Origin of the sequence: Photobacterium sp. GB-1 (assembly GCF_003026165.1) — a bacterium.
In the GTDB taxonomy this organism is placed as follows: domain Bacteria; phylum Pseudomonadota; class Gammaproteobacteria; order Enterobacterales; family Vibrionaceae; genus Photobacterium.
This window is the reverse complement of record NZ_PYOB01000005.1, coordinates 1-115,343: the sequence shown is the minus strand read 5'-3', so window position 1 is coordinate 115,343 and position 115,343 is coordinate 1. Positions and strand designations below refer to the sequence as shown.

The following is a 115,343-nucleotide window of genomic DNA, read 5'->3' as shown; positions in this document are numbered from 1 at the left end:
GTTATATGCCATTGGCATTGTGAAATTAGCCGGACAAGAGCGTTCTAAACCCCTTGAGCAAATGAGTAGCCCACTGGATGATTTAGTTGATGGCTATGAAAAACAAGTCATTGAAGATGCGCTATACCTGTTTGCAGGACGTATTAATGAAGTATCATCATATTTGCAAATCCCACGTAAAAAGCTTTATCTAAGAATGAAAAAGCATGGACTTGATAAAGCCGAATATAAAGTAAGACCAAGCCATTAAGCAGGTCTGCTCATCAATACTCCTTGAATAGAAGCCTTCTCTCGCGAAGGCTTTTTACTATCAGAACAAAAATACGTTAGCGACAACCCACAATAAGCATTACACTTAGCGGCTGTTTTTCCGCTTTGGTTTACTCTTATGTCCTATCAATGTCCTCTATGCCATGAGTCGCTTCTTCTTGACGCTCATAGCGAACAACCTAAAACCTACCGTTGTTGTAATAATCACCAATTTGATTTGGCAAAAGAAGGCTATGTGAATCTCATGCCTGCTCACCATAAAAGCTCGAAAAATCCTGGTGACAATAAAGAGATGATGCAAGCTCGTCGCCTATTTCTTAATACAGAGCATTATCAACCACTGCGTGATGCCGTCATTGCACAACTTGCATCACTTCTCCCTGATGGTGCGACTGAACTACTTGATATTGGTTGTGGTGAAGGCTACTACACCTCTGAATTTGTAAAACTACGCCAACAATTTCCTGCACTTTCCGTCCATGGTTTAGACATTTCAAAAGTTGCAGTGAAATACGCCGCTAAGCGTTACCCTGAATGTGATTTCTGTGTTGCATCAAGTCACCGTTTACCCTTTGCCGATCAATTATTTGATGGTGTAGTCCGTATTTATGCGCCATGTAAAGGTGAAGAGTTAGAACGCGCCATCAAACCCGGTGGAATTTTAGTGGCTGTGACCCCTGCACCCCGCCACTTATATCAATTAAAAGCATTAATTTATGATGGTGTACGCCTTCATGATGTCCCCGTTGAAACGATTCCTGGCTTTGATCTGGTTGCCGATGAGCAACTACACTACGACATGACATTAAGCGGTGAAGAAGCCACGGCATTGATGCAAATGACGCCGTTTGCTTGGAAAACATCAGAGCAAGTATGGCAGCAATTAGCTAACGCCAATAATTTCCATTGTGAGGCAGATTTCGCAATCCGCGTATATCGCCGCCAGTAACACTGTATTAATGCGAGTTATTACCATACGCAATTGATAATAACTCGTATTAACTATATTATTTATTATTGTTGTGAATTTTGCTTATTTTTAATCAATAAGCTCACTTTCAGGGATATCAATAATGAATAAATGGCTCGCTTTGAGTTTTAGCTTTGCCACACTTTTAACAGGTTGTGCATCTAACACCTCCGATATAACATCTTCGTCTTCAGCAAACCTAACCACGCTATACGACTACAGCATTACATCACCAAATGGAAAGACCTTAACAGTCGATCAATTAGCAACAGAGCTAAAGAATGCTGATATTATCTTAGTTGGTGAGTGGCATAGCCATCCTGCAGCTCACCTATTACAAAGCCAATTATTCGCTGCGTTATACCAACAAAATCCACAATTAACCTTATCAATGGAGCAATTCACCCGAGATAAACAAGCTGTTGTTGATCAATATCTTGCAGGTAAGATTGGTGAACGAACATTGGTATCGGAAGGTAATGCGTGGCCAAACTACGACAGTGATTACCGTCCGCTGGTTGAATTTGCCAAGCAGAATAACTTAGACGTGATTGCCGCTAATGCGCCAAAAAGTATTGTACGCTGTATTAGTAAAAATGGGCCTGAGTACTTAAATAAACTGCCACCATCAGAGCGTTCATGGATTGCACACCCATTGACTCTTAATAAAGATGCATATCAAACCAAATTTTTAAACTCAATGCATCACGGCAATGAAGAGCAAAACCTACGTATGTTTGCCGCACAAACCGCGTGGGACGATACTATGGCAGAAAGTATGGTCACGTATTTGAACACGCATCCAAATAAACAAATCATTCATGTCGCAGGTCGTTTTCATACCATGGAAGGACTGGGTACGGCTTCTCGCATTAAAGCGCGTAATCCCAATTTAAAAGTCGCACTTGTCACCCCAATAACAGCTTCAGAACTACTCTCTGATAATGCTCTAGATTATAAGGTTACTATGGCATCGCTTCCTGTTCGTTACGTACAAAAAGAAAAACAGAACAAAGCAATGATGGATATGATGAAAAGAAACAAGGATTTGAAGTGTTATAAATAACTTAAAGCAGTAAATTACCATAGCCCAGATAGAGCAGAACCCCATCGGCGGCCAAGCAGTTGGGGTTCTTAAGGGAGATAACAGCTATATCTCTTAGTAGCCATATTATAATGCCATAGCAACCTTTCTAATACCTGAACGGCATATCCATTCCGCCCATTTGATAGGTAAATGGCAACATAACTTTCATTAACATCCATAGCGAAAAACAGTGTAGATACTAATAATCCTCTATGTATTTTTTATGACAGCTATGTAGATATTTAGTTGCACTTTTTCGTTATTTTTTTTGAGAAAACTTTTTAAGACCACATTTCACTTTCTTTCCCCGAACGAAAAACACATGAAATCTTATCTCTGCCATCGCTACCCATCCCAAATTAAAGTAAAATAGAAAAAATACAGCTCTCCCAATTTTGAGCCAAAGAAAACTAGGAAAACCATGAAAAAAACATTTGCTTTAACCCACCCTAAAAAAGCTGTTCCTCGCGTTGTTGAAGCAGTGAAGTTTGAAGTTAAGAAATACCTACGTCGTGAGCGTAACAAAGCACTTCCTGCTGGCGCTGACTTTTGGGATTTTGATTGTAAGTTTGGTCATACCGAGCAAGAAGCCAAAGTTATTCATGTAAAAGAAATCAACAAGTACATCGATGAAGCTGAAAAGTTAGAACTACCATCATTATACTTAGAAATCTTGGCAAAGCCTGCAACACGCGCACAACGTCCAGATTTTGATTTCGACGAAGAATAATCACATAACGTTTTAGGTTATATTCTTTACGATAAAAGAGTCACTACGGTGGCTCTTTTTTATAAAAATAACAAACAGTTAAATATCATAAAATTTAAATAACCTTTTATTTAAAATATATTTAAAAAACGATAGAAACCAATATCACAACAATAAAAATCTTTTAAATTCAAAAGGTTAAATAAGATAAGAAACTCAAACACCACATATTTAAACGTTGTATTTTATCCCCATAGATTAAGATAAATAAATATATCGGTCTTTGTTAACTGTCGCTGTAAATACAAAAGTAATACGCATAGAAAAGCGGCCTCGGTATATAAGATGAGAGCTCACGCTAAATAGTGGCAAAATATTTAGAAAACGAACGGTAAAATATTTAACGAAAAAAAAGCAGCTCATTAGGCTGCTTTTGTACGTTAAATATCTCTGATTAGAACCAGCGTTCTAATGCACTACGGTCTAATTGCTTAAATGCGCGGCTGAGTACATCAGCAAGTTCTTGGTAGCGAGGTTGTGATTTTTTCGGTTGCATCGCATAACCTTCACTGACAATTTTCTGGTAGATCTCGCTGTACCATTTCGCCAGTGATGGTGGGAGTACGGTTTGGCTACGTTTACCTAGCCACCATAAACCTTGTAATGGCATCGATAACGCCAATAACGCAATGGCAACAGCTTGCGGCATGCCTGCATAATTATGAAATACCATTTGGGTCAAAATACTAATAGCAGCGACGGCCGGCATCACCTTAGTGGCAAACTTTGTTGCTTTGATATAGCGATGTTCAGGAAAAACAGCAGCCAGCTCTTTACGCATTGGCCATGTGCTCATGTAATGCTGACCGTCTTGGAAATACTTCCACTTTGTTTGTTGAGTCATAAAGCACCATTTATCAAAAAAAAATATAATCTTTAAAATTTTTAAGCAATAAACTTGATTAAAATTAAATTTATCTAAAAATGTTTTTGTTATATTGCTTAACAATCGCTATCCTAAGCACGCCTAAAGGTAATTGTTGCTGTTAATGGTATTAACTGCAAGTTAGGCACCCTCAAGGATGAACCAGAATTGCAGGTAACTCAATTCAAATACTCAAGAATGAGCACGAATTTCACCCTGACTAGACCGATAAATACATCATCGTCTATTCTATGGGTACTTTTTTATTCAAAAATGAATATCAACTTTCAGACAGATTATAGGTAGTCACTCTCATGTCTAAGCTGGTTTTAGTTCTAAACTGCGGTAGTTCATCTCTTAAGTTCGCAATCATCGATCCTGTATCAGGTGACGAACACCTTTCAGGTCTAGCAGAATGTCTAGGTCTTCCTGAAGCACGCATCAAGTGGAAACTTGATGGCAAGCACGAAGCACAACTAGGTGAAGGCGCGGCTCACGAAGAAGCTCTAGCATTCATGGTTGATACTATCCTTGCTTCTAAGCCTGAGCTTAAAGAGAACCTAGGCGCTATCGGTCACCGTATCGTACACGGTGGCGAGCAGTTCTCTGCTTCAGCTCTAATCGACGATGTTGTTCTTCAAGGTATCGTAGATGCGTCTGATTTCGCACCACTACACAACCCTGCACACGTTGTTGGTATCGAAGCTGCTAAACACAACTTCGCTGATCTTAAGAACGTAGCGGTATTCGACACGGCTTTCCACCAGACTATGCCTGAAGAAGCATTCCTATACGCTATCCCTTACAACCTATACAAAGAAAACGGTATCCGTCGCTACGGCGCACACGGTACTTCTCACCGTTTCATCGCTCGTGAAACAGCGAAACTTCTAGACAAGCCTCTTGATGAGCTAAACATCATCAACTGTCACCTAGGTAACGGCGCATCTGTATGTGCTATCAAAGGCGGTAAATCTGTAGATATCTCTATGGGTCTAACTCCTCTTGAAGGTCTAGTAATGGGTACACGTTGTGGTGACCTTGACCCAGCAGTTATGTTCCACCTACACGATCGTCTAGGCATGAGCGTTGCTGAAATCAACACAATGTTCACTAAAGAGTCTGGCCTACTAGGTCTAACAGGTGTGACTTCTGACTGTCGTTTCGTTGAAGAAAACTACGGCGTTAAAGAAGAAGCAACGCGTGCAATGAACGCATTCTGTCACCGTCTTGCTAAGTACGTAGCTAGCTACGCTGCAAACATGGATGGTCGTCTAGACGCTATCGTATTCACAGGCGGCATCGGTGAGAACTCTGCTCCTATCCGTGAAGAAGTACTTAAGCGTCTATCTATCTTCGGTATCGAAGTAGACAGCGAAGCAAACCTTAAAGCACGCTTCGGTAACGAAGGTGTTATCACTTCTGCAAACAGCCGCATCCCTGCAATGGTTGTTTCTACTAACGAAGAGTTAGTAATCGCAGAAGATACAGCGCTTCTAGCTGAAATCTAATCTAATGATTATCTTAACGGCTGGCTTTAAGTCAGCCGTTTCTTCATGACATCCCGTCATGTTCTCATGTGGTATTGTTCTATAGTTATTCTACTAATTAAAATGAATTGTTATTGAACAGTGCTTTATCATTCAATAGTTTGAGGAATTCATAGTGTCCCGTACTATTATGCTTGTTCCAGTTGGCGCTGGCGTTGGTCTAACAAGTGTTAGCCTTGGTGTACTTCGTGCAATGGAACGCAAAGGCGTTCGCGTTTCTTTCTTTAAGCCTATTGCGCAACCGCGTAAAGGTGGCGATCAGCCAGATCTAACAACAACAATTATTAGTGCTAACAGCGATATGAAAATTGCTGAGTCATTCTCAATGGCAAGCGCTGAAGAATTGATCCGTAACGACAAAACTGATGTTCTTCTAGAAGACATTGTTGCACGCTTTAAAGCGGCAACAGCAGATGCTGACGTAACGCTAATCGAAGGTCTAGTTGCTACTCGTAAGCACCCTTTTGCAAACCAAATCAACTTTGAAATTGCAAAAACGCTAGATGCTGAAATCGTGTTCGTTGTATCTCCAGGTACTGATAACCCAGCTCAACTTAAAGAGCGTATTGAAGTAGCATGTTCTAACTTCGGTGGTATCAAGAACAAGCAAATCTCTGGTGTTATCGTTAACAAACTTAACGCACCAGTTGATGCTGAAGGCCGTACGCGTCCAGATCTTTCTGAGATCTTTGATGACGTAGAAGGTACTGTTCCTTCAAATGTTGAAATCATGCAAGTGTTCAACTCAAGCCCAATTCGTGTACTAGGTTGTGCACCTTGGAGCGCAGAGCTTATCGCTACACGTGCAACTGATATTGCTCAGCACCTAAATGCTGAAATTATCAATGCAGGTGACATCGAAACTCGTCGTATTAAGAGCATCACTTTCTGTGCACGCTCTATCCCTAATATGGTTGAGCACTTCCGTCCAGGTTCACTACTCGTCACTTCAGCTGACCGTCCAGACGTAATCGTTGCAGCATGTCTTGCAGCAATGAACGGTGTAGAGCTAGGTGCACTACTTCTAACAGGTGGTTACGAACTACCAAAACCTGTTATGGATCTATGTGAGCGCGCATTCGCGACTGGTCTTCCAGTCATGACTGCTCAAGGTAACACTTGGCAGACTTCTCTAAATCTACAGAGCTTCACACTAGAAGTACCTGCAGACGATAAAGAGCGTGTAGAGCTAGTTAACGAGTACATGGCAAGCCACATCGACGGTAACTGGATTGAGTCTCTAACTGAAGGTTCAAACCGTGAGCGTCGCCTAAGCCCACCAGCATTCCGTTACCAGCTAACTGAGCTAGCTCGTAAAGCGGCTAAGCGTATCGTTCTTCCTGAAGGTGACGAGCCACGTACAGTTAAAGCTGCGGCTATCTGTGCTGAGCGCGGTATCGCGGAATGTGTGCTTCTAGGTAACCCAGATGAAATCCGTCGCGTTGCTGAGCAACAAGGCGTCGTTCTTGGTGCTGGCGTAACTATCATCAACTCTGACGAAGTACGTGAAAACTACGTGGCTCGTTTAGTTGAGTTACGTGGCGCGAAAGGTATGACTGACGTTGTTGCTCGTGAGAAGCTACAAGATTCAGTATTCCTAGGCACAATGATGCTTGAGAACAACGAAGTTGACGGTCTAGTGTCTGGTGCTGTTCACACAACAGCAAACACTATCGTTCCTCCGTTCCAAATCATCAAGACTGCACCAGATGCATCTATCGTATCTTCTGTATTCTTCATGCTACTACCAGACCAAGTATTGGTTTACGGTGACTGTGCGATCAACCCAGATCCAACAGCTGAGCAACTAGCTGAAATCGCTATCCAATCTGCAGATTCTGCAAAAGCATTTGGTATCGACCCGCGTGTTGCTATGATCTCTTACTCTACTGGTGAATCTGGTAAGGGTGCAGACGTAGATAAAGTACGTGAAGCAACGAAGATCGCTCAAGAGAAACGTCCAGATCTAGTGATCGATGGTCCTCTTCAGTACGATGCTGCAATCATGGAAAACGTAGCTGCTTCTAAAGCACCTAACTCTCCAGTAGCAGGTAAAGCAACTGTATTTGTATTCCCAGACCTAAACACTGGTAACACAACATACAAAGCGGTACAGCGTTCAGCAGATCTAGTATCTATCGGTCCAATGCTTCAGGGCATGCGTAAGCCAGTTAACGACCTTTCTCGTGGCGCACTAGTAGACGATATCGTTTACACAGTTGCACTAACTGCGATTCAGGCAGAACAAGCTTCAGCTAAGTAAGTTTTAATACTTATTTAATCGACTGATAAAACGCTCCAATACATGTCTTCAATTTTTATTGAAATGTGTATTGGGGCGTTTTTTATTACTGGAATAAGGTGTTTTAACCCTTTATGCTGGCAAGCTAATTAACGGTTAAGGACAACCTGTTAGCATGGATTTTCTCAACTCTCTCGGGCTATTTATTGGCTCACTGATCTCCAATACCCTCGCATCACTCTCTGGTGGCGGCGCAGGCTTAATTCAATTTCCTCTACTTATCTTTCTTGGCTTACCCTTTAGTATCGCCCTTGCGACCCACAAAGTAGCAAGTGTGGCATTAGGTGTTGGTGCAGCCATTAAACATTTACGTCAAGGCACACTGTCGTTGAAATTTACACTCTATGTGATCCTTACAGGCGCAATAGGTGTGATTATTGGCGCAAACCTGATCCTCTCTTTTCCTGAAAATATCGCTGAAGCTGCACTCGGTATGTTAATACTCAGTCTTGGTATTTATTCACTGATGAAAAAAGAGCTAGGACAAAACGAAAACGCTATTCATCGCGACATAAAAGGGATGATCATTGGTGGGCTTGGTCTAGCCATTATTGGGGTATTAAATGGCTCACTTACCGCCGGAACAGGGCTATTTGTTACCTTATTTTTAATCCGTTGGTTTGGCTTTAACTACAAACAAGCGGTAGCACTAACCTTGGTGAGCGTTGGGCTATTTTGGAATGGAATTGGCGCTATCGCAATTTACCAAGCAGGCGCACCGATTTACTGGCCTTGGATCCCCGTATTATTACTCGGTTCATTACTGGGTGGTTATTTAGGCGCTCATCTTGCTCATCAAAAAAGTAATCAACTCATTAAACGTTGCTTTGAAGCCCTGACTTTTATTATTGGCTTTAAGTTACTTTTCTCAGCTTTCTAGTCCACGTTATTTAAGGAGTATTTCATGGATAAAGCGATCATTGATATCTACTACTGCCGTCAATGCAATTGGATGCTACGCTCTACATGGATGACCCAAGAGCTACTGCATACCTTCAGTGAAGAAATCCAAACCATCAGCCTTCACCCAGACACAGGTGGTCGTTTTGAAGTTCATTGTAATGGTCAGCTTATTTGGGAACGTAAAGCCGATGGTGGCTTTCCTGATGCGAAACAGCTAAAGCAACGTATTCGTGATGTTATCGACCCAGAACGCGATTTAGGCCATGTAGATCGCCATAGTAAGCCATAAGCGATAATACCTATACCCAAGCAACCTCAAGATGCAGTGTTCAGCGAGACGACCTTAGTTCTCAGGCGCGGCAACGATTCGTAGATATAGTGGTTCTACATTGAGAATCGTTAACAAAGTCTGAGAGCTAAGGACGCTCGCCCTTTGGGAGCGTGTCACTGAGCCGACTTCTTGCGTCAGACAACTTGGAAAGAGCTCACTATTCCGCTTCGTTGCCTTCCTTGAATTCAACTCAGTGACATCGCTCTGAATCAGGCATCTTGAAGTCGCTTGGGTATAGTTCTAAATACAATAACGCCCTGAATGTGCTTTCTCTATTAAGTGGCTTTGCGCTTAAAACCAGAGAGCTGCATTCAGGGCGTTACTTTTATCAATTAAAAATTAGATCTGGGTGTGTACCAGTACTTCACCGTCAAAGCTGATCACAGATAGCTGGTTGCCATCTAATAAACCATAACTTGCAGGTAACCCATTACGAGGAATAGCGACAGAGCCTGGGTTAAACACAAATAGCTCATCTTTTGCTTCTGCAACAGGAATATGAGTATGTCCCGATACAATCACATCACCAGCACGTAAACGAGGATGTTTATTGGCGTTATACACGTGACCATGCGTTAAAAAAAGACGCTGTCCTGTTGGCAATAACACAAGGTTGTAATCTGCCATAATAGGGAACTCAAGTAGCATTTGGTCGACTTCGCTGTCGCAGTTACCGCGTACCGCCGTAATACGTTCGCCATAGCGATTTAACAGCTCAGATACCTTGATAGGATTGTACCCTTCAGGTAATGGATTACGCGGGCCATGATTTAAAATATCACCCAACAGAATTAAGTGCTCTGCACCACTTTGTTCAAAAGCAGCAATCATCTTTTCAGCACTCGCTAAAGAGCCATGAATATCAGAGGCAAAAAATAATTTCATAATCAAAAACCAGTCATTAATCCAGATTCGAAGTCTACTCGTAGTCTTATCAAATTTCCATGTTAGCGGTACTGATATCTCACCACGAAATGCAACCAAATGCTTATGCGTGCATAATATTCGTGATAATTCTCTTACGTCACAATATTAAGATAATGGATTTTAAGTCTCTCGTTATACTGATAATTTAACTGATATAGAATGCTGATATATAATAGAAATAAGCAACACATCAAAGCTTAGATGATGACTGATAATGGAATAACGACATGAATATTTTAATGACAGGCGCAACAGGTTTTATCGGACGAGCACTGATTCCTCATTTCAATCATGATCACGTCACCATACTTACACGTAACCCGACTCGTGCTTACAATCAACTCGGTCATCATATCCTCGCCGTTGATAGCCTAGATAGCTTCGACAATTTCGACCAATTTGATGCTGTTATCAACCTTGCGGGTGAGCCGATCATCAATAAGCGTTGGAGTGACAAACAAAAAGAGAAAATCTGTCAAAGTCGTTGGGATATTACCCAGCAACTCGTTGATAAAATTAAAGCCAGTCGTCATCCTCCGCATACTTTTCTTAGTGGTTCTGCGGTGGGCATTTATGGTGATAACCAAGATAAAACCATTGATGAATCCATCCCGCTTGATATTAACGATAACGACTTTGCCCAGAACGTCTGTTACCGCTGGGAGCAAATTGCTCTTGAAGCCCAATCAGAACAAACCCGTGTGTGCTTGATCCGCACAGGTATCGTACTTGGCAAACAAGGCGGTGCATTGGCGCGCATGTTACTGCCTTATCAACTAGGATTAGGCGGAAAAATGGGTGATGGTAAACAATACTTTCCTTGGATCCATATACAAGACATGATCAAAGGCATCATCTTTTTACTTAATCACCCAGAAGCCCATGGCGCATTTAACTTTACTGCACCAACACCGGTGACGAATAAAGTGTTTAGCCAAACCTTAGCCGCAACTCTAAAGCGTCCACACATTTTATTTACCCCTGCTTGGGTTCTAAAACTAGGGCTTGGAGAATCAGCACAACTATTGCTTGATAGCCAACGTGCGCTACCGAATAGGTTACAGCAAGAAGGGTTTAACTTTAGCTTCCCTTGTATTGAGCAAGCGTTAAAGCAGACGTTATGTGATTGAGAGAAACAAACAGGGCTGAAGAGCCCTGTTTGGTAATTATCATAGTCAAAAGCTTATATACTTATAGCGTTGAAGATTTACTTTCTAAAAGTTTTATCATTTTATTTTTTTGTTCAAGTTCATATTTAGCTTTTGTTAGCTCACTTTGATTTATAAAAAAATTCCCACTTAGACCAGCTGCAGCCCCAATTAAAGAAGCAAAAACGGTCCCAATAATAGTCAACTTCAACATTTTTTTATTGTGTTCTTTATCTTCAATTCTTCTTCGTCTTTCTATTTCTAATAATGCCAGTTTTGGTGTTCCATCTTTAAAATTAGAAGCTGCAAAATGATAAAGTTGTTCATTATCCATATCTTGATACTTGATATGAGTAGTTATTGGACCAGTGCTATCGATTGACATTCATTACCTCTTAATCATTACATACCAAGTTGTTCTTACTGATAACAAGCAACCATTGTACGAACTAACCTTATTAAACATAACTATTAACAGCTAACAGCTTTCATTACCTTAACGGCAACAACAACTTCTTGATCTGCGAACGTGACACTAAATACACCAACCCAATTGCCAGCACAGGTAAGCCTATCCACATTAATGGATGCAAGGTAAACGGCAGTTCAAAACCTTTTATCACCAGCAAGCCGACAACAAATTCAGCACCAATGGCTGCAATAATCCCAGCTAATAACGCAATAATGCCGTATTCAAACCACAAGGTAGCAGCAATGCGTTTTCGGCTTGCTCCTAGTGTGCGATAAAGCTGAATTTCGGTTTGACGCTCTGAAATACTCAAGCGTAATAAGGTCATAATGAGTAGTAATCCACTCAGTACACCTAAGCCAGCTAATACCGTAAGTGACCAACTCACTTGGGCTAATAAAGCTTGAATCCGTGTTGCCATCATACGTAAATCAAGCACACTCACGGTTGGATAATTACTGGCTAAGGTATTAAGTAAATCGCTTTGCTGATCATTCACTCTAAAACTCACTAACCATGTAGCAGGAAACGACTGCAATACATCTGGGGTGAAAATGAAGTAGAAGTTCGGCTTCATATTACGCCATTCCACATCACGAATACTGTTTACTGTAGCGTTAAACTCTAGCCCACCAATGGTAAAAGCCAGCTTGTCACCCAATGCAATGTTTAAGCGTTTCGCAATGCCAGATTCCACTGAAACACCTGAGCTACTTCCCCATTTACCTGCAATCACCTCATTATGACTCGGTAAGCTTTCCGCCCATGTGAAGTTAAGCTCTCGTCTTAATGCAGGATCGCGTTCTGGACTATTGTCGGAAGTAATCTCTGCTGCTGCGCCACTTTGGCTTTCATCTTCTGATAAGTAAAAGCGTTGCTCATTAATCGCGACCAATCTTCCACGGGCCACAGGATAACCTTCAGAACGGGCTAATTGATTCGCATCTAAATAATCTAAATAGGCTTGTTGTTGCTCTGGCGCAATATTAATTGCAAACACATTAGGCGCATCAGCAGGTAAGGTATTTTTCCAATCTGCGAGTAGCTCGTTACGTAATAATCCAATCACAGCTAATAGCATTAACGAACACGTCAATGCCGCCAATTGCGTCGCGGTCTTCGCTTTACTACGATTGACACGGCTTAACGCCAATGCATAAGCAGAGCCAAGCTTAATCTTCTTCAGTAAAGCGATGGCAGCAAGGCCAACTAAAGCCAGTAACACTAACAATGCCACCATGCCCAATAAGGTGAGCCAAACAAATACATTGCTACCAATCCACCATACCGCTGCAAAAACAGGGAAGATCAACAACAACCATATAGCTGAGAACTTAGATGTTGGAGTCTGGGTTGCTTGCACCGTATTCATAGCAGAAGCATTAACCAAGCGAGATAGTGGAATACCCAATGCTGGCAATGAAATGAAAAGAGCAAGCAGTAAGCTGATCACTAATGGCGCAAACCCAATAGCCGGTAATTCATCAGGTAACAACTGTTGCAGTGGATAGCGCAGTAACCATTCGAGCCCAAAACCCAATAGCAAACCAACACCAATCGCGACTGAAAACACAACCGCTATTTGTTGTAATAACCATCGCCATAAAAAACAACGACTTGCGCCAAGGCTCTTCATCATTGCGACTGACGTGATCCGCGTCGATGCATAGTGCTGACATGTAAGTACTAAGGTTGCTGATGCCATGAGTACTACCAGCACTAAAGTCAGTGATAGGTATTGCCTTGCTCGTTCAATAAAATCACCACTGCGCCCTGCATCGTTTTCAGTTAACCAGCGTTGGCTTGGGGTTAACTTCATCGTTTCACGAATATCAGCAAGATCAGGATCGGAGCCGGAAAAATAGTAGCGATAGCTGATCCTGCTACCTTCTTGAATCCCGCCAATGGCAGCAATGTCTTTATTGTTGATCAATACTGCTGGCATTTGGCTAAAAGGGTTAAAAGACAGCTCAGGATCTTCTAAGATTCTCCCACTAATGGTTAGCTCCCCATCACCTAGCATGAGTGTATCGCCCTCTTTGACATCCAGCAGCGAAAATAAGCGTTCTGATAACCACAACTCACCGGGGCTCACATGATGGTGCACAGACTTATCAGCCGCTTGTAATCGTAAATCGCCACGCAATGGAAATTTCGCATCAACCGCTTTAACGCTGACTAACTGCATACCGTTATCGCTAAATGCCATGGTACCAAAGCGAGTTTGCTGTGAAGTGGTGATCTTATTGGTTGATAACGGTTGTAAATCTACCGCTTGCGATGACTTCAATACCATATCTGCCGCTAACGCAGAGCGACCTTGCGAAACTATGACCCCTTCAACACGGCTTACCAATGCCGATAACGCAAATACGCAGGCTATAATTAAGCTCAGCGCTAAGGTGACTAACCACAACTGACCTTGTCGTATTTCACGCCACGCCCAACGTAAAAAGAACGGACGTTTTTTCATCGAAAGTGAATCACTCTGCATGACGTTCATCCCTCGCGAGTTTGCCGTTATCTAATCGCATAATTCGATCGCAACGAGCCGCTAATGTATCGTCATGGGTGACAAGCACCAGTGTTGTATCGCTGTTTTTATTAAGTTCAAACAACAGCTCAATAACCATGGCTGCGGTATGCTGATCGAGGTTTCCTGTTGGCTCATCAGCAAACAAAATTTTCGGTTTGATCATAAAAGCGCGAGCTAACGCGACGCGTTGCTGTTCACCACCGGATAACTGACTCGGTAAGTGGGTTTCTCGCCCTTTCAAACCAACAACAGCAAGCAATTCTTTTGCTCGCTCAACATCCACATCATTATCTTGGATCAAACACGGTAACGTGACGTTCTCGAGTGCATTTAAAGTCGGTAGTAACAGGAAGTTTTGAAACACGAAACCAATAGATTCACTACGTAATTGAGCACGTTGTTCATCGTCTAACGTAGAAAGGTTATGACCAAGTAACTCTATTTCACCTTGTGTTGGTACATCGAGCCCCGCCAGTAATGTCATCAAGGTTGATTTACCCGCGCCAGAGACACCGACAAGGGCAATAGACTCTCCTTGCTCGACCTCAAGCGAAACATCCTGCAAAATAGTCATAGGCGACAAGGTAGTCGTGACTTGTTTTGAAACAGAGTGTGCCTTAATTACGGAGACAGACATGATACGAATCCTTTCATTGTTGATGCTGGTGTTTTCATCCACCGCATTGAGTCAAACACTGTTAGTTCTTGGCGATAGCCTCAGTGCTGGTTATCAGATGCCAGCAGAGAAAAGCTGGCCTGCACTACTGCCGCCACTGTTAGAACAGCAAAAACAACCAACGACCATTGTGAATGCGAGTATCTCTGGCGATACCAGTGGTAATGGGTTGGCACGATTACCAGCATTATTGGAACAACATAAGCCTGATTTTGTTTTAATCGAATTAGGTGCGAATGATGGCTTACGTGGGTTTCATCCTAAAATATTACGTAATAACCTTAGCCAAATGATCAATGAGATCCAAAAAGTGGGATCACAGCCACTATTAATGCAAATTGAAGTCCCACCCAATTATGGGAAACGTTATAACGAACTGTTTCGTAATACTTACCCATCATTAAGTGAAGACACCAATGTGCCTTTATTGCCGTTTTTTCTTATCGATATTATTGTAAAGCCAGAATTAATGATGAAAGATGGCCTTCACCCAACCGCACAAGCACAGCCGCTGATCGCTCAATTTATGGCAAAGCATCTTCAACCTTATCTCAACAAGGAAAGCTCACAGTGACACAATCTATTTTAATGACAGGGTGTAGCTCTGGTATTGGCTATTACTGCGCAAAAACACTGACCGAGCAAGGCTTTAACGTTGTTGCTAGTTGTCGAAAATCAGAGGATGTAGAAAGGCTCAATCAAGAAGGTATTCGTTGCGTTCAATTGGATGTCACTTCAGAGTCATCCATCACAGAAGGTTTAAGCCAAGCTCTAGCTATCACTGGCGGAAAATTAGATGTGTTATTTAATAATGCCGCTTACGGACAACCCGGCGCATTAGAAGATTTACCGACCTCAGCTCTACGTGAACAATTTGAAGCGAACTTCTTTGGCTGGCACGAGCTAACTAAGCAAGTCATCCCACTGATGCTTACCCAAGGTCACGGTAAAATTGTACAAAACAGCTCAGTACTGGGATTAGTCGCCATGAAATATCGCGGCGCATATAACGCCAGTAAATTTGCAATTGAAGGCTATACCGATACCTTACGTTTAGAGTTAGACAATACGCCGATTAGTATTTCTTTGATCGAGCCAGGACCAATTGAAAGCCAATTTCGCGCAAACGCAAAACGCATGTTTGAACGTCATATTGATATGAACAACTCTCGCCATTATGACAACTACCAAGACACCCTCTCTCGCCTTGGTAAAGAAAAGGTGACCAACAAATTTACTTTAAAACCTGATGCAGTATTACGACCACTATTGGACATCATTAATAGCTCTCGCCCAAAATCACGCTATTACGTGACACAATCGACTTATATTTTTGGTTTCTTACGTCGTATCCTACCAACAAGATTTCTCGATAAGCTACTGATAAAAAGCAATTAATAAAGAAAAAAACTGCTTAAAACCTATCGCTTTTAGGCAGTTTTCTCACCTTATAAAAGTGGTGATAAAAACAACATTTATAAAATCAATGATAATTAATATGCTGATTTATAACCACTAAACATAAAAAAACACTTACTCCAGTTAAGAATACCACCCAATATGACATTTTCTATAAAACGTAATATTATTGTCATATAAAAAATGTAATGTGATCCCATAACTTAAGCTAATTATCAAACTTAGCTCTTTCTTCATTACGTTTAAGGTGTATATATGACATTGCGCCAAATTAACTTACTATGCGCGTGTATCACGTTAGTGCTTTTGCTGGTATTCGGTAATTAATACTGTTCTTTCTCGTTTTTTAAACACTTACTAATTTCTGTTTCATTATCTCAACTTGATCCACATCGATTCATCCCCATATATTTGGTATAGCCTTTCAAATAGTCAACGGATCGAATTACATGTACCAAAATACTGCGCTAGAAATTAATGAACAAAATCTGCAACAGGTTATCGAGCAATCGATGCAAACACCTGTTGTGATCAGTTTTTGGGCGCCATCGATGCCTGAAACGCTAGAAGTGAATGCAACGCTAGAAAAACTGGCTCGTGAATACCAAGGACAATTTATCCTTGCTTCACTAAACTGTGAAACCCAACAAATGGTCGCTTCTCAGTTCGGTGTCCGTGGTTTACCTACTGTTGCTCTGTTTAAAGATGGTCAACCTGCTGATGGCTCTGCAGGGCCACAAACAGAGCAAACATTACGTGAAATGCTAACTCGTCATCTACCAAGTCAAGAAGAGCTGGCATTAAAACAGGCATTGGTATTAGTTGATAATAAAGAATACGCTCAAGCTCTACCGCTACTGCGTCAACTGTCAGCACAACTTCCTAACGATAGCTTAGTAAAACTCGCTATTGCAGAGTGCCTGATTGAAACCGCTTTATTTGATGAGGCCGAGCCGATTCTTGCGACAATCCCAATGCAAGATCAGGATGCACAATACAAAGGCTTGGTCGCTAAATTAGAATTACACAAGCAAGCGGGTAACTCGCCAGAGATCCAACAACTAGAACAGAAACTAGCGTCCGAACCTGACAATGTTGAATTACGTTATGAACTCGCCGTGCAATACAGCCAAGTAAACCGTAATGAAGAAGCGCTAGAGTTATTGATTGCAATTTTACGTAAAGACATGAACTTCTCAGATGGTAATGCAAAGAAAACCATGATGGATATTCTTGCAGCATTAGGTCAAGGCAATCCAATTGCAGCCTCTTACCGCCGTCAGCTTTACTCTTTGATGTATTAATTCGATAAAGTATAAATAGCAAAAAGCCCGATACGCTTTTAACTCTAAGAGTTCACGTATCGGGCTTTTTCGTATTTATTTATCGTAGAATATTACTTCTTACGATCGCGCAGTACATTCGTTAGACGTTTACGTTGGCGTTCTTGAGAAACAGTTAGCTTCTGCTTTTTAGTCTCAAATGGGTTTTCGCTATTCTGGAATTGAATGCGAATCGGTGTCCCCATCATTTCTAATGACTTACGGTAGTAGTTCATTAGGTAACGCTTATATGAACCCGGAAGATCATTAACTTGGTTACCGTGAACGACAATGATCGGTGGGTTATAACCACCGGCGTGCGCATACTTAAGCTTCACACGACGACCACGGATCATTGGTGGCTGGTGATCATCTTGTGCCATTTGCATAATACGCGTTAGTAGCGAAGTACTAATACGCTTAGTTGCAGACTGGTATGCTTCAATCACTGACTCATATAAGTGACCAACACCGGTACCGTGAAGTGCTGAAATAAAGTGAATACGCGCAAAGTCAACGAAGCCTAAACGACGGTCAAGTTCAGACTTAACACGCTCTTTCACTTCGTTATCTAAACCATCCCACTTGTTCACAGCAATCACTAATGAACGGCCTGCATTTAGCGCAAAACCTAATAAGCTTAGATCTTGATCTGAAATGTTTTCACGAGCATCGATAATCAACAATACAACGTTAGCATCTTCAACCGCTTTTAACGTTTGAATAACTGAGAATTTCTCAACCGCTTGGTGCATGTTCTTACGACGACGGATACCCGCAGTATCGATCAATACGTACTCTTGACCATCACGTTCCATTGGAATGTAAATAGAGTCACGCGTTGTTCCTGGCATATCGTAAACAACAACACGTTCTTCACCTAAAATACGGTTTGTTAGTGTTGATTTACCTACGTTTGGACGACCAATAATTGCAAGCTTAATTGGCTGCTCTTGAAGACGCTTATAAGCAGCTTCTGCATCCGCTTCAGAAAGGTTTGCTTTCTCGATATCTTCAACCGATGTGAGATCTTCAAGTTGAAGTTCTTGCTCTTCACCTTCTTCTGCAAGCTCTGCATTCAGTTTGTCAGAGAACGGTGCTAATGCGCGCTCCATCAATGCAGTAACACCACGGTTTTGAGTTGCTGCAATTTGGTACATTGCATCAACGCCTAAACGCCAGAATTCAGCACAAGCACTATCTGCATCAATACCATCAACCTTGTTTACCACAAGGAACGTTGGTTTTTGACGGCTACGTAAGTGCTTAGCAATTGCTTCGTCTGCGGCAGTTAAACCAGCACGACCATCTACTAGGAACAGAACAACATCAGCTTCTTCGATCGCTGCTAATGACTGTTCAGCCATTTTTGTTTCAACGCCTTCCTCAGTACCATCAATACCACCGGTATCGATAACAATGAATTCATGCTCTTCTAGCTCTGCTCTACCGTATTTACGATCCCTAGTTAAGCCAGGAAAGTCAGCAACAAGTGCATCCCTTGTGCGAGTAAGACGATTAAATAGCGTCGATTTACCCACGTTCGGGCGCCCGACTAGGGCAACAACAGGAATCATAACTACCTCTTACTTTTCATAGTCTTATTGACATTTTTACCGTTCATTCTTGCCTCCAGTTCACATTTCCGAGAACCTTCATCCGACAATAATATATTCAACGGATATAACAACAACGGCTCCAACTACGTATCGCAGCTGGAGCCGACAAATTAATCTAGCGACATTATACCGTTTTATTGCGGTATTTGCATTTTGTTGATTTCACCATCTCGGGTTACAACAATAAAGCCATTATCGTCTAGTGCAACAGGCGGTACAGCAATACCACTACCGTCGACTGATTCTTGAGAAACAAACTCGCCACTTTGGGTATCAAGCCAGTGTAAGTAACCTTCAGCATCACCCACAACTAAATAACCATCAATCACAGCAGGCGCACTTAGCTGGCGATATTGTAAATCAGTGTTCTGCCATAGTTCTGTACCACTACGCGCATCAACAGCAACAATATGATCTTTCGCTGTTACTAAGAATAGCTCACTACCATCAATAACAAAGTCAGTTGCTGACGAATAGTTACGTTTCCATGCGATCTGACCAGAACGAAGATCGATAGATACTAATGTGCCATTATAACCAACAGCATATAAACGATCGCCATCAATAACTGGTGACGCATCAACGTCAACTAAACGATCAATTTCTGTTGAACCTTTTGGTGCCGCAATCAATTGTTGCCACAACATACGTCCATCAGACATTAATGCGCCAGCTATACGTCCATTCGCTAAACCCCAAAACACACCACCAGAAACGGCAACAGGTGAACTATCACCTCGTAATGTCAAGGTTGGAACTTCATTGCTAACTTGCCATTTAGAAACGCCCGTTTCAGCATTCAGTGCTTGTAGCACACCCAAACTGGTATTAACAACAACTAAGCCATCAGAAACAAGTGGTTTTGACAGAACTTCACCAGCGACAGTGGTCCGCCATACTTCTTTACCCGTCTCTGCATCAAGTGCAATGACTTTTGCATTGGCGGTACCAACGAACAGTTTACCATCACCTAAAACAAGTCCACCAGTCAACAACGCGCTGCTGTCTTTTTCTAGATCAGTTTTCCATTCAACTTTACCATTTGCTGGATTCAGTGCTTCGATCAAACCATCACGATCTGCAACGTACACTTTATCGACCCCAACAACGGGAGTGAGTTTTGAATAATAACCAGAAACACCGTTACCTACGCTACGGCTCCAATCTGTTTTTGGTGTGAAAGTATTATCAACCTTTGGCAATGGTGCCATTTGAATTGAATCAACTTCACTTGCACAACCCGATAGCACGCTTACTGCAACAGCAACGGCCAAAACACGTTTAAACACCTTCTGCATCATCATCTGCCTTATTGCGCTAAATCATCAAGTTTCATTTGCAGCGCAGGTGACGAACCTTCTTGCTGAGCTTCTACATATGCTTCACGTGCCCCAGTGATATCACCTTTTTGTAATAGGATATCACCACGCAGTTCAGCAACTTTTGACTTCCAGCTTGGCACAGTTACTTTTTTAAGTTCAGCTAATGCTTCATCAAATTTTTGTTGCTCAGCATAAATACGAGCTAAACGTGTTGTTGCCAATGGCAAAATAGCGTCATCTTTAGTGTGATTAATCACCCACTGAAGTTGCTCAACCGCACCGTCCAGATCTTTATTATCTACCTGAACTTTCGCTAGCTGTAGTGCTGTCAGTACCGCATATTGACTATCTTTATTCGCATCAATAAACGTTTTTGCTTCAGCGACTGCGTCTTTACTGTTTGCATCAAGCGCAGAAACAACTTGTGTATAGGTGTCAGATGCAATGTGTTTTGCAACATGTACTTCAGACTGGTAATAACGCCAGCCCCAAAGACCACCTAAACCAATCACGGCAAATAGAACAACGGCTTTGCCGTTTTCTTGCCACCACGATTTAATCGCTTCAACCTGTTGTTCTTCTGTGGCGTAGTCGTTCACTTCCTGTCCTCTCTTAAATCAATGCTGCCAGCTTCGCGGCAACCTCATCCTGTGCCATGGTCGTCTGCTCACCGCCGTGTAAGTCTTTTACTACTACGGAGTTTTCAGCTATTTCATTTTCTCCAAGAACTAACGCAACCGCCGCGCCTACGTTGTCAGCACGCTTAAATTGCTTCTTGAAGTTGCCACCACCAAAGTTAGTCATCACTCGTAAACCTGGTACTTCAGTGCGGAGTTTTTCAGCTAACTTAATACCCGCCGCTAATGTGCCTTCACCTGCTGTAACCATGTATACATCTACAGAACGACGAACCTCATCTTTTTCTAATGCTTCCATTAGTAATACTAGACGCTCAAGCCCCATAGCAAAACCAACTGAAGGTGTCGCTTTACCGCCTAGTTGTTCAACTAGACCATCATAACGACCACCACCACAAACAGTACCTTGTGAGCCAAGGCTCTCTGTGATCCACTCAAATACAGTACGGTTATAATAATCTAAACCACGTACAAGACGTTCATTTACTTGATATTTGATGCCAGCAGCGTCTAATAGTTCACATAAACCCGCAAAGTGTTCTTTAGATTCTGGATCTAAGTACTCTGAAAGTTTAGGTGCATCTTCTAGAATTTCTTGAATTGCAGCATTCTTAGTATCTAAAACGCGTAATGGATTGGTATACATACGGCGTTTTGCATCTTCATCAAGCACATCTAAGTGTTGCTCTAAAAATGCGATTAAAGCTTTACGGTATTCTGCACGCGCTTCTAGTGAACCAATTGAGTTTAGCTCTAAACGTACGTGCTCATTAATACCAAGTTCACGCCATAGACGTGATGTCATCATGATCAATTCAGCGTCAATATCAGGGCCATTAAGACCAAAGACTTCTACACCGACTTGGTGGAATTGACGGTAACGGCCTTTTTGAGGGCGCTCATGACGGAACATGGGACCAATGTACCAAAGACGCTGTTCTTGGTTATATAGTAAACCATTTTGAATACCAGCACGTACACATCCCGCAGTCCCTTCAGGACGTAGCGTTAAGCTATCACCGTTACGGTCTTCAAAAGTGTACATTTCCTTTTCAACAACGTCTGTCACTTCACCGATAGCACGTTTAAACAAATGTGTTGATTCAACAATCGGCATACGAACTTCATTGTAACCGTATGCACTGATCACTTGTTTAACTGTACCTTCGACTTTCTGCCAAAGTGGAGATTGTGTTGGAAGGCAATCGTTCATGCCTCGAATTGCTTGAATTTGTTTCGCCACGTTTATTCTCGTTAACCGCTGGGTATTAGAATCGAATATATAATTTCTTTTTGAAATAGTGAACCATGCTCACCGATATGAGCATGGTTTTTTGATTATATATCTTGTTGTTTTACATCAATGCGGTTGTTTTGATCTAACATTGATGCCTTTGCTCGAATTTTACTCTCAAGCTGATCAATCACATTGTCGTTATCAAATCGCTCTTTTTGACGAATACCGTCTTCATAAAAAGCACTCTTACGGTTACCGCCAGCAATGCCTAAGTGAGACGCTTCTGCTTCACCAGGGCCATTAACCACACAACCAATCACTGAAACATCCATTGGAACAACGATATCTTCTAAACGTTGTTCTAACTCGTTTACCGTACCGATAACATCGAACTCTTGACGTGAACATGTTGGACAAGCAATAAAGTTGATGCCACGAGAACGAATGCGTAATGATTTTAATATATCAAAACCAACTTTGATTTCTTCAACAGGATCAGCTGCAAGCGAGATACGTAACGTATCACCAATACCTTCTGATAGAAGCATGCCTAAACCTACGGCTGATTTAACCGAGCCAGCACGAGCACCACCCGCTTCGGTAATACCAAGGTGAAGGGGTTGAATAATTTGCTTCGCAAGCTGACGGTATGACTCAACAGCAAGGAAAACATCTGACGCTTTTACGCTGACTTTAAATTGGTCAAAGTTCAAACGGTCTAATATTTCCACATGACGCATTGCTGACTCGACCAAAGCTTCAGGTGTCGGTTCACCGTATTTTTGCTGGATCTCTTTTTCAAGAGAGCCTCCATTTACGCCAATACGGATAGGAATGTTTTTATCACGAGCACATTCAACCACAGAGCGAATACGATCTTCACGACCAATATTACCAGGGTTAATACGTAAACAATCCACACCGTATTCTGCCACTTTAAGTGCAATGCGGTAATCAAAATGAATATCAGCAACCAGCGGAATATTCACTTGTTGCTTGATCAATTTAAAAGCTTCCGCGGCATCCATCGTTGGTACAGAGACACGTACAATATCAGCACCAACTTTTTCTAATGCCTTGATCTGTGCAACAGTCGCTTCGATATCTGTTGTACGAGTATTGGTCATCGACTGAACGGCGATAGGTGCACCATCGCCAATAGGAACATTACCGACATAAATTCGGCTCGATTGACGGCGTATAATTGGTGATTCGTTATGCATTGCTCTTTCTCTACATTACTGCGGTAGCTTAAGTGTTACTGGCTTAGACGCGGAGTAACGACTTAAATCAAAAGGTTGACCTTTAATATTAATTTTAACGGCACCAGGTGCACCAAGTCGAACACGAAATGGTGCTTTACCTTCTAAATCTAATACTTGACCAGCTTTCTTGATACCAGACTCTAATTGTTTACCCGTTGCATCACGCACATCTATCCAACAATCAGCTGAAAACTTTAACTGTAACTGTGGTGCAGTTGCATCAACGACAGGTGTTACATTCGCTATTGTTTCAGCATTAGCAGTTGTATCAGTGGCTGTTGATACTGATGTTGCGGCTGTTTCAGCATTCTCAGCAGGCGTTGTTGACACTTCCGCTGTAGTACCCGTTGCAGCCGTCGATGCGGTTGTTGGAGATGAATCTGTCACAGCATCAGCAGATGTTGTCGATGCGGCGTTTTTTTGTTCTGTACTAGTTGATGCTGAGTGATCCACATCGGTATCGACTGTTGCTGGTTGAGTCGCACTAATTGATGCATCATCACCATTTAATGTCGTTACTATCGTTTCATCAGAACCCTGCTCTTGCTTTTCATGAGCCGCGGTTTGATCTGCTGTAGTTGTTGTAGCAACTGGCGCTTGTTCTAAATGAATATTTTGCCACCACCAAACAGCGGTTACACCAACAAAAACAGCAGCAAGAATCCATGTTAATCCCATAATGCGACTATCATGTGCTTCACGTTTCGTTCGACGTGAAAAGCTTTGCATTTCTTGCGCTTTTGGCTTGGTGTGTCCACATTTGTCAAGCAAGGCTAATACAGCTTCTTCTTCCAAACCGACATATTTTGCATATGAACGCACATAGCCACGTGTAAACGTGGCTAATTGGGCTTGGTCAAATCGATTATTTTCTATGTTATCAATAACAGAAAGTCGCAACCTCAAACGGTTCGCAATATCCTTTTGTGAATAGCCTAGTTGCTCTCTAGCTTGACGGAGTACGTCACCTGGAAGCTGTGTTCCTTCTGTTATTTTTTGTTCTTCATTATTTTCAGTATTCATTGGCCAAATAATTCTGATATTGCAGAGAATCTGGGTATTTCTCTTTCAGCAAAATAGCGTATTTTTTTGACTGCGTTAAACGTCCAGCTTGTCTTTCCAACTGAATGAGCAACCACAAACTGTCTGCTGTGTACCCATATCTCTTATTAAATTTGAATAACTGTACGCGAGCATCTTTAAAATTGTTAGATTCAATTTCAACTTGCGCCAGTTGCAACATAGATCTCGGTCGGTACGGGTCATGGGAAAGCGCATTTTCAAAATAACCCGTCGCTGCTTCTAAATTACCTTGTTTACGACTACATAAGCCTGCATTTTCATAACTTGCCGAAATCAGATAATAATAAGGTTGTTCAATCGCTTTAACAAAAGCGGCAATGGCTTCATCATAGCGTCCTTCACTACACAAGAATACACCATAGTTATTCAAAACATCGCCATTTTTAGGCGAATGTTTTAATGCTTTTCGGTACATTTTCTCTGCAGCGTCTTTTTCACCAACTTTTTGATAATAATAAGCCATTGAAATTTGTGCACGGTAGTAATTAGGATCATACCTTAATGCTATTTCCAAATTTTCTCGTGCACGCTCCCACTGACCATCTTTTAAATAATTTAGCCCTAGGTTCAATCTCGCTTCTGAGGCTGCTTTGGCATCAAATTCTTTACCATTATCGACCACATCAACTGTGGCACAGCCTGTAAATAATAGGCATGACAACAGTGGATACACGCTCCATCGTACCATTTTCGCTCACCTCAACATCCATGTGAAATTGCGCAGTTATTTATAGTAGCCTGATTTTAGACCGCTTTTACTGCAATTTGTTCACCCGTATTCAATTTTGCTTGGGTACGCTTAGTACGGTCAATAACATCCCCGACTAACTGACCACAAGCCGCATCAATATCATCACCACGAGTCTTACGAACCGTTACTGTGAAATCGTATTCCATCAGTGTTTTCATAAAACGATCAATACGAGAATTACTTGGCTTTTTATATGGTGAGCCAGGGTACGGGTTAAACGGAATTAAGTTAATTTTTGCTGGCGTATCTTTTAATACTTTCGCTAATTGACGAGCATGCTCCATGTCATCATTAACATGATCTAACAATACGTATTCTACCGTTACTCGACCACGGTTCGCATTCGTTGAATTCACATAACGACGAACAACATCTAAAAATGTTTCAATATTCCAACGATCATTGATTGGCATGATTTGAGAGCGCAGCTCATCCGTTGGTGCATGCAATGAAATAGCTAAAGCAACATCAATTGTATCAATCATTTGCTCAAGGCCTGATACAACACCCGAGGTTGAAACTGTAACGCGACGCTTAGATAAACCAAAACCTAAATCATCAAGCATGATTTCTAATGCAGGGATCAGGTTTTTCATGTTCAATAATGGCTCACCCATTCCCATCATTACGATGTTGGTGATTGGACGACGACCGGTGTCTTTTTGAATACCGACTTCTTTTGCAGCACGCCATACCTGACCAATAATTTCTGATACACGTAAGTTACGGTTGAAGCCTTGTTGTGCTGTTGAACAGAACTTACATTCTAATGCACAGCCAACTTGTGAAGAAACACATAAAGTCGCGCGATCTTCATCAGGAATATAAACGGTTTCAACATCTTGATCGCCAACACGCATCGCCCATTTAATCGTACCATCCGTTGAGTACTGAGCTTCAGATACATGCGGCGCACGAATTTCAGCGACACGCTTTAATTTTTCACGTAATTTTTTATTAATATTGGTCATTTGATCGAAGTCATCACAACCGAAATGATAAATCCATTTCATGATCTGATCTGCACGGAATGGCTTCTCATTAAGTTCTTCGGCAAAGTATTTACGCAGACCTTTGCGATCGAAATCCAGCAGATTGATTTTGACAGTTGTCATCGGTTGGTGCCTCACTAAAAATGACTATTGCTGCGCCTTAATAACCAAGCTCTATCGATGGCTTAGTTATCTCGGGTTTAAGGCGCGAAATTGTACAGACTTTATGGCATGGTTTCCACACCTAGACTCTATGGTTATTTTAGTGTTGCCAATTTCAAAACGCTAGATACAACAACGGGAAGTCAATACTTCCCGTTAATAATATGATTAATCTATTTTTTCAGTGCTTCGCATTAATACCACTCACTGAATACTCATAAAATTAAAACCTTTATTCACCTCGTGGGCAAATTTCATCTTCAGCAAAGAAGTATGCAATTTCACGCGCAGCAGATTCAGGACTATCTGAACCATGTACTGAGTTATGACGCATACTTAATGCAAAGTCACTACGGATAGTGCCACAAGCCGCTTCTTCAGGGTTAGTTTTACCCATCAACTCACGGTAACGTGTAATCGCATTTTCACCTTCAAGTACTTGAACCATGACAGGACCTGATGTCATAAATGCCACTAAATCATCAAAGAAAGGTTTACCTTCATGCTCTGCATAAAAACCTTGCGCTTTCGCACTGTCTAAATGCAACATTTTAGCCGCAACAATATTCAAACCTGCATTTTCAAAACGCTGATAGATTGCACCAATCAAATTACGTTTAACCGCATCTGGTTTTACAATTGAGAAAGTTCTTTCGATTGTCATTATTATATTTTCCTTTTGAGTCTTATTGCTTTCTGCGAGCCAAAAACAAATTCATGAATTTAAGTTACAGCAACAAACCTGCAATATTAGCAAGACCTAACCCTGTCGCGCCAGCAGCCCAACGCGGATCTCCGCCATCACGGAAACATGCCGCTAAATCAAAATGGATCCAACGACTATTTTCAGTGTCAACAAAGCGGGACAAAAACGCTGCGGCATTGGATGCGCCTCCCATACCACCACCTTTTTGTACACGGCTATTCGCGGTGTCAGCATAAGGTGACGGGCAATATTCCTGATGCCATTTTTCTAATGGTAATGGCCATGCGGGCTCATTTACTAGCTCGGATAACTGCTGTGCTTGTTGTAATAATGGCTTATCTAAACCAAAAATTGCATTATAGTCGCTACCTACTGCAACCATTGCTGCGCCTGTTAACGTCGCAGCATCAATAATCAGTGGTGCGCCTGTCGCAGAAGCTGCAATTAAACCATCAGCTAACACTAAGCGCCCTTCAGCATCAGTGTTAACTATTTCCACCGTAACACCATTTTTATAACTTAGCACATCACCAAGCTTATAAGCGTTACCTGATACGAGGTTTTCAGCACAGCATAGGATCAACTTCACACGTTGACCTAGCCCTTGCTCTATCGCATAACCTAATGCCGCAGTAACCGTTGCAGCCCCACCCATATCGCACTTCATCGCAACCATGCCTGCGCTAGGTTTTAAACTGTAGCCACCAGAATCAAAGGTGATCCCTTTACCGACTAAACAAGCCGATACTGGCGCTTCTGGATCGCCAGTAGGATTGTAATCCACTTCAAGCATTACAGGTGGTCGCACACTACCGCGACCAACATTGTATATTCCTACCCAACCATCAGCTAATAGTTCATCGCCCACAATTTGTTGTGCATGAATATTGTCACCACCGATTTTTTTTAGAAAACAAGTTGCTTCATGGGCTAACTTCTCAGGTGACATCTCTTCAGGTGTCGCGTTAACTGTTTTACGTAGCCAGTCAGAGCAATGACGACGAGCATTTAACAGCTCTAATTCATCTTCATCAATGGAGGCCCATTGAATTTCTACTGGTGTAATCGTTGCTGCAAAACCACAGTAAAACGCCCATTGACGCTCATAATTCCAACCGTCACCCACTAAACGTACAGCTTGTGCACCTTGTGATTGAATTTGACGACCAGCCTGCTGAATACGACGTAATGGAAAATCACTGCGATAATGAACCGTCGCGCTATCTGATTGATAGCTTAGTAGCGAATTTAATCCCCAAGGACCGTTGGACTCTTCAGTTGATAAATAAACATTGAGCATAATGAAGTCTTCCTTTCTTATTCTGATAATGCAAAAAGCCTTCTTATCGTAAGAAGGCTTTTAATTTTGAAACGGAACTTATTTAGTTAGGATGTTTGCAAGTGTTCTTACACCCATACCTGTTGCACCAGCTGACCACTGATCATTAGCACTTTTACGGAAGGTACCGCTGGCATCAATGTGCATCCAGCCTTTTTTATAATCATCAACGAAGTAAGAAAGGAATGCTGCTGCAGTACTTGCCCCAGGCATAAAATCACCACTTGAGATATTGGCAAGATCGGCATAATTTGATGGCAACATGTTACGGTGAAGATCGGCAAGTGGTAACGGCCACATACCTTCATTTTCTTCTGCCGCTGCTGTTAATGCAGTATGAGACAATTCCGCATCAAAGCTTAGTAACGCATGGTAATCATTACCAAGCGCCATTTTGGCTGCACCTGTTAATGTTGCACAATCAATCACTAATTCAGGGTTTTGACTGTTCGCGTAAATTAAACCATCAGCCAAGACTAAACGTCCTTCGGCATCCGTGTTTAAAATCTCGACTGTCGTACCGTTTTTATATTTAATGATATCGCCAAGTTTTAATGCACGACCTGAGATCATATTTTCAGCACAACATAGCACCAGCTTAATACGCTTGTTTAAACCTCGTGCCATCGCTAATGCTAAACCACCGGTCGCTAATGCTGCCCCACCCATATCGGCTTTCATCGCCGTCATACCCGCTGAGGGTTTTATACTGTAGCCACCGGAATCAAATGTGATCCCTTTACCAACTAAACATGCAAACACTGGCGCATTAGCATCACCTGTTGGATTATAATCTAGGCGAAGCATGGCTGGACGATGCTCAGAGCCACGACCTACAGCATGGATACCGTTCCAACCTTCATCCAATAAATCATTGCCTTTGATGATCTTATAAGTTACATGTTCTGGTGCTAACGATTTAATAAATTCACCAGCACGTGTCGCTAACTGTGACGGGCGCACTACATCTGCTGGCTGGTTAATAATTTCACGTACCCACTCAGTCGCTTTGATTCGTGCTTGTAATTCCGCTTCATCTGTCTCATTTAACGCCGACCAAACCACACTGTTACCAGGCTTAGATGTACGATGTCCTTGGATAAATGCCCACGTTCGATCTAAATCCCAGCCTTCACCTGAAAGTTCTACCTGTTTGATACCCTGGGTATCTAAACGACGGGCTGCGCGTTGGATATTAGCAAGTTGCTCATTTTCCATTAAATGAATAACAGCACCTTCAGCACTAAAGCTAAGTAAGGCATTGGCACCCCATTGTGCATTCGCTGCTTGTTGGGTGAGAGAAACAGCCATGATAGTCGACATTAAAAACTCCTTGAATGTAGCAACTGCGCAGTGTTAAACAAATACATGCGTTATAGATAAATAGTTATGGGGGTAAAGTCCGCTGATTGCAATTAGATTTAAAATATTTATCTACGAATAAAAACAAAAAAAGCACCTAATTCAATTGTTTCGACAATCAATTAGATGCTTACTCTATTACAACCGTTTATTCGTCTGCTTCTTCAATCCAACACATTTGAATGGCTTCTAACACTCTTTCACTGCAGTGGTTAGGATCATCATCAAAATCATCCAATGCTTGCACCCATTCACTAAGATCAGTAAAGCGAATTGTTTTGGGATCAACATCAGGGTGCTGTTCACAAAGCTCAATAGCAATATCGAGCGAATCAATCCATTTCAAGCTCATCGAAATACCCTCTTATATATTGACAGATATAATAATAACAACGCTGAGATGAAAAAAAAGGCTACCTAATGGTAACCTTTTTTTATAATTAGTGCGCAGCCTCAGAGGCAAGATTTAGCGTATAGCGTGGAATTTCAACCACTAAATCTTCATCAGCGACTCGAGCCTGACAACCTAGACGTGATTCAGGCTCTAGCCCCCATGCTTTATCAAGCATGTCATCTTCTAGTTCATCACTTTCATTTAATGAATCAAAACCTTCACGAATCACAACGTGACACGTAGTACATGCACAAGACTTTTCACACGCATGTTCAATTCCAATACCATTACGTAGTGCAACATCAAGCACTGTCTCACCTGACTCTGCTTCTAATACTGCACCTTCAGGGCATAGCTCTTCGTGGGGAAGTACAACAATCTTAGGCATGCTTAAACCTCATCAATAGATTGGCCAGCCAATGCTTGACGAATAGACTTATCCATTCGACGAGAAGCAAATTCTTGGCTCGCTTTATCTGTTTTCTTAATTCCAGCTTCAATAGCGCGAGAATCTGATCCCTGACGCAATTGAACTAGTTCCATCATTACTGTTTCTAATTCGGCACGCTCTTGTGTGCTCAATAAGGTATCACCATCAGCGGCAAGTGCTGCGATTAACCCTTCTAAAACACGATCTGCTTCCACTTGCTGTTCTGCCAATGCACGTGCATCTTTATCATCTTGTGCATAGGTCATTGAATCACGAAGCATAGTCGCAATTTCATCTTCAGATAAGCCATACGATGGTTTAACTTGGATAGAAGACTGTACGCCACTACTCTTTTCCATTGCTGTTACTGACAATAAACCATCAGCATCAACTTGGTAAGTGACACGAATATGAGCAGCACCCGCAGCCATCGCAGGAATACCACGTAGGGTAAATCGTGCTAGTGAACGACAATCACTGACCATTTCACGCTCACCTTGTACAACGTGAACGGACATTGCCGTTTGACCATCTTTAAACGTGGTAAACTCTTGTGCACGAGCAACAGGAATCGTCGTATTACGAGGAATAATTTTCTCAATCATGCCTCCCATCGTTTCAATACCTAGTGACAGTGGGATCACATCAAGCAATAACATATCAGAATCAGGCTTATTGCCCACCAAAATGTCAGCTTGAATAGCAGCACCAATCGCAACAACTTCATCAGGATCGATAGAGGTTAACGGTGTTTTACCGAAGTAGTTGCCGACCATATCCCGAACCAATGGTACGCGTGTTGAACCACCAACCATCACTGTTTCAATGACTTCATCAGTGGTTATATCAGCATCTTTTAATGCACGGCGACACGCCATCAGTGTTTTTTTCACTAATGGTTGAATAAGTGTATCGAACTGCTCACGGCTAATCTGACCTTGCCAACCTAAGACATCAAGATCAACGCTATCAGCATCAGTCAACGCCACTTTTGCCGCTTGTGCCGTGTCTTGTAGCGCACGACGTTGCTGCGCTGTAAGTACCTCAGTATAACCCGCTTGTTCTAAGATCCACGTTGCTAACAAGTGATCAAAGTCATCACCACCTAATGCCGAATCACCGCCCGTCGCTAATACCTCAAATACACCTTTAGAAAGACGTAAAATAGAAATATCAAACGTACCACCACCTAAATCGTAGACGGCAATCACACCTTCTTGACCTGAATCTAAGCCATAGGCAATCGCGGCAGCTGTTGGTTCATTAAGTAAACGAAGCACATTAAGGTTAGCTAATTTCGCTGCATCTTTTGTACCTGCACGTTGCGCATCATCAAAATAAGCAGGGACCGTAATCACCACACCTTCAAGATCACCACCCAGCGTATCAACCGCACGTTGACTTAATGATTTAAGAATTTCAGCAGATACCTGAACAGGGTTTACATTGCCACTACGCGTAATAAGCTGAGGTAATCCATTATCCGATACTTCAAATTGGTATGGTAATTGCGGGTAACGTTGCTCAATATCAGCCAGTGAACGTCCCATTAGACGTTTAACTGATAAAATAGTATTGGTTGGATCTTGTTGAGCGAAAGCGCGGGCTGCATCACCGGTTAGGACTTCATTGTCACCGAAATGAACAACAGAAGGTAAAATCGCACGTCCCTCTGCATCATTTAATGTTTCTGCAACGCCACTGCGTACTGCAGCAACAAGTGAATTAGTTGTACCTAGATCTATACCCACCGCCAACTTGTGTTGATGCGGTGCAGCACTTTGACCCGGTTCAGCAATCTGTAACAGTGCCATTGTCATTCCTATCTAAATAACGCATGTGGATGATTAATCGAATAGCGACTCTTCAAGGCGCTCAACTTCATCACGCAATTTTACAATAAACTTTAATTTTCGTACGCCATCAGCCGCTTCGAGCCATTGTTCATTATTCAATAACTCAGCAAGTTGCGCCAATTGTTCTTTATACATCGCAGAAGCTTGCTGCTCAAAATCAAATAACGCACTTTCAGGATCGGATGAATCAGGAATCGCTTCTAATGCTTCGCGCAGTTCCATTTGCTGCATTAAAAAAGCCATATCTTGCAAGGTTTTTTGTTCACCACGAATATCTTCATCACGCTCAGCCAACATGTATTCGGCACGTGATACCGGATTTTTTAAGGTTTGAAATGCATCGTTAATTTGTGCAGCTTTTTGAACTGACAACAGACGATCACGTTCGGACGCTGTCGCATAATTATCAGGATGAAAGCGACGCTGTAATTCTCGAAACTGACTGGCAAGAAGGCTGTTATCCAATTCAAACTGAAAAGGTAACCCGAATAATTCGAAATGATTCATATTATGACCATTAATAAAAATTAAACCTGACGACTAACTCGCCAAAGACGATTAGCAGTCAGGTTCAACTGAAACACTAAAAACGTTTATACGTTGAAGCTTTCGCCACAACCACATTCGCTAGACACGTTAGGGTTGTTAAACTGAAAACCTTCATTTAGGCCTTCTTTGGCAAAATCTAGTTCAGTTCCATCAAGGTAAACTAAACTTTTTGCATCAACGATAATTTTAACGCCTTTTTCATCGAAGACCTGATCCCCTTCATCGAGTTCATCTACAAACTCAAGGATATAAGCCATTCCAGAACATCCTGAAGTGCGAACACCTAGTCGTAAACCAAGGCCTTTGCCACGATTGGCTAAAAAAGTCGATACGCGACTTGCTGCCGCTTCAGTGATAGTAATGGCCATACAACAAACCTCAGAAAGTTATTTTTGCTCGTGTTTCTTTTTATAATCGCTAACTGCCGCTTTAATTGCATCTTCTGCAAGAATTGAACAGTGAACTTTAACCGGCGGTAACTCAAGTTCTTCAGCAATTGCAGAGTTCTTGATTGATGCGGCTTCATCTAATGTTTTGCCTTTAACCCACTCAGTGATTAGTGAGCTAGAAGCAATTGCAGAACCACAACCGTAGGTTTTGAATTTTGCATCTTCGATAATGCCTTCTTCAGTTACTTTGATCTGAAGTTTCATTACATCGCCACATGCTGGTGCACCCACCATGCCGCTACCTACATTTTGATCATCTTTGTCAAATGAACCCACGTTACGCGGATTTTCATAATGATCGATGACTTTTTCACTATATGCCATGATAAATTTCCTCGAAAACAGTCTAGCCGCAGATTAGTGGTGCGCCCACTCAACTGTGTTTAAATCAATACCTTCTTTATGCATATCCCAAAGTGGTGACATTTCGCGTAGTTTATCTACGGCACCTTTAATTTGGGCTGCTGCATAATCAATTTCTTCTTCCGTCGTAAAACGACCAAATGAGAAACGAATAGAGCTATGTGCTAGTTCATCATTAAGACCTAATGCACGAAGTACATAAGAAGGTTCTAAACTTGCAGAGGTACACGCTGAACCTGATGATACAGCAAGATCTTTTAATGCCATTAACAGTGATTCGCCTTCCACAAAAGCAAAGCTAATGTTTAAGTTTTGGGGTACGCGTTGCTCTAAGTCACCGTTAATAGACATTTCTTCAATGCCTTCTAAACGCATTAACAAACGATCGCGTAATTTAACCGCGTGTTGATAATCTTGATCCATTTCCTCTTTCGCGATACGGAATGCTTCACCCATACCTACGATTTGATGCGTTGGTAATGTACCAGAACGGAAGCCGCGCTCATGACCACCACCATGCATTTGCGCTTCTAGGCGAATACGAGGCTTACGACGAACATATAGTGCGCCAATACCTTTAGGGCCGTAAATTTTATGCGCTGAGAAAGAGATTAAATCAACTTTCATTGCTTGTACATCAATCGGTAATTTACCTGCTGACTGTGCTGCATCGACATGAAAAACTGTTTTGTTTTCACGGCAAAGTTCACCGATTGCTGCAATATCTTGAACCACACCAATTTCATTGTTCACGTGCATGATTGAAACTAGAACTGTGTCTTCACGCATAGCATCGCGTAGCTTAGCTAAATCAATCAAACCGTTAGATTCAGGCTCAAGGTACGTTACCTCAAAACCTTCACGCTCTAGCTGACGACATGGGTCAAGAACCGCTTTATGTTCAGTTTTACAGGTAATAATGTGCTTACCTTTTTTGTTATAAAAGTGTGCCGCACCTTTAATCGCTAAGTTATCAGATTCCGTTGCACCAGAGGTAAATACGATCTCACGAGGATCTGCATTTACTAAATCAGCGATATGTTCACGAGCAGTATCTACTGCTTCTTCTGCCTGCCAACCATAACGGTGAGAGCGTGATGCTGGGTTACCGAAGTTACCTTCCATAGTTAGGCACTGCATCATTTTCTCGGCAACGCGAGGATCTACAGGGCAAGTAGCGGAATAATCAAAATATATTGGCAGTTTCATTTTCTTCTCCGAAAACACGAACGTCTGGTCTCTAGGAGCGGACATCGACACCTATTGTGGCGCTGTCGTGTGATTTTTTATGTCCAAAAGATGCTTTGCTATTTCCTTGTAGGATTTCATCCTGACGATCAGAAATGCTTTGTACATCATTATCTTTCATCAACTCACCAAGAGTGATGTTATTTAAAAAGCCGCTAATGCGATCGCTTAGGTCATGCCATAACGTATGAGTTAAACAACGAGCACCACCTTGGCAGTCCCCTTTTCCATGACATTTGGTTGCATCAACTGATTCATCAACTGCAGCGATAACCATACCGACAGCAATATCAGATGCTTCTTCGCCTAAACGGTAACCACCGCCAGGACCACGTACACTGGTTACTAACCCTGCTTTGCGAAGACGCGAAAATAATTGTTCTAAGTAAGACAGCGATATTCCTTGGCGCTCTGAAATATCCGCTAATGGAACCGGTCCATTATGCGAGTGTAATGCAACATCTAACATTGCTGTTACCGCGTATCTTCCCTTTGAAGTCAACTTCATAACACTGCTACCTGCTTGAATATTTAAAGCAAGCTTCTCATAACCAACTAAAATGGTCAAGTATTTACCTGACTGTTTTAGTTGGTTATTAAACCATTAAGTTTAAGTGGTTATTTTTCAGTCTTTTCTAGTGTTTCTATCGTCTTTTCTACTGACGATAAAATACCGCGTAAAATATTCAACTCTTGCTGCTCTGGGCGAGCACGGGTGAATAAACGGCGTAATTTAGCCATCACTACACCTGGATGGTTTTTATTTATGAAGCGGGTTTGACGAGTGACTTTTTCGAGGTGCTCATAAAACATTTCAAGTTCTTGAGCGCGAGGATATTCTTCAACTTCCGTTTTACCCGTATACTTTTGAGAATCCAAATAAGCCATACGGACTTCATAACTTACTGTTTGTACAGCCATTGCTAAATTTAATGAGCTATATTCAGGATTTGCTGGAATATAGACATGGCAATGACACTTTTGTAATTCTTCATTAGTTAACCCTGTTCGCTCACGGCCAAAAAGAATAGCGACTGGATGCTGATTAGATTCAGCAACCACTTTGATGCCGTTCTCTCGTGGATCTAATTGTGGCCATTCAAGGGTACGAGAGCGAGCACTTGACCCAACAACAAAACCACAATCTGCAACCGCTTCATCTAATGTTTTTACAATTTTTGCGTTTTCGACAACATCAGCAGCACCTGCCGCCAATGCAATAGTGTGGCCGTCAATTTCACAGGCAGGATCAACTAATACCAAATTCGTCAATCCCATAACTTTCATTGCACGTGCAGCTGAACCGATATTACCTGGATGTGACGTACCAACAAGAACAACGCGAATTTTATCTAACATGATGAAGCAACATTCCAACAATTAACTAAAGCTGACAGATTTTAGCACAGCCATAATAAAAGTGGTGAAAACATGTGTTTTTGATAGCAGTAATTATCTATTGCTGCTATTCAATAATCAGATAACGATAATCAACACTATTTATTAGTAACTTATACGTATTACCTCGCAAAAGCGCACACTACAATCTGAACAATGTCGAAAAAATAACCACTTCCTTTTTTTTTTAGCTCTGTTATACTCGCCGCCGCTTTTTAGTTCTTTAACATCCGTTGGGAAGATCCTATGCATCCGATGCTTAATATTGCCATTCGCGCTGTGCGAAAGGCTGGTGACCATGTCATTAAATCTCTAGAAAAGCCTCAATCTATTGAGGTTGCTAATAAAGGTAATGATGTTGTTACCAATATCGATCATGAAGCTGAAGCTATCATCATCGAAACAATCCTTAAGGCTTACCCTGATCACTGCATCATTGCAGCTGAGTCTGGTAACAAAGAAGGACGTGACAAAGAGTGTCAATGGATTATCGACCCAGTGGATGGCACCATGAACTTCGTTCGCGGTTACCCTCACTTTGCAGTATCAGTTGCACTACGTATGCGTGGTCGCACTGAAGTTGCTGCTGTTTACGATCCTGTACGTAACGAATTATTCACTGCGACTCGCGGTGCAGGCGCTCAGCTTAACAGCCAGCGTGTCCGTTCATCACAACCTCGTGATCTAACAGGAACTGTTTTAGCAACAGGTCTTCCTTTTGCCGCTAAACAGCATGCAGAAAGCTACCTAAAAATCCAAAATGCATTATTTGCAGACTGTGATGACATGCGTCAATCAGGCTGTACAGCATTGGATCTTTGCTACTTAGCGGCTGGTCGTGTTGACGGTGTATTCAAGCTAGGTCAAAAGCCTTGGGAACTTGCTGCTGGCGAACTAATCGCTCGCGAATCTGGTGCTATCTGTGCTGACTTTACTGGTAACACTAACTACCTAACATCTGGCAACATTGTTGCTGGTAATGCACGTGTAGTTAAGCCAATGCTTGCAAAAATCCGTGAATTCGGTAGTGACGCATTAGCAAAATAATCCACTGATTATCCAGTAAGATTAAAAAACGCCCTGCTGTTATACAGCAGGGCGTTTTGTTTTATAACAATATGATAATTAAATAATGTCATAATTAAGCAGCGTGCATTGCAATCACTGTAAAGCACTATATACCAAGTAGATATGAAAAAGACATTATCACTGCATCAACTTTCTAAAACTGTCTATCCTGAGCAGCTAGAATAAAAATATAAAAAAAGGACCGCAAGCGGTCCTTTCTCATTCATAACTTATACCAACTGATTATGGTATTGCATCAAGCTCTTCACCTTCTTTTTCTACTGGCGTTGGCATTAAATGCTCACGGGTAATACCCAATTTAAGCGCTAATGCTGACGCGACGTAAATAGAAGAATAAGTACCAATCGTGATACCAATCAGAAGTGCTAATGCAAATCCATGGATCATTGATCCGCCTTGAGCAAATAGCGCAATGACAACAAACAAGGTTGTACCGGATGTAATTAAGGTACGGCTTAATGTTTGCGAAATTGAACAATTCATTATTTCAGCAGGACTTCCTTTACGCATTTTGCGGAAGTTTTCACGAATACGGTCAAATACAACAATAGTATCGTTAAGTGAATAACCAACTACTGTTAGTAATGCCGCAACAATCGTTAGATCAACCTCTACTTGTAGCACAGAGAAAATACCAACAGTAATGATGATATCGTGTGCTAAAGACAACACAGCACCTGCCGCTAAACGCCACTCAAAACGCAGTGATACGTAAAGTAAGATACACAACAAAGCGATTAAAATAGCCATGCCGCCGGCTTCTGCTAGTTCATCACCAACATTAGGACCGACAAACTCAATACGGCGCATTTCAACCGACTGTGCAGTACCGTCTTTTAGTGCATCAAGGATTTGGTTACCAAGTACTTCGCCTTTAACACCTTCTCGAGGCTGCAAACGCACCATCACATCACGCGCAGTACCGAAGTTTTGCACAACGGCATCACCAAAACCCGCTTTCTCTAATGATTCACGTATTAAGGGTAAATTAGCAGGCTCTTTGAAGCTAACTTCGATCAGCGTTCCGCCAGTAAAATCTAAGCCCCAATTTAGACCTTTGGTCGAGATAGTGGCAATCGATCCCATGATCATTATCAATGAAAAGATAAAGGCAAACTTTGACCAACGCATAAAGTCGACGACTTTGTTCGCATTCAATAACTCTCTCATCTCTGCGACTCCTTAAATCGACAACTTATCTACGCGTTTACCGCCATAGATCAAGTTAACAACAGCACGTGTACCAATAATTGCGGTGAACATCGACGTTAAAATACCAATCGATAATGTCACGGCAAAACCTTTAATTGCGCCCGTACCCACAGCAAACAAAATAATTGCTGTAATTAAGGTTGTGATGTTTGCATCTGCAATCGTGCTAAACGCATTTCCATAGCCTTGTTGAATTGCTTGTTGTGGACTACGTCCTTCACGAAGCTCTTCTCGAATACGTTCAAAAATAAGCACGTTGGCATCAACCGCCATACCGACAGTCAGTACGATACCAGCAATACCTGGTAAGGTCATGGTAGCCCCCGGGATCATCGACATAATGCCGATAATAAGCACTAAGTTCATTATCAATGCTAAGTTAGCAATCATGCCAAACCCACGGTAGTAAAGCAGCGTAAATAGCATTACCGCAACCATACCCCAGATACATGCTTGTACACCCATATCGATGTTTTGCTGACCCATTGATGGACCAATCGTACGCTCTTCAACTATCGATATTGGCGCAATCAATGCACCAGCCCGTAATAATAATGATAAGTTGTGTGCTTCAGCTTGAGAGTCGATACCTGTAATACGGAAGCTTCGGCCAAGTGCAGATTGAATCGTTGCTTGGTTTATAACTTCTTCGTGTTTAGTCAGGATAACTTTCCCTTCAGGCGTTCGCTTACCACTGTCTTTATATTCAGTGAAAACCGTTGCCATCAACTTACCGATATTATTTTTCGAGAAAGCTGTCATCTTGCTACCACCTTCGGTATCTAGCGAGATGTTAACTTGTGGACGACCATATTCATCCGCACTCGAACTTGAATCCGTAATATGAGAGCCCGCAAGAATGACACGTTTTTTTAGTACCGCAGGGCGGCCATCACGGGTCATTTTTACTTCACTGCCAGCCGGTACTCGTCCAGCCGCAGCCGCAGCTAAATCAGCATTATTATCAACTTCACGGAATTCAAGCGTTGCTGTCGCACCTAAAATTTCTTTTGCACGAGCCGTATCTTGAACCCCCGGTAGCTCTACCACTATACGATTTGCGCCTTGGCGCTGTACTAATGGCTCAGCAACACCGAGTTCATTTACACGATTACGTAAAATGGTGATGTTTTGATCGACAGCATAATTACGGATTTCCTGTAAACGTTCTTCAGTAAACTTCGCCGTTAATACATAACGACCATTGATTTTACTGGTTGTGAACAGCATATCAGGATGCAATTTTTCTAACGCGAGTTCAGCTTGTTCCAATTGCGCTTCATCACGAAGACGAACTTGAACACTGTCTTTTGTTTTACTGATTGCACGGTAACGAATTTTTTCTTCACGAAGCTCAGTGCGGAATGTTTCTTCTTGTTGACCAAGAAGTTTATCCATAGCCGCATCCATATCCACTTCCATTAAGAAATGAACACCACCACGTAAATCGAGACCCAATTTCATTGGTGATGCACCAATAGATTCAAGCCAAGAAGGAGTGGAAGCTGCAAGGTTTAGTGCAACAACATAATCATTACCTAACTCACTATTTAAGATATCGCGAGCACTGATTTGGGTATCAGTATCATTAAAGCGGACAAGCACTGAACCTTTTTCAAAAACAGCTGACTTGTATGGGATATTGTTCTTTTTTAAATCTTCGATGACAGTATCCAAAGCACTCATATTAACCGAGGCGCCACGCGCCCCGGTAATTTGAATCGCTGGATCTTCACCGTATACGTTAGGAAGTGCATAAAGCAAACCAATGATAAGCGCAAACAACACCATCAGGTTCTTCCACAGGGGGTATCGGTTAAGCACTGCTATGATCCTTCAAAGCGAATGTTTTTATATTAAAGCGACTTCATTGTGCCTTTTGGTAAAACAGCCGTAATGAAATCTTTTTTAATTGTTACTTCCGTATTGTCGTTAAGTGCTAGAACAATGTAATCACTTTCAGCAGAAACTTTAGTAATACGGCCTAGTAGACCACCGTTCGTCATTACTTCATCACCTTTGCCCATCGAGCTCATTAGCGCTTTGTGCTCTTTCACACGCTTAGCTTGTGGACGATAAATCATGAAGTAAAAAATAACAGCAAATAAACCAAGCATAATAAATAGCTGCATGCTTCCGCCCTGAGGGGCACCTTCTGCTGCTGCGTGTGCTTGTGAGATAAAGAAACTCATTTATAACGTCCTCGTTTTAAACATTTTGTAATGGTGGAACTTCACGGTCGCGACGCGCGTAGAACTCTTCTACAAACGCATCGAAACGATCTTCTTCAATTGATTTACGAATACTTGCCATTAGGCGTTGGTAGTAACGTAAATTATGAATTGTATTTAAGCGTGCACCTAAGATTTCATTACATTTATCTAGATGGTACAAATACGCTTTAGAGTAATTTTTACAAGTGTAACAGTCACAATGCGGATCTAAAGGCGTTGTGTCTGTTTTATGTTTCGCATTACGGATCTTGATCACACCACCAGTCACAAATAGGTGACCATTACGGGCATTACGTGTTGGCATTACGCAATCGAACATATCAATACCGCGACGAACACCTTCCACTAAATCTTCAGGTTTACCTACACCCATAAGGTAGCGAGGCTTATCTTCTGGCAGTTGTGGACACGTGTGCTCAAGAATACGGTGCATGTCTTCTTTAGGCTCACCGACCGCTAAACCGCCTACTGCATAACCGTCAAAACCAATTTTGGTTAGACCTTCAACAGAAACATCACGAAGATCTTCGTATACACCACCTTGAACAATACCAAACAGTGCATTTGGATTTTCTTGCTTATCAAAATGATTACGGCTGCGCTGTGCCCAACGTAGTGACATTTCCATCGACTTTTTCGCTTCGTCGTGTGTCGCTGGATATGGCGTACACTCGTCAAAAATCATTACGATATCAGAACCAAGATCTTTTTGAATTTCCATCGACTTTTCAGCGTCCATGAAAATCTTGTCACCATTAACAGGGTTACGGAAGTGAACCCCCTCTTCAGTGATTTTACGTAAAGAGCCAAGGCTAAATACTTGGAAACCGCCTGAATCGGTAAGGATCGGACCTTGCCATTGCATAAAGTCATGTAAATCACCATGTAACTTCATCACTTCTTGACCAGGACGTAACCATAGGTGGAACGTGTTACCCAGTAAGATTTGAGCACCCGTATCTTTAACTTCTTCAGGTGTCATGCCTTTAACAGTACCGTAAGTACCTACCGGCATAAACGCAGGTGTTTCTACCGTACCACGTTCAAACTGCAAACGACCGCGACGAGCACGACCTTGCGTTTTATCTAATTCAAATTTCACAAAACCTCCAAAAGCCAGAGAAACAATCTGACGTATTTCCCATTACAGGACCTAGCCCCACAGGCAAACGCCTGATCAGCCACAAAAAACAATCACAATATATAGATATATGATTGCCGACTGCACCTTAACTCATCAAACCATATTGGCAATGACAACCTAAAGCGTAGCGGAAGAACGTAACGTTGTGGCTGGCTTAATATCATAGAATTTATACTATGCTACAGACACAACAAAGGCTGCAATTGTAACAAAAAGCAGCCTCAACCTTTTCTTGGTAAAAATGTATACCTATTAAGCCTTATACATCTTTACGAGTGATAAACATTGAATCGCCATAACTAAAGAAGCGGTATTTATTTGCTACTGCTTCATGATAGGCATTCATGGTGTTTTCATAACCCGCAAAAGCACTAACTAACATAATTAATGTTGATTCTGGTAAGTGGAAATTAGTAATCAACACATCCACGAGTTGGAACTGATAACCCGGGTAAATAAAGATCTCAGTATCACCAAAAAATGGCTTAAATTCAGTACCATTTTTTAGGGCATCTTGTGCGGCACTTTCTAATGAACGTACAGATGTTGTCCCCACAGCAATAATTCGTCCGCCATTTGCACGCGTCTCGTTAACAGCAGTAACAACCTCTTCAGGAACTTCCACATATTCAGAATGCATATGGTGATCATTGATATCATCAACACGCACAGGCTGGAACGTACCAGCACCGACATGCAGAGTGACAAAAGCAAAATTAACACCTTTTGCTTTTAGATCCGCCATTAGCTTATCGTCAAAGTGTAAGCCTGCTGTTGGTGCAGCTACCGCACCAGGCTTGGCATTATATACTGTTTGGTAGCGCTCTTTATCAGCATCTTCATCTGGGCGATCAATATAAGGAGGCAACGGCATATGACCCACTGCATCTAAGATCTCCAGCACTGTTTTATCGCTATTAAAACGAATTTCAAACAATGCATCATGACGGGCAACCATTTCAGCTGAAAACTCACCATTTTCACCCAATAATAATTCATTACCTGGTTTCGGCGGCTTAGAGGCACGAACATGCGCTAAAATAGATTTGTCATCAAGCATACGCTCAACTAAAACTTCAATTTTACCACCTGAAGCTTTATGTCCAAACATACGCGCAGGGATCACACGAGTATTATTAAATACAAGTAAATCACCAGCTTGTACAAGATCTAGCACATCTTTAAAACCTTTATGTGCCAATTCACCCGTATTGCCCGTCATTTGTAATAAACGACTCGCGGTACGTTCAGGTTGAGGATAACGAGCAATCAGCTCATCTGGTAAGTCAAAATCAAAATCTGAAACTTGCATTGTATTACGCCCTAAATCACAGCAAGCGGGCATTATATACTTAACTTCCCTTAAGATGCGAAACCCAACTGTAATTTAGATCTCGTAATATGAGAATTTCTTTCATATCGTCTGATATCAAACACTCATCCCACCAAGGAATAAAGACCACAAATATTATATTGAAATATTTGATATTCATCATGCGTGCAAACAACGTATTCCGATATATTGAAAAAAGATCAGCGAATAGAACCACCGTTCGCGATTTTTTGCAGTATTGCATGGAGGTTTATATGTTTACCGTTGCCGATATGATGACACCCCAACCGCGTACTTTGTCACGTAATGATACGTTGCTTGATGCGAAAGAAATGATGGATACTTTATCTATTCGCCATATACCGATCACCAACCACAACAATGAACTTATCGGGTTAGTAAGCCAGCGCGATATTTTGTCAGCCCAAGATTCCAATCTAAAATCAATTATTGAAAATCCACTGTCTTCCCCACTTGATGTTTTAATTGAACAAGGCATGAAAACAAAAATAATGAGTGTGGATTATCGTGCAGGATTAAAAGAAGCAGCACTTTATATGCAAAAGCATAAAATAGGTTGCTTACCCGTACTAAAAAATAAAAAATTAGTGGGTATTATTACAGATAGTGATTTTGTATCAATTGCAATTTCACTGCTAGAAATGCAAGAAGAAGTCGATCCTATTGAGCCTGATTTAGATACCCTTGATATTCTTGATTAATAAAAAAGGGGAGCATCACTGCTCCCCGATGATAACGTAATTAACAAGTACTGGTATTATATGCGGCTTAATACATGAGTACTGTTGATAACAACACTGCTAGGATAGTCACTACTATAAACACGTTATCTTAAAACTGTTTTTAGGTTTACTTAAATTGCTCTTCTTCTGTAGACCCCGTCAATGCGGTCACTGAAGAATTCCCCCCTTGAATCGTATTGGTCATGGTATCAAAGTACCCTGTTCCCACTTCTTGCTGGTGAGCAACAAAGGTATAACCTTTATCGGCTGCTTCAAATTCAGGGCGCTGAACTTTTTCAACGTAATGGCGCATACCTTCACCTTGCGCATAAGCATGGGCTAATTCAAACATGTTGAACCACATATTATGAATACCCGCTAATGTAATGAACTGGTATTTATAGCCCATGTCGGAAAGTTCTTGCTGGAATTTAGCAATGGTTTCAGCATCAAGGTTTTTCTCCCAGTTAAAAGAAGGTGAACAGTTATAAGCCAGGAGTTGATCTGGGTATTGTTCATGAATGGCTTCTGCAAACTTACGTGCTTCTTCTAAGCATGGTGTTGCTGTTTCACACCAAATTAAATCAGCGTAAGGCGCATACGCTAAGCCACGAGCAATGGCCTGATCAATCCCTGCACGAACACGATAAAAACCTTCTGCGCTACGCTCTCCAATAATGAAATCTTTATCATACGGATCGCAATCGGACGTTAATAAATCTGCTGCATTGGCATCGGTACGAGCAATCACTAAAGTCGTGGTTCCCGCCACGTCAGCCGCAAGACGAGCTGCAACTAACTTTTGTACCGCTTCTTGTGTCGGTACTAATACCTTGCCGCCCATATGACCACATTTTTTTACCGATGCTAATTGGTCTTCAAAGTGAACACCAGCCGCCCCTGCTTCAATCATGCTACGCATTAATTCATACGCATTTAATACGCCACCAAATCCGGCTTCTGCATCAGCAACAATAGGTAAAAAGTAATCAACGCCATCTTCAGGGTTACCACCATTCGCCCACTGAATTTGATCTGCGCGACGGAACGAATTATTGATACGTTTAACAACCGCAGGTACTGAATCGACAGGATAGAGAGATTGATCAGGATACATGGTCGACGCAGTATTATTATCAGCCGCAACCTGCCAACCTGATAAATAAATCGCTTCAATCCCGGCTTTTGCTTGTTGTACTGCCTGACCGCCAGTTAAAGCGCCAAGACAATTTACATAGCCTTTTTTGGCATCACCATTCACTAATTGCCATAATTTATCTGCGCCACGCTGGGCAATCGTATTTGCAGGTGCAAATGAGCCGCGCAGGTTAATGACTTCTTCCGCAGTGTAGGTACGTTTAACATGTTTCCAACGTGGGTTTTCTGCCCAGTCTTTTTCAATTGCTTCGATTTGCTGTTGGCGTGTTAATGTCATAATGGTTATCCCTCGTCTCTGTCCGCATTAATCCGTTGGTATGATGGTCAATTGATATTACGTTCTAAGGTGGTTCTATTACTGCTTACCCTCAACTACCGCGGATCCTCAGTTTTACTCAAACGCGACTGCGTTTAATTCAAATATTCATAGCCATGAAGGGTTAAGAAATTATCTAACTCTTCACTTGTCGTTAGTTTTGCCATTAATGCTGCAGCTTCATCAAATCGCCCTTGCTTAAAGCGCTCATCACCGAGCTCAGCTTCTACAACTCGCATTTCTTCTATTAGCATTTGCTCAAATAAAGCTTTAGTTACGACTTTACCGTTTGATAATGCTTTACCATGTTTAATCCATTGCCATATTGAAGCTCGCGATATTTCAGCTGTTGCTGCATCTTCCATTAAGCCATAGATAGGTACACAGCCATTGCCGGAGATCCAAGCTTCAATATATTGCACCGCAACACGAATGTTATGACGCATCCCCTCTTCTGTACGCTCACCATCACACGGCGCTAATAACTCATCAGCAGTAATGGGTGCATCGCCGTCTCGGGTAATATCTAATTGATTTTTACGATCACCCAGTACCTGATCAAAGACTCCACAAGCGGTGTCAGCCAAACCTGGATGTGCAACCCATGTACCGTCATGACCATTACTCGCTTCCAGTGCTTTATCTGTTTGAATTTTATTAAGCACCCATGCTTGACGCTCTGCTTCTTTAGATGGAATAAAAGCGGCCATGCCTCCCATCGCAAATGCGCCACGACGGTGGCAGGTTTTCACCAGCAAACGTGAATAAGCATTAAGGAACGGTTTTTCCATGGTTACAACTTGGCGATCAGGCAAAATACGATCGGGATACTGGCGAAGGGTTTTAATGTAGCTAAAGATATAATCCCAACGACCGCAATTAAGCCCAACAATATGTTCTTTCAAACTAAAAAGGATTTCATCCATTTCAAACACGGCAGGTAATGTTTCAATAAGTACCGTTGCTTTAATTGTTCCGCGCATTAAACCGAACTCATCTTCGGTGTAGCTAAACACATCACTCCACCATGCGGCTTCACGATAAGCCTGTAGTTTTGGTAGGTAGAAATAAGGACCACTGCCTTTGGCTAGTAATGCTTTTTGATTCAGGAAAAAGTATAAGGCAAAGTCTAATAGCGCCCCAGGGATGGGTTTTCCATTCCACAGCACATGTTTTTCTGGAAGGTGTAATCCCCTCACACGGCAGATTAATACTGCAGGATCATCAGCAAGTTGATAATGCTTACCAGTGTTGGGATTGGTATAGCTAATCGTACCATTCACCGCATCCCGCAGATTACGCTGACCTTCAATAACTTCATTCCATGCCGGCGCGAAGGAATCCTCAAAGTCAGCCATAAACACTTTCACATTGGCGTTAAGTGCATTAATAACCATTTTACGATCGACAGGGCCTGTTATTTCAACTCGTCGGTCTTGCAAATCTGCTGGAATATTCTGAATCTTCCACTCTGCTTGTCGAATAGACTCTGTTTCAGGGTTGAAGTCAGGTAATTGCCCTTTATCTATCAAGCATTGACGACGTTCTCTATCTTCTAGCAACAATGGAACACGTTCAGCAAAACGATCCACTAAGCGCTCTAAAAAAAGCAACGCGTCATCAGTTAGGATTTCACGCTGAGTTTCTGTTAACGGTTGCTGTAATGATAATTTCATTTGGTAATTAGATTGAACCGCAGTATCTGCCATAACGCCCCATCCTTGTAACTTAATCACTACTTTTATCAATAAGCCTCAAGAGCTTTTTAATGTTATTTACTTCTTAACTTTCCCTTTACGTTGCCGCAACATATAACAAAAAGCAAATTTCACCTTTTCTAACCAAAATCACAATAAAACAACAAAACCTTTCAAAAACAAAAAGTTAAAAAAATTAGAGTAAAAAGTCAAAACACTGAATTAAAACAAAAGTCAGTAAATAACTCGGAATCAACAACTTGTTTTAATAATGATATTTTTTGTAGGTAGTTACGTAATTTTATTACACAACGAGGAAGTTAGAATTTATTGATAATATTTGTTTTAAACAAAAATAATTTTATCAAGGGAAGGTAATTATCTGATTTAATATATTTTAAAAGTAATTATTAAGACTGTAGTTAAACAAAGGAGGAATATACTGATAAATATCACTATTCTTTGTTTGTGACGCAAAACAAAATAATCCATCAAAACAGCAACTTAAACCCATCACAACAAAAAGATTAAAATGCCGTTTAATTGAGAATTTTCGATATTTTAATCCAAATTAATGTTTTTTTATTATGACGACAAAGTTAAATAAAAAAAGCCTGAAAAATACCACTTATTATCATTTCAAATAATAACGGCACCCATTCAGACTTCTCTAATATAGTGATAATTTACTTATAATAAGGTTTCAACGAGAGAGGCAAGCTTTTCAAAGGTATTAACCCTACTAGACGTTGGTCGCCAAACTAATCCTATTTCACGAAATGCCGCTTGGCCTGGTGGCTCAATCACCACCAGATTCTGGTTATCTAAGATACCGTGCTCAATTGCCATTTGGGGAATAAATGTCGTTCCTAATCCATTGGCTACCATCTGAACCAAGGTATGCAAGCTAGTTGCAGTGAATGGATTAATTTTTTCTTTCGTTGTTAGCTTACACGCAGAAACAGCATGCTCAGTTAAACAATGCTCTTTTTCTAGTAAGAAGACGGATTCATCAGGTAAATCTGCATAACGTAACGGTACAGAGACACGTTCAGCTTGGTTTTTACTGATCACCATTTTAAATGCATCACGCCCAACCACTTTACTGTGCATACCGTTAATCTCAATCGGTAGTGCAAGGATCAGAACATCCATTTCACCATTGCGTAGAGCTGTAAGTAAATTCGTGGTCGTATCTTCTCGTAAGAGTAAGTTAAGGTTGGGATAGCGTCGATTAACCTCCTGCACCAAATCACACAATAGAAAAGGCGCTATCGTTGGAATACATCCCACACGAAGAGGACCTTCCATACCATCACCGGCAGAATGGGACAATTCAATTAAATCTTGGCTGCGTGCCAGTAACTCACGGGAACGCACCACAACCTCATCCCCCATACTGGTAAAAACAAGGGATTTATTATCACGCTCAATAAGTTGGCAACTCAATAAATCTTCTAAATTCTGGATCCCCGAACTAAGTGTCGACTGGCTCACAAAACACTTTTTTGCCGCTTCGCCAAAGTGCCGGGTTTCCGATAAAGTAACTAGGTAATGCAATTGTTTTAACGAGGGAAACTTATTCATCGTATTTTTCGATTACTTCAATCTGTTTATTCCGCTTTTTTCAATTTAACAGTTTGGCTATAGTTTGTCTCGTCCAAGTATGGAGCTAACCACCGAAGGTTAGCAAAACCCAATATTTCAGGAGCACCAAAATGGTACTAGTAGGTCGTCAAGCACCAGATTTTACTGCTGCAGCTGTTCTAGGTAACGGCGAAATCGTTGATAACTTCAACTTTGCAGAGTTCACTAAAGGTAAAAAAGCGGTAGTTTTCTTCTATCCACTAGACTTCACATTCGTATGTCCATCTGAGCTGATCGCTTTTGACAAGCGTTTCGAAGATTTCCAAGCGAAAGGTGTTGAAGTAATTGGTGTTTCTATCGATTCTCAATTCTCTCACAATGCATGGCGTAACACTGCTGTTGAAGACGGCGGTATCGGTCAAGTTAAGTACCCACTAGTTGCTGACGTTAAGCATGAAATTTGTAAAGCTTACGACGTTGAGCACCCAGAAGCAGGCGTTGCTTTCCGTGGTTCTTTCCTAATCGACGAAGATGGCCTTGTACGTCACCAAGTGGTTAACGATCTACCTCTAGGCCGTAACATCGACGAAATGCTACGTATGGTTGACGCATTAAACTTCCACCAAAAACACGGTGAAGTATGTCCAGCACAGTGGGAAGAAGGTAAAGCAGGTATGGACGCATCACCAAAAGGTGTAGCAGACTACCTATCTGAGCACACTGCAGACCTAGGTAAGAAATAATTATCTAATAACACCATGCTCACGGTGTTATTTCTGACAATCAGCTAAACATAAAGCTACAGTCAGCTCAAAGATAAGAAATATAATGAGGCCTGGATTATACCAGGCCCTTTTTTTATCTGTAATTTACAACCAACCGCACATTATATCCCGTCTTTGTTCGCTCCTACCTTGCCAATCCTCTACACTGCAATACACGCTTTTTATTTCATTAAAAATTATGTCTATTCAACTTGAAGTTTGTATCGATAATCTTGAATCACTCCACTATGCCCAACAAGGTGGCGCAACACGCATCGAGTTGTGTTCCTCTCTCGCACTAGGCGGGTTAACGCCAAGTGCTGGTTTTATGCACTTAGCCGCAAAACAAGCACACATTCCGGTTTACGCCATGATCAGACCACGCCAAGGTGACTTTTTATTTAGTGGTGACGATATTGAGATCATGCTTGCCGACATTCATGCAGCCCATCAAGCAGGATTACAAGGAATCGTCATTGGCGCACTCACAGAACAAAGCCTTATCGATAGCACAACCATTGCGAGCTTAATAAAACAAGCGAAAGGCTTAGGGGTGACTTTTCATCGAGCCATCGATCAATGTGTCGATCCTTTTGCAGCATTAGATACCATTATGAGCTGCGGCTGCGAGCGCGTACTGACATCTGGGCTTGAAGCTACCGCACCTGAAGGCGCCGCTATGATCAAAAAAATGGTTCGCTATTGTGGTGATAGGCTCAGTATTATGGCAGGCGCTGGCGTCACACCAGATAATGTTCAAACCTTAGTTGCAGAAACGGGAATAAAAGAAGTGCATCTTTCTGGTAAAACAACGCGCCCCAGTAAAATATTAAATCACACTTCTAGTGCACATATGGGCAACGCCATCTTTGATGATTTTCAAATCCCAGTGACAAGTATTGATACGATCAAAAGTGTCAAATCTAAGCTGAGAAGAGAATAAGCCGGTAAATGAACACAACTAAAAAGAGCGCTAAGCTTCTAAATCAAGCTCAGCGCCCTTATTACAGATTCATGTATCCAGAGTATTATAGGAAGTTAGTAATATCTTCTGGGTTAGTGTGGCGAATATCTTTACCTTGCACGAAATAGATAATGTATTCACAAATATTTTGGCAACGATCCCCCACACGTTCAATAGAGCGCGCCGCCCACATCACCTTCATCACACTAGGAATAGAATCGGGATCCTCTTTCATGTAAGTCATCAGTTGACGAATAATTGCTTCATATTCTCGATCAATTCGATCATCCGTTTGATAAACATCAATCGCGGCTTTAACATCCATACGGGCGAAAGCATCTAGCACTTCATGTAACATGCGTACTGCGTTTTGACCTAAAGATTCTAACGATGCTAACAAGTTATATTGCTTATTAGTAAAATTCCCTAGTGCGACTTTAGCAATACTTTCCGCCACGTCACCAATACGTTCTAAATCGGTAATGGTTTTTATAATTGCGATAACAAGACGTAAGTCACTGGCTGTCGGTTGGCGTTTAGCAATAATACGCGTACACGCCTCATCGATTGCGACTTCCATTGCATTAACTTTGCGATCATCTTGGATCACGCGTTTCGCCAAATCTTCTTCTTGTTTATGCAGTGCTTTTAAGGCATCTGCCAACTGCTGTTCAACTAAGCCGCCCATCGCTAAAACATGGGTACGAATACTTTCTAATTCATGATTAAACTGACCAGAAATATGTCGACCAAGGCTAATGTTATTTAACATGATGGTGTGTCCTTAACCATAACGTCCTGTAATATAATCTTCAGTACGTTTTTCTCTTGGGGTGGTGAAAATATCATTGGTGCTCGAGTATTCCACCAGCTCTCCCATATAGATAAAAGCTGTTTGATCTGACACCCGTGCTGCTTGCTGCATGTTATGTGTCACGATAATCACGGTATATTTGGTTTTTAGATCATTGATCAACTCTTCAATCGTTAAGGTTGATATTGGATCCAGCGCTGATGTTGGCTCATCAAGTAGTAATATCTCAGGTTCAATAGCAATCGCACGCGCAATCACTAAACGCTGCTGTTGGCCTCCTGATAAACCAAACGCATTTTCATGCAACCTGTCTTTTACTTCATCCCATAACGCTGCCGAACGCAATGAACTTTCAACCGCATCATCTAAAATACGTCGATCACTGATCCCTTGTAGACGTAAACCATAAACCACATTTTCATATATGGATTTAGGAAAAGGATTCGGGCGTTGAAACACCATTCCTACACGACGACGTAATGACGCAACATCCACTTTTGTATCGTAGATATTTTGTCCATGTAGCATAATTTTACCATCGACATGGCAGCCTTCAATCAAATCGTTCATTCGGTTAATACAACTTAATAACGTTGATTTACCACAACCTGAAGGGCCGATAAATGCAGTAACCTGACCTTTAGGAATACGCATATTAATATTATACAAAGCTTGCGTTTTACCATAGTGTAGGTTCAAACCTTCAATCGATAATGCCGTTTGCTCATCGGGTAACGAAGAGAGATCGACGGGTTCAAATAAACCTATTGATGGTGAAGCAGAATACATAATGTTCTCTCTGTTAATAATCGACTATTCATCGCACTACGTTTGCTCACAACTCTAATGAGCGAAATTTTTCGCGCAGATGATTACGGATCCCAATTGCGGTTAAATTTAAACTTACAATCACCGTCACTAATAAAAATGACGTTGCGTAAACCAAGGGTCTTGCCGCTTCAACATTCGGGCTTTGGAACGCAACATCATAAATATGATACCCCAAATGCATAAACTTACGATCAAGGTGAACAAAAGGAAAATGAACATCAACGGGCAATGTTGGTGCCATTTTTACAACCCCAACTAACATTAAAGGTGCTACTTCTCCCGCCGCCCTTGCCACCGCTAAAATCAACCCCGTCATAATGGCAGGGCTTGCCATAGGGAGCACTATACGCCATAACGTTTCAGCTTGAGTTGCGCCTAATGCCAAAGAACCATTTCTCACCGAACTCGGTATTCGCGATAAACCTTCTTCTGTTGAAACAATAACAACCGGTAATGTCATGATCGCCAATGTTAATGCCGACCATAAAATCCCAGGGGTGCCAAATGTTGGTGTCGGCAATTGAGCAGAGAAAAAGACATCATCAATTGTCCCCCCTACCATGTACACAAAAAAGCCTAACCCGAACACTCCATAGACAATAGACGGTACACCCGCAAGATTAATCACCGCAATACGTATGACCTTTGTAAAGTTATTATTCCCTGCATATTCATGAAGATAAATTGCTGCTAATACGCCTAATGGCGTCACCATGACACTCATTAGCAACACCATAAATACTGTACCAAAGATTGCCGGAAATACACCGCCTTCGGTATTAGCTTCACGGGGCGCTTCGGTTAAAAATTTATAAACCTGTTTCCCCCAATGCTGAAACTTTTCAATGAAGGTTAATTTATTGGGATACCACATATCTAGTACTTGAGACATCGATAAGGTGATCGTTTTACCTTGGCTATCTCGAAGTAATAAACTGGCACTATCTAGTTGAGACTGTAATGAAAACAAACGATTTTCAATGTTTTTATAAATCGTTTTATAGTTCAGTTCCTCACGTTCAATCCGTGCTTTTTCGTCAGACGTTAATTTATCTTTTAAAGCTAATTGACGCTTTTCTAAACGTAGCTTTTCTAAATGCCAATTCGTATCTGCAATTTCGATCTGTTGTAGTTTCTTTAATTCAGTTCTAATTGCAGAAGCTTCACTTAACGCGATAGGTAAATAGTCCATGCTATTACGCACACCATTTGCCATAATTGCGATAGGATAGCCATAAAACTTACCATTCGTTTCTCGATCGACAACAGCAATGTTTTTCGCTATTTCTTGATGTTTTATTTGGCTTTTTAATACCGTAAAAAAGTCGGTGCCCACTCGTTCACGATTACCAATTTTGATGAGATAACGCATCTCAACCGGACCAGGCATATGAGAAACATCACCCCCTGCTTCACGCAATTGCTGCAACGGGATCGCTTTACTGTCATACAACTCACCAATCACGGTTTGGTGTTTACCTGCAATATCAATATCGAATTGATAAACAGGTGAAGGCCAAAAGTAGCTTAAGCCTTTATAACCAATAAGTAATAATAATCCTAAAACAGCAACAAGGCTTAGGCTAACCGCACCCGCAGTTACCCAAATCCAAGGAGAGCCAGATTTAAACCATTTAATCATGATCACCTCCCTCTCTTATAGTGAACTGTATTTTTCACGTAAACGTTGCCTCACAACCTCAGCGATTGTATTGAATACAAAGGTAAAGACGAATAATACAAACGCCGCTAAAAACAATACTCGATAATGCGAACTTGCCACTTCAGACTCAGGCATTTCAATTGCAATGGTTGCAGCCAATGTTCTTAAGCCCTGTAATAAATTCCAATCCATAACAGGGGTATTCCCCGTCGCCATCAATACAATCATCGTTTCTCCAACAGCTCGACCTAGCCCCATCATTACCGCCGAGAAAATACCTGGGCTTGCTGTTAGCAAAACCACTTTGGTTAAGGTTTGCCATTGCGTCGCACCCAATGCCAAAGAACCTTTCGTTAAATGGCTAGGGACAGAGAACACTGCATCTTCTGCAATCGTGAAAATAGTGGGGATCACCGCAAACCCCATTGCGATACCAACAATTAACGCATTACGTTGATCGTAACCAATACCATAATCATGAGATAAATAACTTTGTAAATCGCTGCCAAATAGCCACTGAGACAACCATGGACTCACCGCAAAACAGCCATAACCGATCAAGACGATCATCGGGATCAAAATAGCGATGTGAAAACCATGAGGGATACGTGAACGCCATTGTCCAGGTAACATTGACCAAATAAAACCAATTACAACCATACTTATCGGTAATGTAATAAAGCTTAAGGCAACCCCAGTCAGATTCTGATCAACGATAGGTGCAAGCCAAATTCCAGCTAAAAAACCTAAGATCACCGTCGGTAAAGCTTCCATTAATTCAATCGTTGGCTTGATTAATCGACGCACTTTAGAGGACATAAAGTAAGCGGTATAAATCGCACCCGCCAGTGCCAACGGTATCGCAAATAACATCGAAAAAAACGCAGCTTTCAATGTGCCAAAAATAATCGGCACCAAGCTTAATTTGGGTTCAAACTCGTCACTTGCTGACGTTGATTGCCAAACATAATCAGGCTCAGGATATCCCTCGTACCACACTTCTTGCCACAGTGATGAAATACCAATATCCGGATGGGAATTATTCACTTTATAGGTTTGCCACTTACCATTATCTAGCGTGAGCAACATATTCGCTTTTGGTGATATAGCGATATCTTGAGGGACAGTCTCAAATACCTGATCTTGATAAATCACATCACGCTCAGAGGTATAATAAGCCGATACTCGACCATCTTGTTGAATAACAAAAAAGCCTTTGCGGTAATACTCAGGGACGATTTTCACAATAGGGCTAGAAGAAAAAAGGAAATCTCGCACCTTCACTAATTGACGTTTCCCCTCTTTGACCACTTCAAACCATTGGGTGATCGTATTATTAGAGTTTGTTACTAATAAGGAATTCGCCCCTGATAATAAATTAATCCGCTCAGGCGTTACTGTTTTATCATTAGAGAGTTTCGTTGTTTGTCTCAATACCGCGTGCTGATGTTGAAGAGAATAAGTAAAGAGTGTTTTACCACTTAAAACATAAAGTGTTTTACCGTCAGGCGTTAATACAAGCTGCTCAACACTCGCAGGTACATCATCAATATTAAATTGAAATTGGTGCCATGTTTTATCATCTGCTGCGCTCATTTCTGAATGAGAGAACCTAACCACAGAGAGTTTATCTTGGTTAGTATAAGCGGCTAAAATAATAGTGTTATCACGCCCTGATATGGCTAATTTATCAATAATATCTTGTTTGGCAACGATAGATAATGACGCTTTTCCAACAGGGTAATCAATAACCGGAAATAGCTGCTTTTTGTTTTGATCAAACGTGAAATTAAAATCAGCTTTCACTATTTTTACTTGGCCACCCGCCAATGCATAGGCGACCAATCCATCCCGCGGCAAACTGGTTGCAACGGCAGTAGGATCATTAACAAGTGTCTGTTGTTTAATCACCTGTCCTGATGCTGGCGGTGGTGATAGTCGGATAAAATCTACCTGACCTTCCGTGGTAAAACGATAAGCTAAGGTATTACTATCATCAATGCCTACTCGCGCAGTGTGCCCCGGCAAGGTTAATGAGAACTGGGAGGTTGGTTTAACCGAAACAGAAGAGAAAATAGGAACAATAACGTAGAGTAAATAGAAAAAAATCAGTACCAAGGTTACAAGTACAAAAATACCGCCAGCCGTCACACCTAAACGCGCTAACTTATCTTTCATTCGACGAAGATGATTTTCTCCCATTAAAAACGAACTGGCGTGTGCCATTATTACCTCAAACCTATTTATACGGACTAAAGTGTATTTCTATTACATGACACTTTTATTACAGGTGATATTACTCAAAATTACATAGTGCACAAATTTATAAATCAGAACTGAAAGAGAATGTCATTAACAATCAATAAATCATGACAACTTACGCATTTACTCATTTATGTCCATTTCAACCATAGACAGCATAAATGGTTATTAGGATAATTATTGATAAGTATCAATAAGTTTGTTGCTAATTGTCACGGCATCAACAACCATTACAAATAAGGAGAGCTGTAATGAAACAACTCATAATTACTGTTATAGGTAAAGATAAAACGGGACTGGTAGAGCAACTTTCAGACACGGTATATAACAACCATGCGAATTGGCTAAAAAGTTCATTAACTCAGCTAAGTGGCCAATTTGCAGGGATTGTTCAAGTTGAAGTTTCCCCTCAACACATTCAACAACTTAGCGATGCATTATCGCAAATTTCGGGGTTGCAGATCCACATTGTCGAGGCACAAATCAAAGCTTCCTCACAACAGCAAATGCAGAAATTAACCGTTACAGGTAATGATCGGTTAGGGATTGTTAAAGACGTCACGACCCATCTGCATCAACTAGGCATAAACATCTACAAGCTCAAAACGAAAACGGAAAGCGCACCTAACTGGGGATACCCGATTTTTACCGCGCAATTTCAACTCGAGCTGCCAACCGATCTCAGCATGGATACCGTACAAGAACAATTAGAATTATTAGCCGATGATTTAACCATAGATATTGAACAATAATTTAAATATCTGGCTGATCAAACAATCACTCAAATTTACATCTCACTGTAACGCTAATACCTTATATTTGCCACAAACAGCTTAGTTTTATAATGCAAAGTAACAAGGACGAACACCGCGCATGACTACCGAAAATCTATATATTGAAAAAGAGCTAAGTTGGCTCTCTTTTAACGAACGAGTATTACAAGAAGCAGCAGACAAGTCTGTTCCTCTCATTGAACGAGTACGATTTCTCGGTATTTTTTCCAGCAATACAGATGAGTTCTACAAAGTCCGCTTTGCTGATGTGAAGCGCCAAATTTTAATTCATGAAGCACAAGGTGGCAGTGATCAAGCCAAAAAATTATTGAGCAAGATCCAAAGTCGAGTACTAAAGCTAAATCAAGATTTTGATACGCTATACAATGAAATATTGTTAGAAATGGCGCGTCGTCATATCTTTTTAGTTAATGAATTACAGTTAGAAGACAGCCAGAAAGCATGGTTGAAACATTATTTCCAACACACCATTTTGCCCCATGTTACCCCGATTTTACTTACTGACGATGTCGACATACTGCAAGTCCTCAAGGATGAATACTCCTATCTTGCTGTCGCTATGACCAAAAACCATGAAACCCATTATGCGTTAATAGAGATCCCAACTGATCAACTGCCCCGTTTTGTTCAATTACCCAAAACCAAAGGGAAACGTCATAAAACTCTTATCTTGCTTGATAATATTATTCGACTTTGTATCGATGATTTATTCAACGGCTTTTTTGAATATGACGAACTTGCCGTATTTGCGATGAAAATGACCCGCGATGCAGAATACGATCTCAGCCAAGAAGTTGAACACAGCTTGCTAGAACAAATGTCAGAAGGGTTAAATCAACGCCTAACTGCGATGCCTGTACGTTTTGTATATCAACGTGATATGCCGGGTGATATGATCAATGTGTTATGCGATAAACTCCAAGTATCAAGCTATGACAGTGTGATCCCCGGTGGCCGTTATCACAATTTTAAAGACTTTATTGGTTTCCCTAATGTCGGTAGAAGCTATTTAGAGAACAAAGATCTTCCGCCAATTAAAAGCTATCAATTTACATCGGCTCGTAATGCCTTTGATGCCATCAAAGCGCAAGATATTTTATTGTATTACCCATACCACACCTTTAGTCATATAACTGAGTTGGTACGACAAGCCTCTTACGATCCCAAAGTCCGTAGCATTAAAATCAATATTTATCGTGTTGCTAAAAACTCACGCATTATTGAATCAATGATTGATGCTGCCAACAACGGTAAGAGTGTAACTGTCGTTGTCGAACTGCAAGCACGCTTTGATGAAGAAGCCAATATTGAATGGGCAAGGCGTCTCACTGAGGCTGGAGTAAACGTTATTTTTGGTGTGCCAGGGTTAAAAATCCACTCCAAACTTTGCCTAATCACCCGTAAAGAATCAGGCGAGCTGGTTCGATATGCGCATATCGGTACGGGTAACTTTAATGAAAAAACCGCTCGAATTTATACCGACTTTTCACTCCTAACCTGTGAAAAAGCCATTACCGATGAAGTAAAACAAGTCTTTGCTTATATCGCAAACCCATATCGCCCCGTTAAATTTAACCATTTAATCGTATCCCCGCGTAACTCTCGCTCTCGATTGTATGAACTCATTGATAGAGAAATAGCTCATGCTAAGCAAAAGTTACCATCAGGTATTACACTTAAGGTCAATAACCTCGTCGATAGAGGTTTGATTAATATGCTATATCAAGCCAGTAATAGCGGCGTGAAAATCAAATTAATTGTTCGAGGTATGTGTTCATTAATTCCCGGGATTAAGGGGATCAGCGACAACATTACCGCGATCAGTATTATCGACAGATTTCTAGAGCATCCTCGCGTCGCGGTATTTGAAAATAATGGTGATACTGAGGTTTATATTTCATCAGCTGATTGGATGAGCCGGAATATTGATAATCGTATTGAAGTCGGGTGCCCTATTAATTCACCGGTGTTAAAACAACGTATTATCGATATTCTTAATATCCAACTTTGCGATACTGTCAAAGCACGTATTATCGATGAAGGCATGCATAACCATTATGTACCGCGTGGTAATAGACGAAAAATTCGCTCACAAACGGCAATTTATGATTATCTGAAACACAGCGAGAAAAAACTGAAAAAGCACGCTGAAAAAACAGAGAAATAAAATGACAAAAACTAATTCTTCGCCACAACCTCGCGAAATAGCAGCTATCGATATCGGTTCAAATAGCTTTCATATGGTTGTGGCTCGCATTGTTGGTCAAAGCCTTCAAATTGTCAGCCGTCATAAACAAAGAGTCCACCTTGCATCTGGGCTTGATAAACATTTAAACCTTGATCAAGCCGCCATGAATCGCGGCTTAAGCTGCCTTGCAATGTTTGCCGAAAGACTGCAAGGCTTTAAACCTGAAAATGTCCGTATCGCGGCAACGTACACATTACGTCAGGCGCAAAATGCCCATATTTTTCTCCAACGAGCTGAGCGTATTTTACCCTTCCCCATCGAGATCATTCCCGGAACAGAAGAAGCCCGCTTAATTTATCTTGGCGTTGCACATACCCAACCCGATAAAGGTAAAAAACTGGTGATCGATATCGGTGGCGGTAGCACTGAATTAGTCATTGGTGAAGAATTTGATACCCATATTTTATATAGCAAGCATATGGGGTGTGTAAGCTACAACAAACTCTTTTTTTCTAATGGAAAACTCAGCCGTAAAAATATTGCGGCGGCCCAACTTGCAGCACGCCAGAAGCTTGAAAGTATCGCCAGTAAATATACCGATATTGGATGGGATAAAACCTTAGGTTCGTCTGGCACCATTAAAGCTATCCGTGAAGTATTAATCGCTCAAGGTCATAGCGATGGCGTGATCACATCATCTCGTTTAAACCGATTACTTGATCAAATTAGCACCTTTAAACATCAAGATGATCTCGAACTTCCGGGCTTAACCGATGAGAGAAAGCCTGTTTTTGCCGCTGGAGTAGCGATCTTAAGTGCTGTGTTTGAAGCGCTTGATATTGATGATATGCATTTTTCCAGTGGCGCATTACGCGAGGGGTTACTGTATGAAATGGAACAACGATTCCGTCACAGTGATATCCGTATTCGTACTGCTGATGCAATGGCAAAACAATACAATATCGACACCACACAAGCGAAACGTGTTCAAACAACTGCGATTGATATTTACGATCAAATAGATACTCAACCAGGAATGAACAAAAACGAATTATCGACCTTGCTATCATGGGGTGCGTTACTTCATGAAGTTGGGCTAAATATAAGCTATCCCGGATTTCATCGCCATAGTGCTTACTTACTTCGATATAGCACTATGCCAGGATTCAATATCGAACAACAAACGGTACTTTCAACCTTAGTACGCTATCAACGTAAAACATTAAAACTGACAGAAATGCCCGAGTTGACCATCTATAAACGTAAACATCTTTACCCGTTAATTCGTACCTTGCGTATTGCCGTGGTGTTAAATGGGCAGCGCAGTGATGAACCATTACCACATATAAAAGTGAATGCCGATAAAGAGCACTGGCAATTAACCTTACCTAAAGGTTGGACATCAGAAAATAAATTACTCGCAGCAGATATGCGAACGGAACAAGAATATTGGCATAAAGCGGGATGGATGCTAGAAGTTAATGAATTGAGTGACTCATAGTTATACCTAACAGCTAAAACAACAACGCCAGCGAAATGCTGGCGTTGTCAATTAACCATTTCTACTTAGCTTATTAGGCAGTAAACATCATCTACAGTTACAGCCCAAGCGCAGCCATATTTTGTTCAACAACCTTTACGGGTAACGGAATATAACCGTCTTTTTGAACAATTTTCTGGCCGTCACTCGATAGAATAAAGCGCAAAAATTCCCCTTCCATCGGTGCTAACGGCTTGTTCGGGTGTTTATTAACATAAATATATAAAAAGCGGGATAATGGGTAATGACCACTGACTGAATTCTCAATCGTCGCTTCAACATAATCATCTCCTTCACGCGCCACAGGTATCGCTTTAATCCCTGTCGTTTTATAGCCTATCCCGGAATAACCAATCGCATTTAATGAAGTTGATACCGATTGTACAACCGATGCCGATCCCGGTTGCTCATTAACATTGTTACGAAAATCCCCTCGACATAGCGCATGTTTTTTAAAATAGCCATAGGTCCCTGAAACTGAATTTCGTCCATAGATCTGAATACCACGATCTTTCCAGCTACCCGGCAAGCCTAGCTGTCCCCATTTGGTAATAGGTTTTAATGCACCACAACGTAAGGTTTGTGAATAAATCGCATCTAACTGCTCAAAGTTAATCCCCTTTAATGGATTATCTTCATGCACAAACACCGCAAGCGCATCAACGGCAACTTTAATCGCAGTCGGTTTATAACCATACTCTTGCTCAAATGCTTCAATTTCTTTGTTTTTCATTGCTCGGCTCATTGGGCCAAGTTGCGCTGTCGCTTCAATTAATGCGGTTGGCGCTGTTGATGACCCTGCCGTTTGAATTTGAATATTGATGTTTGGATAGCGACGTTTAAATTCTTCCGCCCAATAAGTCATTAAGTTCGCCAAGGTATCTGAACCAACTGACGACAAGTTACCGGAAATGCCGCTCACTTTCTGATAAGGCAATAAGCTTGGCTCTACAGCTTTAACGCTTGATGTTTCTATACTGGATGTTTCAGTTTCAGCCTGAGCGCTGCCAGCCAGTAATAACAACAATACCCCAGTAAAAGATTTCAATCGCTTACTTATACATTTCATCTCTTTAATCACTTCTAAATATCATCGGCTAATTCAGCCGTTTGAGTGTTATCTGCAATTAATCGAGACGGCAGTGTAAATGCAAAGGTACTGCCCTTTTCAAGCTCACTTTCAATTTCTAAATGGGAGTCATGATGGCTCAAAGCATGTTTAACAATCGCCAGTCCCAAACCACTACCGCCAGTTTCACGAGAACGGGCTTTATCCACACGATAGAAACGCTCTGTTAAGCGATGAATATGCTGAGCTTCAATGCCCTCACCACTATCTGTTACTTCTAATCTTGCACCGTTAGGCGAGCGATACCAACGAACCGTAATATCAGCATCACTTGGAGTATGTTTAACCGCGTTATAAACCAAATTAGAAATCGCACTACGTAGCTGATCATCATCTCCTAAGACACTTAAGCTCTGATCAATCTCAAAATTAAAATGCTGATTTTTATCCCCACTGAGTGAGATCGCTTCTTTTTCTAAAATATCTAACATCGCAGGTACATCGACCACTTCCTCTAACTCAATGGTTGGAGCGGCTTCAATTTTTGACAAGGTTAATAACTGTTCAACTAGCGCATTCATTCGCGCTAATTGCTCCGTCATCACCCCATGTGCACGATCCCACATTGGTCCCGATAGCATGTCAGGATCTGACGACATTTCAAGATAACCTTGCAGCACCGTCATTGGCGTGCGCAATTCGTGAGAAACGTTAGCAAAGAAATTACGACGCATACCTTCAAGCTGCTTAAGCTGAGATACATCACGTACCGCCATCAAATACTCACCTTCGGTATAACGCATGATCCGCAGCTCTAAGGTGCGGTCATAGTTCATTGGTGAAGTGATTTCTAATGGCGTATCAAAAGACTGTCTTGCCAGAAAACGAACAAAATCAGGGCTTCTTAATAAGTTACTAATAGGTTGACCCGCATCATCAGGCCAACGTAAGCCCAATAATTGCTGCGCTAATTTATTGCACCAAACGATATTGCCTTCACTGCGGAATACAACAACTGCATCGGGTAACGATTCAGCACCATTACGGAAACGACGAATTAGGGTGGTTAATTCTTTACGGCGGCGACGATTACGTTGTTGTAAACGATACATGCCATTAAATAGCGGCTCCCAACTACCAGAACCAGAAGGAGGAGTAAGGCTACGATCTTTCCATAACCAATCAGACATTTTCAATTGATTGTGGAAATGCCAAATCAGTTGAATCCACGTTGCGACGAGTAAAAACCATGGTAAATAACCGAAAATCAGACCAAGGATGATCCACGGTAGATAAAACAGAATTAACTCCCATACCAATTTTTTCCATGACAATCTTTCGACCATGCTTTACTCCTTGTAACGGAGTTATGGTATGGATCCGTTACATTAAATTTCTTTACTCGTACAAACAACACAACCTCCAACCTTATCGAACTGCGATAATGGATGAAGGCTCGTATTTTTCTTTATATAGCTAACCCGCATGTGGGTTGTGAATCACTACTATGGGCGAGTTGAGAAGCGATAACCTGCTCCACGTACCGTTTGCACCATCTTATCGTGTCCGCCTGATTCTAACGCTTTACGTAAACGACGAATGTGAACATCAACAGTACGATCTTCAACATAAACGTTAGTGCCCCAAACATTATTAAGTAGCTGTTCACGACTATAAACGCGCTCTTGGTGCGTCATAAAGAAGTGCAGCATTTTAAACTCTGTTGGGCCCATCTCTAATGGTTCATCATCCGATGTTACACGGTGCGATACAGGATCTAATTTCAGCCCTTGCACATCAATTACATCATCTAATGCTGTTGGTGACACACGACGCATAACCGCTTTTAAGCGTGCCATTAACTCTTTTGGAGAGAATGGTTTAGTGATGTAATCATCCGCACCTACTTCAAGACCACGAACTTTATCTTCTTCCTCACCACGTGCTGTTAACATTACAACAGGGATTTGGCGTGTAAGTTCATCGCGCTTAAGGTGTTTGATCAGGTTAATACCTGAACCACCGGGTAACATCCAGTCCATGAGAATAAGTTCAGGATATGGTTCGCACATTTTTTCTAGCGCTGTGTCATAGTCCTCAGCTTCGATCGCTTGATAGCCCTTTTGCTCCAACACGAAACATAACATTTCACGAATTGGAGCTTCATCTTCTACCACAAGAATCCGTCTTACCATAATCAAATATACCTAGTCGTTTGCTTCATCTGACAAGCGCCATTATGTGTTCTTAATATTACACTTTTGTGACTTATTGTAATAAAAGTATAAACTAAGTTGAATATGTATCATTTAAACACTCTCATATTTTATAAAATAATGATATGAATATTAAATAATTACAATGAGTTAATGCGTATTTATATTAACCTTTTATGGCAATATGACTACGCCCCCCCCCTTGTGCTTCAACAGCCACTTGCACCCCGATACGTTCAACTAAAGTGCCTACATGGGAAATAACACCAATTTGTCGACCATCCGCTTGAAGTGCATCCAAACAGGCTAATGCCATTTCTAAACTATCAGGATCTAGGGTACCAAATCCTTCATCAATAAACAGAGAGCCGAGTTGTCGCGTATCTGCCGCCAGTGATGCCAAGGCTAAAGCCAAAGACAACGACACTAAGAAACTCTCGCCCCCCGAAAGCGATTCCACACTACGTACTTCATCGCCCATATCATGATCGATAACCTGCAACGCCAACGGGCTGCCCGGTACTGGTTGTAACGCATAACGTGGTGCAAGATCTTGCAAGTGATGGTTGGCATTAATCACTAACTGTTGCAGTGTTAACCCTTGAGCCAAGGTACGGAATTTATTACCCGTAGCCGAGCCGATTAAATCACTCATTTCCATCCACAGCTCAGTTTGCGTTTGCTGAGTCGCTAATGCTGAGCGAAGATCGCCTGCTTGTTTTTCCGCTTGCTCGCCTAAATCTAAACGCTGACGTAATTGGAAGACTTGATCATCAAGTTGCGATTTTTCCGTCTGCCATTGGCTAAACAATTGCTGTTGAGTTGAGGCGTCATCACCAATGTCATGTTCACTAAACCACTGCTTGGCTAATTCAACCGTCGGCTGATAATCAACCTGTGCTTGCTGTCTTTCTTTAACAATAGTTTCGCCTTGCGACACCGCTTGCTCTAGCTGTTTTAGTTCACTGCGCTCTTGCTGTAACCATGCCTCATCGTGACTTAATAACGCCGTTAATTCAGCTTCTGTTAACGCAAGCTTTTCCAACCATGCTTGCCACACTTGTTGTAGATTCTGTTGTGCTGTTTCAGATTCTGCTAATTGTTGGGTCGCGTTCTGCTGTTTGGTTAACTCTGCGGCAATCACTTCTGCCAATTGGTTTAATTGTGTTTGTCGCTGTTGGCATTGTTGCTGCTGTACGTCAACATCGGCTTTGGCTGAGCGTTCAATCGTATCGAGTGGCTGATCGCCAATCAGTTCCAACCGTTGTTGCCAACAAACCTGTTGCTCTTTCGCAAGACGGGCTACTTTTGCCGTTAACTCATCGGCTTGTTGCTCACCATGCTGAACGCTATTGGTTAGCGTCGCGAGCACTGGTGCAAGCTCTGTCAGCTGTTTTTCAAGCAATTGCTGTTGCTCAATATTGGTTTGATATTGTTGAACTTGGCGCTCTAAATCGGCAATAAAGCCCGCTTTACCTTGCAGAGCTAATGCGTTTATCCATGCGTCATTACCATAGATTGTCATTAACGCCTGCTGTCTTTCAGCTATCACGTTTTGCACATTATTAGCTTGTGCTGTAAACGCATTACATTGTTCTTGCGCTTGAGTTTGCTGCTGAGTTAGCAGATAGCCTTGCTCTTTCAGATCCGCTTCTTGCTTAGTTAATTGCTGTAATTGAAGCTGCTGTTGCTTGACTTCTTCAATCAGCACTTTGCGCTGCTCACCCTGAACTTTAATCTGCTGCATTTGCGATTTAGCATCATCGACTGCTTGTGACCAATGTGCTTGATAATGAGAAAGCTGAGCCACATCGCTATCAGTCGATAAGGTAATTTCAGTCAAAGTAATGGCATTTAGATCCGTTGCCATAAGATCGGTCCAATGGCATTGCTGCTGATTAACTAACGTCTGAATCGTATTATTAAAACCTGCAATCTCTTGCTCAATATCAGTGTGACGTTGCTTATCTTGCAAGACAGATTGAGTTAGCTGGCGCTGCTCGGCATTAGCATCTTGCAATTGCTGGGCTAATTGCTGTAATCGCTGTTGTTGTTGGCTAATAATGCTTTCAACTTGCGGATTATGCTGCTGATAAGGATGATTTTCAGAGCCACACAGTGGGCAAGCTTCACCTTCAACAAGCTGCTCGCGATAGTCAGTTAAGCTCATGACAGCACGGCTTTGGTTTAGCTGAAGCTCTACTTCTTTATGCTGAGCATCTAATTGTAATAACTCAGGGCTTAATGCCGCTAAACGTTGTTCACTGCCTGCAATATTCGTCACTAAACCTTGCTGCTGAAGCTGAGATTTATCGCGCTGTTGAAGCAAACCATGCCATTTATCTAGGCCGAATAAACTCTCTTTTAACTTACTACTTAATTGCTGATATGCAGAGTAATGCTGGCGTTCTTGATCTTGTAATTGTTCTAATGCCGTTAGATCGTGCGCTGCGGTTTGCTGCGTTAATTGCAGCTTTTGCTGATCTAATGCTGATAACTGTTTATCCAATTGGATCTGCTGCTGCGCCACACTCGCTAACGTTTTTTCACGCTGTTTTATGTCAGTTTGCAGCTGTGCAATTTGGCTTTGCGCTTGTTGATACTGACTGATGTTATCTTTGATCGCATTTTGCTGCTCCGCTAAGGCCTTTACCCCTTGCGTTTGAGCCAGTGCCGCGGTCACTTGTTGCTGTTGTAACTGGGCGGCGTGTTTCTGTTGTTGCTTACTCACAAGTTGCTCACGCTGGGTCGTGAGATCTTTATTTAAGCCAGCTAATTGCTTCTGTAACTCTGCGCTTTGCTGCTGTAAAGCATCACGCTTTTGCTCAATACTTGCCGCCTGTTTTAGCTTTGGTTCAAGATCGGTTAACAGCTGTTGTTTTTGCGCTAATTGCTGCTGGCTTTGCTCAACACTCGTTTGTAATTGCCCTTGTTGTTGCTGCTTAGCCGTTAATTCAGCGGTCGCTAATTGCAATGATTGCTGCCACTTGATCACTTGTTGCTGTGCTTGGGTTAATAGCGTGAAATCACCGCGGGCAGGCAGTGCTTGCTCATATTTTGTCAATTGCAGATAACGCGGCGCGGCTAATTGTTGGTCTTGCTTGGCTTGTACTAACTGCTGCTCACTTTCACCAATACGCTGCGTCAGTTTTTCAGCATTCACCAACACATCTTGATGCTGTTTTAGTTGCTCTAACTTTTGTTGCTGGCTATTTACTTGTTCACGAGCACTGACCAATTGAGTATTTAATGCTTCGCGCTCTTCGTCAGTTAACAGTGCGATATCACCTAACTTACCTTGAAGTTGCGTCAGTTTGAGCTTTTCATCTTTGGCACGTTCATGAGCCGCAATGGATAATCGACCGTAAATTTCACCGCCCGTCATACGCTCTAACAGTGCTGCACGTTCATCAGCCCCTGCTTTTAGAAATGCCGCGAATTCGCCTTGTGGCAACATCACAGCACGACGAAACTGATCGAAGCTCAAGCCAATCAGCTTTTCAATTTCTGCTTGTAGTTCTTGTTTTTTACCCGCGAAACGCTGCCCTGTTTCAATGTTTTCTAACCATTGTTCAGCGGCTTGAATTTTGCCTTCTGCACGACCACGCGCACGACGAACATGCCAATGCGAACGCCAATGTGAACCATCATTGGCAATAAAATCGACTTCGGCAAAACCTTCACCTTTACCGCGCGATAAAATACTACGCACATCATTGGCTTTGATGCGGTTATCTTCATCATCACGACCGATTTCAGCATCGTTCTTTTTGTTTGATTGCAAACGCGGAATACGATCAAACAACGCCAAACAAATCGCATCGAGCAAGGTTGATTTACCTGCCCCTGTTTTACCTGTGATCGCAAACAAGCCAGCATCGCCTAATCTGCCACCCGCAAAATCAATCTCAAATTTGGTTTGTAAACTCGCTAAATTTTCACCACGAAGCGCAAGGATTTTCATTGTTATTATCTCTCTTATTCTTGTTCTTCAACTTGGGTTAATAGGGTTTCAAACGCTTCAGCCATTGCTTCGGTTGGCTCACCATCGAATTTCTTATTCCAACTTAATGCGAACACTTGTTGTGGCGACACCTCTGATAATCGACGGTGTTGCAAGCTATCTTGTTGCTCGCGTTGGCTGTAATGAGGCGTAATTTTGGCAAGGCGAACAGATTTGCCTTCTAATGCTTGCAGCACTTTTTCACGCAAGAGGGCTTGTGGTTTATCAAGCAACACATGCACTTCTAAAAAGGGTTGTTGCTCACGTGGCAATTCATCGTCAGGTAAGGCTTTTAATGCGGCTAACACTTCATCTAACGGCGCGGGTTTTGTTGGCACTTTAAGCATATCGACACAGCGAGGAATACTGATCTCTTCAATAGCTTTAACGTCACTACCATCAAACTCTACTGCTAAAATTTGGTGGTTATAATTACGCTCTGACATCGATAGTGGAATCGGCGATCCGCTATAACGCACATGCTCTTTCTTCGCCACTTTTTGGGCTAAATGCAAATGTCCAAGCGCGACATAACCCATGTCATCAGCAAAAATGGAAGCGGGTAGCGCATGCTGATTACCGCCAAGTACACGACGTTCTGACATTTCAGATAATTGCCCTGATGCCATATACGCGTGTCCCATGCCGATCATCGCTTGTTCTGGCGCAAGCAATTCACGGGCGGCTTGGGTTATATCGCTATATAGCACTTCTACCCCTTTAATTAAGCGGTCTTCGTTTTCATCAAGGTTATCGGTACGTAAATCGGCACTGCGCAAAAACGGTACAGCTAATACATACGCGGCAGTTTGTTTATCTTTATTAGTGATAGGCACCAGCATACGCTTAACATCTAAGGTGCCATCTTCTAAGCGATGGATACCGCCAACCATATGCAAATCAAAGGCTTTTAATAGTTCATGAGGCGCATCAAGCTTGCTTGGTGAATCATGGTTACCGCCAATCATCACTACATCTAAATTCGGTAGGGTTTTCGACACTTTTGCCAAAAAGCGATACAACATGCGCCATGCGCTGGCTGGCGGATTGGCAGTATCGAAAATATCACCAGCAACTAATAAGGCATCCGCTTGCTGAGCTTCAAGTTCATCGGCTAACCAATCTAAGAACGCTTGATGTTCATAGTCGCGGTTATAACCGTGGAGTTGATGCCCTAAGTGCCAGTCAGAGGTATGGATGATTTTCATAATATAATGCGCAACCTAGCCAGAAATAATCTGCTGATTGTACCGTGAGATCTGCCAAACCACATCTGCTATTTCACTGCCTTACACAGCTATCACGGAATTTAATTTTTGATAAATAAGTCAGGGAGTTAGTTTTGGAGAATGATGTAGTTTAAAGTGTTAAAAATTAAAAAACTTTTAGTGTTGTTTTAGTTGAAACTACTTATAATTTATTTCTTTAATGTTTATCGTGCTTTTATTACTACGAGCACTTTCTAGAGCTCTGCTTGTAACGCCTTGATTTAGATAAATACATCTAAATACTTTATATATTATTCAACAATTCGGACACCTTAATGAAAACATCTTTAGTAATAACAACTTATAACTCTAAATTATATTTAAAGGCTGTTCTTAATAGCGTCTGCATGCAAAATATTTTACCAGATGAGGTAGTTATTGCTGATGATGGTTCATCAGACGGTACAGCCGAAATGTTGAGCAGTTTAAAAGATACTTTTCCTGTTCCATTAATTCATGCTTATCAAGAAGATGAAGGTTTTCGAGCTTCTAGAGCCAGGAATTTAGCCGTAAAAGCGGCCTCCGGCGATTTTATTGTAATGATCGATGGAGATATGTTCTTAACTCAAAACTTTATTCAATCACATATTAATAACGCTAAAAAAGGTACTTTAACTCAAGGCCCTAGAGTTAAGATGAGAAAAGAATTAAGTCTTCGTGTTATGAATGGATATGAATTTCCAAACTTATTCTCTTGGGGGATTAAAGGGTTAAGGTATAGAAAAAATGCTATCAACTCATCGTTCTTAACTAAGGCCCTTATATCTATAAGAAATGATATTAAAAATATAAGAAGCTGTAATTTTGCTTTTTGGAAACAAGACTATATAGCTATCAATGGTTTTGATAACGATTTTATTGGATGGGGAAGAGAAGATAGTGATTTTGCGCAACGCCTAGTTAATAACGGAATAAAAATACAACATATTCGTTGTGGGTGTATTGGCTACCATCTTTGGCATGAAGGTAACTCCCAAGATAATTTAGGCGTAAACCATGAACTGTTATTAGATACAATTAAAAATAAAAAAATACGCTGTGATAATGGTATTGATCAACTTTAGGTATGTTGAATAAAAATTTATTAAATATTACTAACTTTGGCACATTTTAATGACTCTAAAAGGTCGCTTCGGCGGCCATTGTTATACTGAACGTTACCGTTAGTATAGTTTGTACATTAAGGAAACCAGTAGTAGTTGATTCTATTTCTGCCTATGATGAAAAGGGCTCTTTATATCTTGAGCTCTAAAGTCAACTTTTCTTTGTAATGTGTGCTTTATTGTTTCTGTCGCCTTCGTATTTTCAATCAGGTCCTGCTTTAGTTCTTCAGACTCTTCTCTAAACGCAAGAAGTTTACCTTTTTATTCAAATAAACTTTCACATAGAAAATGAGTTAAAACCGTCCTTCTCCAAGCAAAAATCACCGTTTCTCGTTTCAACAGCCCACGCAACATAGTTAACAGCATTATCAAGCCTCAATGACAGATATCCATCGCGAAGAAAAAACGATTTCTGTCTGTAGTGCTGCCGATAACATTAACTATGAACTGGAATACAATTATTTAATTATCGCCATTGATGCGGTAAGTAATGACTTAAGACATCCGCTTGCTGAGCCTCAAGTTCATCGGCTAGCCAATCTAAGAACGCTTGATGTTCATAGTCGCGGTTATAACCGTGGAGTTGATGCCCTAAGTGCCAGTCAGAGGTATGGATAATTTTCATAATATAATGCGCAACCTAGCCAGAAATAATCTGCTGATTGTACCGTGAGATCTGCCAAACCACATCTGCTATTTCACTGCCTTACACAGCTACCACGGAATTTTATTTTTGATAAATAAGTCAGGGAGTTAGTTTGGGGAAATAAGGTATGTTTTTAAGTGAGTTAAAATTAAAAAGACCGCTATGAAGCGATCTTTTAAATGTATATTTAACAGTGGCTCTATTTATACGTACAAAAAATCGTCAAAAGATGATTATTCATCCTGCGTTAGGCTGTTTTTAATACTTCACATAATTTATTAAGCAGTAAGGCTCTTTCCCTGAAATCCACAAAATAGTTATTAATGAGTAGTACAACACCATTTCCAGTATCTGGATCGATCATAACTCGTGACAGAATGCCAGGCCCACCACCATCATGTCCCCAAAATGTACCGTGTCGTGCCGTTTTAAATTGGAACCATCCAAGTCCAAGATTACTACCTGTTGTAAGATCATTACGCTGAACATGAAAAATACTATCGATGGTTTCTCTTTTGAGTAATGCCGTTTTAGCTTTATTCTGTGAAAGGAAGGATTGCATAAAAGTGGTTAATGCCAAAGTGGAAGATCCTAGTAATCCGGCTGCATTGAAAGGTGAAAAATAACTACAATCATCAATAGTATAATAGTTTTTATTGCCATCAGAAGGGATGACCCTTTGACTTAAGTAACCGCGATCTTTCATGCTTTTGGTATATACGCCCATAATTGGAGCTCGAGGACTGTTTTTCGCTTCGTAAGGCGTAATGAGTTTTTGTTGATCTAAATCGGCTTTCTGCCAACCGATATCTTTGATTCCTAAGGGGGAAAATATATATTTATATGTATATTCTTCAAAGGATAAATTAGTTACTTTTTCAATTAGATAAGCAGCAACTAAAGCATTCAAATTTGAATAACCTGCGATCACACCAATAGGATCTGGTGTAACTTGCGTGAAATCACCAGGCTGGTAAAGGTCAAAAACCAAATCTGAACGGTAATGAGCACCATCCGGAGAAATATTAGATGTAATCCATGCATTCAGATCATCAGAGTAATCTTTACAGAAAAAATCTGCCATGCTGTCCGGGTCTGATGTCATTCTTCGAGAAGACAAGGATGATGTGTGAGTTAACAATTGATATGGCGTGATCGGGATCTCAGGAAAGTGGGGATTTCACATGGTGAATCCCAAATAATCGCTAACATCACCATCTAGCTTTATTTTACCTTTTTCCACTAATTGCATCACGGCAGTCCAAGTGACCAACTTACTGACAGAGCCTAAAGTCGGCCATATGCTTTCAAACGTTGCCGGTTTTTTACTTTCTAGATTTTGATAACCAGAACTCTTTTCCCAGACTAACTCACCATTTTTAATTAGAGCAGCACTGATGCTGGCTGCTGGTAGATCAGTTATTGCATTTTCCAGTAAATCTTCTAACGCTTTTTCTGGTGTTTGCTTTTTAGTAAGAGCCCAAGCTCCGGTTACACCAACTAATCCTCCGATTCCAACACCTTTTAATAACCTTCTTCTCGAAATCTTATTCATTTTTACTCCATCCCTAAAGTAATAAAGCTCTTGATACTAAATAATCATGAGCGAACAATGCCACAATTGATCTTGATTTATTAGATAACACTTAAGGACGGGTATGTTTAAACTATTAAATTAAAATTGGATGCATTTAACATATGGAGTCTTTCATGTATTACGTAATCCTAATTCACATTACAAACCATCCTTTTACTCTCAAAAACGACCTATTTACTTCTAGTTGCCCACGTTACTATTAAGTAAAGAGTGTGAACCATCAGCACACCTCCTCTTTCTCATCAGCTCTTCTTTGCATCACTCAAAAATTTATTCTCACTTAATTTCCCATAAATTCATAAACCTACAAACCCATCCCGAGCCGAATTCATATCACCAATACAATTATTACCCATAAGTAATAATTAATTACCAAATTGTGTAATTGTTTTGCTTTTTGAAAGAATTAATATAGCCACATCGAAACGCACAAGGCGTTCACAAAAATTCAAAACAAAAGGTTTTATTACTCATGAAAACAGTTATTAAAGCAACAATCGCAGCCGCTATTATCGCAACATCTTTTACTGCTGCAGCAAAAGACGGTAACTTCACTGGCAACATTAACGTTAAGCAATCAAAAACTAATGCAGTTAATATTGGTCACTACCAAAAACAAGGCACTGCTGAACGCTCTCACTCTGGCTTAGTATTTTCACAGCACAAAGCTGCATTAAACTTTTCTGAAAAGCTACTTTCAGCAGCAGATAAGTAAGTATTACCCATAAAAGAACACGACTCTTTCTTTTATTATTACCGTTTAACGATTGTTCTTTCTATTTTCCATTAATTACTAACTTAAAAGGTAATTATTGTACTTTTTGTTACCCCCTACAAAAGGCTGAATCCGCTATTTCAGCCTTATTATAAAAAATAAGGTCAATCCAATGACAACATTAACCGAAAAGCCAGGCATCACTCTGATTAAATCAGGTACTTTTAAGCTAAATGATTTAAGCAAACTGTTAGAAGTTGAAGGCTTAAAAAGTGATATGGCTGAAGTTGCTGTAACAAACAACAGCGCGCCATTGACGATTGGTCATTTCACTATGTCTCCAGGCGTAGAGTTTGAATACTTTTACGATTCAGTAGAATACAAAGTAGTTACTAAAGGTAAAATCGTAATGCGTGATACAGACGGCAACAAATACGTTGCTGAAGTAGGCGACGTTATTCTGTTCTCACCTGATGTTACTGTTATCTTCGATGCAGAAAGTGACGGCGAAGCTATCTACACAGCACACCGCCAAGCAGCTGAAGACTTCGCGCCTGCTAAATAAGTTCATTGCCAAATGAATCCTCTAAAGCCTTGAGTTTTGCTCAAGGCTTTTTTTCGCCCCAAGCATTTTATTCTATTAAAGAATCCTTAACCCCTAAGGATTGCAAAAAACAAATACCCACAAGATCATAAAATCCCATCTAGACTCTATAGTAATTTTTAAACCTATCATTTCGCCTTTCGATAAAGTGCTCTTCCATGATCGGCTAACAACCTTTTATTTTTGTTAACAGGTTGACGGTGATAACTAATCCATCTGAACGGACTTATAACCAGAATGTGAGGAGTTCATATGTCACGAATTATTATTGTCGGTGGGGGTGCTGCTGGCATTGAACTATCAACCCTATTAAAGAAAACAATAAGAAAAGAAGATGATGTCATCTTAGTTGAACCAGAAACCCATCACTTCTGGAAACCGCGTTTGCATGAAATCGCAGCGGGGACATTTGATAGCGATCTTGATACGGTTTGTTATTTCACTCATGGCGCGCGACATGGCTATCAGCATTATCAAGCCTCAATGACAGATATCCATCGCGAAGAAAAAACGATTTCTGTCTGTAGTGCTGCCGATAACATTAACTATGAGCTGGATTACGATTATTTAATTATCGCTATTGGCGCGGTAAGCAATGACTTTAATACCCCTGGCGCTAAAGACCATTGCATCTTTTTAGACTCAGCCAACCAAGCACGCCAAGCATGGCACCGAATGAGCTACATTTTACGTGCAGGAGAGCCCCGTACAGTTAATATTGTCGGCGCTGGTGCAACAGGGGTTGAACTGGCAGCAGAGCTTGAACGTGTGAGTAGAAAGCTACAACGTTATAACGGCACACCGTTAACGATTAATTTAATAGAAGCGGCAGATCGCGTATTACCAAATAGTCCTGAAAAAATGTCGCGTAAGGTGCAGCAAGAGCTTGAGAAAAATAACATTAATGTTTTACTTCAAACTCGCATTAGCGAAGTGACTGAGAAAAGTATGATCACAAGCGATGATCGTACGCTTGATGCTGATGTTCAATTTTGGGCGGCTGGGATTAAGGCCCCTGATTGGCTAAATGGTATTGGCGGATTGGCTTATAACCGTATCAATCAAATTGAAGTCAATATGGATTTAACCACAACGGTTGATGACTGTATTTTCGCGCTCGGTGATTGCGCGGCTATTCCGCAACCCGATGGCAGTTTTGTTCCACCAAAGGCACAGGCGGCGAATCGAGCAGCAGAACATTTAGCCAAAAGTTTGGGTGGTTTTTTACATGGGAAACCACTCACTGACTTTATCTTTAAAGATGGCGGAATGGTGGTTGCGGTTGGGCATTACTTTGCGGTTGGCTCTTTTGCTCCCGGCTCTAAAATGGAAAGCCAGTTTGTGTTACATGGGCTACTTATTCGCCGCATCTACGATACGATTTTCCGTTTACACCAAAGAACCATCAGTAACATGTTTACGGTTTCTCGGTTAATGGTTGCTAAACGTATGAAAGCGATTTTCAAACCTAAAATATAACGGCTTTATTGTGAGAGCATAAATTTAATTTTACTCACAGTTCAGTAAGTTATTACACAATCTTAAGCTTCAATCACAAACGCCTCTTAGTAATTTTTAGTGGTTAGGTTAATATGTGCGACCCAACTGTTTAACCCTAGGAAGTGTGACTGCCATGATGTGGTTTAAGAATTTACTAACCTACCGCTTTACGCGTGAAATTGATTTAAATGCAGACCAACTGGAAAAACAGCTGGAAGAGTTCCGCTTCACGCCTTGTGGCAGCCAAGATATCCAAAAATTTGGCTGGGCACACGCATTAGGCAAACATGGTGATATGTTCACCCATGTTTCTGGCGACAATATTTTAATTTGTGCGCGTAAAGAAGAAAAAATGCTGCCAGCTTCTGTGATCAAAGAATCACTGAATAACAAAATTGAGATACAGGAAAAAGATCTTGGTCGTAAGCTGAAAAAGACTGAGAAAGATACGCTTAAAGATGAAATCGTGATGGATTTACTGCCTCGCGCTTTCAGTCGTCAATCGCAAACTTTTGCCCTTATCATGCCAAAGCTTGGCTATATTGTGGTTGATGCAGGCAGCTTTAAAAAAGCAGAAGATATGCTAGCGCTACTACGTAAATCTATCGGTAGCCTACCTGTTGTACCTGTCGTTCCTGAAAAACCGTTAGCCCTAACGATGACAGAATGGGTACGTAGCAATCAAGCGCCTCATGGTTTCACTATCGGTGAAGAAGCAGAGTTTAAAGCGATTGAAGAAGATGGCGGTGTGATCCGTTGTAAACAACAGGATTTAAACTGCGACGAAATTCTTGCACACATTGAAGCAAACAAGGTGGTAACGAAACTGGCTTTAAACTGGCAAGACCGTGTCGACTTTGTCCTTGCTGATGATTTAACCGTGAAACGTTTGAAGTTCTCTGATGAAATCAAAGATCAAAACGAAGATATCGACCGTGAAGATATGGCGCAACGTATTGATGCGGATTTATCACTGATGGGTGGCGAGTTCTCAGCATTCTTACCAAACCTATTTGAAGTGGTTGGCGGTTTAGAAAATAAAGGCTAATCCCTTTATTTAATCGACATCGAATATGCGAAATAAAAGCCGTGGTGCTCTGTTGTTTTTACAACCTAAGCACCACGGCTTTGTTATTGACTCGCGGATTGATTACATGCTCATTCCCATGCCTGCATTGGCTTTTTTACCTAAACGGTAATACCAAATAGAAAGCGGAATGAAGATCAAGTTCATCACTGTGGTCATGTTCATACCAAAACCGGATTGGTTTAAAGTACGTAAGGTTTGATCGGTTGTGACCCAACCAAAACCGTTGAAAATGGCATCAACGCACATACCTGTAAATATAATCGCAATAAACAGTAAACCCACCATCCATTTTGTTGGACGTTTACCATAATATTTTTGGTACACACGCATCATTGGAATGGTTAATACATCGGAAAGAATAAAGCCAATCACCCCACCAAATGAAATGCCACCATGCCACAGTGCTGCCGCTAAAATTAAGTTACCCACTGAACATACATAGGCAATCATAGCAACAAAAACACCGATAATGACATCAAGCAACGAGTGTAACCAAGCAGGTAATCCGGCATCATTACTGATAAATAAGGCGCGCCAACCTTCTTGTGGCACTAAAGCAATTAAGATTGATGATACAACAACACCAATTAAGATCTCTTTGCCTATCATTGCCAAATCCATTTGGAAGAAGCTGGCAGATTTAGTGATTTTTGCCATTACGCCAGTGTCATTTTTTGCTGGCATAGCCATGTTAGACATATCCATGCCGCAATCACTGCTCTCATGTTTCATGTTAGACATGTCCATGCCGCAATCACTACTCTCATGCTTCATGTTAGACATGTCCATGCCGCAATCACTGCTCTCATGTTTCATGTTAGACATGTCCATGCCGCAATCACTTCCCTCATGCTTCATGTTAGACATGTCCATGCCGCAATCACTGCTCTCATGTTTCATGTTAGACATGTCCATACCGCAATCACTGCTCTCATGTTTCATGTTAGACATGTCCATACCGCAATCACTGCTCTCATGCTTCATTTCAGACATATCCATGCCACAACTGGCTTTTTGTTGCGGCGCAGCATTGGCTATGTGCTGACGTAATTCTTGTTCAACATCTTTGGGATAAAAACGGCTAAACAAAAAGCCAACAGTTGCAATTAAGATCAAGCCACCAATAACTTCACCCCATAAAAATGTCCAGCCCATGAGTGCTACCAGCACAATAAACATTTCCACTATCAAATTAGTGCTTGATACTAAAAATGCCATTGCGTTAGCGACTGTTGCCTTTTTGGCTAATAGGGTGTGAGACAGTGACGCCGCAGCATAAGAACACGATGATGACATCATGCCTAATAGCGTGGTAAAGCTAAGGCTTTTCACATCGGTTTTACCCAAGTGTTGCACCACGGTATCAACGGGTAATAAGTTACGAATAAAAGAAGAGAGTATTAAGCCAAAGGCTAATGGCCAAAAGATTTGCCATGACATGTTAAAAAACACAGAAATGACATGAAAGATGATATTGCTATCCCCACTTTCCATGAAGAGACCTTTGTTGTTATTTATAAGAGAGATGTCGTTAAGCATAGTACGCTTATCTAAAGCGTTGCATTGCTTTATCACTCAAACTAACTTTGCAAATGTGCCTAAATAAAAGTTTAACAATATCAATAACTAGCTATTTTTTGAATAACCGTGACAGGTTGTTAGATGATCGTTCACCATGCCTACTGCTTGCATAAAGGAATAACAAGTCACTGCACCTATAAATTTAAAACCTTGCTTTTTTAACACCTTACTCATATTTGCTGATTGCTCAGTTTGTGCTGGTATTTCAGCAATGGTTTGCCATTGATTTATAATGGCTTTGTTATCAACAAACTGCCAAAAGAAATCGACTAATGGGGTGTGTTTTCGCACTGCAACCAAAAGCTCTAAATTATTCAATGCTGCCGCGATTTTACCTTTATGCTTGATAACATCGAACTGCTGGCAAATATGCTCAACTAATCCTTCTCGTGGCTGTGGCAATAATTCTGCTTCAATTTTAGCTAAATCAAAATCAAGAAAAGCTGCTCGATAAGCCGGACGTTTACGCAGAACGGTTAACCAACTCAAGCCACTTTGCATACTCTCTAAAATAAAGCATTCAGCAAGGGCGTTATCATCACACGTTTTTTTGCCCCATTCGGTATCGTGATAATGCTGTAGCAGTGGATCGGTCGTTGCCCAGTCACAACATGTTGTTGGCTTACTCTGGGTTGTCATAATACAGTCCTTATAAAAAAATACGGGAGTATCACTACTCCCGTATTGGCTTCTACACGTTATTTTAATTTATAAGAAAATACTTAATGTTGCAGCAATTGTGAAGGCAATTGTACCTAGAAGAGTTTCCATTACCGTCCACGTTTTTAGGGTTGTTTTCTCATCCATATCTAGCAGTTTACCTACTAGCCAGAATCCTGAATCGTTGAAGTGAGATAACACGGTTGCGCCCGATGCAATTGCAATTACGATGAAACATAAATCTAAAGCACTTAGACCTGTTGTTGCGGCAACCATAGGTGCAATCAGCGCTGCTGTTGTAGTTAGAGCAACCGTTGCTGAACCTTGCGCGACACGTAACGCTGTTGAAACTAAGAATGCCGCCACAATCACTGGCATACCAGTATCAGACATTAAGTTAGCTAACGCGTCACCAATACCACTTGCACGTAGTACGCCACCGAACATACCGCCCGCACCCGTTACAAGAATAACGGCACAGATTGGCGCAAGTGAATCACCGCATAGCTTTTCAAGTTTTGCCATGCCGTAATTCTTAGAAAATAGCGCTAAACAGAACAACAAGGTGATCATCAATGCGATAGGAGTTTTACCCAACATACGTAAGGCATTAACCCAAGCGTCATCACCATTTACCACACCCATTACTGTTAGCGTGTGTAGACCCGTGTCCATAAAGATAAGCACTAAAGGCATTAACAAAATAGCAAGAACTGTTGAAAACTTAGGTAAGTTGTTTTCATCAATTACTTCTTGCGTTGCCAAGAAAGCTTGTGGCAATGGCAGTTTAAAGCGTTCACCCGCCCATAGACCGTAAAGGTAAGCACCTAGGTACCAAGTTGGTAGTGCAATCAACAAACCAACAATGGTCAATAAACCAATATTTGCACCTAATAACTCACTTGCAGCGACAGGACCTGGGTGTGGCGGCAAGAATGCGTGCATTACAGCAAAAGCACCAGCAACAGGTAGCGCGTACTTAATTGTTGAGCCACCAAATTGTTTAGCAACACTAAACAAAATAGGCATCATAACCATTAACCCAGCATCGAAGAAGATTGGAAAACCAAACAACAGCGACGCAACACCTAATGCAAAAGGTGCTCTTTCAGGGCCAAACCTACCAATTAAGGTATCCGCTAGTACTTTAGCGCCCCCTGTTACTTCAAGAATTCGCCCTATCATGGTACCTAGACCGACAAGCAGAGCAACAGAGGCTAATGTGCCTCCAAACCCTGACATCATGGTAGGTACAACTTGATCAGCATTTACACCTGTTACTACTGCTGTAATAAAACTCACTAAAGTTAAAGCTAGGAAAGCATGTAACTTAAATTTCATTATTAGTAATAATAACAACAAGATAGAACATACTGCGATGAACAATAAGTAGGTTGGGTCTAACGTCATACAGGATCTCTCCAGCAAAAAAGAATGTTTTATTCCGTTGTGAATATTTTTATTGTGAGTATCTTCACAACGCTAAATGTTACGGGTAACATGTTACCCGTAACATGGTAACTTACAAGAAAATAGAACAACTGATGTTCAAAAGTGAGATAGAGGTTAAAAAATGGCAGGTCAAAGCATAATTGTAATGGGGGTATGTGGTTGCGGGAAATCTACGATTGGTGAAGGTATCGCCCACAGCTTAAATGCAAAGTTCATCGATGGTGATGATTTACACCCAAGAGCCAACATCCAAAAAATGGCCAGTGGAAATCCATTGAACGATACCGATCGTGAACCTTGGTTAGAACGTATTCGTGATGCGGCTTATAGCCTCGAGAATAAAAATGAAGTTGGGATCATTGTTTGCTCAGCTTTAAAGAAGAAATATCGCGATCAGATCCGTGAAGGTAATCAAAATGTATCGTTCATCTTTTTAGATGGTGATCGTGAATTGATCCTTGACCGAATGCGTACCCGTAAAGGTCATTTTATGCGTGACACCATGTTAACTAGCCAACTTGAAACTCTTGAGCGTCCTGTTGATGAGATGGATGTGTTCACTGTCTCTATCGATGGTTCTATTAACGAAATTATTGAAGATGCTGTTCAGCAATTACGTGAGGCAAATCTATGAATCCGATTATTTCAGCCGTTACCGAGCGCATTAAAGCAAGAAGTGCTGAAAGTTATCCGCAATGGTTAGCCATGACCAAAGAAATGGAACAAGCGGGTAAAGGCCGTAGCCAACTTTCTTGCGGTAATCTTGCTCACGTTGTTGCCGCTAATTGCGCCCAAGAAAAATCAGCAATTTTAGATTTTCTGCATGCCAACATTGCTATCGTCAGTGGCTACAATGACATGCTAAGTGCCCACCAGCCTTATAAATATTACCCAGATATTATTGCAAAATCGCTAGCGGAATACGGTCATACGAGCCAAGTCGCTGGTTGTGTTCCTGCAATGTGTGACGGTATTACTCAAGGTCAACCAGGCATGGAAATGTCGCTCTTTTCTCGTGATATTGTCGCTCAAGCAACGGCAATTACCTTAAGTCATAACGCTTTTGATGCAACATTATTGTTAAGCATCTGCGACAAAATCGCCCCGGGACAATTGATCGGTGCATTATCTTTTGCACACCTTCCAACAGCATTCGTGCCAGTTGGACCTATGGGTACCGGCATAAGCAATGATGAAAAGGTTAGTGTTCGTCAACAATATGCCGCTGGTGAAGTCGATTCCGCTGCGCTATTAACCATGGAATGTCAGGCATACCACTCACCGGGGACTTGTACGTTTTATGGCACAGCGAATACTAATCAACTTATTTTAGAAGCCATGGGCTTAATGCTACCGGGCTCGGCGTTTGTACCACCAACAAGCGAGCTACGTAAAGTATTAACCGAAGAAGCGGCTTGTCGTATTGCTGCGGCAGCAAATCAGCAATCAAGCCAATACCGCCCTCTTTATGAAGTAATGACGGCAGAAAGTTTGGTAAATGGTTTAGTGGCATGGTTAGCCTCGGGTGGCAGTACTAACCATAGCTTACATATGGTGGCGATTGCTCGTAGTGCGGGCATTATTTTAACGTGGGATGACATTAGTGATTTATCTGATGTGGTTCCTTTATTGGTGCGCATGTACCCGAATGGGCCTGCTGATATTAATGCTTTCCAACAAGCAGGTGGCGTACCAACCTTAATGAAAACATTGCACCAACGTGGGCTACTCAATACCAATGTGAAAACGGCGTTTGGTGAATTTACTGATCAAATGACCACCCCAAGCTTACAAGATGGCAAACTGGTATGGTCGCCTTGTGCAGACTCAACAGATAGTGATGTAATTTGTACACCTGAGATCACTTTTAACCCGACAGGTGGCTTAAAAGTATTAAAGGGAAATATTGGTACATCGGTGATTAAAGTGTCTGCGGTTGCAAAACAGCATCAACATATTACAGCACCAGCGAAAGTATTCCGTTGCCAAAACGAGGTTGAAAAAGCCTATAAACAAGGTTTGTTAGATCAAGATGCGATGATTGTTGTGACCCATAACGGACCTGCAGCAAATGGTATGCCTGAACTTCACAAATTAATGCCAATTTTAGGTAATATCCAAAAGAAAGGATATCAAGTCGCATTGGTTACCGATGGTCGCTTATCAGGTGCATCAGGCAAAATTCCTGCTGCAATCCATATTACGCCAGAAGCCCTACGTGGTGGTGCAATTGGTTTAATTCAAGATGGCGATATGGTGGAATTAAATGCGATCACAGGTGAGCTAACGGTTAACGCTGATCTTACAGCTCGTCGCGCACCGATTGAAAACGATATACCTGCATTTACCTTTGGTCGTAACTTATTCGCCAATTTACGCAAGCAAGTTTCAAGTGCCGATACTGGCGCCACTATTTTTTAAGTTATTGGATAGGAAGAAAAACATGAATACTTGGCAAGTTAATCCACAAGATGTGTTTGCCGCATCGCCAGTTGTACCTGTAATGATCATTGAACGCGTAGAAGACGCTGTTCCTATGGCACAAGCACTAAAAAATGGTGGTATCACGGTATTTGAAATTACCCTTCGTACGCCTGTTGCTCTTGATGCAATTCGTGCGATTGCGGAAGCGATGCCTGATGCGATGGTGGGCGCTGGAACGGTACTTACCTGCGAGCAGTATGACGCTGCAGTTGAAGCTGGCGCAAAATTTGTGATTTCTCCAGGAATGACACCTAAGCTACTTAGCTATGCAAAATCTGGCACTGCACCTTTAATTCCAGGTGTGAGTACACCATCAGAAATCATGCAAGCATTAGAGCTTGGCTACCAGCAATTAAAATTCTTCCCTGCAGAAGCGAATGGTGGTGCTAAAGCTCTCGCCGCTATTGCAGCGCCATTACCACAAGTACAGTTCTGCCCAACTGGCGGCATTAGCCCAGCAAACGTTGATCAGTACAAAGCGGTGAAATGTGTTGCCACCGTTGGTGGTTCTTGGATGCTACCTAAAGATCTGATTGATAATGGTCAGTGGGAAGAAATCACCAAACTTTCTCAAGAGGCGGTAGCGCTATTAGCGTAATGCTAAATCAATCAGTGATTAATAAATAAAGATTGATGAATAAATGTAGGCAGCGCACGTGACTCTCGTGCGCTGTTTTTTTATTACTTACTTTCTACTTCAGGCTTTCCTAAGCTCTCGCCTAAGTACAAGCTATAACCAATATCTTGAATAGGATTAGCCACTTTCTTTCCTGCTAATTTCTTCAATAATAATGTCGCAGCTGCAGCACCAATTTCTTCACGTGGTGTATTCACACTCGCAAGCGTCGGTGAAATCGCTTTACCAATATCTAAGGCGTTATAACCTGCAATGGCTACCTGACTTGGAATGGCAACATTGTGCTCTTGGCAATGCATCATAGCGCCAATTGCTAAGTCATCATTGGTACAAAACACAGCATCTAACTCTGGGTGTTGCGAGAGAGCCTGACGCATTAATTCTCGCCCTTGGGTAAAGCTCGAGTGCTCTTCTGTCGAGACAATACGTGGCGTTAGTCCTTTTGCTTCCATCGCTTGAATATAGCCGTCACAACGCAATTGGGTACGGCGATCTAATCGCGCAGCGAAATAAACAATATTGCAGCGTCCGTATTCAATCATCTTAGAGACTAAATCAAATGCCGCCTGTTGGTGATCCAACCCTACCGCCATATCAATTGGATGTTCAGGCAAATCAATCGTTTCTACCACTGGAATAGCCGCAGCATTGATCATCTTATAACTGCGTTCGCTGTGAATACTTTCAGTCAAAATCAAACCATCAACATGGTAAGACAATAACGAAGCAATCTTCTCTTCTTCCTCTTCCGCACTGTAGCCATAGTGGGTGATCAGGGTTTGATAACCTTCTTTTTTGGTTACCGATTCAATCCCTTGTAATAAAGAAGCAAACACTTGGTTAGATAACGATGGCAGTAAGATCCCAATCGCCTTACTGTTACGGTTCGATAAAATATCAGGCGCGCGACTGGCGACATAACCTAGCTCTTCCACCACTACCGCGATTTTTTCTCGTGTACTTTCAGCCACAGAGCTAGGATCACGCAAATAACGACTCACCGTCATTTTTGTTACTCCCACCTGTTTTGCAACATCATTTAATGTGGGACGGTGTTTCGGTTTGGTTGTCATTAGTCTGTCCTGACGATGAAATGAAGAAAATAAAATGCAATAGACGTAGATTATGAGGTAAATCTAATAGCAGCAACTATTTATCTGTAATTTCATCACGATTAGATTGTTTACGCCCCGCCTTAAAAGCGATTTTACCGAATGTAATTATTGCAACAAAGAAAAAACTCAATGAGAAAAGTGGCACTTAGGTCACGAAAAACGTAAAATCCCGCCTTAACTTTGTATCACTAGGTGATACGAACTGATCTGGAATCAGAATAAGAGAATATAGAGCAATGTTTAAACCAGAATTACTTTCACCTGCAGGCAGCCTTAAAAACATGCGTTACGCATTTGCCTACGGCGCTGATGCCGTTTATGCAGGTCAACCTCGCTACAGTCTTCGCGTTCGTAATAACGAGTTCAACCACGAAAACCTAAAGATTGGTATTGATGAAGCACATGCTCAAGGTAAAAAGCTGTATGTGGTATGTAATATTCAACCGCATAACTCAAAGCTAAAAACCTTCATTCGCGATCTTAAACCAATCGTAGAAATGGGCCCTGACGCACTTATCATGTCAGATCCAGGTCTTATTATGATGGTTCGTGAAGCATTCCCTGAGGTTGTTATTCACCTGTCAGTTCAAGCCAACGCAGTTAACTGGGCAACAGTGAAATTCTGGGCTAGCCAAGGTGTTGAGCGTGTCATTCTATCTCGTGAGTTATCACTAGAAGAAATCGAAGAAATTCGTGAGCATTGCCCTGACACTGAACTAGAAATCTTCGTTCATGGTGCTCTTTGCATGGCTTACTCTGGTCGCTGCCTACTTTCTGGTTACATCAACAAGCGCGATCCAAACCAAGGCACATGTACGAATGCTTGCCGTTGGGAATATAAAACAGAAAAAGCGACTGAAAACGATGCGGGTCAAATCGTTGAAATTCAAGACGCAGTGCAAACACAAGACGTTGAAGAGCGTCCTGATAATACACTAGGTCTAGGAAAACCCATTGATGATGTTGTGCTACTAAGCGAATCTCACCGTCCTGAAGAAAAAATGGCGGCGTTTGAAGATGAGCATGGTACTTACATTATGAACTCAAAAGATCTTCGTGCTGTTCAACACGTTGAGCGTCTAACTAAGATGGGTGTTCACTCACTGAAGATTGAAGGCCGCACTAAGTCGTTCTACTACTGTGCTCGTACTGCGCAAGTTTACCGTAAAGCGATTGATGATGCTGTTGCAGGTAAACCATTTGATGAATCATTACTAGGCACATTAGAAAGCTTAGCGCACCGTGGTTACACTGAAGGTTTCCTACGTCGTCACACCCATGACACGTACCAAAACTATGACTACGGTTACTCAATTTCTGATTCTCAACAATTTGTTGGTGAGTTCACAGGTAAACGCCGTGGCGATCTTGCTGAAGTTGAAGTGAAGAACAAGTTCGTTGTTGGTGATAGCCTTGAAGTAATGACACCAAAAGGTAACGTTATCTTCAACCTTGAGACAATGGAAAACCGTAAGTCTGAAGTAATTGATGACGCGAAAGGCAATGGACACTTCGTATTTATCCCTGTACCTGCTGATATGGATCTTGATTTTGGTCTGTTAATGCGTAACTTGGGTAATGGCGAAGATACACGTAACCCTCACGCTCCTAAAGACGGTAAATAAGCACTATGGCACTGCTCATTACAAGCAAATGCATTAACTGCGACATGTGTGATCCTGAATGCCCTAACGAGGCGATCACCATGGGTGATAGCATCTATGAAATAAACCCAGATCGCTGTACTGAATGTAAAGGGCATTACGACAAGCCGACCTGTCAGTCGGTTTGTCCAATCACCAACTGCATTATTACCGATCCTGATCACGTTGAATCTGACGATGAACTGCTAGAAAAGTTTGTTACCTTACAAGGTCTTGCTTAGTTCTTATTCGATCCAACCATCAAACAATAAAAAAGCGCCTTGCGGCGCTTTTTTTATACCTATACACAGTTAATTTAGAAAAATTAACTATTAATAAGCACCTTACACTGAGCTGGTAACACTGGCTTCGGTTTAGGTTTTGGTTTAACCGCCGGTTTATTTGACTCAGGCTTTTTAAAATCTGGTGACCATGAGGCTAACTCTTTACCACAGCCATCACCTGCTGGTGGTGGGGTTTGTGGCTCACAGTAGGTACTGCCTTCAGGACAATTTAACCGGACATGGAAATGGTAGTAATGACCAAACCAAGGACGAACTTTACGTAACCAATCACGATCTTTCCACTCCGTTTTACAAAGCTGCTCTTTGATCACAGGATGAACGAATATACGGGCGACACGATCATCACTTGCCGCAAGCTGGATCAAATGCGCTTGTTTACTGCTCCAGTTCTTTTCGATGATTTTGTGATTTTTCACATCAACCATAGGTAGTGCTGAAACTGTTTTTAGATCGTTCTGTGATAACGGTTTTTCTGGAATACGTAACCAAATATCTGCATCCAAGCCTGTTTGGTGGCTGGCGTGACCTGATGAAAAGCGTCCACCACGAGGCATCGCAATATCTCCCACCAGCACATTACCAATTTTCAGTTGCTGTGCAGTTTTCATTAACTCTTTTAAGAAAGTGATTGTTTCAGGGTTACCATAGTAACGGCCGCGTTCAGCGCGGATAACTTGATAACCATCACCTTCCAGTGGCAGTGCTTCCGCGCCTGCTAAACACCCATTCGAGTATGAGCCGATAGACATTGACTCACCAGATGTTGGTGTTTTTACTTTTTCCCAAGGTGTTGCTATCACGCTCGTACTTGAAGCTACAAGTAACAATCCTGTTAATATTTTCCCTAACACAACTGATTCCTAATTATGATAAAAAACAAATCATAACTTATGCATTTTAATGACTCCAATAAAATCATGCTGTTAATCATTTATAATTCACAGTCATAAAAATATTTATATATCACCTATAATTAAAAGTCTGGTTATCTTATACAACTAAAATTAAAGGGGATTATTGGTTTGTTTAAGTCAGTCTTTGTTACTTTTACTTATTTAACATGATTATTACTGATTAATGGAAATATAAACAAAGAAAGTATTAACGTCATAAACCTCTTATATTATTTTATAAATAATCTAGGTTTTAATTTTATGAAATATGCTTAATTTATTATTCTATGTTTTTTTGTATAAATAGTAGCCCTACCTTCTCGACAAAACCCTATTAATGTCAATCCAGATTCTTCAGCTAAATTAATCGCTAATGCTGTAGGTGCTGATACTGCAAATAATATCTCCACACCGACAGATGTTGCCTTTTGCACTATTTCATAACTAGCACGACTGGTAATTAAGATTGCACCTTTGGTAAGTTGCGAATATTTTGCACGAGCGCCTATTAACTTATCTAGCGCCACATGACGACCAACATCTTCATAAATCGCCGCTAATTCACCGTGTTCATTTAACCATACGGCAGCATGGGTACAACCTGTACGGTTAGCGAGTTCCTGATTCTCATGTAGAAACTTAATAGATTGATTAATAACAGAAAGAGGCATTCTTTGCGTATCAGGAACCGTATTTACAGGCTTCATTGCTTGCTTTAAATGTTCAATACCACACAACCCACAACCGGTTCTTCCTACCAGTTGTCGACGCTGTTCTTTTAGCATCATAAAAGCACGATTTTGTAATTCTATATAAACTTCTATCCCCTCTTTACTACTTTTTATATCAATGTTTTTTATTTCTTTAATATTGTTAATAATTCTTTCAGATAATGAAAAACCAATTGCGAAGTTTTCTAGATTTGATGGGGTTGCCATCATTACTGCATGAGATATTCCATTATAAATAAGCGCAATGGGAACTTCTTCTGCAATAAAGTCTTCACATTCTATTTTTATCCCGTTCTTATATTTAATTATTTCATAAACAGAATATTCCTGATGCTCTATATATTCATCAGTAATTAAACAACTAGACATTTATTATTTCACACAAAGATTTGACGATATTATATTCGCGCCTATAATATCCGACCTCTTATGTAATACAATTCTTTTTATAATAATTAGGTGAGTTGACTTTGAATATAAGTAGACGTCAATTATTTAAATTGTGCGCGGGAGCTGTCGCTACGACATCTATTGCCTCCCTTGCCACAATACCGCAAAAAGCTTGGGCGCAAGCTCGAGAATTTAAATTAACAGCAGCAAAAGAAACGCGTAATACGTGTTCTTACTGTTCTGTTGGTTGCGGAACTTTACTTTACAGTACTGGTGCAGCAAACGGTAATATCAAACAAAAGGTATTCCACGTTGAAGGTGATCCCGATCATCCAGTAAGTCGTGGTGCATTATGTCCAAAAGGTGCGGGTCTAGCTGGTTTTGTTAACAGCGAACAACGTTTGAAATTCCCCGAATATCGCGCACCTGGTTCAGACAAATGGCAACGTATTTCATGGGATGAAGCATTCACTCGTATTGCCAAGTTAATGAAGCAAGACCGTGATGAAAACCTTGTTAAAACAAATGAGCAAGGCACCACAGTTAACCGCTGGCTAACCACAGGTATGCTATGTGCTTCGGCAGAAAGCAACGAAAATGGTTGGTTAACACAAAAATTTGCCCGTGGTTTGGGCATGGTTCCAGTTGACACTCAAGCGCGTATTTGACACGGCCCAACGGTAGCAAGTCTTGCTCCAACATTTGGCCGCGGTGCGATGACCAACAACTGGGTTGACATTAAAAATGCCAACGTAATCCTTGTAATGGGCGGCAACGCAGCAGAAGCACACCCTGTAGGCTTCCGCTGGGCAATTGAAGCTCAAAAAACCAATAACGCTGAAATCATTGTGGTTGATCCACGTTTCACGCGTACTGCAGCAGTGGCTGATCACTATGCACCAATCCGTTCTGGTGCTGATATTGCCTTCCTATTAGGTGCTATTCGTTACCTGATCGCAAGCAGCCAAGTAAATCACGAATATGTAAAAGCCTACACTAACGCTAGCTTTATCGTACGTGATGATTACGCATTCCATGATGGTCTGTTCTCAGGTTATGACGCAGAGAAACGTCAGTACGATCGTAGTAGCTGGTTCTACAAGCTAGACGATAACGGCTACGCAATGAAGGATGAATCCCTACAACATCCTCGCTGTGTATGGAACTTACTGAAAGAGCACGTATCTCGCTACACACCTGATGTAGTTTCAAACATCACAGGTACGCCTGTTGATATGTTTGAACACGTATGTAAGGCGCTAGGTAGCACTGCTGCCGATAACCGTGTTGCCACTATTTTGTACGCAACTGGTTGGACTCAGCACTCAAAAGGCGCTGAAAACATCCGTTGTATGGCAATGATCCAGTTACTTCTAGGTAACATGGGTATGGCTGGCGGCGGTGTTAACGCCCTACGTGGTCACTCAAATATCCAAGGTATTACTGACCTTGGTTTGTTAGCACAAAATCTGCCGGGTTACTTGAAACTGCCATCTGATAAAGATGTCGATCTTGCCACTCACCTTAAGCACCACACACCAGTGGCACTTGAAGCAGATCAAACTAACTACTGGCAACACTACCCGTCTTTCTTCGTATCATTACTGAAGTCGTTCTACGGTAAAAATGCAACCGCAGAAAATAACTTTGGTTACGACATGATGCCGAAGTGGGATCAGGGTTACGACATGCTTCGCGTCTTCGACATGATGAAGAAAGGCGAAATGAACGGTTACATCTGTCAAGGTTTTAACCCTGTTGGCTCTATGTCCAACAAGCAAAAAACATTAGATGCGCTATCTAAGTTGAAATACTTAGTGGTTATCGATCCACTAGCGACAGAAACATCAACATTCTGGCAGAACAAACCAAACGTAAACGAAGTGGATACCAAGAATATCCAAACTGAAGTATTCCGTTTACCTTGTGCATGTTTTGCTGAAGAAGATGGCACCATCGTAAGTTCAGCGCGCTGGTTACAGTGGCACTGGAAAGCAGCAGATATGCCGGGAGAAGCGAAAGGTGATGCTGAGATCTTAGCGGGTATCTTCATGAAGATGCGTAATATGTACCAACAACATGGTGGTATATACCCAGATCCAATCCTTTCTCTAGATTGGAACTACGCCATTCCTGATGCGCCAAACACTAAAGAATTAGCACAAGAACTTAACGGTAAAGATGCTAACGGCAACCAGCTATCTAGCTTTGCTCAACTAAAAGCTGATGGTTCTACTACAGCAGGTTGTTGGCTGTACACCGGTAGTTGGACTCCTGCGGGTAACCAAACTGCACGTCGTGATAACAGCGATCCATCTGGTTTAGGTTTAGCACCAAACTGGGCATGGTCTTGGCCGGCTAACCGTCGTGTTCTGTACAACCGTGCATCAACACGTCCTGACGGCACACCTTGGGATAAGTCACGTACTTTAGTTGAATGGAATGGTAGCAAGTGGGTTGGCCCTGATGTGCCAGACTTTAACGCTAAGCTTCCACCATCAAGCAATGCGGGTCCATTTATCATGCAACCAGAAGGCGTTGGTCGTCTATTTGCGTTAGATAAAATGGCTGAAGGTCCGTTCCCTGAACACTACGAACCGTTTGAAACACCCATTGGTACCAACCCATTACATAAGAATGTGGTATCAAACCCAGCGGCACGTATTTTCAAAGACGATCTTGCACAGCTTGGTCAAAAAGAGCAGTTCCCATTTGTGGGTACGACTTACCGCTTAACGGAGCACTTCCATACGTGGACAAGTCACTCTCACTTCAACGCTGTTCTACAACCAGAACAATTTGTTGAGATTGGCGAAGGCTTGGCAAAAGAGCGTGGCATTAAGAATGCTGACATGGTTCGCGTCACCTCTAAGCGTGGCTTCATTGAAGCAAAAGCGTATGTGTCTAAGCGTATAACACCACTGCATGTTAATGGCCAAGCCGTTCACACTGTGGGGATTCCTATTCACTGGGGTTATGAAGGCGACACCAAATCTGGCTACTTAGCAAATGCGCTATCGCCATGTGTTGGTGATGCTAACTCACAAACGCCAGAGTACAAGGCATTCTTGGTTAACGTGGAAAAGGTGAAGTAAGCCATGGGTATGGAATCACAGAATATTATTCGTAGTTCTGCGACATCATCGCTAACGCCTTCACCTGATGCGCGTAAACGCCAAATTCAGGTAACAAAGCTTATCGATGTAACGTGCTGTACTGGCTGTAAAGGCTGTATGGATGCGTGTAGCGAATGGAACAACTTGCGCGGCAAAGTCGGTACCTTTGAAGGTACCTACCAAAATCCGCCAAATACAACCGCTGAAACATGGACCACTATCCACTTCAAAGAAATTGAAGAAGATAACAAGTTCAAATGGTTATTCAGCAAACACAGCTGTATGCACTGTTCTGACCCTGGCTGTTTAAAAGCCTGTCCAGAGCCTGATGCTATCGTGCAATACGAAAACGGTGTTGTCGATTTTAACTCTGAAAAGTGTGTCGGTTGTGGCTACTGTATTGCTGGTTGTCCGTTTGATATTCCACGCATGAACCCAGTCGATAACCGTGTTTACAAGTGTACTTTGTGTCTTGATCGCCTACAGGCAGGTCAAGTGCCTTCATGTGCAAAAACCTGTCCTACAGGTGCACTACGTTTTGGTGAGCGAGAAGAAATTCTTGAATACGCTAACCAACGAGTGGCTGCACTGCAAGCCAAAGGTCACAAGAACGCGGGTATTTACAACCCAGCTGGTGTGGGCGGCACACACGTGATTTATGTGTTGCACGATATTACTGATCCTGAACGTTACGATCTGCCAAAAGATCCAAAGATCAGCGAAACAGTGAAATTGTGGAAAGACGATGTGAAGCCACTTGCAGCAGGTTTAGTGGGTACGCTTGCGTTGGCAGCGATTCACCGTGTGACTGTTGGTCGCAGCCGTGTTGCGGAAGAAGAAGGAGATGAAAAATGAGTTTGAATAAAACAATTTTACGTCATAAGCCTTTAGATCGCGTTGTGCACTGGACGGTAGCACTAACGGGTATCTGGACTCTATTGTCTGGTTTATCTTTTATGTTCGCACCATTGCACTTCCTTAGCTATGTCTACGGTTCACCGCAACTTGCACGTATTTTGCACCCATTCGGCGCAATTGTGATGACAATCGGACTTGCGTTTTTAGTTGCACGCTACTGGAGCCATAACCACTTTGAAAAAGGTGATCTCCAGTGGATGCTAAAAGTTAAAGACGTCTTAACCGAGAACGAAGAAAACGTACCAGAAGCTGGACAATACAACGCAGGTCAAAAAATGATCCTACGTCAATTTATTGCTTGTGGTCTGATCCTTCTTGTTACCGGTTTGATTGCATGGCGTGCCTACTTTGCGGCTTACTTCAGCATTGATGTCGTTCGCATTGCACTGATTGTTCACTCAATCACAGCCATTGTTTTTGCTCTTAGCCTGATTATCCATGCTTACATGGCGTACTGGGTAGAAGGCTCTATCGATGGCATGTTAGAAGGGAAGGTTTCTCCTGCTTGGGCGAAAAAACACCACCCTCGTTGGCTACGTTCGCTAACTAGCGGCAAAAACCAACACTAACAACATGATTAAAAGCGGTAAGCCTGCACTTACCGCTTTACCTTTTTATACCAACCAAGGTTTACTTTGGTTGGTATTCTTGTCATTGGAAAACAGCATGAGCGTTAAAATTCTAGATAAAAATACCATTATAAAACAAAAAAGTGATGGCTTTACTCCGTTAATTATTGGTGATCCTGCAACCATTTTTTCAGCTCGTGCCGAGCGTTTACGTGCACTGGCTAAAGACTCTTTCATGGCAGATTACCTACTATTAGCCGGACAAATTGTTCAACAACAAGCGCGATTGGCCGAAGACTTTGCCCAACCTGTTGCTAACTTCGTATCAGAAAATGCTTTAACTTGGCCGCTATCTTTAGATCAAGCTTGGTTTCCAATCTTAGAAGCCATGTTAGCGCAATTAACCACCTCATTACGTTTAGTTGCATCTGACGACATCGTAAAAGTGATCGATTCACTTCAAGATCTTGATAGCGACACCCTACACCATTACTTCACCGCACTTCAGCATAACCAGCCTGAGCGTGTACCTGCTGATCTTGCTATTTTGCTATGGGCTTGTATTAATACATTCACCAGCCTACTTGTAAAAACCACGGCACTAGAGTGGCAACCCGAGCCCAATGTAAAACAGCATTTATGCCCTCTTTGTGGTGGTGCGCCAGTGGCAAGTTTGATTAAAGGCAGTGGCCACCGTTACTTGCATTGCAGCCAATGTGAAACAGAATGGCATCGTCTTCGTGCTGAATGTACTCAATGTGCGGATGGTGAAAATATTCATCTACAAAGTGAAACCCTAGAAGATGCGGTACGTGCTGAAACTTGCGGTCACTGTAATAGCTACCTCAAGATTTTATTTTTAGAAAAGCAACCAAACCTTGATCCTATCGCAGACGATCTTGCGACATTAGTGTTAGATCATAAGCTAAACCAAAACGAATTATACCGTAATGGATTTAACCCATTCTTTTTACCACTAATACAGTAATACTGAGATAGATATGACAGCCCAAGCACTCTATGCCCACTTACCCAGTGTTGATCTGATTTTAAATCACGAATTACAACAGCCTTTGATCCATCAATTTGGTAAAGAGCACATCACTACGCTTGTTCGTCAATTATTAGATCAAGCCCGCGAGACAATTCGAGATCAACAACAATTACCTCAGTGGCTGACACTTAATGAGTGCGACGGGCTGGCACTATCGCAACAGAAACTTGCACGTATAAATCTATTTTCTCATCATCTCGCACAATCGACTCTGCCTTTACAACATCAAGGGCAACGTCGTGTTTTTAACTTAACCGGTACTATCTTACACACCAATTTAGGTCGTTCGCTGCAAGCAGAAGCTGCAATAAAAGCGGTGACAGAGGTGATGCGTTTCCCTTCGACTTTAGAGTATTCTCTCCAGCAAGGTAAACGAGGCCACCGCGATCAAGCCATCAGTGAACAACTGCAACAGCTCATTGGTTGTGAAGATGCGTGCTTAGTGAATAACAATGCCGCTGCGGTACTGTTAATGCTAGCCAGCCTTGCCAATGGAAAAGAAGTCATTGTATCGCGTGGTGAGTTAGTTGAAATTGGTGGCTCATTTCGCATTCCAGATGTCATGCGACAAGCAGGGTGTCAGCTCGTTGAAGTCGGTGCCACGAATCGCACTCACTTAAAAGACTATCAACAAGCGATTAATGAAAATACCGCGTTACTGATGAAAGTACACACCAGTAACTACATGATCCAAGGCTTTACCAGCGCGGTATCTGAAGCTGAACTCTGTGCGTTGGGACGCGCAATGCAAGTACCAGTGATCAGCGATTTAGGCAGTGGGTCATTAATCGATTTAGCCCAATACGGACTACCAAGCGAGCCGATGCCACAAAAGATGCTGCAAGATGGCATTGATTTAGTGAGCTTTTCTGGCGATAAATTACTCGGTGGACCACAAGCTGGGATCATTGCTGGGAAATCTGAACTCATTGAACAGCTGCAACATCACCCACTTAAACGTGCACTTCGCTGTGACAAGATGACCTTAGCAGCGCTTGAAGCAACATTGAATTTATACCGTCATCCAGAGCGTTTACCTTGCGATCTCCCTACGCTGTCGATGCTAACTCGCAGCCTTGATACGCTGACAGATTTGGGGGAACGTCTAGTGCCTTACTGTCAGCAATTGGTTGGTCAGTACTTTACAGTAACGGTGATGCCTTCAATGGGGCAAATAGGCAGTGGTGCGCTACCCACCGAACAACTTGAATCTGTCGCGTTATGTTTCAGTGTTAACAATAATCAAACATCCTACACGCTTAATGATCTTGCGGATCTTTTAGCAAGCGGTGAGATCCCAATTATCGGTCGTATTCACCATGACAAACTGTGGTTATGTTTACGTGGGATCAGCCATGAACAAGATTTCATCGCTCAGCTTGCTCAACTTGCTCAACTTGCTCAACTTGCTCAACTTTCACTTTCTAATGCTAATCACGAATAACAAAGAACTAATAACGCCACTTTATGATAATTGCCACCGCTGGCCATGTTGATCATGGTAAAACCCATTTACTTCAAGCCCTAACAGGCACCAATGCTGATCGCTTACCAGAAGAGCAAAAACGTGGGCTAACCATTGATTTAGGGTATGCGTTTATGCCCTATCACTCACAGCAAACGCAACAACAAGAAACCCTCGGATTTATTGATGTACCGGGTCACGAGAAGTTTCTTTCCAACATGCTCGCCGGTGTCGGTACAGCCCATCATGCGATGCTGATTGTCGCAGGTGATGAAGGCATGATGGCGCAAAGCTATGAGCATTTAGCCATTTTGCGTTTATTGGCGATGGATAGCCTAACAGTGGTGATCACCAAATCAGATCTCACTACCTTAGAGCAACAACAGCAGTTAGAAGCACAACTCACTCAACTCTTATTTCAGCAAGGTTTTACCGAGCCAACAATATTTCATTGCTCCGCGTTTACTGGGGATGGTATTGATGTACTTAAAGCTCACTTAATCGCTTTAGCTGACAATGAAAAACAGCAACAAAATGATTTAGGCTTTCGTCTTGCCATTGATCGTGCTTTTCACGTAAAAGGGGCAGGATTGGTTGTTACTGGGACGGCATTAAGTGGCAGCATAAAGGTCGGTGATAGCCTGAATTTTGTTAGCCATAACAAACTTAAGCAAGGTCAAACACAGGCAAAAACTGTCCGTATAAAAGGTTTACACGCCCAAGGAAATACAGCGCAAACGGCAACAGCAAACCAGCGTGTAGCGATGAATATCGTTGGTGACATTGATAAGAACGAGCTTAGCCGTGGCGACTGGTTAGTCAATATTGTGCCCGATGCCGTGAGCAATCGCGTAACGATTACAATGGCTGCCAATACCGATATTAAACACTGGCAAGCAGTACAAGTTTTCCATGCCGCAGCCCATACCACGGGTCGTATTGCGCTACTTGAAACAGATAAGGCGAAGGCAGGCGAGCATGTACTGGCTGAGATTACCTTCGATAGTCCATTATGTTTAGCAGAGCAAGATCGTCTATTACTGCGCGATCCCGCTTTAAAAACGAACCTTGGTAGTGGCGTCGTCATTGATTTACTGCCGCCGAACCGTGGTAAGCGAAAGGCAGAGCGTTTAGCTTATTTAACCCAACGTGCAGAACTTGATTCCCTTAAAGATATTATTGCCTTTAAACTTGCCAATAAACCACAATCTATCAGTGAGTTAACCTGGCAGCATCAAAGTCAGCACATAGAACAAGTCGCAGGTAGTCATGTTGAAAATGATATTACCCAGTACGGTGATTTCCTTTGTACTTCTGCCTATCAAGTACAACTACAGCAGAACATGATTGAAAAACTCGCGTTATACCATCAACAAGAAAATGACCACATCGGCTTAGGTAAAGATCGTCTTTATCGCATTGCAGCACTCAACCAACCTGCTGCTATTTTTAATGAGCTGTTGGCTCAGCTATTAGCCCAGCAAACCATTATCAATACTCGTGGTTGGTTACACCTTGCCAGCCACCAGCTACAACTCACAGATCTTGAACAAAGAAGCTGGCAGCGCATTGCCCAGATCATGCAGCAAAATTCAACCCCTTGGTGGGTGCGAGATCTCGCCAATGAATGTGATCTTGATGAAGACGAATTGCGTGCTCTGAGCTATAAATTGGCACAACTGGGCTATATCTCTGCGATTGTTAAAGATCGCTATGTAAGCCACGACTATTTGATCTCGATTGCTAATCGTGTCCGTGCGCATATTGAACACCATCAAAAACTGGAAACAGCAGAGTTTAGAACGATTAGTCAACTAGGACGAAAAGTCGCCATTCAGATCTTGGAGTATTTCGATAAGATTGGTTTTACAAAAAGGAAATTTAACTATCGCGAACTGCGAGATGAAGGTTTACTAAAAGGATAAACAAATGAAGTGGCGGAAGAACATAGGAGTCGAACCTACCCAGGACTGCTGGCAGCCCTACCCGGATTTGAAATCCGGACGCATCACCGGATACGCCGTTCTTCCTCATTTGTGTGATGTATTTTATGCATTAAAGGTATAGTTATCAACTGCTATCACCATATTTCAGGGATAGCAGTTGTTTTTTAAGAACAACTGATTAAATATCAAGCTACTTCATTTGCTGATCTAAATTTAAAATAGTGAGCGCGTTACTTACACTGGTTGCTAATACATCAACAACCCCAGAGCGCAGTGCGCCTAATAATGCTAAGGCTTTACTATTTTCTGCTGCCGTTACCACAACAGTTGGAATATTTCGTAATTCTTCCATGGTTAAACCAATAACACGATCGCTCATCATGGTATCAGCTTGTTTTCCATGGCTATCAAAAAAGTCATAGCCCGCAATATCACCGACCACACCTTTACGAATTCGCGCTTCAACAATTTCTTGTGGTGTAAACCAACCTAACTTCACCATATGGCTATTTTCATTCATATCACCCACACCGACCAACGCTAAATCAGCACGACGAGCACGATCTAAGGTTTCTTTTACCGTGCCATTTTTCATAAATGCTTCTTTCACTATGATGTCGTCAACATAAGCGGGGGCATACAAGGTTTCACTAATACCATCATATTTTTTCGCCAATTGGCGACAAATGTGATCGGCATTAATGGCATTGCCTGAACGGTGTGTACCACCAATACCAGAAACAAATCGACATTTACGATGCGGCACAACACCAACATGATTAGCAATAGACGCGATATTACGTCCTTGCCCAACCGCAACCACCATATCATCAGTTAATGTCGTCGTTAGGTAGCTCGAAACCAGACTTGCCACTTGCTGACGTTGGGTTTCGTCATCAGGCTGATCGAGTGCAACCAATGCGCGTTTTAAATTAAAACGCTCAATCAATTGCTGTTCTAACTTTTCACTAAAAACAGGGTGATATTTAACGGTAATTTCCACTACCCCTTCATCACGCGCACGACGAAGTAAACGACCGACTTTAGCGCGAGACATACCAAAGCGCTGAGAGATCTCTTCTTGAGTAGCACCATCCTGATAATAAGCAATAGCGATCTCGGTAAGTAAATCACTGTCTACATGGTTACTGTCAGTACTGCTTATGCTCATTTTTGTGCCCTTTGTGTGGATAACCGATTTATTTATATTATCGGTTTATTCTATCACTGAGCAGAACAAAGCAATACTGACTAAACTCTCACATTTAGACGTGTACAGCTTTCACTCATAAAAACAGCACAAAAGTGAACGTGTTTTTTACCATCTATAGGCCAACTCCCAACACCACATATAACAGTATGATATATAAACACTTAATATCACGTACAGCTTTTTACCTTAAATGTACCAAAAGCTAAAAAGGCTGCACACAATTCATTACGCACTCATCGCTTCATCCACCAGTACTATCGGATAACCTTGCGAACACTGCTCTACTCGCCCTTTGACACCATAAGCGTTACGTAATACCTCTGCTGTTAACACTTGCTCTCCTTTGCCCATAACGACTACCCCATCAGGACTGAGGACCAACACTTTATCGCAAAAACGTAAGGCTAAATTTATGTCATGGATCGCGACAAGACCCATGCCACCAGTGTGCGCCAAATTTTGTTTTACAGCCTGAAGCACACTAATTTGCCAATGCAGATCTAACGCACTGGTTGGCTCATCAAGTAATAATAATCGAGGCTCTCGAATCAGCACTTGCGCTAATCCGATCATCTGTCGCTGCCCACCTGACATTTGTGCTAGCTGTTTAAGTGCTAAATGGGTTATTCCTAATTGGGAAAATGTTTTTTCAATGATTTGCTCAATATAACTTTTACTCAGTTCGGGTTTTACCGCGCGACAAGCACTAAATACAATTTCATAAGCAACAAGGCTAGTTGCCTGAGGCAGTGTTTGTGGCAAGTAACCGATTCTTCTGGCACTTTCGCTAAGGGCTAACTGACTTAATATTTCACCATCAAGAGACACATCACCTTGATATTTTTGTAATCGCGCTATCGCTTTGAGCAATGTCGATTTACCTACTCCATTAGGGCCGAGTACCGCCACCAACTCACCATTTTGGATCGGCTCAACAGAAAGTTGCTCAATGATCTTTTGCTGACCATACCCCGTTGTGAGGCTATTAATATTTAATGACATTACAACTTCCCTTTACTCGATAAAATAAGGCTCATGAAGAATGGGATACCAATTAATGATGTCACGATTCCAATTGGTAAAATCACTCCAGGGATCAAGCTTTTACTCGCGATGGAAGCCAGCGATAACAACAATGCACCGGCAATGGCACTCCCCGGAAGAAAAAAGCGATGATCTTCGCCTAATAACATTCTTGTTATATGAGGACCGACTAACCCAACAAAGCCAATTTCCCCCACAAACGCCACAGCGACAGCCGTTAATAAGCTCACTCTCAACAACACCATTAAGCGCATGCGCTCTACGCGAATACCGATACTTCTTGCTTGATCTTCTCCCGAGCGAATCGCTGTCATCGCCCATGCTTGACGCATAGAAAGCGGGAAACACACCGCAAAGACAAGTGCGACAATCAACACTTTTTCGTTATTTGCTCGCACCAAACTGCCCATGGTCCAAAACACTATCTGTTGTAAAGCATTACTGTCTGCGACAAACATTAATAAACTGACTAAGGCGTTAAGGGCAAAAAAGAGTGAAATACCAAACAAGATCACGGTATTAACCGATGCGCCTTGGCTTCGTGATAACACCACCACCAAAAGTGATGCTAAAAGCGCAAAAGCAAAAGCAAACAAAGGCAAAATGTAGTCAAAGCGAAACGGTAACCACGACCAATCAAATAAGATAGCAACCGCCGCGCCTAATGTTGCAGCCGCACCAATGCCTAAGGTAAACGGACTCGCTAACGGATTATTTAAAGAGGTTTGCATTTCAGCCCCCGCTAACCCTAATGCCGCACCAACAACAATGGCCATTAAAGCGTAAGGGATCCTGACATCAAAAATAATCACTTGTTGGACGGGATCGAGTACTTCTGGCTGAAAGAGCGCAGAAAAAATATGGTTTAAGCCAATTTGAGACGGGCCGGTTGCAGTATCAATAACCCATGCAATGACAAGTGCTATCGCCATCATACTTAACAAGAGAATTCGTTTAATCACAAAGCGCCGATAACGCTGTGACAAACTGGTTGTTTGATGGTTTTCATCAACACTTAATGTGGCTGATTTCATGATATTTCCTTTATCTTACAAAGCCAAAAACCGGATAACAGTGACGTCATCCGGCTCATTGAATTAATTAAAACAACACTAATATTTAATTTATAACGCCATCCAATAGGTACCATTAAGAGGCACTGGCTGATAATCACGATATAGTGTTTCTAATGTTTTTTGTGGTGATAGCTCAGCAAACGTTTTGGGGTAGGCCCATTTAGCAAACGTCTGAATAGCAACAATATTGAGCGGCGTATTATAAAAATGGTGCCAGATAGAATAAGCCCGTTTATTTTTCACTGCGGTTAATTGATTAAGTGGCGGTCGTTGAGTAATGGCAGCCAAAGACTGGTGTGCTACTTTGGCACTAATACTGGTACCAAGAACAATATATTGCGGTGCTTCTTTTTGAGTCTGGGTTGAGCCAACAGCAGTACCAATATAAATGTCAGGCTGATGCGTTAATAAATACTCTTGATTTAATACGCCCACAGATCCCGGAAGTAGTGGCTGTGCCATATTCTTCACCCCAATAAAGTCAAGCATTTGAGCAACCATACCCCGAGCCATGGTCTCACAACATTCACCGTTAACACCTACACGACTATGAAGAAAGACTGTCGGAACATCTTCAGGTTTTACCGTAGCAAGACCTTGCTTCACCTTATCTAACTCTTGGTTATAAAATTGAATATAGCTTTTCGCTTGCGCTTCTCGACCCAGTACTTTGCCCATGACCTCTAAACTACGTAAGGTATTTTTCACCGGATCTTTGCGAAAATCGATAAAGACGACCGTTACGCCCGCACGCTCTAAAATTTCAATAATTTCGCTATTTCGCGCATTAGGCCCATGACCTTCGACACCTAAAAAAGCCACATCCGCTTTAAGCGCTAATGCGGTTTCTAAACTAAAACTCTCCGTTGCGCCTTTACCAAACAGAGGGATATTATCGATGTCAGGAAACGCGGTTTGATATTGTTGATAAGAATCAGGATCGACTAACTTCATGTCTCCCATCATACCGACAATACGAGATAACACTTGATCGCCTTCTAAAATCGCTAACGCGGGAATATAGCGACTTTCACTTAACAGTAATCTTTCCGCAGGTTGGGATATTACGACTTCTCGCCCAGCTAAATCCGTTACAGTAATGCTTTTCGCTACACTGTGAGTACTACATAAAACCAAGCAAACACTGAGCAGAGCAATAAGACGATTTTTTATTGATAGAAATTGCGGCATAACTTTCCCTTTGATCACATTCACCTAGCCTTAAACGAAAAAAGGAGAGACAGACGTCCCTCCTTGTTCATTTATTTAAAAGGCATACGCAACATTAAAGCGGATATCACGACCCGGCTCGCGTGGTGCACTCGCAATAGCGTTTACATCACCGTAGCTAGCATGATCACGATAATCTTTATCAAAGAGATTTTTAACTGCCAGAGAGAGTGTTAACTCTTCACCCGATAATGGTTGCCACTGGCTGTAAATATCATGAACGGCATAACCTGGCTTTTCACTGTAGTTAGTGACGTACTCTTCACCTTTATAGATTTCAACCACTTCTACTGCATCATCAAGACGAGCAACATAGCGACCTGTATAACCAATTAACAAGTTATCAAATACATAGTAATTAATATCCGCAACCCATGTATCACCTGTCGAGGTACCAATACCAAAGTTCTCATCAATTAAACGTTGACCATCAAGATCCGAGAGAGAGTGATTGAAGCTTAATGACATACTTAAATCATTGAAGGTGTAGCCAGCACGCGCAGTGAAACCTTTGGTTTCTAAGTCGCCTTGATTTTTCGCACTCTTACCGACCACATCGTCAATTTTATTAATGTACGCCGTTGCTGATAGATTTAGACCGCCGTTTACCCAGCTAGCCCCCACTTCGGTATTATGTGCTCGCTCTGCTTTACGGTTTGGATCTAACTCAATATCAGTCATGAATGAATCTGGGATCTGGGCGCCACGGAAAGCTTCTGCGTAACCGGCATAAACATTCAAACCCGGTATAACGCTGTAGTTCAGGCTAACATTAGGGCTAAAGCCTGAATGATCGACTTCTGTACCGTAAGAATCTTTTAATTTATATGTATCGTAACGACCACCAACACTTAATAGTAGCGGCTCAACAATACGGAAATCACTCTGTACATAGACGCCTGCAACAGTGCCTTTAAACTCATAAGTATCTGGGCTATAAGCTAAGAATGTGCCATCTGTTATATCTTTACGGTAATCAACACCATACGTAACAGCAAACAAGTTAAAGCTACTCGTGTTGCGAATATCACCACCATAGCTGTGTGTTTTCGCGATATTATTTGTTTCACGAGGTACGTCTGGACGACTCTTATGCTTTAGCTCAGTTTCGGTGTTATATGCGGTAACATCAAGATCAAGGTATGGGTTATCAGCAGGATTTAAACCGTAATTCAGCGTGAAAGTATCTCGGTTCATCTCTTGGTCAAGCGGGAAATTCTTTCTACTTTCAGCCCAGTGAGGTCGGAAGTTACGATACGCTTCATCACCGCGGTGATCATAACTTAAAGTGATTTTCTGCGCGTCAGTAATATCACCAACAAGTTTAATAAAGCCAACTTTGTTTTGTGCTTCAGTAAACGGCTGCTCGTTACCATCGCCATCTGTGTAGTTACCTAAATCGCTATACACCATAGTAGCAACAACGCTTACGTTGTCAGTAAGGTAACCATAGCCGCTGACGCTCGTTTTATATCCTTTCGTATTATCATAGTAGCCCGCCTTCACTAAGCCACCAAAACGTTCGTCACCTTGCAACATATCTTCAGCATCTTTGGTTTTAAAACGAATCGCACCACCCAGTGCCCCCGCACCATCTGTCGCACGTCCAGCACCCGCTGCAACTTCAACTTGTTTCAATAATTCTGGTTCTATTGATAAACGCCCTTGGTGGTGAAAAATATTGCCTGATTGAACAGCACCATCAATAGTCACGTTTAGCTGGCTATCTTCTAAACCACGAACATAAATCTTTTGAGCAACACCAGTACCGCCACCGATGCTAACTTCGGGATCTGTGCGGAAAATATCATTGATATCGTTGGCTTGTTGTCGTTCAAGCTGCTCAGAATCAATAAACACTTCTGTCGCTTGTAATGGGTTACCCATTACAACCATTTTTTCATGTTCACCTTCTGAGTCGGCAACCGCAATTTGTGTAAACAACGCACTTGAGACAGCAACCGTTGTCGGTAGCAGCTTGAATTTGCATCCTTTCAACATCTTAATTTTCCATTGTTAATGATAATAATTATCATTATTTTGCTACTACGCACTAAGATGTAAATGCTTTTTACAATTGTTACAACCACACAACTAATTAATTACTATGAAAAAAGCCCTTACCTTTCGATAAGAGCTTTTTCCTTATTAACTAAAACTGTAACCAACGCCATGAGCCGTTTTCAGCCGCTCAACTGGCATACCTGCCGATACTAATTTTCGTCGAACTCGGCTTAAGTGCATATCTAAACTGCGGTCATATAAGCTAAACTCACGTGACAATACCTGTCGGTATAAATAGTCTTTACTCAATACTTGATTTTGTTGAAAAGCTAATGTCCAAAGTAAATTAAATTGAATTGGTGTCATTGATAATGTGGTTTCTTTATAACTTACCGCTAAACTTTGCTTATCCATTTTCAAATCATCAACAATTAATAACTTGGTTTTATTTGACGGTAATTGCCGCTGCTGAATACGCCTTAAAATCGCAATAACACGACACAAGACTTCCTTAATCGGCTGTTTACGTGGAATGTAATCATCTACACCATGGAAAAAACTGTTTACGCATTCAGTATCGCTATAGTTATCCGCTAATAAGACAATAGGAATGTGAGAAACTTGCCGGCACTGTTTTAAAAACGTAAACCCTTTCATTTCAGGTAATTGATTAGAGACCAGCATAAGATCTACTGTCGCATTTTTATAAACGTTTTCAGCTTCAAGTGCAGATTGGCAACGTTTGATCACAAAACCTTCACGCCAAAACAGTTCAATTAACTGCTGACCATAATTATGCTCAGGTTCCACAATTAAGATTGTTCTTGAATGATGGACCTTATCTATATTCATGCCAATCCCTAGCTAAGTATCTGTCACTTTATTGATAATAGTTATCACTATCAGTTAGGTGACTGATAGTATACGAGCGTTTTTTTATAATCAATGCCTATTTATCGAAATCAGTTAAATAAAAATTAAAACTAAAACAGTAATTCAGCCTGTTTTATATTCTCACCAAACCTATCCAATGCTTTTTTGTCATTTATTAAGATTTGCTTTACATTATTACCGAACCACTCAAGTGATGCGGTTGTATTTTTATTTCGAGATAATCCATCAATAAAATGTTGATAATCTAATACCCCCTCAAATAAAGGTGTCATTCCTTCACGGCTACCTGCTGGCGAATAAACGTTATCAGGTGAAAACACGTTTAAATATTCTCGGGAAGCGATATTTTTTAAGTGGTAATGATCGACATAATCACTAATTTGATTGTGAAAATAATTAATGTCAGCACCAGATTCCCAAACATGTAAGCTGTCAAAATTAATTTTTAAAGCCGGATGGTAAACCTCATCTAAAAGCTGCAGAATCGATTCTGTCGTATCCGCTAAAGTATTGGGATGGGTTTCAACAAGTACATTTAACCCTTGGTGATGCGCGTATTCACAAATATGACGTAGTCTTGTAACCAGCTTTTCTCGGTCATTTTTATTAACCTTATCGCTGGCTTGATGCCCCGCAAAAGTACGTATTTTATTTGTGTTCCAATAGTTCGCTAACTTACAAATATGCGCACACTTTTGTTGAGTAACGGTTAGATCCCCTACTAAGGGTAAGTAATCACTTAGCATCGAAATCGAGAGTCCCATTTCCTTTAACCATTGAGCATCATATTGAGGTTGTGACTCCAGACTTATGGCATGTACCCCCCAAAGCTCGATACCTTGAAAGTCATGGCTTCTTGCCCATTGCGCTAAGTGTTCTAATGACATTAATTGATGACGAAACGAAATAGTACAAATAGATAATTGCATATCAGCAAACCTCCATAACAGAATCACACGGTAAGTCGTTTAACTCACACCAATCGGAATACATATCAAATAACCCTTTCTTAATACGTTTTTCTGTTCTGTCTTGCTTATCCAACAAGTATTGAATACCTGTATATAAATTAAGATCTTTGGTTTCTGCCATTTTCATTACTTGATACTGAATACTGGTATAGGTCTGGATTAATTCTTCAATCACATCACACCAATATTCAAAATCATCATCACTTTGACCTAACGCTCTGCCAAAATAAGCAAAGCCATGTTCGTAAGCATATTTACGCACCGCGATAACTTTTAATTCACGTAAAGCAAGTGGGAGATCTGACAAACAAATCCCCTGCGTTTCATCAAGGTGAGCTTTGATAATTTCACGAACGGCATTTGTTAGCGGGTTTTTATCTTCAATAAAGCAAAGCTTGAAATAATCTTGCACCACATGTAACGGCGCATCGTGCAGAGCATTTTCATTAAAAATATACCCTCCCTCAACGGTCGGCTGAGAGATCGCATTTTCAATGCGATCTTGTGAAATTTCACCTTGCCAACGAAAGTCAGGATCCCACATCATCCAGTGCTCTGGTGTCTCTGTTTCCGTCAACATAACGTAATGGGGAAATGGGTTCTGATTAAATTTATTTTCACGCTCAGGAAGGTGATAAAGATCGAGCATCACCATCAAGTGATCTGAGTTCGATTTATTACCAAGTAACGCTTTCATGGTTGCTAAATTCGCGAGCTTGGTTTTCTCACTGTCATACCAAGCGATAAGCTCGCCACCAAACAAACGTTGGTACCAATCAATAAATAATTGGTGATTAATGTCGTCACTATGGTATTGCAGTTGGTAGCGCTCACTTACATCAAACGTCGCATCCCATACCGCAAAATAAAATGGTCGATGATCAATGCCTTTGCTCTTTAACGCTTCACATACACAACTAACAAAGCAATGTACTTTTACATCTTCAAATTCAACCTCAGGCTCTTTCGGTGCGAGCTCTGAGTCGTTGTTAACTTGGCATAGGAAATCGGCTAAGCTCGCAACTGTCGCATAATCTGCAGCTGTAATATGTTGCTCTGGTACGGTCAATCCTAAATCGAGCTCTAAATGTAAAATAAGCTGAAGTATTAACACTGAATCTAAATACAACTCTTCATTCAACTTTGCTGATGGACTAAAAAGCGCCATATGGCTATTTTGCATATTTTCTTCAAGCACTTTTTTGATAGCTTGGATCATCTCTTCGCGCTGCATTTTTCTTCCTTAACCAATCGCTGCAATTGAAACACTACTTTGTGAAAGCGCTTTTCGATTTATCTTTCCGTTTGCCGCTTTTTCGATAATCTCGCGCTGCTCTATATCAACGGGTAACTGGTGATTCGCTAAACGCGTTCCACACCATTGACGAATCCGGCTTGGTTCAATCATTGTGTCTGCCACAAACTGCAAACATACACGCTCACCAGATAACTCATCGGCACGCTTAAACACCACCGCATCTGTAATTTCAGCCAATTCCATCACAACGTTTTCCACATCTTGTGGATACACATTCAGCCCAGAAACATTGATCATGTCATCGCTACGGGAGACGAAACATAACTGCCCTTGCTCATCAAAAAAACCAAGATCTTGAGTATTAATATCAAGCTTATTTTTGGATACGATGATCTCTTGCGGGGAAGTGACATCACTCCCTGCTGATACCCTTAAATGTGGAAGTGGAAAGCCCATTTGATTGGCATATTCAGGATTTTCGCAGACGGTAATACAACCTGCTTCAGAACAGCCGTATTGCTGGAATAAATACTGACTTCGTACCTTTATCGCTTCAAACCAGGCTTGCGGTAGCACCGTTCCTGACGTCATCACAGCATGTAGTTGTTCTTGTTTGGGATAGAGCTGTACGAGGGAATGCAGTAAGTTTGGTGATGAATAAAGCAAGTGATCACTATTCTCTAAGCATTTTCTCAATAGGTATTTAGGATTAATGTTGGTTATGATCACAGGCACTAAACCACGCTTAAGCGCGACAAGTACGCCACAAATTAATCCATAAGAGTGAGTAATTGGACATGCAATTAAAGGGGTCATGGACTGAGGTGCTGTAAAGGTTGTCACATAACTTTCAATTTCTTCATCAATAGACAACCAAGAGCGAGTGATCACTTTCGGCTCACCAGTTGTCCCAGAGCTAGTTTGTACTAAAACCGCTTGTTGATCTTTATCTTCTCTTTTTAGCGTCAGTCCCGTCTGCTCAATATCAAAAATAACGATATGACAGTTTGCTTTGTCTGCTAAACGCTTTGCCGCTAAACGCGGAGTCGTGGCTAAAATAGGATAAAATGAACCACCATTTCTTTTTAAATATAAACAAAGTGCTAGCAACTGAGCAGGATTTTGTAGGCACACGGCAACGCGTTTTCCTGCACAGTCTTTTAACTGAGGGTGCGCTGAAAATATTTGGAAGCACTGTGAGAAAAAAGCACTATCGATATAATCATCGTTAACGTAAATCATAATATCCCTATTATTTAAAAGCGCACGAAAGCGCATTCGACACGATATGGTGACACTCTTGTTTCTTAGCCTGAAATTTTCGAGCTAATAATGATTCTGTTGCAATTGAAGTAGATTGGTAATCGAGTTGAGCTATCCGATCAGCGAGCTCTGGATGCGCTGCACTGTATTGTTCGAGCTTATTCTCAACCAGTTGCCAGAACTGCCTTTCCGTTCCACCGTAATGCCATTCAATAAGGTGAGAGACCTCTGCAAGGTTATAAATGAATAAGGTATCCATCACTAATTCGCGCAGCAGCTCTACCGAACTCATGGCATAAAATATATCTAGAGGTGCCTTGGCTAAGGTTGGTTCTAATAATGCTAAATCAGGTGCTGGAAACTCAGTACTAAGGAACGCAGAGTGGTATTCGACACTTTCATGAAAATCACGAATAATAATCTTTTCAGGCCAACCATTGCGGTGAACCAATACCATGTTTTGTCCGTGCGGCTCCGTTCCCACCCCATACTTGACCAATAAGTGCCAAATTGGGATCACTGCCACCTCGATAAGTTGCGAAAGCCACGGTACTAAGCCATATTTATCAATCCAATGATCAATGAATGGCTGACCATCTTGCTCGACCATCATCAACGCATTAAATGGTACCGCCGTTTGCTCAGGTGATAATTTTTTTTCTAGGCTTTCTCTAAAAATAACCGCCAGTTGGTCACTTAAAGGATCACACTCCACCGTTTTCCCAAGCGGTACATAAATCCCGCCCGCGTATTCGGCTAAGATGTCTAATCCTGACAACTCAGGATCTTGACTAACAATGGTTTCAAGCCATGTTGATATCTCTGGTGCCAAGCAAACGGAATAACCAGCTAAGGTCCGCTTAGAAGAGGTGTTCACCATATTCAATGGCAATTTGATATTGGCTTTTGCTTTATTCGTCACATTGAGTAAAGTTCTGACCGATTGCGAAGCAACATATTGGTCTCCTAACTCTCCCAAATCGATAATAATTTTCTGCTCAAGTAAAGATGGAAAATCTTCTTTGTGTAATTGACGCCACTGCCAAGGATGAACAGGCAATAAAGCATACTCCTGCCAGTTACCTTGCTGCTGAGATAAAATAAAACTCAATGTTTGCCAGTGATCTTGATCTAATTCACTAGACCAAAAACGATCATGCTCATCAGGTAAATGTGAACGAAAATGTGTTCTTTTTATCGCGATCCAGTGCAAACAAAATGATTCCCCAGCTTCAGGTCCATAACATTGATGATCAAGAAAGTTAAACCCTGTTCGCGCTTTAAAAGAGGGGTGATAAGGATGCCCTTCATCAAGCTGTGCTTCCAACTCAATAAAACTTGCCTGCCGACGTGAATCACGAGCTGGAATATTATCTTGATTCCAGCGACACAAATTTGAGGTTTGTTTAAACTCTTCGATAATAGATAACTTAACTTGCTCAAGGGCGGGCAAGTCTCGAACAATATCTTCCCAAGATTGCGAGATAAGCTGAGGCTGACCATCAATCGTTAAGGTTGAAATATCTAAACGATAACGCCCAAAAGCGCCAATATGACCACGAACGTGATAATGCTTTTCCGCCATGCTCCAAGTAAACGTGTTGTGACCATTCTCAGAGCCAACATCAATTTCAACCAATTGTTCAAACATGATAGCTTCAAAAAGTTGCTTAATGATTCTCTGTTCAGGTTCTAGCGTAAGACAATTAGGCAATGGCATCTGATACCTCCTTTTTCTGATTTGTGGTATCAGCTGTTATAAATGGATTATCGATGTAGCAATAAATCGCCTGTTCGTTCTCAACCATTAATTCATCGACATCGTGGACACGTGTCAGTAAATTCGCTTTCATTGCCCATTGCTTATTTGTCAGTAATTGCTCGACAAATAATTTACCGCCACCCAGTAATGATTTATGTAATGCGGTGAGCCGTTGCTTAACAAAATTCAGTAATAAAGCTTCATCAATAATATGATCAGCGCCTAGTCGACCAATAATCGAAAAGAGATGGTTGATCATTAAATAATAAGTGAATCGCTCACAGATCATTTCATCATCAAAATACAAGTCATGAACACGGCTAGATTCAGGCTCCATACCTTCTAAATAACTGCGGTAGCTTTTTGATAAATAGAAACCTTGGTTATCTCGGAAATAATAATTCGATGGATAACCAGTCTCTAATTGAATAACGCTATTTTGTTGGTGTGCTTCTAACGCAATGCCATGCTCATCATACAAACGGATCATAGGATCTATCGCACAATCCCAATAACGGGCAAACCATCGCATCGCTACATGAGATTCAGAGCAATGCTCTTTCGTTGCCAACTCAACAATAATAGAGGCTAATAACGATGCTTGATTTGGCAGCGGATCTTGTGTCAATGCAGCAATAGTAAGAACATCCTGATCTTGACCCGCCTGAAATGGATTTTCTCGAATAATAGTTTCAAAACCACTTTCTTCTCGCTCTGGTAATAATACGGTGACGTATGCAGGATCTGTCACAACATTAAAACTAGGATAATCACCACTAAATCCCGTCTTACGATATAACCCAGCCATAACTACGCCAGCATCAAGTTCATGACGTTTATTTACTCTAAGAGAATTCGTAATTTTTACAGGTATCGAAAACTTATACATCCAAGATAAATGCGCACTGTATAGCGATCTCACAGAGGACGTTGCGGTGAACTTACAACCATGCTGTCCGCTATCAATAATTAGCCCCTGAGTCATTAAATCCAGAATGGCGGGATCATGTAATAATTTTTGCGCTTGTAGCGGATGCATAGGCAAGACTATAAACTCATCTGAGATTTGTAAGTCTGCGGTTTCGAGAGAAGATGCGATGATCTCTTCAGCTGAAATTGATAATGCAGAACGCTGGCAAATCAAAGAGCGGGCAACATTAAAGTAGTGAAGTGCAAACTCCCCTTTTAATTCAGGCGCATAATATTGATGATGAAAATCAAGCATCCCTTGACGACTTTTAGGCGTCGGATGTTGCCAATGTCCAAAAACTAAACTCTGTTCAGCATCAATAAAACAACGAGAAGGCGGTGCATTTTTTGTCATATTTTCCGCCAAAAAATACTCCATGAGCGACATACTTTCTAACAGGCGAATCAAGAATTCCTGTTTTTTCAGTGACATTATCTTTTGCTCAAAAAATGAATTTAAAAGCATAATTGCAGCTTCTTTTTCAGAGCTGTTATACCAATTTTTATCATTATTTTTTAACCAAATATCACCAAAAGTATGGCGGCCAACAATGGTTTTATAAGTCACTTCAACGGCAATAACTACATGTTCTTTAGGTAAGTTTATTTCAATAATCCACTGACACGATGGTGAACAACATAATTCATTTTTCTCCATCCACGCATCAACTCGGTACCATGAATCTTGCTTACATTCTTTTAAGTAACAATTAAAGAGGGCCTGAAATGAAGCGACTTCAGCTATTTTTTTTGCTGTTAACATCATGTTGAACCGACTATTTATTGATAAATAAGAAATTAATTAAAGATTCTTAATGATATTAATTCTCATTTCAATAATGATTACATTTGTTACACAAAAATGTATGCAGCAGCAAAACGTGGCACTTCAACGCTCGTACTTATGATTGAAACGCTTCAAAATGGACATTAAGCTCATTCATAAAACATAAATTCATGACGCATAACAAGGTCACTCAGGGCCCTATCATTAGTACTTTTTTCCTGTTTGCTTTTCCTGCACTCATTGCATTACTTGCTATTACCACTGCAAGTTTGGTCGATGGGATCTTTGTAGGAAAATATCTAGGTTATGAAGCTTTAGCAGCTATCAATATTCTTATTCCTTACATCACATTCATGTTTGCATTGGGTCTAATGGTGGCTATTGGTGGGACAGTAACTGCAGGAAAATTTATCGGAGAAGGAAACTATAAAGAGGCTAATGGTATTTTTACCTTATCGTTAATCTCTATTTTTTTATTCGCTACCTTGATGGCGATTATTAGTTTATTTTTCAATGAGACTTTATTTTTATTTCTTGGTGTTGATGAACAATTAACCCCCCTTACTCAAGCTTACTTCCAAGTAATATCAGTCGTACTCATCATTCAACTAACCACGATGGTTTTATATTATTTTGTACGCGCAGATGGCTTTCCAACGCTAGCAACATCAGCTTTAGTCTTGGGCTCTGTCGTTAACATCATGCTTGATGTCCTTTTTCTTGGCTATTTTCAGTGGGGAATTCAATCGGCCGCTTGGGCAACAGGTATAGCACAGATAATACAGTTATTAGTGCTCTGTACTTTTTTCACTAAGAAACAAAGATTAATTAAATTTAAGCTCTGTTATTCAAGCGTGAAACCTTACTTCAGAGGGCTACTTAATGGGATTTCAGAATATATCAATGAAATTTCTGTAGGTATTGTTATTTTCACTATTCATTGGCTATTGATGAAAGAGCAGGGCAATACTGCTATCTCAGGCTTCGCTGTCGCAAACTATATGTTATTTATTAGCATGATGCTGTTTTACGGCATTATCGATGCTCTTCATATACTGGTAAGCCAAAACTATGGAGCAAAAAATTTCACACGCATCAACCAATTCATGATTTTAGCTACCGTTACCGTGATAAGTATTAGTACACTATTAATAGTAAGCGTACTGTCAGGATCAGATTCAATAACGAAGCTTTTCATTGATAATACAGAGTCTGACGCCTATCAATTGGCATTAAGTTACATTGGCGTTATATGGCCCTGTTTTATCTTTAGCGGAATAAATGTCTTACTATCTTGTTATTTCACAGCGATGCATTGTCCTCTTCAATCATCTATTATCGCTTTATCAAGAGGGTTAGTTTTACCTGTATCACTGCTTCTACTCTTCACCAATTTTATTCCAAGCATCCCGTTTCTTTTTGCTTTACCTATCGCAGAATTAAGCACTTTTATTATTGCATTAACGCTTTACCTTCGTTTCCAATACAGCATAAAACACAAGTCTAAGCTGGTAACTATATGATGCTTATCAATAATCAGCCATACAAAAAAGCTCTACTGAGATCTTAAATAAGTGGCCGAGAGTGCAAGACTTGCCTAAGCTTCGCAATAAAAGCTTAACTACACACTATCATTTCCACTTTCTACAGATGAAAAAAAGCCTCGCTATTACTAGCGAGGCTTCTTAATAAGTGGCGGAACGGTGGGGACGCCTAGTTCGGGCTTGCGCTCAAGCGGGACTCGAACCCGCGCGCCCCGGCGTGACAGGCCGCTAAGCTCTCCAATAAAGAGGCTAACCAACTGAACTGCCAACTCACTCAAATACATTTAACTCATTTATTCCAAATGTAAAAAAGCCCTAGTCTTTCGACTAGGGCTTAATATAAGTGGCGGAACGGTGGGGACGCCTAGTTCGGGCTTGCGCTCAAGCGGGACTCGAACCCGCGCTCCCCAGCGTGACAGGCCGCTAAGCTCTCCAATAAAGAGACTAACCAACTGAACTACCAACTCACTCAAATGCATTTAACTCATTTATTCTAAATGTAAAAAGCCCTAGTCTTTCGACTAGGGCTTAATATAAGTGGCGGAGCGGACGGGACTCGAACCCGCGCCCCCCGGCGTGACAGGCCGCTAAGCCCTCCAATAAAGAGCTTAACCAACTGAACTACCAACTCACTCAAATACATTTAACTCATTTATTCCAAATGTAAAAAAGCCCTAGTCTTTCGACTAGGGCTTAATATAAGTGGCGGAGCGGACGGGCTTGCGCTCAAGCGGGACTCGAACCCGCGTTCCCCCAACGTGACAGGCCGCTAAGCTCTCCAATAAAGAGGCTAACCAACTGAACTGCCAACTCACTCAAATACATTTAACTCATTTATTCCAAATGTAAAAAAGCCCCAGTCTTTCGACTAGGGCTTAATATAAGTGGCGGAGCGGACGGGACTCGAACCCGCGACCCCCGGCGTGACAGGCCGGTATTCTAACCAACTGAACTACCGCTCCGACGAACATGGATGTTCTAATATCGCGAAGCCATGGATGGCTAAGAGCGATAACACCACATGCGATATCCATAGTTCAAATAGATATCTATTTTTGCTTTCGTCTTTTTTTAAAAAGATGAAAACGAATTTGAAGCCTGGCGATGTCCTACTCTCACATGGGGAGACCCCACACTACCATCGGCGCTATTATGTTTCACTACTGAGTTCGGCATGGGATCAGGTGGGTCCATAACGCTATGGTCGCCAAGCAAATTTGGTTTTATTTATTGTCATCGACAATAAATAGCAATCTGGGAAAAGTTAACTAGTGTTCTCTACACGTTCAAGTGTACTTGGAGTCCGCGTTTCTCTTGACGAGATAAAAACCCCTTGGGTGTTGTATGGTTAAGCCTCACGGGCAATTAGTATCGGTTAGCTCAATGCCTCGCAGCACTTACACACCCGACCTATCAACGTTGTAGTCTTCAACAACCCTTTAGAGACCTTAAAGGTCTAGGGATGACTCATCTTGAGGCTCGCTTCCCGCTTAGATGCTTTCAGCGGTTATCGATTCC

General features: G+C 41.5%; 96 protein-coding genes, 2 tRNA genes, 2 rRNA genes and 1 pseudogene (1 of these 101 running past the window's edge). 36 read left to right on the top strand and 65 right to left on the bottom strand.

Going from position 1 to position 115,343, the window contains the following annotated elements:
• The 4 genes from C9J45_RS07710 to C9J45_RS07695 all read left to right on the top strand — a co-directional run.
• Positions 1 to 250 carry the final stretch of a sigma-54 dependent transcriptional regulator gene (locus tag C9J45_RS07710; protein WP_107206006.1) on the top strand. Its footprint begins 1,025 nt before the window's first position, so only the last 250 of its 1,275 coding nucleotides appear in the window; its start codon lies off the left edge, out of view; its stop codon occupies positions 248 to 250.
• Positions 251 to 388: 138 nt separating this feature from the next.
• Positions 389 to 1,219, top strand: a complete 831-nt coding sequence (gene rlmA / locus C9J45_RS07705) for a 23S rRNA (guanine(745)-N(1))-methyltransferase (protein WP_107247382.1) — start codon at positions 389 to 391, stop codon at positions 1,217 to 1,219.
• A gap of 124 nt (positions 1,220 to 1,343) precedes the next feature.
• Complete coding sequence (locus C9J45_RS07700; RefSeq protein ID WP_107260049.1) at positions 1,344 to 2,306, top strand: ChaN family lipoprotein; 963 nt, start codon at positions 1,344 to 1,346, stop codon at positions 2,304 to 2,306.
• Positions 2,307 to 2,748: 442 nt separating this feature from the next.
• Positions 2,749 to 3,057, top strand: coding sequence for a DUF6172 family protein (locus C9J45_RS07695; protein ID WP_105059635.1), 309 nt, complete (start codon positions 2,749 to 2,751; stop codon positions 3,055 to 3,057).
• 433 nt (positions 3,058 to 3,490) lie between these two features.
• Here C9J45_RS07695 and yfbV read toward each other — a convergent pair whose 3' ends face one another.
• Positions 3,491 to 3,940 carry a terminus macrodomain insulation protein YfbV gene (gene yfbV, locus C9J45_RS07690; protein ID WP_158259290.1) on the bottom strand — a complete coding sequence of 150 codons (450 nt, stop codon included), beginning with the start codon at positions 3,938 to 3,940 and terminating at the stop codon, positions 3,491 to 3,493.
• A gap of 335 nt (positions 3,941 to 4,275) precedes the next feature.
• Here yfbV and C9J45_RS07685 point away from each other — a divergent pair, with 335 nt between their 5' ends.
• The 4 genes from C9J45_RS07685 to C9J45_RS07670 all read left to right on the top strand — a co-directional run bounded on the left by C9J45_RS07685 (position 4,276) and on the right by C9J45_RS07670 (position 9,005).
• A complete protein-coding gene (locus C9J45_RS07685; RefSeq protein WP_105059633.1) occupies positions 4,276 to 5,472 on the top strand; it encodes an acetate kinase in 1,197 nt (398 codons plus the stop codon).
• 154 nt (positions 5,473 to 5,626) lie between these two features.
• A complete protein-coding gene (gene pta / locus C9J45_RS07680) occupies positions 5,627 to 7,774 on the top strand; it encodes a phosphate acetyltransferase (RefSeq protein ID WP_199187094.1) in 2,148 nt (715 codons plus the stop codon).
• 154 nt (positions 7,775 to 7,928) lie between these two features.
• A complete protein-coding gene (locus C9J45_RS07675; protein WP_107206000.1) occupies positions 7,929 to 8,693 on the top strand; it encodes a sulfite exporter TauE/SafE family protein in 765 nt (254 codons plus the stop codon).
• A gap of 24 nt (positions 8,694 to 8,717) precedes the next feature.
• Positions 8,718 to 9,005, top strand: coding sequence for a SelT/SelW/SelH family protein (locus tag C9J45_RS07670; protein WP_107205999.1), 288 nt, complete (start codon positions 8,718 to 8,720; stop codon positions 9,003 to 9,005).
• A gap of 381 nt (positions 9,006 to 9,386) precedes the next feature.
• On the opposite strand, the gene yfcE is transcribed toward C9J45_RS07670, so the two are convergent.
• Positions 9,387 to 9,932, bottom strand: a complete 546-nt coding sequence (yfcE, locus tag C9J45_RS07665; RefSeq protein ID WP_107205998.1) for a phosphodiesterase — start codon at positions 9,930 to 9,932, stop codon at positions 9,387 to 9,389.
• A gap of 269 nt (positions 9,933 to 10,201) precedes the next feature.
• Between yfcE and C9J45_RS07660 the strand changes: the two genes are divergently transcribed.
• Positions 10,202 to 11,104 (top strand): TIGR01777 family oxidoreductase, encoded by a 903-nt coding sequence (locus tag C9J45_RS07660; RefSeq protein ID WP_107292383.1) that lies wholly within the window; start codon positions 10,202 to 10,204, stop codon positions 11,102 to 11,104.
• Positions 11,105 to 11,165: 61 nt separating this feature from the next.
• Here the strand turns inward: C9J45_RS07660 and C9J45_RS07655 are convergent, their stop codons facing one another.
• The 3 genes from C9J45_RS07655 to C9J45_RS07645 all read right to left on the bottom strand — a co-directional run bounded on the left by C9J45_RS07655 (position 11,166) and on the right by C9J45_RS07645 (position 14,764).
• Complete coding sequence (locus C9J45_RS07655) at positions 11,166 to 11,507, bottom strand: hypothetical protein (protein WP_107260040.1); 342 nt, start codon at positions 11,505 to 11,507, stop codon at positions 11,166 to 11,168.
• A gap of 106 nt (positions 11,508 to 11,613) precedes the next feature.
• A complete protein-coding gene (locus C9J45_RS07650; RefSeq protein ID WP_107292382.1) occupies positions 11,614 to 14,085 on the bottom strand; it encodes an ABC transporter permease in 2,472 nt (823 codons plus the stop codon).
• Positions 14,075 to 14,764 carry an ABC transporter ATP-binding protein gene (locus C9J45_RS07645; protein WP_107292381.1) on the bottom strand — a complete coding sequence of 230 codons (690 nt, stop codon included), beginning with the start codon at positions 14,762 to 14,764 and terminating at the stop codon, positions 14,075 to 14,077. Before C9J45_RS07645 ends, C9J45_RS07650 begins: the two co-directional genes overlap by 11 nt.
• Between C9J45_RS07645 and tesA the strand changes: the two genes are divergently transcribed.
• From tesA to C9J45_RS07630, 3 genes are all read left to right on the top strand, one after another.
• Positions 14,763 to 15,377 carry a multifunctional acyl-CoA thioesterase I/protease I/lysophospholipase L1 gene (gene tesA / locus C9J45_RS07640; protein ID WP_107205993.1) on the top strand — a complete coding sequence of 205 codons (615 nt, stop codon included), beginning with the start codon at positions 14,763 to 14,765 and terminating at the stop codon, positions 15,375 to 15,377. The genes C9J45_RS07645 and tesA overlap by 2 nt on opposite strands.
• Positions 15,374 to 16,201 carry an SDR family oxidoreductase gene (locus tag C9J45_RS07635; RefSeq protein WP_107292380.1) on the top strand — a complete coding sequence of 276 codons (828 nt, stop codon included), beginning with the start codon at positions 15,374 to 15,376 and terminating at the stop codon, positions 16,199 to 16,201. The genes tesA and C9J45_RS07635 overlap by 4 nt, the downstream gene beginning before the upstream one ends.
• 470 nt (positions 16,202 to 16,671) lie before the next feature.
• Positions 16,672 to 17,526: a co-chaperone YbbN gene (locus C9J45_RS07630; RefSeq protein WP_107205991.1), complete on the top strand. Its 855-nt coding sequence runs from the start codon at positions 16,672 to 16,674 to the stop codon at positions 17,524 to 17,526.
• 92 nt (positions 17,527 to 17,618) lie between these two features.
• Here C9J45_RS07630 and der read toward each other — a convergent pair whose 3' ends face one another.
• From der to trmJ, 20 genes are all read right to left on the bottom strand, one after another.
• Entirely contained in the window at positions 17,619 to 19,121 is a 1,503-nt protein-coding gene (der, locus tag C9J45_RS07625) for a ribosome biogenesis GTPase Der (protein WP_107205990.1), read from the bottom strand.
• 176 nt (positions 19,122 to 19,297) lie between these two features.
• On the bottom strand, positions 19,298 to 20,461 hold the full coding sequence (gene bamB, locus C9J45_RS07620; RefSeq protein ID WP_107292379.1) for an outer membrane protein assembly factor BamB: 1,164 nt from the start codon (positions 20,459 to 20,461) through the stop codon (positions 19,298 to 19,300).
• 11 nt (positions 20,462 to 20,472) lie between these two features.
• On the bottom strand, positions 20,473 to 21,084 hold the full coding sequence (locus C9J45_RS07615; RefSeq protein ID WP_107292378.1) for a YfgM family protein: 612 nt from the start codon (positions 21,082 to 21,084) through the stop codon (positions 20,473 to 20,475).
• Between the two features lie 13 nt (positions 21,085 to 21,097).
• The gene (hisS, locus tag C9J45_RS07610; protein ID WP_107292377.1) at positions 21,098 to 22,366 is read right to left on the bottom strand and encodes a histidine--tRNA ligase; all 1,269 of its coding nucleotides are present in this window, start codon (positions 22,364 to 22,366) and stop codon (positions 21,098 to 21,100) included.
• Positions 22,367 to 22,461: 95 nt separating this feature from the next.
• The gene (gene ispG, locus C9J45_RS07605) at positions 22,462 to 23,583 is read right to left on the bottom strand and encodes a flavodoxin-dependent (E)-4-hydroxy-3-methylbut-2-enyl-diphosphate synthase (protein WP_107205986.1); all 1,122 of its coding nucleotides are present in this window, start codon (positions 23,581 to 23,583) and stop codon (positions 22,462 to 22,464) included.
• A 15-nt stretch (positions 23,584 to 23,598) separates the two neighbouring features.
• Positions 23,599 to 24,648, bottom strand: coding sequence for a cytoskeleton protein RodZ (gene rodZ / locus C9J45_RS07600; RefSeq protein WP_107205985.1), 1,050 nt, complete (start codon positions 24,646 to 24,648; stop codon positions 23,599 to 23,601).
• A complete protein-coding gene (pilW, locus tag C9J45_RS07595) occupies positions 24,638 to 25,396 on the bottom strand; it encodes a type IV pilus biogenesis/stability protein PilW (protein ID WP_107205984.1) in 759 nt (252 codons plus the stop codon). The genes rodZ and pilW overlap by 11 nt, the downstream gene beginning before the upstream one ends.
• A gap of 56 nt (positions 25,397 to 25,452) precedes the next feature.
• Entirely contained in the window at positions 25,453 to 26,574 is a 1,122-nt protein-coding gene (locus tag C9J45_RS07590; protein WP_045148230.1) for a bifunctional tRNA (adenosine(37)-C2)-methyltransferase TrmG/ribosomal RNA large subunit methyltransferase RlmN, read from the bottom strand.
• 271 nt (positions 26,575 to 26,845) lie between these two features.
• On the bottom strand, positions 26,846 to 27,277 hold the full coding sequence (gene ndk, locus C9J45_RS07585; protein WP_005369284.1) for a nucleoside-diphosphate kinase: 432 nt from the start codon (positions 27,275 to 27,277) through the stop codon (positions 26,846 to 26,848).
• Positions 27,278 to 27,341: 64 nt separating this feature from the next.
• The gene (gene pepB, locus C9J45_RS07580; RefSeq protein ID WP_107205983.1) at positions 27,342 to 28,619 is read right to left on the bottom strand and encodes an aminopeptidase PepB; all 1,278 of its coding nucleotides are present in this window, start codon (positions 28,617 to 28,619) and stop codon (positions 27,342 to 27,344) included.
• Positions 28,620 to 28,697: 78 nt separating this feature from the next.
• A complete protein-coding gene (pepB, locus tag C9J45_RS07575; protein ID WP_107205982.1) occupies positions 28,698 to 29,981 on the bottom strand; it encodes an aminopeptidase PepB in 1,284 nt (427 codons plus the stop codon).
• 187 nt (positions 29,982 to 30,168) lie between these two features.
• On the bottom strand, positions 30,169 to 30,372 hold the full coding sequence (gene iscX / locus C9J45_RS07570; RefSeq protein ID WP_107205981.1) for a Fe-S cluster assembly protein IscX: 204 nt from the start codon (positions 30,370 to 30,372) through the stop codon (positions 30,169 to 30,171).
• Positions 30,373 to 30,460: 88 nt separating this feature from the next.
• Positions 30,461 to 30,802, bottom strand: a complete 342-nt coding sequence (gene fdx / locus C9J45_RS07565; protein ID WP_005369292.1) for an ISC system 2Fe-2S type ferredoxin — start codon at positions 30,800 to 30,802, stop codon at positions 30,461 to 30,463.
• A 2-nt stretch (positions 30,803 to 30,804) separates the two neighbouring features.
• Positions 30,805 to 32,658, bottom strand: a complete 1,854-nt coding sequence (hscA, locus tag C9J45_RS07560; RefSeq protein WP_107292376.1) for a Fe-S protein assembly chaperone HscA — start codon at positions 32,656 to 32,658, stop codon at positions 30,805 to 30,807.
• Between the two features lie 33 nt (positions 32,659 to 32,691).
• Positions 32,692 to 33,207, bottom strand: coding sequence for a co-chaperone HscB (gene hscB, locus C9J45_RS07555; protein ID WP_045084323.1), 516 nt, complete (start codon positions 33,205 to 33,207; stop codon positions 32,692 to 32,694).
• An 86-nt stretch (positions 33,208 to 33,293) separates the two neighbouring features.
• A complete protein-coding gene (iscA, locus tag C9J45_RS07550) occupies positions 33,294 to 33,617 on the bottom strand; it encodes an iron-sulfur cluster assembly protein IscA (RefSeq protein ID WP_005369297.1) in 324 nt (107 codons plus the stop codon).
• An 18-nt stretch (positions 33,618 to 33,635) separates the two neighbouring features.
• Positions 33,636 to 34,022, bottom strand: coding sequence for a Fe-S cluster assembly scaffold IscU (iscU, locus tag C9J45_RS07545; protein ID WP_006646316.1), 387 nt, complete (start codon positions 34,020 to 34,022; stop codon positions 33,636 to 33,638).
• 33 nt (positions 34,023 to 34,055) lie between these two features.
• A complete protein-coding gene (locus C9J45_RS07540; RefSeq protein ID WP_107247367.1) occupies positions 34,056 to 35,270 on the bottom strand; it encodes an IscS subfamily cysteine desulfurase in 1,215 nt (404 codons plus the stop codon).
• A gap of 31 nt (positions 35,271 to 35,301) precedes the next feature.
• The gene (iscR, locus tag C9J45_RS07535; RefSeq protein WP_107206458.1) at positions 35,302 to 35,817 is read right to left on the bottom strand and encodes a Fe-S cluster assembly transcriptional regulator IscR; all 516 of its coding nucleotides are present in this window, start codon (positions 35,815 to 35,817) and stop codon (positions 35,302 to 35,304) included.
• Between the two features lie 110 nt (positions 35,818 to 35,927).
• The gene (gene trmJ, locus C9J45_RS07530) at positions 35,928 to 36,668 is read right to left on the bottom strand and encodes a tRNA (cytosine(32)/uridine(32)-2'-O)-methyltransferase TrmJ (RefSeq protein ID WP_107205978.1); all 741 of its coding nucleotides are present in this window, start codon (positions 36,666 to 36,668) and stop codon (positions 35,928 to 35,930) included.
• Between the two features lie 285 nt (positions 36,669 to 36,953).
• Here trmJ and suhB point away from each other — a divergent pair, with 285 nt between their 5' ends.
• Positions 36,954 to 37,754 (top strand): inositol-1-monophosphatase, encoded by an 801-nt coding sequence (suhB, locus tag C9J45_RS07525; protein ID WP_107292375.1) that lies wholly within the window; start codon positions 36,954 to 36,956, stop codon positions 37,752 to 37,754.
• Positions 37,755 to 38,018: 264 nt separating this feature from the next.
• Here suhB and secF read toward each other — a convergent pair whose 3' ends face one another.
• The 5 genes from secF to queA all read right to left on the bottom strand — a co-directional run bounded on the left by secF (position 38,019) and on the right by queA (position 43,698).
• A complete protein-coding gene (gene secF / locus C9J45_RS07520; protein ID WP_045084286.1) occupies positions 38,019 to 38,966 on the bottom strand; it encodes a protein translocase subunit SecF in 948 nt (315 codons plus the stop codon).
• Positions 38,967 to 38,978: 12 nt separating this feature from the next.
• Positions 38,979 to 40,832 (bottom strand): protein translocase subunit SecD, encoded by a 1,854-nt coding sequence (gene secD, locus C9J45_RS07515; protein WP_107205976.1) that lies wholly within the window; start codon positions 40,830 to 40,832, stop codon positions 38,979 to 38,981.
• 32 nt (positions 40,833 to 40,864) lie between these two features.
• Complete coding sequence (yajC, locus tag C9J45_RS07510) at positions 40,865 to 41,200, bottom strand: preprotein translocase subunit YajC (protein WP_107205975.1); 336 nt, start codon at positions 41,198 to 41,200, stop codon at positions 40,865 to 40,867.
• Positions 41,201 to 41,216: 16 nt separating this feature from the next.
• A complete protein-coding gene (gene tgt, locus C9J45_RS07505) occupies positions 41,217 to 42,344 on the bottom strand; it encodes a tRNA guanosine(34) transglycosylase Tgt (RefSeq protein WP_005369317.1) in 1,128 nt (375 codons plus the stop codon).
• 301 nt (positions 42,345 to 42,645) lie between these two features.
• Positions 42,646 to 43,698, bottom strand: a complete 1,053-nt coding sequence (gene queA / locus C9J45_RS07500; RefSeq protein ID WP_005369318.1) for a tRNA preQ1(34) S-adenosylmethionine ribosyltransferase-isomerase QueA — start codon at positions 43,696 to 43,698, stop codon at positions 42,646 to 42,648.
• 275 nt (positions 43,699 to 43,973) lie between these two features.
• On the opposite strand from queA, the gene C9J45_RS07495 reads away from it, so the two are divergent.
• Positions 43,974 to 44,441: a CBS domain-containing protein gene (locus C9J45_RS07495; RefSeq protein WP_045152137.1), complete on the top strand. Its 468-nt coding sequence runs from the start codon at positions 43,974 to 43,976 to the stop codon at positions 44,439 to 44,441.
• Between the two features lie 148 nt (positions 44,442 to 44,589).
• On the opposite strand, the gene aceA is transcribed toward C9J45_RS07495, so the two are convergent.
• The 3 genes from aceA to C9J45_RS07480 all read right to left on the bottom strand — a co-directional run bounded on the left by aceA (position 44,590) and on the right by C9J45_RS07480 (position 49,220).
• Positions 44,590 to 45,897 (bottom strand): isocitrate lyase, encoded by a 1,308-nt coding sequence (gene aceA / locus C9J45_RS07490; RefSeq protein ID WP_107205974.1) that lies wholly within the window; start codon positions 45,895 to 45,897, stop codon positions 44,590 to 44,592.
• Positions 45,898 to 46,031: 134 nt separating this feature from the next.
• Positions 46,032 to 47,645, bottom strand: a complete 1,614-nt coding sequence (gene aceB / locus C9J45_RS07485) for a malate synthase A (protein WP_107205973.1) — start codon at positions 47,643 to 47,645, stop codon at positions 46,032 to 46,034.
• A 678-nt stretch (positions 47,646 to 48,323) separates the two neighbouring features.
• A complete protein-coding gene (locus tag C9J45_RS07480) occupies positions 48,324 to 49,220 on the bottom strand; it encodes a hydrogen peroxide-inducible genes activator (protein WP_107247366.1) in 897 nt (298 codons plus the stop codon).
• A gap of 131 nt (positions 49,221 to 49,351) precedes the next feature.
• On the opposite strand from C9J45_RS07480, the gene C9J45_RS07475 reads away from it, so the two are divergent.
• Positions 49,352 to 49,963: a peroxiredoxin C gene (locus C9J45_RS07475; protein WP_045084291.1), complete on the top strand. Its 612-nt coding sequence runs from the start codon at positions 49,352 to 49,354 to the stop codon at positions 49,961 to 49,963.
• Positions 49,964 to 50,183: 220 nt separating this feature from the next.
• Positions 50,184 to 50,927, top strand: a complete 744-nt coding sequence (locus C9J45_RS07470) for a copper homeostasis protein CutC (protein ID WP_107292374.1) — start codon at positions 50,184 to 50,186, stop codon at positions 50,925 to 50,927.
• A gap of 85 nt (positions 50,928 to 51,012) precedes the next feature.
• Here C9J45_RS07470 and phoU read toward each other — a convergent pair whose 3' ends face one another.
• The 4 genes from phoU to C9J45_RS07450 are packed head-to-tail and all read right to left on the bottom strand — an operon-like array spanning position 51,013 to position 56,482.
• A complete protein-coding gene (gene phoU / locus C9J45_RS07465; protein WP_006646297.1) occupies positions 51,013 to 51,720 on the bottom strand; it encodes a phosphate signaling complex protein PhoU in 708 nt (235 codons plus the stop codon).
• 12 nt (positions 51,721 to 51,732) lie between these two features.
• Entirely contained in the window at positions 51,733 to 52,551 is an 819-nt protein-coding gene (gene pstB, locus C9J45_RS07460) for a phosphate ABC transporter ATP-binding protein PstB (RefSeq protein ID WP_107205970.1), read from the bottom strand.
• A gap of 46 nt (positions 52,552 to 52,597) precedes the next feature.
• Positions 52,598 to 54,235 (bottom strand): phosphate ABC transporter permease PstA, encoded by a 1,638-nt coding sequence (pstA, locus tag C9J45_RS07455; protein WP_107292373.1) that lies wholly within the window; start codon positions 54,233 to 54,235, stop codon positions 52,598 to 52,600.
• 15 nt (positions 54,236 to 54,250) lie between these two features.
• Entirely contained in the window at positions 54,251 to 56,482 is a 2,232-nt protein-coding gene (locus C9J45_RS07450) for an ABC transporter permease subunit (RefSeq protein WP_107292372.1), read from the bottom strand.
• Between the two features lie 287 nt (positions 56,483 to 56,769).
• Between C9J45_RS07450 and C9J45_RS07445 the strand changes: the two genes are divergently transcribed.
• The 3 genes from C9J45_RS07445 (at position 56,770) to ppx (ending at position 61,001) form a co-directional block, all read left to right on the top strand.
• Positions 56,770 to 57,270: a glycine cleavage system protein R gene (locus C9J45_RS07445; protein ID WP_107205967.1), complete on the top strand. Its 501-nt coding sequence runs from the start codon at positions 56,770 to 56,772 to the stop codon at positions 57,268 to 57,270.
• A 121-nt stretch (positions 57,271 to 57,391) separates the two neighbouring features.
• Entirely contained in the window at positions 57,392 to 59,479 is a 2,088-nt protein-coding gene (gene ppk1 / locus C9J45_RS07440; RefSeq protein WP_107205966.1) for a polyphosphate kinase 1, read from the top strand.
• Between the two features lies 1 nt (position 59,480).
• Complete coding sequence (gene ppx, locus C9J45_RS07435) at positions 59,481 to 61,001, top strand: exopolyphosphatase (RefSeq protein WP_107205965.1); 1,521 nt, start codon at positions 59,481 to 59,483, stop codon at positions 60,999 to 61,001.
• A gap of 97 nt (positions 61,002 to 61,098) precedes the next feature.
• Here the strand turns inward: ppx and C9J45_RS07430 are convergent, their stop codons facing one another.
• The 5 genes from C9J45_RS07430 to C9J45_RS07410 form a co-directional block, all read right to left on the bottom strand.
• A complete protein-coding gene (locus C9J45_RS07430) occupies positions 61,099 to 62,109 on the bottom strand; it encodes a PstS family phosphate ABC transporter substrate-binding protein (RefSeq protein WP_233217656.1) in 1,011 nt (336 codons plus the stop codon).
• A 14-nt stretch (positions 62,110 to 62,123) separates the two neighbouring features.
• Positions 62,124 to 63,455 (bottom strand): phosphate regulon sensor histidine kinase PhoR, encoded by a 1,332-nt coding sequence (phoR, locus tag C9J45_RS07425; protein WP_107247362.1) that lies wholly within the window; start codon positions 63,453 to 63,455, stop codon positions 62,124 to 62,126.
• A gap of 159 nt (positions 63,456 to 63,614) precedes the next feature.
• Positions 63,615 to 64,304 carry a phosphate regulon transcriptional regulator PhoB gene (phoB, locus tag C9J45_RS07420; RefSeq protein ID WP_005369349.1) on the bottom strand — a complete coding sequence of 230 codons (690 nt, stop codon included), beginning with the start codon at positions 64,302 to 64,304 and terminating at the stop codon, positions 63,615 to 63,617.
• Positions 64,305 to 64,491: 187 nt separating this feature from the next.
• Positions 64,492 to 68,289, bottom strand: a complete 3,798-nt coding sequence (locus tag C9J45_RS07415) for an AAA family ATPase (protein WP_107292371.1) — start codon at positions 68,287 to 68,289, stop codon at positions 64,492 to 64,494.
• 14 nt (positions 68,290 to 68,303) lie between these two features.
• Positions 68,304 to 69,536, bottom strand: a complete 1,233-nt coding sequence (locus tag C9J45_RS07410; RefSeq protein ID WP_107292370.1) for an exonuclease SbcCD subunit D C-terminal domain-containing protein — start codon at positions 69,534 to 69,536, stop codon at positions 68,304 to 68,306.
• Positions 69,537 to 69,871: 335 nt separating this feature from the next.
• On the opposite strand from C9J45_RS07410, the gene C9J45_RS07405 reads away from it, so the two are divergent.
• Positions 69,872 to 70,660 carry a glycosyltransferase family 2 protein gene (locus C9J45_RS07405; protein ID WP_107205960.1) on the top strand — a complete coding sequence of 263 codons (789 nt, stop codon included), beginning with the start codon at positions 69,872 to 69,874 and terminating at the stop codon, positions 70,658 to 70,660.
• Positions 70,661 to 71,165: 505 nt separating this feature from the next.
• Here C9J45_RS07405 and C9J45_RS07400 read toward each other — a convergent pair.
• Both C9J45_RS07400 and C9J45_RS07395 read right to left on the bottom strand, forming a co-directional pair.
• Positions 71,166 to 71,324 (bottom strand): hypothetical protein, encoded by a 159-nt coding sequence (locus C9J45_RS07400; protein WP_369919083.1) that lies wholly within the window; start codon positions 71,322 to 71,324, stop codon positions 71,166 to 71,168.
• Between the two features lie 268 nt (positions 71,325 to 71,592).
• A pseudogene (locus tag C9J45_RS07395) lies at positions 71,593 to 72,900 on the bottom strand (serine hydrolase domain-containing protein).
• A 514-nt stretch (positions 72,901 to 73,414) separates the two neighbouring features.
• Between C9J45_RS07395 and C9J45_RS07385 the strand changes: the two are divergent.
• From C9J45_RS07385 to rdgC, 4 genes are all read left to right on the top strand, one after another.
• Complete coding sequence (locus C9J45_RS07385; RefSeq protein WP_107205957.1) at positions 73,415 to 73,657, top strand: hypothetical protein; 243 nt, start codon at positions 73,415 to 73,417, stop codon at positions 73,655 to 73,657.
• 172 nt (positions 73,658 to 73,829) lie between these two features.
• Positions 73,830 to 74,222, top strand: coding sequence for a hypothetical protein (locus C9J45_RS07380; protein ID WP_005369367.1), 393 nt, complete (start codon positions 73,830 to 73,832; stop codon positions 74,220 to 74,222).
• A gap of 291 nt (positions 74,223 to 74,513) precedes the next feature.
• Positions 74,514 to 75,740: an NAD(P)/FAD-dependent oxidoreductase gene (locus C9J45_RS07375; protein ID WP_107287723.1), complete on the top strand. Its 1,227-nt coding sequence runs from the start codon at positions 74,514 to 74,516 to the stop codon at positions 75,738 to 75,740.
• Positions 75,741 to 75,897: 157 nt separating this feature from the next.
• Entirely contained in the window at positions 75,898 to 76,809 is a 912-nt protein-coding gene (gene rdgC / locus C9J45_RS07370; RefSeq protein ID WP_199187096.1) for a recombination-associated protein RdgC, read from the top strand.
• 102 nt (positions 76,810 to 76,911) lie between these two features.
• Here rdgC and C9J45_RS07365 read toward each other — a convergent pair whose 3' ends face one another.
• The 3 genes from C9J45_RS07365 to C9J45_RS07355 form a co-directional block, all read right to left on the bottom strand.
• Positions 76,912 to 78,345, bottom strand: coding sequence for a permease (locus tag C9J45_RS07365; protein ID WP_107292368.1), 1,434 nt, complete (start codon positions 78,343 to 78,345; stop codon positions 76,912 to 76,914).
• A 132-nt stretch (positions 78,346 to 78,477) separates the two neighbouring features.
• Positions 78,478 to 79,071 (bottom strand): DNA-3-methyladenine glycosylase I, encoded by a 594-nt coding sequence (locus tag C9J45_RS07360; RefSeq protein ID WP_107205953.1) that lies wholly within the window; start codon positions 79,069 to 79,071, stop codon positions 78,478 to 78,480.
• 69 nt (positions 79,072 to 79,140) lie between these two features.
• Positions 79,141 to 80,502 (bottom strand): GntP family permease, encoded by a 1,362-nt coding sequence (locus tag C9J45_RS07355; protein ID WP_107205952.1) that lies wholly within the window; start codon positions 80,500 to 80,502, stop codon positions 79,141 to 79,143.
• 163 nt (positions 80,503 to 80,665) lie between these two features.
• On the opposite strand from C9J45_RS07355, the gene C9J45_RS07350 reads away from it, so the two are divergent.
• From C9J45_RS07350 to C9J45_RS07340, 3 genes are read left to right on the top strand one after another with little or no spacing between them, the layout of a single operon-like run.
• Positions 80,666 to 81,178 carry a gluconokinase gene (locus C9J45_RS07350; RefSeq protein WP_107205951.1) on the top strand — a complete coding sequence of 171 codons (513 nt, stop codon included), beginning with the start codon at positions 80,666 to 80,668 and terminating at the stop codon, positions 81,176 to 81,178.
• The gene (edd, locus tag C9J45_RS07345) at positions 81,175 to 82,965 is read left to right on the top strand and encodes a phosphogluconate dehydratase (RefSeq protein ID WP_107205950.1); all 1,791 of its coding nucleotides are present in this window, start codon (positions 81,175 to 81,177) and stop codon (positions 82,963 to 82,965) included. Before C9J45_RS07350 ends, edd begins: the two co-directional genes overlap by 4 nt.
• Positions 82,966 to 82,987: 22 nt before the next feature.
• Entirely contained in the window at positions 82,988 to 83,626 is a 639-nt protein-coding gene (locus C9J45_RS07340) for a bifunctional 4-hydroxy-2-oxoglutarate aldolase/2-dehydro-3-deoxy-phosphogluconate aldolase (RefSeq protein WP_045127690.1), read from the top strand.
• A gap of 83 nt (positions 83,627 to 83,709) precedes the next feature.
• On the opposite strand, the gene C9J45_RS07335 is transcribed toward C9J45_RS07340, so the two are convergent.
• A complete protein-coding gene (locus C9J45_RS07335; protein ID WP_107205949.1) occupies positions 83,710 to 84,738 on the bottom strand; it encodes a substrate-binding domain-containing protein in 1,029 nt (342 codons plus the stop codon).
• Between the two features lie 278 nt (positions 84,739 to 85,016).
• Here C9J45_RS07335 and yegQ point away from each other — a divergent pair, with 278 nt between their 5' ends.
• Both yegQ and C9J45_RS07325 read left to right on the top strand, forming a co-directional pair.
• The gene (gene yegQ / locus C9J45_RS07330) at positions 85,017 to 86,405 is read left to right on the top strand and encodes a tRNA 5-hydroxyuridine modification protein YegQ (RefSeq protein WP_045084309.1); all 1,389 of its coding nucleotides are present in this window, start codon (positions 85,017 to 85,019) and stop codon (positions 86,403 to 86,405) included.
• A gap of 5 nt (positions 86,406 to 86,410) precedes the next feature.
• Entirely contained in the window at positions 86,411 to 86,665 is a 255-nt protein-coding gene (locus tag C9J45_RS07325; protein ID WP_005369403.1) for a YfhL family 4Fe-4S dicluster ferredoxin, read from the top strand.
• Between the two features lie 83 nt (positions 86,666 to 86,748).
• Here C9J45_RS07325 and mepA read toward each other — a convergent pair whose 3' ends face one another.
• Positions 86,749 to 87,579: a penicillin-insensitive murein endopeptidase gene (mepA, locus tag C9J45_RS07320; RefSeq protein WP_107205948.1), complete on the bottom strand. Its 831-nt coding sequence runs from the start codon at positions 87,577 to 87,579 to the stop codon at positions 86,749 to 86,751.
• A 314-nt stretch (positions 87,580 to 87,893) separates the two neighbouring features.
• Positions 87,894 to 88,721, bottom strand: a complete 828-nt coding sequence (gene fdhD / locus C9J45_RS07315; protein WP_107292367.1) for a formate dehydrogenase accessory sulfurtransferase FdhD — start codon at positions 88,719 to 88,721, stop codon at positions 87,894 to 87,896.
• A gap of 101 nt (positions 88,722 to 88,822) precedes the next feature.
• Here fdhD and fdnG point away from each other — a divergent pair, with 101 nt between their 5' ends.
• The 6 genes from fdnG (at position 88,823) to selB (ending at position 97,789) form a co-directional block, all read left to right on the top strand.
• Positions 88,823 to 91,837, top strand: a complete 3,015-nt coding sequence (gene fdnG / locus C9J45_RS07305) for a formate dehydrogenase-N subunit alpha (RefSeq protein WP_146144319.1) — start codon at positions 88,823 to 88,825, stop codon at positions 91,835 to 91,837.
• Positions 91,838 to 91,840: 3 nt separating this feature from the next.
• The gene (gene fdxH, locus C9J45_RS07300) at positions 91,841 to 92,713 is read left to right on the top strand and encodes a formate dehydrogenase subunit beta (RefSeq protein ID WP_107292365.1); all 873 of its coding nucleotides are present in this window, start codon (positions 91,841 to 91,843) and stop codon (positions 92,711 to 92,713) included.
• Positions 92,710 to 93,345 (top strand): formate dehydrogenase subunit gamma, encoded by a 636-nt coding sequence (locus tag C9J45_RS07295; RefSeq protein ID WP_005369417.1) that lies wholly within the window; start codon positions 92,710 to 92,712, stop codon positions 93,343 to 93,345. Before fdxH ends, C9J45_RS07295 begins: the two co-directional genes overlap by 4 nt.
• A gap of 97 nt (positions 93,346 to 93,442) precedes the next feature.
• The gene (fdhE, locus tag C9J45_RS07290; protein ID WP_107292420.1) at positions 93,443 to 94,333 is read left to right on the top strand and encodes a formate dehydrogenase accessory protein FdhE; all 891 of its coding nucleotides are present in this window, start codon (positions 93,443 to 93,445) and stop codon (positions 94,331 to 94,333) included.
• 13 nt (positions 94,334 to 94,346) lie between these two features.
• Positions 94,347 to 95,843 carry an L-seryl-tRNA(Sec) selenium transferase gene (gene selA / locus C9J45_RS07285; protein WP_107292364.1) on the top strand — a complete coding sequence of 499 codons (1,497 nt, stop codon included), beginning with the start codon at positions 94,347 to 94,349 and terminating at the stop codon, positions 95,841 to 95,843.
• 23 nt (positions 95,844 to 95,866) lie between these two features.
• On the top strand, positions 95,867 to 97,789 hold the full coding sequence (selB, locus tag C9J45_RS07280) for a selenocysteine-specific translation elongation factor (RefSeq protein WP_107292363.1): 1,923 nt from the start codon (positions 95,867 to 95,869) through the stop codon (positions 97,787 to 97,789).
• A 10-nt stretch (positions 97,790 to 97,799) separates the two neighbouring features.
• On the opposite strand, the gene C9J45_RS07275 is transcribed toward selB, so the two are convergent.
• The 12 genes from C9J45_RS07275 to C9J45_RS07220 form a co-directional block, all read right to left on the bottom strand.
• Positions 97,800 to 97,894, bottom strand: a tRNA-Sec gene (locus C9J45_RS07275).
• Between the two features lie 106 nt (positions 97,895 to 98,000).
• Positions 98,001 to 98,981: a sugar-binding transcriptional regulator gene (locus C9J45_RS07270; RefSeq protein WP_005369422.1), complete on the bottom strand. Its 981-nt coding sequence runs from the start codon at positions 98,979 to 98,981 to the stop codon at positions 98,001 to 98,003.
• Positions 98,982 to 99,248: 267 nt separating this feature from the next.
• Positions 99,249 to 100,025: an ABC transporter ATP-binding protein gene (locus tag C9J45_RS07265; RefSeq protein WP_107247352.1), complete on the bottom strand. Its 777-nt coding sequence runs from the start codon at positions 100,023 to 100,025 to the stop codon at positions 99,249 to 99,251.
• Complete coding sequence (locus C9J45_RS07260) at positions 100,025 to 101,101, bottom strand: iron ABC transporter permease (protein ID WP_005369426.1); 1,077 nt, start codon at positions 101,099 to 101,101, stop codon at positions 100,025 to 100,027. Before C9J45_RS07260 ends, C9J45_RS07265 begins: the two co-directional genes overlap by 1 nt.
• A gap of 90 nt (positions 101,102 to 101,191) precedes the next feature.
• Positions 101,192 to 102,334 (bottom strand): ABC transporter substrate-binding protein, encoded by a 1,143-nt coding sequence (locus C9J45_RS07255; protein ID WP_233217655.1) that lies wholly within the window; start codon positions 102,332 to 102,334, stop codon positions 101,192 to 101,194.
• Between the two features lie 75 nt (positions 102,335 to 102,409).
• The gene (locus C9J45_RS07250; protein ID WP_107247350.1) at positions 102,410 to 104,374 is read right to left on the bottom strand and encodes a TonB-dependent receptor domain-containing protein; all 1,965 of its coding nucleotides are present in this window, start codon (positions 104,372 to 104,374) and stop codon (positions 102,410 to 102,412) included.
• A gap of 147 nt (positions 104,375 to 104,521) precedes the next feature.
• A complete protein-coding gene (locus tag C9J45_RS07245) occupies positions 104,522 to 105,229 on the bottom strand; it encodes a response regulator transcription factor (protein WP_107205939.1) in 708 nt (235 codons plus the stop codon).
• A 131-nt stretch (positions 105,230 to 105,360) separates the two neighbouring features.
• On the bottom strand, positions 105,361 to 106,200 hold the full coding sequence (locus C9J45_RS07240) for a sugar phosphate isomerase/epimerase (RefSeq protein WP_107205938.1): 840 nt from the start codon (positions 106,198 to 106,200) through the stop codon (positions 105,361 to 105,363).
• A 1-nt stretch (position 106,201) separates the two neighbouring features.
• Complete coding sequence (locus C9J45_RS07235; RefSeq protein WP_107292362.1) at positions 106,202 to 107,476, bottom strand: DUF6005 family protein; 1,275 nt, start codon at positions 107,474 to 107,476, stop codon at positions 106,202 to 106,204.
• A gap of 9 nt (positions 107,477 to 107,485) precedes the next feature.
• Positions 107,486 to 108,742 (bottom strand): AMP-binding protein, encoded by a 1,257-nt coding sequence (locus tag C9J45_RS07230; protein WP_107292419.1) that lies wholly within the window; start codon positions 108,740 to 108,742, stop codon positions 107,486 to 107,488.
• Between the two features lie 10 nt (positions 108,743 to 108,752).
• Positions 108,753 to 110,483: an IucA/IucC family siderophore biosynthesis protein gene (locus C9J45_RS07225; protein ID WP_107292361.1), complete on the bottom strand. Its 1,731-nt coding sequence runs from the start codon at positions 110,481 to 110,483 to the stop codon at positions 108,753 to 108,755.
• Complete coding sequence (locus tag C9J45_RS07220) at positions 110,470 to 112,260, bottom strand: IucA/IucC family siderophore biosynthesis protein (protein ID WP_107292360.1); 1,791 nt, start codon at positions 112,258 to 112,260, stop codon at positions 110,470 to 110,472. Before C9J45_RS07220 ends, C9J45_RS07225 begins: the two co-directional genes overlap by 14 nt.
• Before the next feature lie 191 nt (positions 112,261 to 112,451).
• On the opposite strand from C9J45_RS07220, the gene C9J45_RS07215 reads away from it, so the two are divergent.
• Entirely contained in the window at positions 112,452 to 113,804 is a 1,353-nt protein-coding gene (locus C9J45_RS07215; RefSeq protein WP_107292359.1) for an MATE family efflux transporter, read from the top strand.
• A 906-nt stretch (positions 113,805 to 114,710) separates the two neighbouring features.
• Here C9J45_RS07215 and C9J45_RS07210 read toward each other — a convergent pair.
• The 3 genes from C9J45_RS07210 to C9J45_RS07200 all read right to left on the bottom strand — a co-directional run.
• Positions 114,711 to 114,787: transfer RNA gene (locus tag C9J45_RS07210), tRNA-Asp, on the bottom strand.
• Positions 114,788 to 114,921: 134 nt separating this feature from the next.
• A 5S ribosomal RNA gene (gene rrf / locus C9J45_RS07205) occupies positions 114,922 to 115,037 on the bottom strand.
• A 132-nt stretch (positions 115,038 to 115,169) separates the two neighbouring features.
• Positions 115,170 to 115,343, bottom strand: a 23S ribosomal RNA gene (locus C9J45_RS07200); the annotation flags it as partial.

What these genes read in the sequence shown, in the direction of transcription:
- rlmA (WP_107247382.1), top strand. Translation starts at nt 389, where the DNA reads ATGTCCTATCAATGTCCTCTATGCCATGAGTCGCTTCTTCTTGACGCT.
- C9J45_RS07700 (WP_107260049.1), top strand. Translation starts at nt 1,344, where the DNA reads ATGAATAAATGGCTCGCTTTGAGTTTTAGCTTTGCCACACTTTTAACA.
- C9J45_RS07695 (WP_105059635.1), top strand. Translation starts at nt 2,749, where the DNA reads ATGAAAAAAACATTTGCTTTAACCCACCCTAAAAAAGCTGTTCCTCGC.
- yfbV (WP_158259290.1), bottom strand. Translation starts at nt 3,940, where the DNA reads ATGACTCAACAAACAAAGTGGAAGTATTTCCAAGACGGTCAGCATTAC.
- C9J45_RS07685 (WP_105059633.1), top strand. Translation starts at nt 4,276, where the DNA reads ATGTCTAAGCTGGTTTTAGTTCTAAACTGCGGTAGTTCATCTCTTAAG.
- C9J45_RS07675 (WP_107206000.1), top strand. Translation starts at nt 7,929, where the DNA reads ATGGATTTTCTCAACTCTCTCGGGCTATTTATTGGCTCACTGATCTCC.
- C9J45_RS07670 (WP_107205999.1), top strand. Translation starts at nt 8,718, where the DNA reads ATGGATAAAGCGATCATTGATATCTACTACTGCCGTCAATGCAATTGG.
- yfcE (WP_107205998.1), bottom strand. Translation starts at nt 9,932, where the DNA reads ATGAAATTATTTTTTGCCTCTGATATTCATGGCTCTTTAGCGAGTGCT.
- C9J45_RS07660 (WP_107292383.1), top strand. Translation starts at nt 10,202, where the DNA reads ATGAATATTTTAATGACAGGCGCAACAGGTTTTATCGGACGAGCACTG.
- C9J45_RS07655 (WP_107260040.1), bottom strand. Translation starts at nt 11,507, where the DNA reads ATGTCAATCGATAGCACTGGTCCAATAACTACTCATATCAAGTATCAA.
- C9J45_RS07650 (WP_107292382.1), bottom strand. Translation starts at nt 14,085, where the DNA reads ATGCAGAGTGATTCACTTTCGATGAAAAAACGTCCGTTCTTTTTACGT.
- tesA (WP_107205993.1), top strand. Translation starts at nt 14,763, where the DNA reads ATGATACGAATCCTTTCATTGTTGATGCTGGTGTTTTCATCCACCGCA.
- C9J45_RS07645 (WP_107292381.1), bottom strand. Translation starts at nt 14,764, where the DNA reads ATGTCTGTCTCCGTAATTAAGGCACACTCTGTTTCAAAACAAGTCACG.
- C9J45_RS07630 (WP_107205991.1), top strand. Translation starts at nt 16,672, where the DNA reads ATGTACCAAAATACTGCGCTAGAAATTAATGAACAAAATCTGCAACAG.
- der (WP_107205990.1), bottom strand. Translation starts at nt 19,121, where the DNA reads ATGATTCCTGTTGTTGCCCTAGTCGGGCGCCCGAACGTGGGTAAATCG.
- bamB (WP_107292379.1), bottom strand. Translation starts at nt 20,461, where the DNA reads ATGCAGAAGGTGTTTAAACGTGTTTTGGCCGTTGCTGTTGCAGTAAGC.
- ispG (WP_107205986.1), bottom strand. Translation starts at nt 23,583, where the DNA reads ATGCATAACGAATCACCAATTATACGCCGTCAATCGAGCCGAATTTAT.
- rodZ (WP_107205985.1), bottom strand. Translation starts at nt 24,648, where the DNA reads ATGAATACTGAAAATAATGAAGAACAAAAAATAACAGAAGGAACACAG.
- pilW (WP_107205984.1), bottom strand. Translation starts at nt 25,396, where the DNA reads ATGGTACGATGGAGCGTGTATCCACTGTTGTCATGCCTATTATTTACA.
- C9J45_RS07590 (WP_045148230.1), bottom strand. Translation starts at nt 26,574, where the DNA reads ATGACAACTGTCAAAATCAATCTGCTGGATTTCGATCGCAAAGGTCTG.
- ndk (WP_005369284.1), bottom strand. Translation starts at nt 27,277, where the DNA reads ATGACAATCGAAAGAACTTTCTCAATTGTAAAACCAGATGCGGTTAAA.
- pepB (WP_107205983.1), bottom strand. Translation starts at nt 28,619, where the DNA reads ATGCTCAATGTTTATTTATCAACTGAAGAGTCCAACGGTCCTTGGGGA.
- pepB (WP_107205982.1), bottom strand. Translation starts at nt 29,981, where the DNA reads ATGTCGACTATCATGGCTGTTTCTCTCACCCAACAAGCAGCGAATGCA.
- iscX (WP_107205981.1), bottom strand. Translation starts at nt 30,372, where the DNA reads ATGAGCTTGAAATGGATTGATTCGCTCGATATTGCTATTGAGCTTTGT.
- fdx (WP_005369292.1), bottom strand. Translation starts at nt 30,802, where the DNA reads ATGCCTAAGATTGTTGTACTTCCCCACGAAGAGCTATGCCCTGAAGGT.
- hscA (WP_107292376.1), bottom strand. Translation starts at nt 32,658, where the DNA reads ATGGCACTGTTACAGATTGCTGAACCGGGTCAAAGTGCTGCACCGCAT.
- hscB (WP_045084323.1), bottom strand. Translation starts at nt 33,207, where the DNA reads ATGAATCATTTCGAATTATTCGGGTTACCTTTTCAGTTTGAATTGGAT.
- iscA (WP_005369297.1), bottom strand. Translation starts at nt 33,617, where the DNA reads ATGGCCATTACTATCACTGAAGCGGCAGCAAGTCGCGTATCGACTTTT.
- iscU (WP_006646316.1), bottom strand. Translation starts at nt 34,022, where the DNA reads ATGGCATATAGTGAAAAAGTCATCGATCATTATGAAAATCCGCGTAAC.
- C9J45_RS07540 (WP_107247367.1), bottom strand. Translation starts at nt 35,270, where the DNA reads ATGAAACTGCCAATATATTTTGATTATTCCGCTACTTGCCCTGTAGAT.
- iscR (WP_107206458.1), bottom strand. Translation starts at nt 35,817, where the DNA reads ATGAAGTTGACTTCAAAGGGAAGATACGCGGTAACAGCAATGTTAGAT.
- trmJ (WP_107205978.1), bottom strand. Translation starts at nt 36,668, where the DNA reads ATGTTAGATAAAATTCGCGTTGTTCTTGTTGGTACGTCACATCCAGGT.
- suhB (WP_107292375.1), top strand. Translation starts at nt 36,954, where the DNA reads ATGCATCCGATGCTTAATATTGCCATTCGCGCTGTGCGAAAGGCTGGT.
- secF (WP_045084286.1), bottom strand. Translation starts at nt 38,966, where the DNA reads ATGAGAGAGTTATTGAATGCGAACAAAGTCGTCGACTTTATGCGTTGG.
- yajC (WP_107205975.1), bottom strand. Translation starts at nt 41,200, where the DNA reads ATGAGTTTCTTTATCTCACAAGCACACGCAGCAGCAGAAGGTGCCCCT.
- queA (WP_005369318.1), bottom strand. Translation starts at nt 43,698, where the DNA reads ATGCAAGTTTCAGATTTTGATTTTGACTTACCAGATGAGCTGATTGCT.
- C9J45_RS07495 (WP_045152137.1), top strand. Translation starts at nt 43,974, where the DNA reads ATGTTTACCGTTGCCGATATGATGACACCCCAACCGCGTACTTTGTCA.
- aceA (WP_107205974.1), bottom strand. Translation starts at nt 45,897, where the DNA reads ATGACATTAACACGCCAACAGCAAATCGAAGCAATTGAAAAAGACTGG.
- aceB (WP_107205973.1), bottom strand. Translation starts at nt 47,645, where the DNA reads ATGGCAGATACTGCGGTTCAATCTAATTACCAAATGAAATTATCATTA.
- C9J45_RS07480 (WP_107247366.1), bottom strand. Translation starts at nt 49,220, where the DNA reads ATGAATAAGTTTCCCTCGTTAAAACAATTGCATTACCTAGTTACTTTA.
- C9J45_RS07475 (WP_045084291.1), top strand. Translation starts at nt 49,352, where the DNA reads ATGGTACTAGTAGGTCGTCAAGCACCAGATTTTACTGCTGCAGCTGTT.
- C9J45_RS07470 (WP_107292374.1), top strand. Translation starts at nt 50,184, where the DNA reads ATGTCTATTCAACTTGAAGTTTGTATCGATAATCTTGAATCACTCCAC.
- phoU (WP_006646297.1), bottom strand. Translation starts at nt 51,720, where the DNA reads ATGTTAAATAACATTAGCCTTGGTCGACATATTTCTGGTCAGTTTAAT.
- pstB (WP_107205970.1), bottom strand. Translation starts at nt 52,551, where the DNA reads ATGTATTCTGCTTCACCATCAATAGGTTTATTTGAACCCGTCGATCTC.
- pstA (WP_107292373.1), bottom strand. Translation starts at nt 54,235, where the DNA reads ATGATTAAATGGTTTAAATCTGGCTCTCCTTGGATTTGGGTAACTGCG.
- C9J45_RS07450 (WP_107292372.1), bottom strand. Translation starts at nt 56,482, where the DNA reads ATGGCACACGCCAGTTCGTTTTTAATGGGAGAAAATCATCTTCGTCGA.
- C9J45_RS07445 (WP_107205967.1), top strand. Translation starts at nt 56,770, where the DNA reads ATGAAACAACTCATAATTACTGTTATAGGTAAAGATAAAACGGGACTG.
- ppk1 (WP_107205966.1), top strand. Translation starts at nt 57,392, where the DNA reads ATGACTACCGAAAATCTATATATTGAAAAAGAGCTAAGTTGGCTCTCT.
- ppx (WP_107205965.1), top strand. Translation starts at nt 59,481, where the DNA reads ATGACAAAAACTAATTCTTCGCCACAACCTCGCGAAATAGCAGCTATC.
- C9J45_RS07430 (WP_233217656.1), bottom strand. Translation starts at nt 62,109, where the DNA reads ATGAAATGTATAAGTAAGCGATTGAAATCTTTTACTGGGGTATTGTTG.
- phoR (WP_107247362.1), bottom strand. Translation starts at nt 63,455, where the DNA reads ATGGTCGAAAGATTGTCATGGAAAAAATTGGTATGGGAGTTAATTCTG.
- phoB (WP_005369349.1), bottom strand. Translation starts at nt 64,304, where the DNA reads ATGGTAAGACGGATTCTTGTGGTAGAAGATGAAGCTCCAATTCGTGAA.
- C9J45_RS07415 (WP_107292371.1), bottom strand. Translation starts at nt 68,289, where the DNA reads ATGAAAATCCTTGCGCTTCGTGGTGAAAATTTAGCGAGTTTACAAACC.
- C9J45_RS07410 (WP_107292370.1), bottom strand. Translation starts at nt 69,536, where the DNA reads ATGAAAATCATCCATACCTCTGACTGGCACTTAGGGCATCAACTCCAC.
- C9J45_RS07405 (WP_107205960.1), top strand. Translation starts at nt 69,872, where the DNA reads ATGAAAACATCTTTAGTAATAACAACTTATAACTCTAAATTATATTTA.
- C9J45_RS07400 (WP_369919083.1), bottom strand. Translation starts at nt 71,324, where the DNA reads ATGAAAATTATCCATACCTCTGACTGGCACTTAGGGCATCAACTCCAC.
- C9J45_RS07385 (WP_107205957.1), top strand. Translation starts at nt 73,415, where the DNA reads ATGAAAACAGTTATTAAAGCAACAATCGCAGCCGCTATTATCGCAACA.
- C9J45_RS07380 (WP_005369367.1), top strand. Translation starts at nt 73,830, where the DNA reads ATGACAACATTAACCGAAAAGCCAGGCATCACTCTGATTAAATCAGGT.
- C9J45_RS07375 (WP_107287723.1), top strand. Translation starts at nt 74,514, where the DNA reads ATGTCACGAATTATTATTGTCGGTGGGGGTGCTGCTGGCATTGAACTA.
- rdgC (WP_199187096.1), top strand. Translation starts at nt 75,898, where the DNA reads ATGTGGTTTAAGAATTTACTAACCTACCGCTTTACGCGTGAAATTGAT.
- C9J45_RS07365 (WP_107292368.1), bottom strand. Translation starts at nt 78,345, where the DNA reads ATGGAAAGTGGGGATAGCAATATCATCTTTCATGTCATTTCTGTGTTT.
- C9J45_RS07360 (WP_107205953.1), bottom strand. Translation starts at nt 79,071, where the DNA reads ATGACAACCCAGAGTAAGCCAACAACATGTTGTGACTGGGCAACGACC.
- C9J45_RS07355 (WP_107205952.1), bottom strand. Translation starts at nt 80,502, where the DNA reads ATGACGTTAGACCCAACCTACTTATTGTTCATCGCAGTATGTTCTATC.
- C9J45_RS07350 (WP_107205951.1), top strand. Translation starts at nt 80,666, where the DNA reads ATGGCAGGTCAAAGCATAATTGTAATGGGGGTATGTGGTTGCGGGAAA.
- edd (WP_107205950.1), top strand. Translation starts at nt 81,175, where the DNA reads ATGAATCCGATTATTTCAGCCGTTACCGAGCGCATTAAAGCAAGAAGT.
- C9J45_RS07340 (WP_045127690.1), top strand. Translation starts at nt 82,988, where the DNA reads ATGAATACTTGGCAAGTTAATCCACAAGATGTGTTTGCCGCATCGCCA.
- C9J45_RS07335 (WP_107205949.1), bottom strand. Translation starts at nt 84,738, where the DNA reads ATGACAACCAAACCGAAACACCGTCCCACATTAAATGATGTTGCAAAA.
- yegQ (WP_045084309.1), top strand. Translation starts at nt 85,017, where the DNA reads ATGTTTAAACCAGAATTACTTTCACCTGCAGGCAGCCTTAAAAACATG.
- C9J45_RS07325 (WP_005369403.1), top strand. Translation starts at nt 86,411, where the DNA reads ATGGCACTGCTCATTACAAGCAAATGCATTAACTGCGACATGTGTGAT.
- fdhD (WP_107292367.1), bottom strand. Translation starts at nt 88,721, where the DNA reads ATGTCTAGTTGTTTAATTACTGATGAATATATAGAGCATCAGGAATAT.
- fdxH (WP_107292365.1), top strand. Translation starts at nt 91,841, where the DNA reads ATGGGTATGGAATCACAGAATATTATTCGTAGTTCTGCGACATCATCG.
- C9J45_RS07295 (WP_005369417.1), top strand. Translation starts at nt 92,710, where the DNA reads ATGAGTTTGAATAAAACAATTTTACGTCATAAGCCTTTAGATCGCGTT.
- fdhE (WP_107292420.1), top strand. Translation starts at nt 93,443, where the DNA reads ATGAGCGTTAAAATTCTAGATAAAAATACCATTATAAAACAAAAAAGT.
- selA (WP_107292364.1), top strand. Translation starts at nt 94,347, where the DNA reads ATGACAGCCCAAGCACTCTATGCCCACTTACCCAGTGTTGATCTGATT.
- selB (WP_107292363.1), top strand. Translation starts at nt 95,867, where the DNA reads ATGATAATTGCCACCGCTGGCCATGTTGATCATGGTAAAACCCATTTA.
- C9J45_RS07270 (WP_005369422.1), bottom strand. Translation starts at nt 98,981, where the DNA reads ATGAGCATAAGCAGTACTGACAGTAACCATGTAGACAGTGATTTACTT.
- C9J45_RS07265 (WP_107247352.1), bottom strand. Translation starts at nt 100,025, where the DNA reads ATGTCATTAAATATTAATAGCCTCACAACGGGGTATGGTCAGCAAAAG.
- C9J45_RS07260 (WP_005369426.1), bottom strand. Translation starts at nt 101,101, where the DNA reads ATGAAATCAGCCACATTAAGTGTTGATGAAAACCATCAAACAACCAGT.
- C9J45_RS07255 (WP_233217655.1), bottom strand. Translation starts at nt 102,334, where the DNA reads ATGCCGCAATTTCTATCAATAAAAAATCGTCTTATTGCTCTGCTCAGT.
- C9J45_RS07250 (WP_107247350.1), bottom strand. Translation starts at nt 104,374, where the DNA reads ATGTTGAAAGGATGCAAATTCAAGCTGCTACCGACAACGGTTGCTGTC.
- C9J45_RS07245 (WP_107205939.1), bottom strand. Translation starts at nt 105,229, where the DNA reads ATGAATATAGATAAGGTCCATCATTCAAGAACAATCTTAATTGTGGAA.
- C9J45_RS07240 (WP_107205938.1), bottom strand. Translation starts at nt 106,200, where the DNA reads ATGCAATTATCTATTTGTACTATTTCGTTTCGTCATCAATTAATGTCA.
- C9J45_RS07235 (WP_107292362.1), bottom strand. Translation starts at nt 107,476, where the DNA reads ATGCAGCGCGAAGAGATGATCCAAGCTATCAAAAAAGTGCTTGAAGAA.
- C9J45_RS07230 (WP_107292419.1), bottom strand. Translation starts at nt 108,742, where the DNA reads ATGATTTACGTTAACGATGATTATATCGATAGTGCTTTTTTCTCACAG.
- C9J45_RS07225 (WP_107292361.1), bottom strand. Translation starts at nt 110,483, where the DNA reads ATGCCATTGCCTAATTGTCTTACGCTAGAACCTGAACAGAGAATCATT.
- C9J45_RS07220 (WP_107292360.1), bottom strand. Translation starts at nt 112,260, where the DNA reads ATGATGTTAACAGCAAAAAAAATAGCTGAAGTCGCTTCATTTCAGGCC.
- C9J45_RS07215 (WP_107292359.1), top strand. Translation starts at nt 112,452, where the DNA reads ATGACGCATAACAAGGTCACTCAGGGCCCTATCATTAGTACTTTTTTC.